Here is a 107,941-nt window from a genome sequence, read left to right on the forward strand (position 1 = left end):
TCAAACATGAAGTAAACGGCAATTTGATTTCCTTCAGCTATCATCGCTTGAATCGGCATTTTGAAGCCTGGAAACGCATCAAAGTTTTTCTTTTCTGATTCAACAAGACCTTCTACACCAGGAAACGGTGTATCCACTTGTGGGTAAAAAACAAAGTCTGGATGACAGAAATCATGTAGGGCCTCATAATTCTCTTGCTGAATAGCTTCATAAAAACGACGGACCAATTCTTTATTCGCTTCAACTGACATAATAACGGTTCCTCTCTCTATAAAATAAATTCTACAATTGCTGTGTATTTCTTTAATTAAAATGTGTAAGATTCACCATCGTCTGGTACTAACACATTAGACGTGATTCCTTTTTCATTAATAAAGCTCTTTAAGTCTTCTCTAGACAATGCCCAATGGTTTACAGCTTCCATGTGGACAGCAATAATTTTTGCATTAGGAGCAGCCGTATAAACTTCATAGACATCATCTTTCCCCATAATAAGAGAACCGCCTTCAAAGAATTGATTGTCTCCAGCATTTACCACAATGATTTCAGGTTTATTTGTATCAATCACTTCTTGGACAGCGTCGTACCATACTGTATCCCCAGCCACATACAATGTTTGCTCAGTTGGATGCTTGAAGACAATGCCGCATACTAGACCAGCCAGTTCTAGTATTTTGCCTCTTCCATGCTCGCCTTTTGTTTTAATTAATTGGATACCTTCAAAGACTGTATCCTCTTGTAAAACTTCCACATTTCGAAAGCCGTCATTTCGAATTTCTGTCGCATCTTCTTCGTTTTGGGCGAATATTTTGATCTCTTTTGGTAATGCTTCTTTAGCAGCATCATCCCAATGATCATAATGCAAATGAGTAACAATGACAGCGTCTATACTATTAATAATATTTTCAACCGATATTGGTAAGCTAACTAAAGGATTATTTTGATCTTGTCTTGGTGCATTTGGGAAAGGTGGGTAAGTACCTTTCTCAGCTAACATTGGATCTATTAAAAACTTTTTTCCTGCATATTCTACAACGATTGTTGCATTTCTAATTTGTGTAATTTTCATAATTACAACTCCTTTATTATTTTTGTTTAGTTGCTTACGTATATTCTATACATGCGCAATATGTATTTACATAGATAAAATCAAGTGTTTTTGTATTTAGACTTGAAGTTTGAAAAAGTAACATATTTTTGTGTTCATGATTATTAAATAAGGTAAACAACATTCTAATTGGAGAAAATGTAGAGATTCATTTAAAATAATGTGTGGAGAACAAATGTTAAATTATTCTTGTTTAAAGTAAAAGTGTTGGGCTATTTTCAAAAGTTTGTTATCAACACAGGTTTTAGTATTACCAAACTGCTTGAGAAGAGATACATTTACATAAACGTTTTTTACACTTCTTTGAAAGGATTTGATTTCATGCTGGATCAAACAGACATGCGAATATTAGAAGAGTTGTCCCAAAATAGTCGTATTACTATGAAAGAATTAGGAGAGAAAGTTCATTTGACAGGACAAGCAGCTGCATCTAGAGTTGCTAAATTAGAGGATAATGGAGTAATTGAAGGTTATAGCATTAAAGTAAATCAAGTTAAGTTAGGTTGCTTTATGTATGCTTTTATTAATATCTATATAAAAGATACACATCATCAGCCATATCTTTCTTTTATTAAAACACAAGAGAAACACATCATAAATAACTATAAAATTAGTGGGGATGGTTGTTATCTTCTTGAATGCAGATTTCCATCAAATGAATCATTAGATCAATTTTTGACGGATTTAAACAAGCATGCAAATTATAAATTATCTATTGTAATTAAGAAATGATGCGTCGCTAAAAATGAGCTATTTGCGAATAAAGACACTTAAACTACAGGTCTTTTCATTGAATAAGACTTATCGAAAGATCCCAGTTTCCGCAAAAATTTCATACTTATTTTAAAATATTAACTTCATTTTGATGAATCTCTATTCAAAATGGAGTATCTGTATTTACTGTTAAAAAAGGATTAAGGACAACTTTTTAATCAGTTTTATTACAAAACTCCATCTTCATCTCTTTAACAAAAACCAATATTTTTGTAACATTTCCTAACCCATTCATATTTCCTTATTTACAAGGATTTTTAAATTACAAAAGATAGTTACCAAAAGTATTACCAAATACCTTTTCAATAAATGAACCTTCAGTACAATGAGATTATATAATTGTACAGGAGGAAACAGATGATTATTGGTTAGGCACGTGTATCCACTTTTGTTTAAAATTTAGATCGTCAAATTCATTTTCTTACTGAATATGGATGCGAAAAAATCATTCAAGAAAAATTTACTGGAACAATTCGAGAAAGACAGGGCCTTGTAAATTTGTTTGATGTAATAAGAAAAGGAGATACTGTTGTAGTTGAAAGTATTTCACGTTTAGGGCGCAAAACATTAGATATCCTAAATATTATCCAATAGTTCAAAGAAATAGGAATTCAATTTGTATCATTGAAAGAGAATATGGATACAGGAACTCCTACAGGTAAGGCTATGTTGCAAATGATGTGTGTCATTGCAGAATTAGAAAGAAATTTGATTGCGGAACGGGTAAAAGAAGGTTTAGAAGCAAGTAAAAAACGCAGAAAAAGGTTAGGAAGATCCAAATTAGAAAAAGAAAAGCTCCCGATTGCTTTACGTATGCATGATAGTAAAGAATACTCTATTAAAGAAATTGTAGAAGGAACTGGTGTATCACAAGGTTCTCTTTATTGAGCCATCAATCAACGAAAACTTAAAGAAACACAGAAGTAAAAAAGCATACTTTTCTAATTCTTCGTAGTTTGCCGAGAATACCTTAACCAAAACCTCCATCACGGCTTTTTCTTCTCTTTTGAAGCTGCTACTTCAGCGTGATATTCCCGCATTAGTTTTTTCGTCTATTGGATTTCAAGTAATACTTTCAAGTTGAGTTAATAAAAATAAAATCGACCGATTTAACATTGTATTTCAAATTTTATTAGAAGGTAAAAGCTTATTATTACAGAATTGATAAGTGTAATGTTAAATTGATAAAACTACAATGATATGATTCTATTTCGTTATTATTAAAGCTTCATAACAGCAATGTACTAATAAGATTATATTAATGTTAACGTTAATATTAATGTTATGTAAAAAATAACGGAGGTGTCTAAATGGCTTTTAAATTAGCTTTTGTACAGAATAAAGGTGGCGTTTTAAAGTCTTCAATGACAGTAAACTTAGCTGGGCTTTATGCTAAAAAAGGTAAAAGGGTTTTGATTGTAGATGCAGATCAACAAGGTAACTCCCTCCTTTCATTCGGTAAAAATCCAGATAAGTACCGTATAACTTTACATGATGTTTTGGTACACTTCGCGCCAACTAGTGAAGCTATTGTAAACGTGTATAAAAACATTGACGTTCTTCCATCAAATGAAATGTTGAGTTTTTTAGATTTTGACATACTACCAAACTTAGATAAATACATAAATCCATTTTTACTTTTAAAGGTGGCCTTAATGTCTGTTGAAGATGAATACGATGTAATTTTATTCGATAGTCCTCCAAGTTCCGGTCTAATTCAAAGTAATGTAATTTGTTGTACAGACAAAATCATTATTCCATTCCAACCTGAACAATACAGTGCGCGTTCTTTGATTAAAATTATAGACGTGATTAATCAGTTTAAACAGAAACACAATCCAAATTTAAATATTACTGGAGTAGTTGCTACGCTTGTTCAAAAGAATACAAAGTTGCATAATGACGTAATTAAACAAGCTAAGGGTTTCTGTAAAAAAGAAGGTGTGTATTTCTTTAATGCTAATATTCCAAGAAGTATCTCATTCGCTAACTCAATCGCATATAACAAATTACCTCTTACATTAGCTAAAAAAGACACTGAATTCGTATTTTACTACAAGAACTTATTTAAGGAGTTGAGTGAACATGAGCAACCGCAATATAGCTGATTTATTTGGAGATAGTGCTTCAAGAACTGATAATGTTAACGAAACAGAAGTAAAACATAATGATAATAAGAACGAAACAAAACAAAAACATAATGTTAATGAAACATTAATGGAACAGAAACAAGATTATTATGAAACATTAACGGAACAGAAACAGGATTATAATGAAACAGAAACAAAACAAACTGTTAATGATGTTATAGAGAATGACGATGTACTAGGATTTCTGAACGTGAATAAGAAAAAGACTTTAGTCGGTTTTCATTTAGAAGATGACATAAACAAAGTAATTAAAAAAGTGTTAGGAAAGAATCCAGGCAAGGGTGCACAGTCAGAACTGGCAAATAGAATATTCCGAGATTTCTTTGAAAAAAGAGGTTTGTTATAAAGCTCTGTATTTACAGGGCTTTTTCTATGTAATTAAATAATTAACGTTATATTAATGTTAACAAAATGCTATCAAAACGATTTTATAACATTAATATAACGTTATAACAATTAATTCCTGCATTTGGACAAATAAAAAACCGCCCAATGATGTGGACTCAATTGTTATTCGTGTCTAACAATTGGGATGCACATCATAAAGAGACGGCTCTTGTTTTTATTTCATTACATAAATGCTTCGTCAGTTGCAACAGTTATCCAAACTTTGTAAATAGGTGAATCTTTTATAAATTCTTCTTTTGTATGAACTATAAATTCAGGAATTAATGCTAAGAAAAAGGTAAGAGCATACGCTATCTTATAATCAGGTGTTATATATCCATCAATAGTTCTTCCATATATTTCGCTTGCTAGAGAATCTGCCCATACTTCCGATTCTCTAAGTGTTTCAAAAACTATATCTTCAGTTTTCCATCTAATTAATTTACTTGACATCTGATGTATCTATAAGCTCCTTTCGTAGGGTCGGAGTTTTTAGTTATTAAACAATTAAAATTGACTATCTCATCTTTTTTTACTTCACTTCAATATGTATATCTATTTGCCAAAGAATAATTTTATCCTTCATTTTTAGATGTTTTTGCTCATCCTCTCGAAAAGGGGGGATAAGGAAAAAATAACCTTTTTTTCCATTTACAGTTATCGCATAAAATTGGTACGATTTATGTACTAAACTTAGGGGGGAAATATGAAAAAAATTATTGTAGTAGGATTATCATTGGCGTTTTTAGTTGCTTGTGGATCTACAGAAGAGAACAAGGGCGAAGTGAAAGGGCCTTCACAAGAAGAATTAAATGCTAAGTTAAAACAGGAAGCAGCAGAAGCTAGTTTTGCTGCTGCAAATGGTAATCAATATGAATTTGGTAAAAAGATTAAAGCCACAGGTAAAATTGCCTTTTTAATGAACAAAGAAAGAGAAGTTTTTCCTGTTTTAACATTAATAACAAGAGAATCTGATCATTATGGAATGTATACAGTGAAAGTAGCGCAATCTGGAACAAAAGTAACTGAAAATGAGATTACTTTAAAAAATGGAACAAAATTAACAAAAGGCACCATAGTTACAGTATATGGGGCTTATGATGGTAAAGACAAAACAGGATTTCCGCTTATATCTTCTACAGTAATTGAAGCTAGATAAAGCTAGTAACATTTGATGAATCTAAAGAAATAAAAAAAGCCGTCAAATGACGGCTCTTATTTTTATACCCTGGTCCGTTATCCTTCATCCATTTTTCAAATTAGGATAGCCCTGGCTCATATAATCCAACAGTAATAAAGTGAAATTTACCAGGATTTATAAATAAGGTTCAGTGAGAAGCTTATCCAACATGATCCAGTGCAGCTTCTTCAGATGATAATACTACCCCTCTTGTACCAAAAGGTACGCTTAAATCAGCTTTTTTACGTGTAATAAAAATAGATCCTTTTTTATTCTTTTTGCCATTCAGCATGTTGTCTTCAAATTTCTCTTGTTTTGTAATAGATACTAATACAGCTTTTGAGTTTTTAGATTTATATTTTCGTAGACCTTTATGTAATATCAATTCAATAGCTTTTTGTACTGTACTCAGGTTTGATCTCCTTTCTACTAGATTTAAAACAACAAAAAAAGGTGAGCAGTGATATAACTGCTCACCTAAATAAATAGACTTCCCGAATTGTATACAAAGGCAGAAAAATCCATACTTAAATATGCTTATAGATGCACTAAAATAAGGGCTTCTATCTTTACAAATCTACACTAATTAACTATGCTATTGAGATATTTCATATCTCAATAGCATAGTTAATTAGAACGGTTTGGGAAGTTTACTCACTGATTCAGCAGTGACGTAAATTGTATTCACCAAGTAGTAGAAATGTTTCCAGCAGATCTACTTCCCCTGTCTGGTTTGAGATTTTCCCAATCTCAAGTAGGCAGCCGTTCTTTTTTTGTTTGTAAATAAGGATCTGACTTGTAACATTTCACTCGATGAAAAAATGAAGATGCTATTTTATACTTTTATAATAATATAAAATCCTGTTTTTAAAGCAAAAAGAGTATATTTTTATAAGTTTATAAAAATTAATTCAGACTTTTGAAACCTTAATAAAGATTGATATAAAAGTATTTTAAGAATCCTAATCTCCAAGATTCGTATATTAATAGAAAAAGATTTGTTTTTTAAATGAAGTATACTTTATTAATGTTTGATTATGGTATAAAACCAAATTATAAATTTATACTTTTATAAATTTATAAAAGTATATTTTTTTAGGTTCTGGTGCAAAAACTTCAAGGTGGTTACAAGTAATCTCTAAATCTTGGACATACTGGATACTATTACTCTATAAAGGTGTGTGATCGGTATGGAAAGGAAAAATTGGTTCAAATGGAAGCACTACCAGCCTGATATTATCTTATTAACGGTAAGATGGTACCTACGGTACAACCTAAGTTTTCGTGATTTGGTGGAAATGATGGAGGAACGGGGTTTATCCATTTCTCATACAACGATTATGCGTTGGGTTCATCAGTATGGTCCTGAATTAGACAAACGGATCCGACGTTACCTCAAACAAACAAATGACTCTTGGAGAGTAGACGAAACATACATCAAAGTAAAAGGACAATGGATGTATTTATATCGTGCGGTAGATTCTAAAGGGAACACAATTGACTTCTATTTAAGTAAAGCTAGAAATCATAAGGCTGCAAAGCGCTTTTTCAAGAAAGCTTTGCTGTCTTTTCATGTTGCAAAGCCTCGTGTTATAACAGTCGACAAGAATCCAGCTTATCCTCTAGCAATTGAACAGTTGAAAAAAGAAAAAAGCATACCTAACGGTATGCGACTTAGACAACAAAAGTACTTGAATAACATAGTAGAACAAGATCATCGCTTTATAAAGAAACGAATCCGTTCTATGCTAGGTTTTAAATCTTTTGACACAGCTACATCCATTCTTTCTGGAGTAGAAGCTATGCATATGATTAAAAAAGAACAGATTGATTTACGGGACCCGTCTGTCCAAAATCAGAAAGAATTCATCCATCAATTGTTTGGACTTGTAGCATAAAATACAATTCTGTTAGGAATATATGCGTTTTACTGGTTTTCATTTTATCTTTGCACCAGAACCAGGATGCTTATTTTATTTCAATGCTTGCTCTTTTCTTTAAATCTTGGTGCATAAAAACATAACCTACTCATTTATTATTTCTGACCACTAAATTAGATGCGAAATGTATCAAGTACATTATCTTTTTCCTCTTTATTAATTCCAATGTATCTTAGGGTAATTTGTGGTGTACTATGATTCAATATATCTTGTAACATAGCAATATCTTTTGTTTGCTTGTAAAACCAATATCCAAATGTTTTACGCATAGTATGAGTACCTAAGGATTCTACACCGGCAAAATCTCCGGCCTTTTGTAACTGTCTATAGGCTTGAATTTTATTAATGGGTTTATCACCTTTTCGAGAAGGAAATAACCAGGGACTTTTTAGGCTTTCAGCGTATGGAAGTACTTCCTCAAAAATGGACGTAATATTTATGATACGCTCCTTTTTTGTCTTGCCTTCTTTTACTTTAAATTCTTTTCGTTTTTTTCGCTTCAGTTTTAAAACTTCAGTTGTTTCCATTTTAAGTAAATCACTTACACGTAACCCCGTATTAATACCAATTAGAAATAAAATGTAATCACGATCTGAACAATGTCGTTTAAGAGACCATTTCATGTCTTCAAGCTGTTCTTTGCTTCGAATTGGTTGTACATCGATTAAATGTTGCTTTTTCTCCATCTGTTTTTCAATCCCTTTGTTTTCAATGATTTGAATGTATACTTTTTTGTGTGTTTTTATGATATCAGTGAAATTAGATAAAAGTCAATCTTTAAGGGGGAATGAATGTAAACTTTTTGATATTAGTTTACATTCGTTTTTTTCATCATTTATCGTTTATTTTGTAATTATTTTCTCAATATAGATATATATGTTATTTATGGTTTTATATAGAATAATAACGAAAATATAATATTATAAAAATTAAGCTGTTGTCATTTGTTTTTCCTTACGCTAAAGATAAGATCATACTCTCCGATCTTATCTTTTCATTTGTAGTTTCGTATTACAAAAAGAGAATCCTTTTAATATTAAAAGGATTCCGCAACAGGAAAGAACAAGTATATAATAATAAAAAGAATTACCTATATTATAATTTAAAAATAAGACAAATATATTGATAAAATTCAGAATGCATTGAATATATATGTACCCTTATTTATAATTGATTATGAGTTGGAGTACTAATCTGTCATCTGTTCCTTTTTCTAAAGAAGATTGATTTCAATCTTCTTTTTTTTATTAGTTCCTCTTTCCTCGAAAAAAGGACAAGAATTACTTAAGAATTGTGGAAATAGCTTGCTTGTAGACTAGTTGTTGCTTACCATGAACTATCATAAGAACGGTGAATTTATCCATTGCAAGGATCTGCCCACGTATTGGAACGCCATTCATTAAAAATACAGTAACTTCCCCTTTTTTTTCTTTCAATTGTTCATACATATCTTCTTGTAAGTTATACATGAAATACTCCCCCTAATTGTATCTACTTTTCTTTTAATGCTTGCTGCATCTCTTTGTTGTCTATTTGTATTTCCCATTCTTCTTCTATTTTTCTAAACCATTTTCCTATTTTGCTTACATAGTATCTTTTTACTTCACTATACGGAATCCAAATTTCACGTTCTTGTATTTGATTCATCACTTCATGAAGAATCTCATCATGTTCATACTTTTTAGGTCTTCTATAATGCGTTTTTACAAATTGTGAATATTCTCTACGTAACCAAGTAGAAATATGTTGTCTTTGTCTTTGCTTGAGATGTGACCATTTTTTATTTGTTTGAAGGATTTTTCCATTTACTTTTATGTGGTTTTTCATCGACACTCATCCCCTTTTACCAGCAAAACGAATATATAACTATCGTATCACATTTTAATTGAAATACGGCTCTAGGTACATATTTCGCAAGAAATCTATCCAAAATAAAAATAATATCTCCATTTGGGTGTTTTCTTAATCCCCCGAAAAGGGGGATTAAGAAAACCTCATTGTACCCACTTTTTATAAGAGATAGCACCAGACATTTTACGAAATTCATACAATTAGATAACAATAAAACTTTAATTAGCCCTCCCAAATTGTGCTCTTAAAGACAGTTAATCTACCATCTAACATTATATTTGTATTCGTAATTAAATTGATAAATAAAATACAGAATATTCAAATTATTAAACTGTAAATATCTTGAAACAGCGGTTTTAAAGGTAATAATCGTTGGATTTCATTATTTTTCCGCTTTCTGAAGGGTATATATTTTTATAGCTTTATGTATTAAGATAGAGCTGCGCTAGAAAATACCGGTAAAAAAGCATAAATAAGGAAAAAAGGGATGGGATTAAAAATGAAGACTGTATTAAGAAATATTGTATCGATGGTTCTTGTACTCGCTTTGTTTACAACTTCTTTCGCTGGAATCTCCAAAGCTCAAGAGATTAATAGTGAAGAAGAAAAATTAGTACAAGAAGTGGTTCTGGTGCAAAGATAAAATGAAAACCAGTAAAACGCATATATTCCTAACAGAATTGTATTTTATGCTACAAGTCCAAACAATTGATGGATGAATTCTTTCTGATTTTGGACAGACGGGTCCCGTAAATCAATCTGTTCTTTTTTAATCATATGCATAGCTTCTACTCCAGAAAGAATGGATGTAGCTGTGTCAAAAGATTTAAAACCTAGCATAGAACGGATTCGTTTCTTTATAAAGCGATGATCTTGTTCTACTATGTTATTCAAGTACTTTTGTTGTCTAAGTCGCATACCGTTAGGTATGCTTTTTTCTTTTTTCAACTGTTCAATTGCTAGAGGATAAGCTGGATTCTTGTCGACTGTTATAACACGAGGCTTTGCAGCCTTATGATTTCTAGCTTTACTTAAATAGAAGTCAATTGTGTTCCCTTTAGAATCTACCGCACGATATAAATACATCCATTGTCCTTTTACTTTGATGTATGTTTCGTCTACTCTCCAAGAGTCATTTGTTTGTTTGAGGTAACGTCGGATCCGTTTGTCTAATTCAGGACCATACTGATGAACCCAACGCATAATCGTTGTATGAGAAATGGATAAACCCCGTTCCTCCATCATTTCCACCAAATCACGAAAACTTAGGTTGTACCGTAGGTACCATCTTACCGTTAATAAGATAATATCAGGCTGGTAGTGCTTCCATTTGAACCAATTTTTCCTTTCCATACCGATCACACACCTTTATAGAGTAATAGTATCCAGTATGTCCAAGATTTAGAGATTACTTGTAACCACCTTGAAGTTTTTGCACCAGAACCCCATTCTATATTTAAGAATGACGTTCGACAATAATCTCCAACAATCGGAAACTATGCTATAATGTCTTAGTAACCGGAAAAGTTAGGGTGCATGGTTGTCATTTCTCTTCTTTCCACTTGTAGTGGGGGAAGGGGGTGAATAAAGCCATGGAAACATTTCTCGAATTTCTTAAAGAAATTATTAAAGGCGTACTACGCGAAAGCGCGGCACACTTTTTTAAGAAGAAGTATTTAGAAAACGAGAAATCCACCCTTTCTTATCGCCGTCGCAAGCAAAAGAAAAAGGGTGGATCTCGTAAGACAAAACGTTAAACGATAACCATCACCCTAACGGCTATGGCTACGTAAAAAGATGAGCACATGTTAGCGCATGTTGCTCTCTTTTTTTATTGTATGATTTTATTGACTGGAGTATACCTTTGTTTGTACTTATATTATATCATGTGGAAAGTGTTTTGCAATCTATACAGATTCTATTCAAAAATATGATATCCACCGCTTTCATTTAATTAACAGGCGTATACTTATTTTGTAGATTATTTATGCTGTCTTCAGTATTCTTCCAACCTAACTCTTTTAACTTTAGGACAAGTGGATGCCATTTACTTAGTGTACAATACCACTCTTCACTTCCTTTAGGTCCGTTATAATGTGATTTAATAGAACTTGCTCCTTTAATTTGGTAAAAAAATTGAATAACTTCTTCTCTTTTTACATTTATAAAAACAAATGTATCACCATGTACATAGCTATTTTCCCACACTAAATTTAGTATTTTTGAATACCCTTCCGTTTCAAAAAAGTCTTTAAACCACTTACGCATTGACACGTAAGTTTTCATAACTTCTTTCGAAAACTTATTAGGATATAGATCATGTAACATCAAATACGGATTGTTACTCCAATACTCATAAACTGGCATACCTATTCTGTGTTTTTTCATCCATGTTATATCGTATACTCTTAATAACTGTTCATCTGTTAGTTTTTCTTTCTCCTCAATAGTCCATCGTAATGCCTCTAATCCTTTTTCTTTCGTCCAAAAGTTTTTTGAAACCTTCTGTAGTTCCCACTCTTTAAATCGATTTGGGTATAAATCGTTTAACATTTCATAAGAGTTGCTCCAATGTTTATTTAATGGGGTCACAAGTCTATGTCTCACCAGCCATTGATTACTATAGATTTGTAATAACTGTTCATCTGTTAATTTTTCTTTCTCTTCAATAGTCCATCGTAGTGCTTCTAATCCTTTTTCCTTGGTCCAAAAATTTCTAGGCACTACACTAAATTCCCACTCTTTAAAACGGCCTGGATATAATTCGTTTAACATCATATAAGGACTTAAATTCCAATATGTCATAAGAGGCGTAATTAGTCGCTGTTTTTTCACCCATGCTATATTGTAAACTTTTTTAAGTTGTTCATCTGTTAGTTTTTCTTTCTCTTCAATAGTCCATCGTAATACTTCTAGTGCTTTTTCTTTTGTCCAAAAATTTGAAGGAACATTTTTTAGTTCCCATTGCTTAAAACGGCTTGGATATAATTCATTTAACATTGCATAGGGACTACAGTTCCAATACTTACAGCAAGGTGTAAGTATTCTTTTTTCTTGCAGCCACTTATCACTATAAACTTTTAGCAATTGTTCACCTGTTAACTGTTCTTTCTCTTCAATAGTCCATCGTAACGCTTCTAGTGCTTTTTCTTTTGTCCAAAAGTTAGTTGGGGTATAATTTAACTCCCACTCTTTAAAGCGGTTTGGATATAGCTCATTTAACATTGCATATGGGCTACTATTGAAAAGCAAATAGCATGGTGAAGCTAATTTATGTTTCACTAGCCATTTTTGACTGTATACTTTACCTAACTGTTCATCTGTTAGCTTTTCTTTCTCTTCAATAGTCCATCGTAATGCCTCAATCGCCGTTTCTTTTGTCCAAAAGTTAGTTGGGGTATAACTTAACTCCCATTCTTTGAAGCGGTTTGGATACAAATCATTTAACATTGCATAAGGACTTCCATTATACACCAAACTGATCATGCCGTTTAATTTGTATTTTTTAATAACTTTTCCATTCCAACCTTTTTTTATCTCTTCTGTATCCCAATTCAAAATTACTTCAATTAAGTATTTTGTAACTCTTCTGGCCAAAAGCTTTTTATCGCCTTCACTCCAAACATAATAGGGAAAACTATCTCTTTTCCCATTTAACAACTCTTGGTAAACTTCTTCTATTGTTAATACACTATTTGAACTTCTATGACTAAATTCCACATCTTGAGGGATTATAGGACGGAGTTGCTGAATTCGCTTATACGCCTTTATTACTTCTTGTGTAAAACGATCTGGATATGCATCATGTAATAGATTGTATGGGTTATTACTCCAATACATTGCTAAAGGCGTAGTTAGTCCGTTTCTCTTAATCCATTCCATATTATATTCTTGTAGAAATTCTTCATTAGATACATTTCCTTTTTCCTGTAATATTTCTCTAATCACTTCCAAGGCAATCTCTTTTGTCCAATAATTATTAGAAACCTTTTTCAGTTCCCATTTTTTAAAATCTCCTGGATATAATTCATTCAGCATTGCGTAAATATTTCCATTCCAATGTTTATTAAATGGTGTTATTAACCGATGTATTTTAATCCACTCGGTATTGATAATTTGTATTAAATTTTCTTTAATTAACGCCTCTTTACTTTCAATATTCCACTTGATAACTTCTATTGATTTTTCCTTTGTCCAAAAATTTGAAGGAACATTCTCTAATTCCCATTCTTTAAAACGTCCTGGGTATAATTCATTTAGCATTGCATAGGGACTCCCATTCCAATACTTACTACAAGGGGTATTTATTTTATGTTCCTGTAACCATTTAGATCCATATACTCGTAACAACTGTTCATCTGTTAATTTTTCCTTTTCCTCAATAGTCCACTTTAAAGCCTCTAATCCTTTTTCTTTTGTCCAAAAATTAATAGGAGCCATTTTCATATCCCATTCTTTAAATACCCCTGGATATAGAGAATTGAGAAAAGCATAGGGACTTCCATTCCAGTATCTTTTCATTGGTGTATTTAATTTATGTCGATTTAACCATGGTTGACTGTATATACATAATAGCTGTTTATTGGTTAACTTTTCTTTTTCTTCGATTGTCCAACGTAAAGCCTCTAATCCTTTTTCCCTTGTCCAAAAATTACTTGGTGTAACTTTAAACATCCATTCTTTAAAACGATTCGGATACAAGGCGTTTAACATGCTATATGGACTATTTCTCCAATGAATTTGACAGGCTGGAGCCAAGTTATGTTGCTTCAGCCATTTGATATTATATACTTCAAACAACTGTTCATTTGTTAATTTTTCCTTTTCTTCAATAGTCCATCGTAATGCTTCCAAAGCATTTTCCCTTGTCCAAAATTTACTTGGAGTTTGTTTCATTTCCCATTCTCGGAACTTCCCTGGATATAAAGCATTCAGCATAATGTAGGGGCTATGATTAAAAAATTTAGCACATGGTGAAATTATTTTATGTTGAGTTAGCCATTTAGTCCCATACACTTGTAATAATTGTTCATCCGTTAACTTCTCTTTTATTTCAATAGTCCACTTTAAAGCTTCTAATCCTTTTTCTTTTGTCCAAAAATTAAGAGGAGCCATTTTAAATTCCCATTCTTTAAAACGACCTGGATATGCATCATTCAACATTGCATAGGGGCTTCCTCGATAAATCATACAAACAGCACCATTTAATTTGTATTTTTTAATTAGTTTTTTATTCCATCCTTCTTTTAACATATTGTCATCCCAATTAAGGACTATCTCTACTAAGTATTTTATTACTCTTTTAATTAAATTTCTGTCTATATCTTCACTCCATGTATATGATGGAAACTGTTTTCTTTTACCATCTAATAATTCTTGATAAATATCCTCAATTTTGATTGCACTCAAGAAAACACCCTCTTCTGAAAATTTATGATATTATATCTATTTTACATGAAAAAGGTCTTTTCGCTCAAAGTAACTTTATAAAGATACTTTGCGTAGGGATCTTCTCATGAAAAAAAAGACACCCCTTGAGTGCCTTCATCGTAGACCATTTTACTTTTAATAATTAAACTTTAAGCATTTTTTTCTATAGATTTTGATAGTGTGTACAATAAAATTCATTTAACTTTAATACAGTATATAGTACTTCTTCCGGATCATTTTTTTCGAGCATTTGTGTTATTGATAAATAATACAACCTAGTATTTAATTGTTTCAATTTCATAGTCATTCTTAAACCTTTCAGTTCATCTAACATTAAATGATATCTTTTAACATCGTCAGGATTACTAGGGGTGTGTTGTTTAATAATATGCTCACAATCTAGAATCAACTTTATAAATTCATAATCAGTTTCCATAATGTCCTCCTAGAAAGATTTCATTGTAGCCAATTGTTATTTACGTTATTAATCCAATATTGAATTGCTCCACCTTTTCTATATTCTTGCACTATATCTGTTCCATTAAGATATTGAGTTTGGGGAGCTGTTAATCCTTTAAGCATTCTAATACCCTTTGGCACTTGAATTTTATATACCGTACTAAGTGGATTTCCCCATGCTTCTAATACGGCTAATTCATTTCTGGTCTCTTCAATACTTCTCGCTTTATCTCCCCACCAATAACCAAGACCATACTTAGACTCTGGTTCTCCAGATTTACTTCTTCTATATAGTACAAGTGGCTGATTGGTCTCCACAATTTCTATTTTCAACTCTTTAAACGCTAAAACATCTGAATTCGTTCCTTTGAAATCAAAATTTGAAAAACCAAAATGGCGTATTATTTCTCTCTTTAATGTCGCACGTTCCATTATGCTTAGATTTAAACTATCTATTCTGTCTAAAGTTAGGTTAACCTCTTTAATTGACCAACTATTAAAATCAATATCCTTAATATAACTAATTTTTTCTTCTACATTAGCATTATCATTAAAAACATTAACAATTTGATCAATTTTTTTAAAATCCGTGTTACTTGTCTCCGCATGCATATTAGAAAAGGGGGACAATAATCCGAATAAAATTAAAAGTAGTGTAATAGACAAATATTTTTTCATATTATGTAATTGACTCCTAACAATACAATATTTTATATTTTAATATACAAAACAAACGGGCTGGATTTTAAGCTTAGCAGCTCATCAGCCCGTTTATAAAGCGTTCTTGCTTAGGTAGTTCACATTTAATTCTTCTTTAGTGATGATTAGGATTTACTAGTTTGACATATACTTAACTTTTTCAAAGAATTCTTTTAAACGTACAAACTCCTCTTTATCTCCACGTGTCGAAAAAACATCTTGATCTTCATGGGAAACGGAAATAGCTGGAATCGTTTTAAAAAGGGCAAAAGCTTGTTTTTTTTCTTTTATTTCATTAATTTTATGGAAAGGTATCTGTAATGAAATAGGTAGCTTGCCAAACACTTCACTATAAAATAACAATTGTCGTTCTGTATATGCTAATATCCCTTGCACAGGAGTAGAATTTCCATTTGGTACACCGACTAATCCAGATATACCATTTTGCATTTCATAATAGGTTGTAATCATACCTTGTACGCTCTCATTAGAAGTCATTTTTTCTTGAAACTCTTTCATTGCATGTTCTTTTAAACTCATATCAACATCTCCTTAAATTAAAATCTATTTTTGATTTTTTACTAGAAAAGAAATACTAAATAATAATAGAAAAGCTAACATTGCTAAAAAGGTATTGTTATAAATTTCAAAAAACAAAATCAATCGCTGAGCAGTCTTCATATAAATGACAAAAGGCACTCTTTGTTTGCGTCATTTGTATAATGTATTGATATAAAGATATTACTAAGCCTATTCCTGAAAAATACTTGATATACTCATTTGCATTAGAATGTCTTTTAATTAAAGATACAATACAAATTATAAATATAGGGTATAAGCATATCCTTTGATACCAACATAAACTACATGGAACTAAATTCATAATTTCACTTAAAAATAAACTACCTACTGTTCCAATGAACGATACCATTGTCACAAAGAACATATAGTTATTATAACGTATCAATTTCATAATTATCACCCATTTTCTCCATCTTCTAAATAGAATTACTTATCATTATGATCATTTAAAAATTGGTTTAATTTTTTTCTGTAATAATTTGATTGCTTAGACGAGCATCCTCTTTTCCATTTTTGTAGTGAATTAACATTGGAGTAGAATCGATATTGTGCTCAACAAAATAGTCTTTATGACTGTTCCTATTCTTAGACATTTCGATACTGTCTATTGTTATGTTTCTCTCTTTTATTACTTTATTCAAAGTTGGTTCTAACTCTTCGCATGCTGGACAACCAGTTCTATAAACATATAAGAAAAACGATTGATTACCATCTAATTTCTCCATATATTTTTCAAAACTCATATCTTTATATTCATGGTTATTATCAACTGATGAACTATACACATATACACCTATTCCAAAAGTCATTAAAATTACAATTAAAGATACAATGTATTTTTTCACAGATTTACACCTCTATTAAATTCAGATATTCTTTCTTTTGAAAAATCATATATTTGATCATAATAATCAAACAAGCAGGAATTATGATTAATAGAAATTACGATTATATCCATATTTTTTAGGTTCTTCATAATCTTTAATGCATTCTCTTCGTCTACGTTACTTAGCACTTCGTCCAAAATTAAAACATCTGGTTTTTGTAGAATAGCTCTAGCTAAAGAAAGCCTTTGGGATTGCCCTAAAGAGAAGTTAGACGAATCCTCCATTACTGGAAAATCGTAACCTTTATGTAGCCCATTAATAAAATCGTGAATACAAGCAGCTTTACATGCATTTACAATTTCATCATCACTAAATGCTTTCCCCAAGGTTAAATTTTCCCTTATCGTTCCAGGGATAAAAAAACGTTTATCATTTATATAGCAAACTTTTTCTCGAAGGGATTTTAAATTTATATCATTTATATCAATATCATTAACATAAATGGTGTTTTTAGATGTTTCTAGGAACCTAATTAAAAGCTTAGCTAACGTACTCTTTCCTGAACCACTTTTCCCTACAAAACTTACTATTTGATTTTCATTAATCTCAAATGAGAAATCTTTAAGTAATGGCTCTTCATTCTTATAATTAAAACTCAAATTATCTACTCTGATATTTTTTATTTTACCTTCTATGATTTGCCCATTATCATCGTCTTCTACAAGACTGGACTCTAAAATATCAAAGAATCTATCAGCAGCTATAATTGATTGTTGAATTTGAGGTTGAATACTGGCTATATGTTGTACAGATGTGAAGAAGAATGCTGACAATGATAAAAAAGTAATTAATGCTCCTGTTGTTAATTGTGAAGACATTACCTGTAACGCTCCAACCCATAATACAACCATTGGAAAAATGTACTGAATTATATTTTTTAAATACAGACTATTGTTATTTGTATTTTGAAGCTTTAATACCTTTTTAATATATTCATCGACTTTCGATACACTCATTGCACTGATACTCTTTTCTTTACTCAAAGCCTTTATATTTTCAATACCATTTAACATTTGAATAAAGAATGAATTGACATTGGCATGCCCTTCCATTGCTTTTCTATTTTTATTTGATAAGTTTTCAAAAAATAGATAGCAAATAATTGAATATAATAAAACTGGAATTAAAACTAATGCGAACATTTTTCCACTGACATAAAACATAAGATACCCGCTAATAAATATTAATAAGAAGTCGACTATTGTTGCTATTAGTGTTGTACTAAATGTTTGCGTAATAATTAAAGCATCATTAAACCTAGAAATAAATTCTCCTATTTCTTTATTTTTAATTTGATATACTGGGGTTTTTAATAAATGGTTGAAGTAACGTGTTGTTAACTTTGTTTCTAATTTAATCGACATCTTTATAATTAACCTATCCCTAAGATATTGAAAAGACGCTTGTAAGAACGCAAAGGAAATAAAAATTAAAGCAACAAAGTACAATGCATCCTTTAAATTCTGAGGAATAATCCCATCGAGTAAAATCCCTGTAAAGTAGGAAGTCGCCACGCCAAACACAGTTAATAATAATGACAATATAAATGTGAGAATTAAAAATCCTTTTTCAGTTTTTATGAAATTAAATAATTTACTTGGGTATGAATGTTGTTTTACTTTGTTACCCTGAGTTTCTTTTAATTTGTTTAGCTCGGGCTCGGGAAGTAATAAAACACCTGAAAATTTTTCACTAAATGTTGATAATGCTTCCTTTTTCACTTTTAAATCTAATGGATCACTTATAACTAGATTATTTTTACTTATTTTTGTATAACGACATAATGGTTTACATCTTCATTATTTAGTAAAGCAATACAAGGTAATTTTACGTTTTTAACACCGTTGCAATATCATTCTTAATTTTGTATACCTTACTTTTAAATCCATAATGAACAAAAGCCTTATAAATATCTAAAATAGAAGTACCGTTAAGGTTAGTGTTTAATTCGTATTTTAAGTCATTAAAATTATAAGATTGATTATAATGATGTAATACTGTAGCTACGCAAGCTACTCCACAATCATAGTCATTATGTTGCATCTTGTGTGAGAACTTACCCTTAAACATCTTTTTAATCCCTAGTCTATTTATTTGGATTTATCAATATCTGAGTGTTGTTTTAAAAGGCTTAATATAGATATTTCTTTTTATATGATTCTTAATTTCTTCAGTTTTAATATCGTTCACTAAATTTAAAATTTGTTGGTATTCTCCCAACATTAATTTTATTTGGATATGCAATGTCCTAATATGATCATGGATTCATTAATAAAACTGAAATAATTTTCCTCTATATATTTATTTTCATTTTGATCTAGAATGTTGTCTAAACCTTTCAATTTGCTTTGTAGGGTAGTAAACAAAATCACCGCATTATAATAGTCTATATCTGAACACTTATTTGTTTGTTCATTTAGCAAAGCAGTGTATCGTTTTAAGTTTATAAAATCTTGTGTTTCTAAAGAAATTCTACATAAGTATGAAAGTAAATTTGCAAAATATCTTTTATCCGTCCATGTCTTATATAACTCCATACCACGCAGTAAACTAGCTTTTATAATCTGTTTATCTTCATTTAGGATATACATAGCCCGTGCATAAAAATATTGCCATTTAGGATTTTTACTGTCTTCATCTATCATTTGTTTTACAAGTTTTAAATTTCTAATTGTTTTCTCAGTCATATTGTATTTTTCGGATCATAACCATCATGATAAACATGAATATTAGCCACTATATTTAGAGGATTTCTTTATTCTCATTTAAAGGTTCTTCATGAACTCTACCAAAGAAACTAATTTTATCCGATATTTTAAACATTTTACGATTATCCACTGAAAAGCTATTATCATGTTCAGTTATATAAGGGCTAACGACACCTTGAATCTTAAGATAGGATACAATTTGTGCAACTCTCTTTATACAATCATTTTCAGTATTTTCTATGTAATTGTCAGCATCGATAAAAATATCCAATCTGTTGTAGCATATTGAATAGCTTTATTTCTTTGTAAAGAAAAGTCATTTTCCCAGGGTTCTATATAGACTTTAGTATTGGGAAAATATTGATTTATTATATGTATTGTATTATCTCTAGATCCGCTATCTATAACCAAAAGCTCATCAAATTTCTTTCTAACGCTTTCCAAACACTTTTAATACGTTTCTCTTCATTAAAAGTTATGATTGCACAAGAAACTTTAGGTTGCTTAATATTGTTATATTCTGTGACCAATTGTTCAATAGTTTCTTGATCTACATTAATATCAAAATCATTATAATCATTACAAATCAAACTTAAGTCAGATAATAATTTAGATTCTTTGTAATATTTATCCAAAAATAAATGCAATTGATTGATATTCATTTAACCATTTCCTATCTGAATATTATTATAAAAGTAAAGAGATTTTGATGTGTTTTCATCAAAATCTCTCACATGCAATATTAGTAGCAGTATTTTTTATATTCTTTACACATTTCATATCCACCGCAGCCAAAACCGCCACCAGGAATGAAGTTTTCACAAGAAACTAACATCCAAGAACATTGTGCTACGCCTGTAGCTCCTTGACCTTCCATTTGTTGCATTTCTTCTACAGTTACTTCTTCCATAAGATCTAAGATTGCTTTTTCCATTTTAAATCTCTCCCTTTTCTAATTTAGATTTTTTTTTACAAATATTGATAACCGCTATAATTTGGATATATAATATACCAGAAACTTTTTAATAGCGTTTACATTTATAGAATAACTCTATAAAAAAGTTGAAACTAGCGTATTTTCCTTATATTTACTTTCGTAAATTACCTATTTTTTAAAAAAATATAAAAAATTTACAAGGTGAGTTTATGGAGAAAATAAAAATTGTCTTAATTGAATCCCATGAAATGTTTGCTACAGGGCTCAAGGAGTTATTATCGAAGGAAAAGATTTTTGATGTATCTATTTACAAAGAAAATTCAAAAGAATTGAATAACTTCATAAGGTTTTATAATCCGGATATAGTGCTTATGGAGGAAGAGTATGAATTTCATAACGGATTTACTTTTTTATCTTCAATAACAACAAGATTTCCCCACATTAAAGTAATTATGTTAGTGGAACAGCTTTTTAATGAGTCGTTGGAACTTGCATATGAATATGGTGCTTATGCATTGTTAGAAACAAAAAATAGTTATTCTTGTCTACTTAATTGCATTAAGCAAGTACAACTTGGCTATAAAATTTTTCCGCATTTAAAAAACTTTGATCGAGAAAAGTTATTAACTTCACAAGAAAAAAGCATTTTACAATTGATGTCTGAGGGTAAAACCAATAAAGATATTAGTAAAGATCTTTTAATTAGCTCTCGAACTGTAGAAAACCATGTATCATCTATATTAAGAAAACTTGATGTTCCTTGTAGAGTTGGGGCGGTAGTTGAAGGGATTAAAAGGGGATTAATATCTATTTAATACATGTTAGTATTACTTTATTGCTTATTTTGAGGTTGAAAAGTAATTTGTAATTATTGAAACTACATATAAAAACTTGTATTGTATGTTTACTTAATATTTCATCTAGTGAATTATTAAAGAGAACGATTTCATATTTATAACATTGTAAAAAGATAAATGTAACAAATTTGGTTTTATAAACACATCACAGATTCAAATAATAATTAAATGTGGTGTGTTTATAAATCGATAATATATTTTAATTCATTCAACATGATGTTATATGTTTTGTATGTTTATATAATAATTGTTTTATATGTTTTATATGTTTATATGTTTTAGGAAGCTGAAACCTGTTGATATATAAGGGATTATAGCACTTAAACATAACAAAAATGGTTTTAAAGATAACAAATTTGGTTTTATCTATAACAAAAATGGTTTTAAAGATAACAAATTTGGTTGTTTAAACATAACAAAAATGGTTTTAAAGATAACAAATTTGGTTTTATCTATAACAAAAATGGTTTTAAAGATAACAAATTTGGTTGCCGATATATAACGGCAACGGTTCTAAAGATAACAAAAATGGTTACTTAATTGTATGAAAAGAGAATTAAAGGTAACAAATTTGGTTATATGCTATATAGTTTTATAAAGATTAAGCTTCATTATCTAGGTACTTTACATAATTATCTTATGTAAAGTACCTAGATATCTTACAACAGGAAGTCTATTGTAAGTTTTGAAAAAATTAACTATAACAAAGTGAATTTGTTTGTTATAGTTAATTTAGCAGTAAAGGTAGGAAAGGAATGACGTATGTAGATATGTCTATAAATCAAGATTTACAAATTAGAGAGAATAATATTGTTTCCAAATCAAATACTTTGATTGAAGCTAATTCACGTTTGAATTTAGTTGAACAAAAGATGTTACTTTGTTTGGCAAGTAATATTGAACCCAATGATCGGGATTTTAAAACATACACATTCCCAATTAAACAATTTCATGATCTACTTGGTTTGAATGGATCTACTAAATATACAGAGTTAAGTAAGATTACAAAGGAACTATTATCAAAAGTAATTGAAATTCGAGCAGGAGAAGAATTAATACAAGTATCTTGGCTTTCTTCAGCCATTTACAATAGAAATAAAGGGACGATTGATATGCGTTTCGATCCTTTATTAAAGCCATTCTTATTAGAATTAAGTAGCAAGTTTACAAGTTATAGATTGGCTAATGTTGTTAAATTAAAAAGTACATATGCTATACGTATTTATGAACTACTTAAGCAATACGAAGATCTAAAAGAACGTACAATTAGTCTGGAAAATTTAAGGTATTACTTAGATGCAATGGATGTATACCCAAACTATGCAAATTTCAAACAACGTGTGTTGAAGCCATCTCAAAAAGAATTAAACCAAAAAACAGATATTTCTTTTGAGTTTGAGGAAATTAAATTAGGTAGGAAAGTACAAAAAATTAGGTTCATTATCCGTGCTCAGAAAAAGAAAGATTCTGATATAGTTCATTTCGAAAAGAAATTAGATAAATTTCAACAACCAAATACATTCGAACAAAAAATTAAAAGGTTCGAAGAACGCTGTAAGGAAAAAGTGTTTCCTAAGGTGTTTGAGAAATGGGCGGCGCATAAAGAAATTGTATTAGAGATAATTGAGGATATACGTTTTCGTTCAGATATTGATTCACCAATCGGTTATGTAGAATTTATTCTCAATTCTCGATTAAAAGAACTGTCCGATCAACAAATATCAAACGAAAGTATTCAAAATGAAGATGATTCCAATAATACTTTACTAGAAATTGATACTATTATAGATTCAGTTATTACTAAATATTCAACATCTACAGGGACTGTAGCTACATTCTTAGTTAAAGATACAACAATCGAAGAATTGGTGAAAGTAGTCACATTAGAAGAAGCAGAAGCTATTTGGAAAGAAAAAGAAACGTTTGTTATGGATAAAATTTATGAATTTATTAAAAGAAATAGAAGTAAGAAAAGATACTAGTGTGATATTAAAAAGTTCTTTCAGTTCGAAGGAACTTTTTAAATAAGGAAAATAGCTCATCAACAGTGAAAATTCAATTGGGTATTTTTCCGTAATCCTCATTCCTTTGATACTTTAATAACATAGAATATATTATAACAATAATTAACAGAATATTCTGTAATGTATTGGAAAATGCTCCTCAGCAATATGGACAATTGCATTATTTGGTATTATATATTATAAGAATATTCCCTTTATTTTACGGGATTATGGGATGATGGGGGAGAAATATATGAACGTTCATGTGAAAGGGAATGAACAATTGGTACAAACTTTAAATGAATGGTACTTCAAAATCAGAGCAAGAGATCTTGATGCGGCGATCAGTTTAAAAGATAAGATCGACTTAGTTATAAGTGAATTTAAAGAAGAGCAAATTTTGATGTTACATTACTAACTCATAGATTTTCGGCATAATTATTTACTTAACAATCTAGGGATTTCTACTGACAGTTTTGAAATTATTGATACATTTGATATACCACAAAATAATTATTTAACATATTATTATCATTTTTTAAAGCGATTTACTATAATGCAATCGGAAATTATCAATCTTCCCAAAAATTTTATGATAAAGCAGAATCATTGTTAAAATATATCAATAATGAATTAGAAGTTGCTGAATTTCATTATATGTTAGGATATAAATTTTATGAAACATACAAAGGTTTTTTAGCCTTACAAGAATTATCAAAAGCTAAAGGGATATTTTCTAAATATGCTGAATGTGAGAACAACCTTGCTTTTTGTAATAATCTATTGGGGTTAACTTATGCTGATTTGGATGAATTTGAACTTGCGAGTAAGTACTATACATTAGCATTAAATGCCTTCAAAAGCATTAAAGAAGAGACCTTCATCCTAATGGTAAAACAAAACATAGCCTTAATGTATGCTAAACAGGATCGCCCTGATTTAGCAATTCAGTTTCTTTCAGAAGTTAATAAAAAGATGTTAAACAACTATAAAGCTTTATTCGTTGAAGCAAGAGAATACGTTAAATTACTCGAAAAGGATGTAGCTTGTGAGCGTATTGAGCGAGGAATAAATATCTGTAAACATCTTGGTATCGAAGAGTATTTGCATCATTTTCGTATATTACAAGCTTTAAATAATAATGTAGTTGCGTCAGAATTAGAGGTTATTATCTTAGAAGGTATTGAATATTTTGAAAAACAAAAAATATCAGAGTATACTAAGGAATATCAAGAACAATTAGCGCATAAGTATTATGAGGAAAAGAACTACCTTAAATCGTGCGAATATTTCGAGTTGTCCAGGAAGACGAATAATATATTTAAAAAGGGTGATTTAAATGAAGAAATTACATTATAAATCTATTGGACTGTTAATAGCTATGACTTTAATATTTAGTGTACAAACTCCGGTAAGCAAAGTTACCCAAGACCTTATTGTTCAATATGCACATGGAAATGGAGGGGGATAAACCCCTCCATTTTAATTTATAAATAAAGTAGATATGAACAATAATTTAAACATCTTTATTAGCTCTATTCAAGGGCTTTCAAAATAAAGAAAGTTGCTCATCCTCAGATAGTACATTAATTGTTACCCTGTACTTATAATATTTACCCATTCTATGTTCTATTTCACTTTCTACTTGCTGTATAGCATCATTGGGTGTATTTGCAGTAACGTATACCAAGTCAGGCTCGTATACTTCTCCATTTGGGGATATAATTGTGAATTCTACTGGGTATTTTTCCACATCTCTCATTCCTTTTCATATTAATACTACAAAAAATATCCTAATACACATATGGCACATATAACACTACTTACTACAATAATAAAAGCCATTATCCTAAATAACAAATGTCCAAGGTAATAAAGGCCTAGACATATAAGAGTGATAATCAACAAGATTCCTATAATTTGCAAAACGACTGAATGAAACAAATACAATAAAATTAAGATAATTATCAAGAGCGAAAAGGATTTTGGAATCTTAGTTCGCTTTTTTTGGTGATTTCCTGGTGCTTCCATAAGCTCACCACTTTCAGTATATAGGTATGTTCTCATTAGAACCATAATTCGTATATAATATAAAAATGGAGTGCTTTCTTTAATAAGTAAGCACTCCCTCATATGATTATTCGTCTTGTTGTCTTTTTACTTATACTGATTTCACTCATTTAGTTATGTTCTTAGAAATCTATCTCTTCGCTATCTTCCTTAGAAATCCCACCAATAACTTCTTTAGCGTCAATAATTCTACCTTCTTGTAGTATTGGCTCTTCAGCTTTTATATTTTCCTGTTCTGTGGCTGAAACAAATCCATTATTCAATAGAAGATCCAATTTACTTTCAACTGTATCTAACAAGTTTAATCTTTGTTCTACATTATCTAATTTTTGTATTAATTGTTCATAACGTTTTTCATTTTGTACTAATTCAACAACAAAAGCTGTTAATTGCCTACTACTAGCTTTTTCATTAAGGATCTTATATACATCATCAGGCATATTATCAGCTTGTAATGCCATCTTTCTATTTTTAGCCATCATCAGCACGTCCCTTTATTCTAAGCTAACTGTCCCTTCATCTCATCAATTGCTTTTAATTCTAATGCAGCTAGGTTAATTGTACGTGATGTTGGAGCAAATACTTCTTTCTCGTTGCTTTGAATAATGTCGTTCAAGAAGAAGTGATTGTTTTTAGCAGCTGTTTCAGACATATGATCTAATAAAGCAAGACGGATATATGGTTCTAGAACTGGAGCTTCGCCTCCGATATAGATGAATTTCAATACTGTGTTTGTACTTGATGGAATGAATACATCCAACACTTTAGCAACTAAAATTGTTGCATATTCTTGTAGTGCACCTACAATTTCAGTAGTGAAATCATATTCTTCGCCAGTATTTTCATTCGAAAGCACATACTCCTGATTTTTATAATTATTAACAATAAATTTCTCTAACGTTCTTAGATCTTTAAAATATTGAATTAATTTTTCTTTTCTAAAACGCTCTAGGTATCCTAAGAACGGCTCAATATCAATCACTTGGAACGAATCTCTGTGTTTAGGTGTAGTAAGGCCCTTACCTAATTGTACGGCATCTGTCGATCCACCACCAATATCAGTTAAGACAACTTCATAATCATCAAATTTCTCAGATTCATAACGTTTTTCAATACTAATTACATTTGAATTTTTATCTTTTAAAACCATTTTATATTTTAATGAATGTCTAGCAACCTCTGATTCATTTCTACACTTTGCTGTATTAACCGTAATCGATAAATCTCTTTCCATTCCTGGTGTTAACACTTTAACTTTATGTTCACCAATAAATCTTTGTTCCATCTTTTTATGGGCAATGCTAAATTTCTCTTCACGCTTTAAAAGCCAAATTGGAAGCATCATATTCATGTTTTCAATTTCAACTTCATTATCGTCTTTATCAGCGTTAAGTGCATGATAATATGCAATTGCCCCTAAAAAGCTTATGTATGGGATAGGGCTATTAATTTTATCGTGCATTTTATTCACATGAGAGTTTGCTAATTGATTATCTTCAGCTAATTTCCCTACTAAATAATAAGATTCTTCACCCTCAATTTCAGTTGAGATAAGCAATCTATCTAACAAATCTTCTGGTCTAGAAATACGATCAACAAGTAAATCTTCAGCTTTTTTCTTTGAAATCTTAACTACATTAGTTGCAAGCTCAATATAATAACCATCAACCATAAAATTATTGAAACTATTTCCGAAATCCGCTACTTTTCTTCCGATTTTCATTTAAAATTCCTCCTCTATACTTTAAGTGCGACTTAAGTGGTTCTGGTGCAAAAACTTCAAGGTGGTTACAAGTAATCTCTAAATCTTGGACATACTGGATACTATTACTCTATAAAGGTGTGTGATCGGTATGGAAAGGAAAAATTGGTTCAAATGGAAGCACTACCAGCCTGATATTATCTTATTAACGGTAAGATGGTACCTACGGTACAACCTAAGTTTTCGTGATTTGGTGGAAATGATGGAGGAACGGGGTTTATCCATTTCTCATACAACGATTATGCGTTGGGTTCATCAGTATGGTCCTGAATTAGACAAACGGATCCGACGTTACCTCAAACAAACAAATGACTCTTGGAGAGTAGACGAAACATACATCAAAGTAAAAGGACAATGGATGTATTTATATCGTGCGGTAGATTCTAAAGGGAACACAATTGACTTCTATTTAAGTAAAGCTAGAAATCATAAGGCTGCAAAGCGCTTTTTCAAGAAAGCTTTGCTGTCTTTTCATGTTGCAAAGCCTCGTGTTATAACAGTCGACAAGAATCCAGCTTATCCTCTAGCAATTGAACAGTTGAAAAAAGAAAAAAGCATACCTAACGGTATGCGACTTAGACAACAAAAGTACTTGAATAACATAGTAGAACAAGATCATCGCTTTATAAAGAAACGAATCCGTTCTATGCTAGGTTTTAAATCTTTTGACACAGCTACATCCATTCTTTCTGGAGTAGAAGCTATGCATATGATTAAAAAAGAACAGATTGATTTACGGGACCCGTCTGTCCAAAATCAGAAAGAATTCATCCATCAATTGTTTGGACTTGTAGCATAAAATACAATTCTGTTAGGAATATATGCGTTTTACTGGTTTTCATTTTATTTTTGCACCAGAACCTTATGGAAAAAGGTATAGTGGGAGTTACACCACTTGGGAAAAATTTCATTGATTTATGCATTTAATAATCATGTCAATCTTTTTTACTAGAGGAAGATTGACATGATTCCCCCTCACCCCTTATCTTTCCTTAACAATAAACAAGACGCCACCAAGATTACGGTAGCGCCCACAATAATTGCTATAAACTTAATCAAACTTATTTATCCTCACATTATTTATTTCTTTGCTTCCATACCCCATTCTCTTTATAATAAGTATTCTTTCCATTCATGAAGTCAGCTGTATTACCTGGAATGCTAAATTTCTTATTCTTTTTCTTTTTCTTAGCCTTCTTCAGCCTCTTCTCTTCTTGAACAGCTTGTAAATCCGCCTTCCATTGTTTCAACAAATCCTTTTCACGTCGCATCGAATTTGTACCTCTTAAGATGAATATAATTATTAGATTCTTCCTATTTATATAATTTTTTAAAACAATTGTCCATTTCATTCATATTCTCACATATACCAATTTATATTTTCCCTTCTAAATAGACCAACAATATATTAAAATCCTCTATATACCCAAGGAGGTTTATCATGCTCGAATTTCATAAAAAACTACCCATCTTAGGATTCTTTTTGTTTTTATACGGTTTCATCATTATCATCGTTTTATTACTATTTCTTAACGTGTAGTAACAAAGCGTATAAATATATGTTTTATGTGTAATTTCTATATAACAAATAAAAAGCATCCGTTATGGATGCTTATTAACCAGTTTTTATTTTCAATACAACTATAAGTTCAGAGTCCCTTTTATTACTATCATTTCTTGTTTCGGAATACTCCAGATTAAAGGAGATTACCTCATAATTTTTCTTTCCAATTTTAACATTCTTTCAAAATTGCCATTAAACCTGGGATATCGTCGTTTTCCTCTTTATAAAACACACCATTTTGGTTTATACCTTTACATAATTTTCGTTATTGGAAGTTCGTTTTTCGCTTCACATCTTCCTATTTTTCAGTTGGTTCTCTTTGTTAATGAGTGGACGAATAAACCAGAAGAGAATGAGCATATAACCTATAATGACAAGTATAGACTAAGGTTCTCCTCTTTTGAGTTCATCTATCAAATGTTCTGCTTCATTCTTTCCTTCAGGTCGTCGTCCTATGCTATAAAGCAGAGAAACAAATGGAACAAGAAAAGTAGTAAAAACAACAGAAGCAGACAACCACTTCTCTTTTTTCTTAAATAAGCTGTACAGAGCTGTTACAAAAGCTAACAATAGAAAAATATAATAAATACTCCAAAACCCAGTAGGAAGTGATTCAAAAGCCATTTGGTTACACTCCTTTCTTATATAAGTATAATTTTACACAAAATGGGTAGTAAATGGAATATTTATCCTGAATGTATTGAAGGATAAATATGTATATTCTATACATGTGAAGTTAACATAACGTCTCATTATCGGTAACAAAAAAGCGTTAATTACAGATTAACGCTTGCTTTATTGAATATTTATTTCATTTATTAATTTTATTGATTTTCATTCGAATTTTCAGGTTAACATTCCTCTTCAGGCTTTATGTTTACCTGTTTCCACGCTTCATTTCCTACTTTGTGAAATTGGGCAATTTCTACGTCAGTCCCATTCGTTAATGTGAAAAAGATAAAACAATAATCTGCCCCATCATTGCCATGAAAGTAAATATTTTTCATATATCCATTTTTTATTGTTGGGTACATGTGCTGAATCATTTCACACCATTCTCCATATTTTATTTTTACTACAGCTTCCCCGTCATAGTTCCAACCATGATATGGTGCACATAGAAAATCTTCTTTAATCTTACCCAAATCTGAAATTCGATAACCATCCTTTTCGTGTTCAAGTTGGATAAATCCATACGAATAGCCAAAGTACTCAACCATCAAGTCTTTTGACAATTCAATTGTTTCAATTTCATAAAAAAATCTTATTCCCCGTTCTCCACCTGGGACTCGACATAGCTTTATTAAACTCGTATGTCCTATTCCTGCAAACGAATCTACATATTTTTCAAAGCTTAGTTTATTTTGATAAGATTTGGATAAAAAATTATAGGGAATTGGAAATGGAAGATCCCTCTGACCGATGGAACCGCAACTTCTCTCTCCTAGATTTACTGCCTCCCGTAAAATACTAAAATAGTTAATAAGGGTATCTTCAGGGGTTTTAATTAATTCTGCAGGCACCTGGATTTGGTTATAAGTTTTATCATAATAAGGTTTGAAGAATTCCCAAGATGCAAATCTTAAATTTAAAGCTGGCAAACATGATGGACGAAAAAATCTTTGATGATAAGAAGTTTTGTCCATTTGATTCCGAAATAACATATTCATCACCACACTTTTTTAGTTTATGATCGAAGGAAGGATACGTGAAAAACTTCATTTTTTCTCTTTTTCACATGAATACTCTATACAAATTTAGTTAACATAAAGCCAAATTATTGATAGCAAGGAAAAGGCAGATTCCTTGTGAGAGTAGAAATCCGCCTTTTCCTTTTTCTATGACTTTATTCATTTTTTTATACATTCCTATCCTGAAGTGGGTTTTAAGGTTCTCGTTTGTTACTGGATTAGCCGAAAAACTGTATAAAATCTTGCATGCTCTTAGCGTGGTTTTTTCCAAAATGCTGGTGGTACCCCATCCCCATCAAGCTAATATTTAGAAGCATCCCCAAAACGAAAATTCTATTCATTATTAACTACTGATAATGATGTCTTATATTAACTAATCCTGTATCGAGTATACATAATAATATGTACAGGTTTTTTAATACATTAAAGAGAAGTTATATAGTTAAGTATTCTTTATAGGGGGGATTCATAATTGACTAACATAATAACAAGTGATGGAACTACTTTACATATAACGAAAAGTGGACAAGGAATACCTTGTATCTTTCTACATGGCGGTCCTGGCTATTGGAGCTATTCTTTTGAAAAAGCAGCAGGACCGTCTTTAGAGAATTTCATGCAAATGTACTACTTAGATCAAAGAGGTTGTGGACGTTCTTCTTTATCTAAACAAGATTATTACTCACTAAATAGATTATTACAAGATCTTGAAGAAATAAGAAATGAATTCAGAATAAAAAAATGGCTTGTGATGGGACACTCTTTTGGTGGAATACTGGCTACAAATTATGCAAAACAGTACCCAAAATCAACATTAGGATTAATTTTGTTAAACCGTACATTAAACAAAAGAGAAACAAACATGCATTAAATGAACGTAGAGAAAAAGTGGCTCAACCAAGAAGGGATTACTGATAGTTATGAATCAATGGAACGATTTTATGAAGACTTTTTTGTCATATTATGTCGAATGAAAATAAAAAAAGAGAGCGTTTGCCCCCTTTCGATAAATTGGTCAAATTATGTAAAATTCTACCTCTTTATTTTGGAAATGATTTCTTTTATGATGAAATCAAATCACAATATGTCTTTATTGTTTTTCAACATTTCCACGTACAACGAAACCTGTTTGGCAAAACGTCCTTTCTGACGTCCATCAAGCTCTTCGTAGGCTTTCTTGACGTCGCTTTGTAGTAAAGCTAGTAATGCATCGTCTTGCTCGTTCTCGAAGTTAAGAAGTGTGTCTGTAGAAATACGGAAAATCGACGCTAAAGTTTTGATGCTCTCAACATCCGGCTGGTGTCGATCTGTTTCCCAATGCTTCATTTGTCCATGACTAAATCCATATTTTTCAGCAAAATCTTCTTGGATTAACCCTGTCTTTTTTCTAAAATATTTAATAGTTTGTCCTAATGTTCTCATAGTCCGAGTATAGTTATTCAGTCATCTACATACCATAAAAGTTAGATATACTAACTAAATAAGGAAAAAAGTTAGATATTTAATGGATTTTAAGTTCTTATAGTTCTAGTGTTCGTCAGGTGATAATATATGCATATGGATTATTTCTTTTTCAAACATTTGACTATTTTCCTTATCTCGAAGGAGATTAAGTTTAAAGGATTTGTAAGTCAACAATATTGTAGATGAAAAATAGTTATCTGATTAGAGAAGGAGAGAGTGGAAATGAGAAATACTCAACAAATGTTAGCAGTTACTGAGGTTGGAGAGAAGTGGATTAATGAAAAAGGATTAATTATAGAGCATAAAAGTGAAGGTATTAAGTGGGAGCTAACAGATTCCTTTGTAGAAATTGGAGTCGAGGTGTGGAATATGAGATGGTTAAAGTTTCCTAAAAATCCTGAAATTAATATTCCACAAGGAAAAGAAAAAAAGGAACAAATGTCACTTATGTTCACACCATCTCATAAGGAAAAAGCTCGTAGAATTGCAAAAAGCCATAACATAAGTGTTAGCGAATTATTTGCTTATTGGCTAGACCAACATTAAAATAAAAGGATTTTAATGGATGAACAAGTAAAGAAATTCAATGCTTTCGTAAAAGGGAAGCTTTATGAAAAGTGGGTGGTTTGTAATAAGTAGTATTCTATTAATTAATAAGCTTTCATACTTAGGAGAGTTGCTTCCTGGTTGGTGTCTAAATAAAAACGGCAACATAGCACTATGTCACTGTTTTTATTTAGTTTACAAATTTATAACTGAAAATAGATTCGTTTTCCTCCTTTCTTAATAAGTTTGACCAGCATAATGTATAAAGAGAAGGAAGTCCCTTCTTGTTTAGAATAAATTAACTACTCAAAGTAGATAAAATAATTGTTGCCTGCTGAAAACGTCAGTGGCTATTAAACTAACTGTCATATCTTCTAGGATATTTCGTATTGATTCCAGTGCTGCTTTAAACATAATTTGTGACATTATGTTTAAAGCAATTACACCATCATTTTTATTCTTCTTTTTAATAAGTTCGTTGATTTTTTGTTTACTAATTTTGGGGTTTTCATCAAGAATATTATCTTCTGTAGGTTGTTCTTTATTTTCTTGTAAATTTGTTAATGATTTTCAAACATGTAATAAGGCTTGTGCCGATAATTTAAAGATTTGTGCTACAACTTCCATTGCAATCTTTGTGTATCATCTATATTCACCATTTCCATACCAATTTCCTTATGAAATATTTAACATTTTATGACACATAACTGGAAAAGGTGGTACGATTTTGGGGTATTAGTAAATGGGCAAGCTACGGGATTACCATGGTAATCCCCAAAAACGTTGTTTTTGACTTGGTAGGAGATTCCTACGACCTTTACAAATATAAATAAGCGATTTTTTGCAAAATCACTTATTTATTTGTTGTCGCTTTGCTCGATTAATTTATAAAATTGGTGGTGAAATTATGGGGTTTATTCATAAAACATATTTGCAAATAACTTTAGATGAAAAAGATAAAGAAATGATAAAAAATAAAGCTGTAGAATTGGGATATAAATCAACTTCAGCTTTTGTTATTGATTCAACAAAAACACATTTTAAACTTAATGTTGATATGAAAGTTTATAGAGATTTAACTAAAGAAATAAACTATATTGGTAAGAATATAAACAGCTTAATTAGAAGGATCAATACAGACGGGATTTATACTGATAGCGATATTGATTTTCTTAAAGTTAATCAAAAAAATTATAAATTTAATCAATACCGAATATGACCGATTAATTGATTTAAAAACCAAGTTTAATAGCGATAGTTTGAGTAAAAACAAAAGAAAAATTAATACAATCGCTAACTGAAAATCAAATACAGATACCAAAAAATTAGTATTAGAAGAAGTATACGAAAAGATTAAAGAAGATTTTATTTATATCATAGAATATATAGAAAACTCGCCTGAACAAGATGAAGAAGTAACAGAATATGTTTGGCAATATTTATATGGAGATACGCTTTATAAGCTAGATAATAACCAATTAATTGAACTGGCTGATAGCATTTTTATTTTTGCACAGAAATTGAAATTTAAGTTATCGAAACTCGACAATGTTTTTGAAGATGATGATTGGTTTGAACTGAAAGATATATTAGATGAATATGAAATTTATTAAGTAGGGATTGATTACAATGTCTATCGCTACAATATAAAAAGTGGATTTGTTGCAAAGATTACATTTATTTGAAAGAGGTATATAGATTCCTAATGGAGTCTATTCCTATTCAGCCATTCTGAATAGTTGATGAATAAACTTCATTTCATTTTGGACAGACTTATCTGGTAAAATAAGTTGGCCTTTTTTAATGAGGTTCTGGTGCAAAGATAAAATGAAAACCAGTAAAACGCATATATTCCTAACAGAATTGTATTTTATGCTACAAGTCCAAACAATTGATGGATGAATTCTTTCTGATTTTGGACAGACGGGTCCCGTAAATCAATCTGTTCTTTTTTAATCATATGCATAGCTTCTACTCCAGAAAGAATGGATGTAGCTGTGTCAAAAGATTTAAAACCTAGCATAGAACGGATTCGTTTCTTTATAAAGCGATGCTCTTGTTCTACTATGTTATTCAAGTACTTTTGTTGTCTAAGTCGCATACCGTTAGGTATGCTTTTTTCTTTTTTCAACTGTTCAATTGCTAGAGGATAAGCTGGATTCTTGTCGACTGTTATAACACGAGGCTTTGCAACATGAAAAGACAGCAAAGCTTTCTTGAAAAAGCGCTTTGCAGCCTTATGATTTCTAGCTTTACTTAAATAGAAGTCAATTGTGTTCCCTTTAGAATCTACCGCACGATATAAATACATCCATTGTCCTTTTACTTTGATGTATGTTTCGTCTACTCTCCAAGAGTCATTTGTTTGTTTGAGGTAACGTCGGATCCGTTTGTCTAATTCAGGACCATACTGATGAACCCAACGCATAATCGTTGTATGAGAAATGGATAAACCCCGTTCCTCCATCATTTCCACCAAATCACGAAAACTTAGGTTGTACCGTAGGTACCATCTTACCGTTAATAAGATAATATCAGGCTGGTAGTGCTTCCATTTGAACCAATTTTTCCTTTCCATACCAATCACACACCTTTATAGAGTAATAGTATCCAGTATGTCCAAGATTTAGAGATTACTTGTAACCACCTTGAAGTTTTTGCACCAGAACCTTCTAAACCACTTATAGATAATTTCACATACCATAAGGAGAGTATAATGCTAACAAAGTTAAAACAATCCCCCAACAAACAATATAAGTAAAAGTATTCAAGCCATAACGCTATAGCTTGCTCCTCAGAGATTGTATCGTAGATATAATTATGTATCGGCACAGTGGACAATTAAAAATTAACCAGCTGACAATCCTTCGATTAAGCTGTATGAAGCCTTTTTCTCCGCCATAGCGCTATTGTTTTTCGCTTGTAATATAATGTTACCCATTTGGGGGAATAGCTCGTTTAAATAAATTAAGTAATTCTCTCTTTTTTGCCCAATTTCACGTAATGCAAACGCAATTAACATTCCAATAGTTGATAATCCCGTTTTTGCTGTTTTCCCTTTACCTTCAACCGTTTTATATATTTTATTACTCTTCTTCAAAACAGTATTTAATGTGCTTCGAGGAATATTAAGCGCTTCGCATAGCTCTGATTGTGTAAAGTATAACACAGGTTTATTCTTAGAATTCATTGATAAAAAGGCAATAATATCCGCTTCCCACTCATGCCAATGCGAGCGAACTCGATCTTCACGTTGTTTTTTATGTTTTCTCCAAAACGCAGCTGGTGATCTAAAAGAACTCACTTGTCCAGGTGTCGCATATGTTTGAAGTAGACGATCAATATAATCTTTATGTGCAGCCTGGTACTTTCCTGAATACGCAGACATTACAATTCCTCTGAATTCTGTATGATCTAGAGGGTGTTCCAGGTTACTATTAAATTGATCCATCATATCTAAAGTTTCTCTAATTGAAACTTCACTTTGAAAACAGGCTAAAGAAAGGGTGAAAATCGCATTATTTCGCCCTGCTTTTGTTTGTTGTGGCGCTATATTCGTGCAATTCATAACTTGCTTAAACCACGCTTCTTCTACCTGTTTCGGTTGCTATACAGGTTTGTTTTTAGAAAATGGAGTTTCAATTACATTATTTTCTTCTGGGCCTACGAAAAATTCTTTCCCCTTATTATCATCTTGACGTTTACTCCATTCCTGCAGCTCCTTGAAAGAATAAACATTTTCCTCAAAGAACATAATGATATTCTCTTCTGAAGGCATTCTGAAGAAGCCAAAGTGATTACATGTTAAATCCACTTGTGGTAGGCCTTCTGCAAACATCTCTCTTAAGTTTTGAGAGATTCTTTTTGCTGATTTAATTGCGATATAGTCCTTTTTATTTGTTACATACACAGCTTGATCTAGCACATAATATACTTGATATCCCTTTGTAGTTCGAAGAATCATTGTAGGTACACCAAAACCAGCGTTTAATGCAACATCGTTAATTGCTGTCATTGAGAATGACTTTGAATCGATATCGATGACGAAACAATTAATTTGTTGCAGGTTTTTTTCAGTGTGACCAACAATTGTACGAAGACCGTTTTCGCTATATGTACCAAAGTTGTATACGTTTGGTGTCCAGTGTGAAGCTTGTCCCACATGATCCAGTACAGCTTCTTCAGAAGTTAATACAACACCACGTGTCCCGAATTTCGCACTTAAATCTTCTTTTTTACGTGTAATGAAAATAGATCCTTTTTTATTTTTTTTACCGTTTAGAATCTTCTTTTCAAATTTCTCTTGAGCTGCAATAGAAATAAGCGCTGCCTGTGAATTTTGATGTTTATATTTACGAACACCATTATGAAGTATAAGATTAATAGCTTTCTGTACTGAATTCATGTTAAATTTCCTTTCTACTAGATTTAAAACAATAAAAAAAGGTGAGCAGTTATATCACTGCTCACCTAAATAAATAGACTTCCCGAATTGTATACAAAGGTAGAAAAATCCATAATTAAATACACTTATAGATGCACTTAAATAGGGGTTCTTATCTTTACAAATCTACACTAATTAACTATACTAATAGGAGATATTTCATATTAGTATAGTTAATTAGAACGGTTTGGGAAGTTTACTCACTGATACAGCAGTGACGTAAATGGAATACAAGATGTTTCCAGCAAATTGTATTCACCAAGAAGTAGAAATGTTTCCAGCAGATCTACTTCCTCTGTCTGGTTTGAGATCTTCCAAATCTCAAGTAGACAGCCGTTCTTTTTTTATTTGTTTTTTGTGTTTATGTGTCTTATATATATCCAACAAATTCTTCCGAATTTTTTATGTATATTATCAAACTAAATCGAATTGCGTTGAGAAAACTTGTTGTCTATAACGTTACAACAAGTTTTTTTGTTTGTAAATAACTATCTGACTCGTAACATTTCACTCTATTAAAAAACGAGAATGCTATTTTATACTTTTATAATTTTATAATAATATAAAAATCCTGTTATTAAAACAAAAGAGTTTATTATTTTATAAATTTATACTTTTATAATTTTATAAATATGTATTTGGACTTTAAAAACTTAATTAACCTTGATATAAAAGTATTTTAAGAATACTGGTTTCAAAACATCATATATTAATAGGAAAAACTTTAACTTTTTATAAAAGTATAAAGTTATACTTTTATACTTTACTATTGGGTGATTATGGTATAAAATAAGATTATAAATTTATAAAAATATAAAAAACTTTTTTTACGAGGTGACGGAAAATGTGCAAGGTTATCACAACAGGAAACTTTAAAGGTGGAGTCGGAAAAACTACTAACGCTGTAATGTTAGCTTATACATTTGCAAAACAAGGGAAAAAGACATTGTTAGTAGATTTAGATCCACAGGCAAATGCCACTGATCTACTATTCAATACGATGAAGAAAGTATATTCAATAGAACCTGAATTCAAAAAAACCTTAGCAATGGCTCTTATAGATGCTAATTTACAAAGCGCGTTAATTAACGTATTACCAAACTTAGATTTACTACCTTCATATGAAGACTTACAAACATATGAAAAGTTCCTCTTTAGGAATTTTGAAGATGACCATTCACAAGATACTTATTTTGCAAAACAATTGAGCACAATTAAACAAAATTACGATTATATTTTAATTGATGTTCCACCACAATTAAATAAATTCGCAGACAGTGCATTAGTTTCAAGTGATTATGTTATGGTTATATTACAAACACAGGAAAGATCTCTAAAAGGCGCTCAGAAATATATTGAACATGTTTTTTCACTAGCAGATGATTATAAATTACCATTAGAAATCATCGGAGCGTTACCTGTATTAATGCAAAACGGCAATGAAATTGATAAGGATATCCTCCAAGAAGCCGAAGAAATTTTTGGTAAACCAAATGTATTCAAAAATATCATTAAACAAATGGCTCGTTTAAAAAGGTTTGACAGAACAGGAATCACTTATAATATGAAAGATGTGCATGATAAAAACGTTCATAATGTATATCAAAATATTGCAAGCGAAGTTGAAAAAAGAATCGAAATTTTGGAAGGAATGAAATCAGTAAATGGATAACCACTTGGATATAGACAAAGCTCAACTTGGTATGAGAAGAAAGAAAACTGAAGGCTCGGTAACATTTACACCGGAAAGTCAAGAAAAGCAGGAACGTAGTTTTCCTGAAGATGATAAGCTCTTTGAAAAACCTAGGAGAAAACTTACTACAAAAGAGTTACCAAAATCATTCCGTGTTTCTTTAGAAACACATACAGCAATATCTACACTCGCTACAATTGAAGATATGAAAATTTATGAAGTAATTAACATGTTAATAGAAGAAAAAGTTGCTGCTTTACCTCTTCCAAAACAAAAATTAGTGAAAAATGCAGTTAAGCAAGTGCTTGAATTAAAGAAAAATCAAAGTTAGGTATAAAATATTATTTTATACCTTTCTAAATAACCTTATTTATAATTTTATAAAATTATAAATTCGCATATACGCTATACGTACACAGAAGGAATTATAAAACACCCTCTGAATATACTATTCAAGTTGCTCAATAATCATTATGTCCAAGCCATAATAAAACTATTCATCTATTGAAAGATAAAGTCAAAACATAAAATGTACCTATTTATAAATTTATAAAATTATAAATAAAGAGGAAGGAGCGATAACCATGCGAACCTTCGGTATTATAGGTTTAGTCGTCATAGCTTTAGTATTTTTGAATGTGATTTCTCTACATACAATTGGAATATTATCTCTCATACTCGGATTTATAATAGCAATCATGATTGGTGTTTACTTCTTATATTATATTGTTCTTAGCTTCCTGGCACTATTCACTACTATCGTTGGAATTATTATGGTTATTTGCTTTATTTCTTATACCTTTCTAATCTAATGCATCTAACCCTGGAGGATCTATATGAATCTTAATGAAGAATAAAAGACCATTCTTAGATTTGACACTCCCCCCCTAAAGGAGCAAGCTGATTAACGTCAGTGGGATTCTTACTACCAAAAGGCGAAGTCCATTTCTGGTATCGGATTGCGGTGTGCCATCACCACCCTCACGACAGACCGTATAGGTTCGTGAGCTACGGTACTATAACCATACCGTACAGATTTTTCGTGTTCATATGTTTTTGCGTCTTGCCCTTGACGACACATATCATTTTACCGATAGCGTGAATTCGGCTATCGAACTCCATATGATATCTTGTTTTCTAGGAACACATAGGCGTTTTAAAGACTTGTACTTGTCTATAGTTCAAGTATAACCAAAACACAACTGTTTTTCTATGAAACAGCGATACTCTCATCCTATGCCTAAAGGCGGACTAAAGTCCGGTATGGACTTTCCCATAAATCTGTAAAAAGTTACTTTCTTGAGCTTTTTCAGTTGGCGGAGGTGAGGAAATTGAGTTTATTCGTAACGGTCATACATATATGTACATCACCATACAAAGAGACACGTTATTATCGAATAGACGATTTATTGGATACCTATCAGTTTAAAGGCAGTAAGTGACTATATCCCATGACAATATAGCGCTATAGCTCATTAGAAAGGAGAAAACAAATGGCAATAACTAAGAGAAAACAAATTCTAGAAGCTACTATCAATGCCCAGGTATCACAAAATTATCAGGATTGCCAAGAGTGGATCAATGAGACTCTACGAATAATGGCTGAAGGTACAAAGTTAGAAAAAGATATAAATTGGGCATTAGAAGTATGCAATAACTATAGAAGCTTATCACCAACTCAAAATACATATATATAAGGAGAATCACAAAATGACTCACACATTAACAGTTATTTCTAACGAAGATGTTGAAATGTTAAAAACGTTATCTCATCCAGCTCGTGTTCAAATCATAACAATTCTTATGAAGCGCACTATATTAAACGTTTCAGGGTTTGTTAACATACTACAAATACCACAAGCTACAGTTTCACAGCATGTATCTAAAATGAAAGGAAAGATATTAGGATATGATAGAAGAGGTTTAGAGGTGTATTACTACATAAATAACCCCAAAGTTCCACAGATCATTGGAATTTTATCATCTACTGATAAGTAATTTTATTTTAAAAGGAGAATCATAGTATGAACATTGTGAAATAAAATCTAAAGCCAATTTCTTTCTTGGGTGTTTTTGCCCATCCCCCCGAAAAGGGGGAATAAGAGGTTCAATCGAGATACATGTAAATGGATCACAGGCTGGAATTAACTTGGATACATATACCTATCTCATCCAAAAACATTGTCATTTCAATGTTTACAATCATTTTCATCGTAAAAAAAGATACTGCAGTTCTCAAAATTGCAACTTTATACCCAGATTTTATTGTAAAATTAGTCCATAACATAATAAAAAGCCTTGCTATAAAACAAGACTTTCCTCAAAAAAGACAGCTATTTAGCTACCTTCATCACTTGTTAATTATTATGTTTTATTATCTTACAAACCATAATTTTTGTAGGTTTTTAAGTAAGTTATCATTTACGAATTGTTCCGCCACCTTGACACCTTTTATCGTTTCCACCCTCACAAAGTGCGCCTAAATAATAGTATCTGCTGGTTGGAGCAGTATAAAATCCAAAGTTTTCTCCAACTCTTCCCACTGCAAGCAATTCTTTTGAAACTCTTGTTCCGCCTTTATATACTGCAAAGCCAACTTGCATTATTCCAGGCGGGTTATTTTCCCAGTCATATTTGACAGTTTCCCCAGCGCTAAGGTAAAGCTGTGACGAAAAAGCAGCTATATTCTGTCCATAGGTCATTGATGCTTGTCGACAATCACTTGCACCATTACAATAATAAGCCGCTGATGCGGATTCAGAATTAAAACTAAAACTAAAAAACGTTACAACACTAACAAAAATTAGAAATATGTACCTTTTCATTAAACTCTCTCCCATCCCCCTAATTTTTTATATCTTATATTAAATTTCTGCAAAATAATCAAATGATATTCCTTTTTTTGGGAACTGGTAATTTTTAAAAATTTTCAGGCGAAAATACTAAAAAGGAGTGATTTTATAGTGAAGAAAATAATAATAATATTATTATTTATTGGGTTGATTTTTCCTGTAACTTATATTTATGGACAAGGAAATGGCTTTGAAGAAAAATACAGAGAAGCCGGTTATACCTCAATAAAAAACGCTAAAGGTACTTTTGAAAAACATAATAAGGGAAATACAAATATCCCTGAAAATTTACAGGATTATCTTTCGTTTAAATCTTCGCATTCTTTCGGTCAATACAATATTCAAAAATCTAAGGATTTAAGAATTGAGTATGTAAATAAAGAGTCTGGTGAGATTTTCCTTATTTTAGTTTATCCTAAAAAAAGTGAAATAGTTTTTTCAAAACCTGAAAAAACAGGGGAATTTAAAGATGGAAAGGGCCAATATAAATCCATAACAGAAAACAATTTTTCGATGTTTCAATTTCAATCAAATAAATTTTCTTATATTCTGTCATCAAATTCAAAAAGCATTAAAGAAGAAGATTTTATAAAGATTGCAAATCTAATAAGAAACTCATAAGGGAAATAAAGTACATACTATGACCCGTTTTTTTACGTATCTCGGCTGACCCCCTAATAAAAAAAGTACCCATTTTCAAGAACGGGTACTTTTTTGTAAGGTATATTCATATTCCTTAACTCGCCTATAAAATGTATTACTTTTCATTCCTACTTTTTTCATCGCTTCTACAGCTGTAATTTGGATAAGTTTCAATGTTATAATAAACATAATCTAAAATGTATATATTGTTATACTTTTAAATAAAAGGAGGCGCTTTTCAATGACAGAACAAACCCAACCCTTGGATCCAATTGCAATTCACTTAGGGCCCATGGCTGTACATTGGTATGGAGTTATTATTGGTATAGGAGCTATATTGGGGTTTATCTTAGCAACTCATGAAGGGAAAAAACGTGGGATTCCTTCAGATATATTTTACGACTTAATCTTTCTGGCTTTACCTATCTCAATTGTTTCAGCACGAATATATTATGTATTCTTTGAATGGAACTATTATAAAGAAAACCTAGGGGAAATTTTTGCAATTTGGCATGGCGGAATTGCAATTCATGGTGGTATTATTGGAGCTGTATTAACAACTATATGGTTTACAAAAAAACGAAATCTTTCTTTTTGGAAAATGGCGGATATTTTAGCTCCAAGTTTACTTTTAGGACAAGCAATTGGACGATGGGGAAACTTTATAAACCAAGAGGCCCACGGAGGGGGTATATCTAAAAGTTTTTTAGAATCTTTGCATTTACCAGAATTTATTATTAATCAGATGAATATAAATGGCACATATTATCATCCAACTTTTCTATACGAATCTATTTGGAATATTACAGGTGTAGCTCTATTGCTTTTATTAAGAAGAGCTAATTTAAAAAGAGGAGAAATCTTTCTAACTTATTTATTATGGTATTCCGTAGGAAGATTTTTTGTAGAAGGCTTACGTACAGATAGCCTCATGTTAACATCTCATATAAGGATAGCTCAGTTAATCTCAATTGGGTGTATCATTTGTAGCATGCTTATTGCGTGGTATAGACGTAAAAGAGGATACGCACACCTACACTATACCGCTGATTAATGGAGTGAAGCTTTGTAATGGGACAACAGAAAGCGAACTGCAAGCCTCTGTATTTTCTGCTTGCAGAAAACATTTGTATCAGAATCTATTTTAAAACATTACACTTAACTACAGTATAGAAATGATAAAACGAGCCGGATTTCTTCAAGTATAGAAAGTCCGGCTCGTTTTATTAATAGTTATTACTTTGTTATAGATATTGCTCTGCTACATGTCATAGTATCATATCTACCCATATTTTTACTGATGTTGAAACAATCAATATAGCTAATATCCATTGTAATACTTTTTGATTCATTTTTTTACCTACACCTGCTCCTATCGGTGAAGCAAGTAAACTTGCAATAGCAATAATTACAGCTGGTAGGACAACCACTTGTCCTGTAGAAACTTTTCCAATCGTAATACCTATAGAAGAAATGAAAGTAATTGCTAATGAAGTAGCAATTGTCATACGGGTAGGTAATTTAAGGATGACAAGCATAATTGGCACTAGAAGAAAGGCTCCTCCAGCTCCAACAATTCCTGAAGCACTACCAACAATAAATGCTAATGCACTAGCCATCCATTTATTATACGTAAGCGTTTCTACAGGCAGGTCATCACGGTTTTGTTTCGGTATAAACATCATAATGGCTGCAATTGTAGCTAAAATGGCATATAAAACATTTACTTGATTTTCATCTAATATTTTTGAACCTAGGCTCCCTACAAAACTTCCCATTAAAATACTTGTTCCCATATAGAGTACCAATGTGTTATTAGTATAACCACTTTTACGATATGCCCATACACCTGCAAAAGTTGCAAAAAGCACTTGAACTGCTGTAATGCCACTTACTTCATGTGCTGTATACCCTGTAAAACCGAATAACACTGGAATATACAGAACCATAGGATAGTTAATAATGGCACCTCCAATACCAACCATTCCTGAAATAAATGAACCAATAAAGCCAACAATGAAAAGCAATACGATGAAACTAAGGCTCATGTTCATTCTTCCCCCTTTGACAAGAAAGCATTCTATAATTGAATACCTTTTAGGCCTGTATGTGGATAACTTTATAAGTTTTCAAATACTAATACTCGTTAGGGTATCTAAATAAACAAATTAACATTTCCATCGGAAGCATCTGATAAATATGCTGCTACACCAGCAAATTCTACATCTGCCATGATTTCTTCTTCTTTTAATCCCAATAATTCAACAGTCATTTGACAAGCTACAAGTTTAACACCTTGTTCTTTCGCCATATCTATTAAATTTGGTAAGGGCATAGCGTTGTGTTTTTTTATCACGTGCTTAATCATTTGCGGACCCATACCTGCAAAATTCATTTTGGATAATCCCATCTTATCCGCACCTCGAGGCATCATTTTCCCAAACATTTTTTCTAAGAAAGTTTTTTTAGTTTGCACATGTTCACTTTTACGAAGTGCATTTAATCCCCAAAATGTATGAAAAATTGTTACTTCTTGATCATAGGCTGCTGCACCGTTTGCAATAATATAAGCTGCCATTGCTTTATCATAATCTCCGCTAAACAAAACGATTGTTGTTTTCTTCTTTTGTTCCATGTTGACTCCTCCTGTTTTACTCGTATAGGTAATTCATCATATGTACAAAATCCCTTCCTTTATGAAACGATTTTGTACATTGATTCTCTATTTTGGTATTTGAAAATTATTCTGTTTCACCTTTCCAAGCTAACATACCGCCATTCATATTTATCACTTGATAACCATAGCTCTCTAAAAATTGAACTGCGCGCGAGCTTCTGCCACCCGAACGACATACGATGATATATTCTTTATTTTTATCTAGCTCGTGCATACGATACTCTAATAATCCAAGTGGGATATGAAGTGATTTTGGAATTTTACCTTCTACCACTTCTTCTACTTCACGCACATCAATAATATTAACTTCTTCTTGATCCATCAATTTATTCTCTAACGCTTTCGCTGTAATTTCCTTCATTTTTGTATCCTCCTAGTTCCAGGTACTCATACCGCCTGAGACATTTATAATGTGTTTGAATCCTATTTTCTTTAAAAGTTTTGTTGCTTTTTTACTTCGCATACCACTCTGGCAAATTACGATTACTTCCTTTTCTTTATCTAAACTATTAGCTCTTTGTGGTAATTCATTCAATGGAATATTCCGAAACCCGTGAATATGGTTGCTTCGGAATTCTCCAGGTGTACGTACATCAATAAACAGGTTGTTTTTTTTCTTTAGCTCGGCTTTTAACTCTTTTGTACTTATATTTTTAACGCCTTTAACAGGTAAAAAGCGAGAAATCATAAACCAGCCGATAAGTACAATAAAAATAATATTTAATGCTACATTCGTACTCACACAACATGACCTCCAATACCTCATTGTTTATTTTTTAGACATGTACACTGTGGTAAGGTGTAACTTTTTATTTCAAAACCCTTCTCTCTTAAAAAACGAATACTTAAATTTCGATCTAATGTATTATTGACAATAAGATGAATCGGTTCTTTGGGAATTTCATGATAATATCTTGCTAAATATGCATATGGTATCTGAATAGAACCAGGAACACTGTCATAACTGCTGTCATTATAATTACGCGTGTCTAACATAACTCCATTATGGTGATTTAGATTACCAGGGTTTGAAATACATGGAATTCCGAAAATAGGGAAATAACGTCTGAAAAGTATACGGACAAAAACAATGGTTAATGTAATACCTGTATAAATCATGTATATCATTATCCCCCTACTGTTTCTTAACCTCTATTTTGGTTCTCACCTTACGAGAAGCAATTTACGGTTTTAATAATTAAAAAGAGCCTGTTCTAAGAAAATCTATTCATAGAGCAGGCTCTTTTCTCTTACGCTTTCTTAATCCAGAATTTTAACACACCATCTTCTTCAGTATGTTGTAATACCTCATGTCCTCCGGTTTGAGCCCATGCTGGAATATCCTTTATAGCCCCTTTATCCGTAGAATGAACCTCTAGAATCTCTCCTGATTGTAGATTATCCATTGCTTTCTTTGTTCTTACGATTGGCATTGGACATGCTAATCCTTTTGTGTCTAATACTTGTTTTGCATTCATGTTATATACCTCCGATAGTATTTTTATTTTCGTTTATTCATGAACTGCACAGCGATTTGGTCCGATTTCCATTTCACGTTGCTGTTCTTCATTTGGAGTGATTATCCCCATATTCATTTGACGAATGTCTTGATATGCATTCGGTTGGGGTGGTAAATTTTCCGTAACAATTTTGCGAAACTCTGCCTCGTCCCCAATATTTAATCCCGTATTTTGTGAGAATAAATCTTTTAATACTGCGCTAACAACACCGTTCTCATCCATTTCACTTACTTTAGAATAATGTGCTGGTAAAACAATTAAATCTTGAGATAGTTCTTTGTAACGTGAATATAGAGTGTTGCGTAAATCACTTACCCAGTCTTCTGCCTTACCTGCAAGGTCGGGGCGTCCAATAGAATCCACAAATAAAATATCTCCAGATAAAAGGTAAGAATCATCTACTATAAATGATGTACTTCCAATTGTATGTCCCGGTGAATAGATTGCTTGAATATCAATTTTACTTGTTCCAACGGTAATTACAGTTCCTTCTACAAGTGGTTCATAAGAAAATACAACTTCTTCAGCGTCTTTTGGTGGTAACCAATACGTACCATTTACTTTTTCAGCTAGCTTACGACCACCAGAAATATGATCGGCGTGTAAATGTGTATCTAGAACGTTTGTAATAACTACACCTTTTTCTTTTGCAAATTCTTCATATGCTTCGATTGTACGTACTGAATCAATGACCGCTGCCTCACCGTTAGAAATCACCATGTATGAAAGACATCCTTTTCCAACACGATTAAATTGATAAACACTTCCACCATCTTTTGAATTCCCCACTTTTAGGGGTTTTACATATTCACTCCAAGCTTTCATTCCACCAGCTAAATAATTGACATTCTTCAAACCTGCTTCTATAAGTTGTTCAGCTACAAATATGGAAGATCCTTCCTTAACACATACAACAAGAATATCTTTATCTTTTGGCAATTCATCTAAAATTCCCTCAACACCTTCTAGTAAATCAAAGTAAGGTTTATTGATAGATGTTACTTGCTTCCCTTCAATTTTCCAATCTACATAATCCGTTTCATTCCGAACATCTAAAATGAATAATTCTCCAAATAAAACTTTCTCAACTACATCTTTCGCTTGTAATCCAATAACATCCATTACCTTACCTCCTATGGTATATTTATGGTTAAAAATTTTAGAAACTTAATGTGATATTCGCATCTTTTGCGAACACTAAATAGGTGATAGCTCCGGCGACTTTAATACCTTTAACTAAGTCTTCTTTTTCCAAGTTCATTACATCCATTGTCATTTGACATGCAATCATATTTACACCTAATTCTTTAGCCATGTCTACAAGTTCAGGAATACTTGGGACATTGGATTTTTGAAAGCCCTCTGCACTCGCCTCTTTTCCTTCTGGCAGTACTAATTGTTGATTTGCTTCTTTATGAAGTAATTGTATTCCTTCAAAAGCAAAGAAAATTGATACTTCATAATTTGCTGCCGATGCTGAAATCGCTATATTTAATACTTTATAAGCGCTAAATAAATCTCCATTACTTGCAATAATCGCTAATTTTGTTATTGTATTTCCCCCTACTCTTGTTCTAAAGCACCTTGCCATTGTGACATACCAGGAACTACATTTTTTACATTCGAGAACCCTTGTTTTTCTAATAACTGACATGCCAAGTCACTACGACTCCCTGTACGACAGATTACATAAATAGGTTTATCCTTGTGTATCTGACGTGCTTTTCGTAAGTAATGTTTTCAGCACATCTCCCTCTATTTTAGTACCAAGATATTGATGCCCTACATTATTCGCCCAGCCTTTGATCCTTTATCTGTTGCTTCTACTTCAATTACTTGCTCTGGTTCTAATGTATGCATTATCTTCTTGGTACGAACAATGGGCATGATAAACCTTTACAGTCTAATACTGTATCAACCTTGATACTCATATTTACTTCCTCCTTAAATCTTTTATAGCTAATCCTTAGTGGTATTATTTTTCGTAGAAAACTAATTATACATATACCTGTAAGGGTATAATGTTATTGTTTTTAAAATCTGTCAACACATTCGTTCGACAGATTATCTACTTTTCACAAGTAGTTGCACAGCTTCTTTAATTAAATCTTCATTTGATCCATCACCTTTTTCAAACTGTTCACGTAGGCATTGTTCTAAGTTTGTTCCTACAATCAATCCAATTGTACGATCTATTGCCGAACGTGAGGCAGTCAATTGAGTAATTACATCTTTACAATCTTTCTCTTCTTCAATCATACGAAGAATACCACGAATTTGACCTTCAATTCGTTTTAAACGGCTTTTCATATCTTGCGTATATTCCAAGGTATTTCCCTCCTTATTACTTCTATAATTACTCTTATATCAAAATAAATGTACTATCCCATGAAATTTTAATATCTTTATTTGAATTTACACCTTCATTATATACCCCTAAGGGTATATTGTAAACCCCTTTATTTTTTTATATTTATTTCCTCCTAGATAATACATAGTTTTCGCTCTATCCAAGCTATTTTGTAATGAGAATGGATTTTTGATTATTAACCAACAGAAATTAAGCATTAGTGAATAATACGGTTTGGTAAAACCGTCGCATACAATTTAAATCCACCATCTACATTTTTTACTTTATAACCTTTTTCCATCAAAAGACGAGCTGCGACATATCCTCTCATCCCAAGCTTGCATGTAATATAAAGTTCTTTATCCTTCGGAATTTCATCTATTCTCTCACGTAATTCATCTAATGGAATATTAACAGCACCTTTTATGACACCTTGCTTTAATTCGTATGGTTCACGGACATCAATTAAATATCCACCTTTTTCCACGATATCATCAATCTCATGCCATTGTACTGTATCTACAAGTCCTTCAATTATATTCATTGCCGCATACCCTACCATGTTTACTGGATCTTTTGCAGAAGAATACGGCGGGGCATATGCTAACTCTAAATCAGGTAAATCCATTATTTTTAGTTTTGCTTTTATTGAAGTTGCAATGACATCAATACGCTTGTCTACTCCATCACGACCTATAACTTGAGCCCCATAAATCTCCCCGGTTTTCTTATTAAAAATAAGTTTTAATAAGATTGGATAGGCATTTGGATAATATCCCGCATGAGAATTTGTTTGTACATGGACTACCTCATAGGGTATATCCAAACGTTTTAATGCTTTTTCAGTTGCTCCTGTTGAAGCAACTGTTAATTCAAATACTTTTGCAATAGATGTTCCCAACGTTCCCTTATATACTGATTCAATGCTACCATGAATAATATCAGCTAACATACGTCCTTGACGATTTGCTGGCCACGCAAGTGGAATCATCGTTTCTGCTTCTGTGACAAAATCTTTCACTTCAATCGCATCGCCAATTGCATAGATGAATGGATCAGAAGTTTGTAGCTTTTCATTTACTTTAATCGTACCTCGAACTCCAAGTTCTAAACCAGCATCTTTTGCCAAACTACTTTCAGGCTGAACGCCAATAGAAAGGATAATCATATCTGTCTGAATTTCCGATCCGCTTTTCAAACGTATCACTGTTCCTTCTTCCTCGAATTCATCCACCCCATCTTCTAAAATAAGCTGCACTCCATGCTTTCTCATATGTTCATGCACATATGCCGCCATTTCATAATCAATTGGGGGCATCACTTGATTATTCATTTCAACAAGCGTAACCTCTATGCCACTTTCTCTCAGATTTTCGGCCATCTCAACGCCTATAAATCCTCCACCAATTACAGTCGCATGGCACGGCTTATTTTTATCGATATATCCTTTAATACGATCCGTATCAGGTACATTACGTAATGTAAACAATGCTTTTGATGTTTCAATACCAGGGATAGGTGGGGTAATTGGCTTAGAACCTGGTGAGAGAATCAGAATATCATAAGACTCTTCATACGTTTCATCTGTTATTACATTTTTAACAGTAATTATTTTTTCTTCTTTATCAATTTTCATAACTTCGCTTAAAATACGAATGTCTAAATTAAAGCGTTTTGACATTTTTTCTACTGTCTGCACTAACAACTTTTGTCGTTCTTGAATAACCCCACCAATATAGTATGGAAGTCCACAATTAGCAAACGAGATATACTCTCCACGTTCAAACATAATAATTTCACTATCTTCACTTAAACGACGGAGACGCGCCGCTACTGATGCTCCACCTGCCACTCCGCCAACTACAACAATTTTCTTACTCATTTTCTTTTCCTCCTCAAATTACTTAAATTTGATAAAATAGACATTTCATAAGCACAATCTTTTTCATATCCATATAAATATCATTCCATAATGTCGGCTATTCGAACAACCTCTACCCGTATGGGTATATAATATTCTAAAAAAATTGATCGTGCAACACATATTACTCGATGTTGAAATAAGTTCACAAAGTAGCAAACAAATCCGCAAAAATGCTCTACATATTGATAGTAAGAGAACAAACAGTTAAATTTGTTTAGGTTACAGTGAAAATAATCGTAGTTTTATTTTTCTTAGTTAAGATCATACACGTACTTCGGCTGAAACCCTACATCAGAAGAAGATCTCAAAGAAAGAATACAATTATCCTTAACGTAGGAAAATCGGATTTTATCTTCCATAAAATGTCTTATCATGGGTTTTATGTCATTTGGTTTGCGGGACCCCTATAAGAGGATCATTTATGTTTATCACTACTGTATGCTGGCTCATGACCATACATCCAATCTAAAATATAACTTTCTACTGTATTATGATTTTCCACAACCGCTTTATATATATCATTTTTGCCACCTATAATACCATTAAAGCTAGACCAATTAACCTCCTTAGCAAGAATTTCGCTCGCTCTTTTAACGCTTCCTCTTTCTTATCTCCTAAATATTGCAAAATCTTTTTTGTTCATCACCATAAAAACACCCCTATCTACTGGGAAAATTCATCTTCCTCCCTATTCCACTTATATCCCAATAGCTGTTTATAAGTGTTTAGTAAAAGTAGCATTAACTTTAATGCCAGATACATAGATTAAATACTTTTCAAAATCTATAAAGTGGATTGTAGAAAAGGATCATTTAAAAGGCAATCCTAATTCAAAATTACTAATGTTTGAATTGTTAACTTCCCCCTACTTTTTTGAGTCACCATTAGTATTATTACATCTCAGAAAAGAGAATGCGCTAACTGATCTACCTTATGCAATATGTAAAATATATTTTGGGTACATTATGTTTCAGTTTTATATTCCGATGTGTAAGAAAGATAAGAATAAGAAATTGATTTTCAGACCCTAATCATTGGAAGAAGTGAGATGACAAGTAATAGACTGAATCGCCTGGATCTATCCACCCTTGAATTAAAGAAAGATGAAAAAGAAATATTAGAAATGACATACGGAGAAAAGGCACCTGTATCTAAAGAACTATTAGAGGGATTGTAAGTTAGAAACTAAAAATAATGTTTTTTATTTTTTTGGAAATTACAATTTCAAAATGTAATAACATACTTCAAATATAATGTTGAATCAAATTTTCATTTTAAGTATGTTATTACATAATTATCTTAATCAATGGTCATAGTCGCATTTTATAAAAGTATAATTTTATAAAATTATACTTTTATAAAAAACGATTTAAATTCGACCCCAAAACTTCCACCAAGATTTCTTTTTTGCTGCCGCTATTTCTTCCTGGGCTGATACAATAGTACGTTTAGCATCTTGAATCTCTCTGACCATCTTCATAAGATTTTCATCTCTTAGTTCTAACCTTTTTTCTATCCTTTCTTCACGTTCCCTCCGATCTTTCATATCTTCCTTTATTAATTTATTCCTTTCTTTAATATCCTCTTCGATTAATCTATTCCTTTGATCTATACGATCACCTAGTCTCTTTTCCATTTCTAATAGATTTGCTTGCTGTACCTTATTAATTTCTTCTATCATAGCGCCATATTGTTGTTGGAATTGATATTGCATTTGATAAGGAACTAGATCTGTCTCCTGGGACTCCTCTTTCCTATTATCGATTCCAAACTGCTTTGCAATCATTTTCGCAGCCTTTTCTAAAGTCATACCATCTTGCTTACTCAACTCTACTAACTGTTCAATAAGTACAACATCAAACTCTGTATATTCCCTTCTCCCTCGACTATTCTTTCTAACATCATATCCTTCACGTTCAAGAACATCTGAATACTTTCTAAGTGTGCTACCACTTACTCCTAAACGACTATAGACCTCACTGCTGGTATATACTATCTCTGCTTCTGACATAGCGCTACGCCACCTCCTATTAGAGAATTTCAATACAGGAGGACGAAAACCTTTAAAAATCCATCGACGAAAATCGTACGGTCTTTGCAATGTTTTGTCAAAATCAAACTTATCCTTATAGCGCTATTGCTAAAAAAGAAACATCTAAATAAAGGGTCCTGAAGTCAAATTGTGGATATTATACGCTAAGACATTTTGGGAAGTAAAAGCCTTAATTTCCGTACGCGAACTAGGAAATCAGGGCTTTTTATCTTAAATATTGTTCCCCCTAGTAAAAAAATGAATACATATTAGGGGTATTTAGTTTGCATTAAATTTAATATATGCGATACTTAATTGATTAAAAATCTAAAAATAATGATTAACTAATCGTAAGAAATATCAAAGACTGTCTTTTTCTCATATCAATGAGATTTTCGTCCGTTGTGCTGTAGGAGGTTAAACAGACGAAGGAGAACCTTTGATAATTCTTGGGTGTTTTTGTGTAATGCTTGATGAAAAAGTAAGAAATAATCTTTAATTATGTCACTTTACCTATAAGTTGGCCACAGTTGGAAGCATAAGTTGACCGTGAGTTAATTATTAACCCATAAGCTTGCCATGTGTTTTATTAATGTAGCTTTGGAATAATGTTTGGTCAAATTGATACGAATAACCTTAATAAACGAGCAAGTGGAACTGGCGATTCCGTTAGTTAATAGGTCACTTTGCTCTCTTGATATGCTTTCTTTACCCGTTCAATTTGAGCGGGGTGCTCTTGTATATGTTGAAGATCTTTCAAATGAAAATAACCTAAATCTCGGATACATAAATTATTTATTGTTAAAGTTGTTCTTTGGCAGGTTTATCCAAATACATATAGAAAGTATGAAAAAATAAATTTTAATTTGACCAAAGGAGATGAAGAGATTGTTTAAAAAAATCGGTATAGGAGTATTTTCTACAGCAATTGTATTAAGTGCCAGTATGGGTTTTTCAGGTATTGTATCAGCAGATAGTCCATCTGCAAATGAACAAGTTAAGAATGGAGATTTTGAGGATGGGCTAAATAACTGGATTTTATCTAATCCTAATTCTTCTACCGAGAATATTGGCACTTCTGAACCAGGCAATCATTATCTCAAATTAATACATGCAGACACAGCCTATCAGCTTGTTACTGTAAAGCCGAATACAGAATATACATTAACATTTGATATAGCGGGAAGTATAGTTTCTCCATCAGAAGTAACAGTAGGTAATCTGAATGCCAATCAAGAAATCGTTCCATTAACAAAGAAGCAGTATACAGGATTTAAGCCCGAACATCATGAGATGAAGTTTAAAACAGGGGAAGATGTGTCAAACTTTGCTGTCAAACTTGCTTCTACAGCAAATGGGAGGGCTAAATTTGATAATGTACAATTAAAGGAAAAGGAGAAATCTTATATTTTAAATATTGATTTTGACCGCAATTCAAATTTTGAGATTTTTAAACCACATGGCGATGTAAATTACAATATTGAAGAGCATGTAGGAATAAATAATTCTAAAGGACTTCATTTAAGTGGATCAGGCGGTATGTTGATAGGGCTCGTAACTTTGAAGCCTAATACTACATACATAATGTCTGCATCTGGAAAAATAATGACTCCTGGTAAAATAGTATACGTGGGGGTAGCAATTAATGGAATGAACACAGCTTATATGCAATTTACTTCCTCACAGTATGAACAAAAATCGATTGAATTTACTACTCCAAATAATAATTATCGAGCTAACGTCTTCTTAGATCCTGATTCAATGAAAAGCTTTGATGCCTATTTTGATGATATCGTACTAGTTGAAAAGTAGCCATAATAAAAAATATATTTCTATCATTGACACATGAAAACAATTCTAAAAATGAGCCGCCATATGTCTATCAACTTGGGACTTTGAAATGTATCCACAACGAAGTTTGTTCTTTCTACATTTATTTATGGGAATTCAGCTCGTTTTTTCATTTTGAGGAACAATGAATTTCTTAAATTGATGGCAATGTGATGCTATCCCTAAAAGTCGCGACTTTATTTAAAGGCGACATTAAAAATATTCTTCAAATCCTGGAAGCATAAGTTGGCCGTAAACTAAAAGAAGCATAAGTTGACCAAAACGGCCATCTTATGCTTCTTGTTACAAATCATGTACATCGCTTTATATTCACTTAGCTCTTTCTGTTTCTTACGTAACAGAAGTTCCCTCATTTTAAACATAGTAGAAGAACATAATAGAATACTAATGAGTTGACCATAAAGATGACATTCTAACCGCTCTTGTTTAATAGATTTACAACGATGAATTTGAAACCAAGATTTCCATACTTTAAATAACAGCACAATATAAATACATCCACTGTCTCTTTACCTATATATATGTCTCATCCACTCGCCATGAATCATTCGTTTTTTGAGATGATGCCGGATTCTTTTATCAAATTCTACTCCATATTGATGGACCCAACGCATAACCGTGGTATGGGACAAGAATAATCCTCGTTCCTCCATCATTTCTACTAAATCTCGAAAACTTAGATTGTACCGCAGGTACCAACGGAATATAAATAAAATCATATCTGGTTGATAATGCTTCCACTTGAATACATTTTCCTTTTCCATACCAAACACACGTCTTTTTTAAAGTTGGATTATCAGTATGTCCAAGATTTGAAGATTCATTGTACAAGTTTTAGAGGTTTTCACAAGAACGCATATTCGTTGTTGAAGTTATTAATAATAAAATGTATTATAGAAAAGCGCAATTTATAATTTAAGTAAGAGGGACTATACATTCGGAATAAATAAAAATTATGAAATAACATTATTATATGGAAATGGAGGGGAAATAATAGAAACAGTACATATTAAATGTTATGGATTGTATAGTTTAAATGACTTTTACAGTAGAAAAGAGTCTTAATTGTTAATAAGCTTTCCACAGGAAATCTACTGTGGACATAAATGGACCCACATTTGAATAGAATCGAAGGTTTATTAAGTACAGAAACTTGTCAATCTTTAATTTATTAAACTACTTTTGAATAGCATATGTAAGATACTTAAAAAAGTACAAATTTTATTATTTTTATATGGAATTCTGTATGGAAGGTATAATTCATTTCTCTTATTTAATAAAAATATTAAGATTCATAAGAACGATACATAAAGATTAGAGAAGAAAATAAACACGGAGGTTTGAAAAAATGGGACAAGGAAGCAGGTTTCAAGAAAAACAACAAAATCGTCGTAAAAAGGGGATATTTAATATCGCATTTAGTGTGGTATTAGTGACAGTTGGTATAGTGACATATCAGTCGGTTTTCACTTCTGATACATCAAAGAAAACAATTGCTCAAGAAAAGAAAACAACAAAGATAGAAGAAAAGAAGAACGAAGATAAAGAAGCGGCAAAGATAGAAGAAAAGAAGAACGAAGATAAAGAAGTGGCAAAGATAGAAGAAAAGAAGAACGAAGATAAAGAAGCGGCAAAGATAGAAGAAAAGAAGAACGAAGATAAAGAAGTGGCAAAGATAGAAGAAAAGAAGAACGAAGATAAAGAAGTGGCACAGTTAGAAGAGAAACAAAAAGCAGAAGAATCTGTAAAAACGAACAGAAATGAAAAGGGTTCTCAAACTAATCCTTCTTGGAAGCCAATTGGTACAGAGCAAGGAGCAAAACCTGCAATGAAATTTCAAGAAGGAACAGTAGATTGGAATGAGATGAAAAAAGCAATTTCTTATGCTGTTGATGTTCCCGAGAGCCAATTGATTTTTGATTTTATTGGGAATAACGGTAATAATAAAGCCTACGGTAATGTAAGAGATAAGCAAAGTAATAAAAAATATAAGGTTGATATTGATTGGGTAGAGAATCAGGGTTGGAAACCAGTATCTGCTCAAGTGGTAAAATAATTAAGAGAAATGTAAATGTTCCCCTCTCTCGTTGTGAGGGACTAAACTATTATTATCCACCTGGTTCTATATGATGTATGAAGTAATTATGTATTTAAAAGTTTACTTTTGATATCAGGGCCCATGCCCATCAACCTAAGGTCTTAAGGTATCCCCTAAACGAAATCTTTACTTTTCTACGTTTATTATAAGCGCTGATGACCGTAAAGAGAAAACAAGGGTTTCAAAAAGCAGTTCAAAAGTTTGCTCCATCACGCAACGTTACGTACTACGACATTTTAGAGAATAATCGTCCGATTCTTATTTTTTGTGCAACAGATAATATCGCAATTGGAGCAATTAAGGTGATTTATGAAAGAAATTTTGCTGTACCGGCAAATATTTCAGTTACTGGATTTGGGGCATATCATATTTCTGAAATGATCCACCCTAGCTTAACAACTGTTTCATTTAATCATCATTACGCTGGAACGATAGCTGCCACATCTACTACAAAATTAGTTAAAAATAAGGAAGCATCCAAAATATTAAATTCAAAATATGTATTAAGAATTCAAGGAAGTATTGACAAAGTTTAAAAGCAGTTTATGTTTTTTAGAACCGGTTCCACTTTTAGGAGGAAGTTAAGGCAGTTTTTTTGTATATAAAATAACTGTCTTCTATTTTAAACATTTACAGAACCGGTTCTGTAAAATTGATAGGAGATTTTAAATGGATATGAAAGCTGTTACGAAAAGTGTATTACAGTATATTGGTGGAAAAGAAAATATTGGATGTTTTTGCCCCCGTAAAAAGGGGGAATAAGGAAAAAGTAAACTCTATTCTTTTTCAAGTAAATCTTCTCGTGCTAACCTGGTTAGAATATCAACTTCATTGATGTTCTTAATGATTGCTTCCACATTTACTACAGTTGGGGAGTTACTAAATTCATACCGACAATAAAAATTGATATGTTGCCATGAAACCGGTGAAATGTATTTTAGTATGTTCATCTATTAAGTTACATGGCAGAGGATAAAAGAAAACGAATACGTGAACGTCAAAAAAAAAGGAATTACAATTTCTCTTTAAAAAAAGATCAAACTTGGTCGTAATACTTTAGATCAATTGCTCTATCGATAAACCCACCTCCATTATATGGAGTGTTTTTATAAGTGATTTTCTTCTATATATGCAGGAAAGGCAGAGGAAACACCACATATTATTGATGAACTATTTTATCTAGCTCCTTCAACAATAATTAAGAAAATGGTTCTGAAATATTATAGCAAGGTTCTACAAGCTTCCCTATGGATACGTTTTATATTTGAAGAAGCTTGTCTAGGAAATATAATCCTTAAATCCTTGTAACTTACAGTGATAAATAGAGATCTTATTCATTTTAATTATATAAAAAATACATAATTAAAAGCAGTAATACTGAATCCAGATAAGGGTTCTTCTAATCAATGATAATTCAATTAAAATTCACCCTCCGTTATCAAATTCCCTGCGTCGTTATCTTTCGTTAATCGTTGTTTCAAATAATTTTCTTTCGTAGTTCGATCATTCTTATGACCTATTGCAGCTGCTATAATATGAGGCGCTAGTCCCTTGTAATCGTACAAGTATTGTACATAAAAATGTCTAAAAAAGTGGGGAGTAATTCTTATATTCTTCGTAAAGGATAGCTGTGTATCTTTTATAATTTTAGAAATATATTGTGATAAATAGTTCTCTCTATAAGCATTATGATTCTTAGTTTGAAATATAGTCCCGCCATTTTTATCCCTGATGTCTACAGGTAACCTTCTCCGGATTCGAAATGCAACAATACGATTAAAAATTTCTTTATTAATAGAAACAATGCGTTCATTATCTCCCTTTGTATCAACTGTTAAATAATAACGTCCACGTATAGCGTCATACTCAAGATCTTCCCACTTTGCATGCGCAACTTCCGCAACACGTAACCCTGTAGTAGCTAGGACCGATAATAAAGCGTAATTAATTTCATTATCCTTATAGTAATGAAGCAATTGCTTCACTTCCTCATATGATAACTCGCGTTTTGGCTTATGCTGCTTATTAACGGTCGTACTTAGAATTTCCACATGAAGAGGTTCCTGGATATATTGAATTTCATATAACCATTTCAAAAAAGAACGAATCACACCAAGTTTCCTACTAATCGTAGATGTTTTGTATTTTTCTTTTGATTGATAGGAGATTGCCTCCTGGGATACCCATTTTTGATAGTTTCGAATATGTCGCTTTCTTAAGTTCCTCCAAACTTGGTCAACTACGTAATCTTTAACATCTTGTTGCAGAAATTCTGTACTTTGTTTAATAAAGAAATAAAACTGGCTTAAATCACGTGCATATAAAGTCCTAGATTCATCTTTAATACGTTTTTCTTGGTCAAAATGAGTTTGTCGATTCAAATAGTAGTACAATATCTCTTCATCAGAAAATCCTTCGTATGTATAAGTATCTTCTCTTTCGTTATTTTCCTTTTTAAATTCAGCTTCATCTATATATTTACGATTCCATACTGCAATTATGTTTGCAAAAGTTTGTTTTTGTTTCTCTATATTTTCTAAAGAAGTTTCATTATGAATTCCTTTAATTCAAATTTCATTATCCTTTAACTCCTTATTAATTACTTTTATATCTATTATTATAACTGAAGTACAGGCGAATTTTTTGCATTGATAAATTAAATTTTATAAAAATGAAAAGGGATAGAAACTATAGAAAAGGGCTCATTTTCTATAGTTATTTTATTATTTCTTTTATAAATGATCTGTTATTATATTTAATGAAATATAAATGATAATTTAATTAGCTAATATAAATTGATTTTATTTATTCCTATAAAAAATCAACGTTTCGTATGATATAATAAATTACAGTTGTAAGTTTCCTTAAATTGAAATCAAAATAAATAAATGAAATAATATAATGAAAATGAAATAAAAGAGGAGAAATAATATGAGTGAGAACCAACTAGTCAATATGAATACAATAGAAGTGAAGGAGTATTTAGGAGTAAGTAATTTCGTAATAAACAATTTAATGAAGCAGGGACAATTAGTTCCAATTAATAAAGATACATGGCGATTAGATGGAAGTTTCCTGTTCAAAAGAGAAGATGTCGAAGTAATTAAGAAAGATAGAGAAACAGAAGGTCTTACTCTATACCAAGCTAGTAAAAAATATGATGTAAGTACATATCAATTAGAAAAATGGTTGACAGATGGAGAGCTAACTGCTACTGTACAGGAGCATCGTAACCGAGAGACTAAATTCATTAAAGAAGAAGAGTTACGTCAACTTATACATCGATTTGATCAAGCAAATACACTGTATACTTACTCACAAAAGTATAATACAGTCCTATTCCAACGGTATTTTCAAGGGAATACAATAGCTAGAGTTATTTCTATTCCGAAACGTGGCGATATTATATTGATTAATGAATTTGGAAGTGAATTTACTCTAAAAGAAGCAAAAAAATTAGGATATATACCAGCATACGAATTACCCGATAAACCGCGTAGTCATCATCAGAGATTTGTTAAATTTCGCATACCAAAATCTGATCAATTACGTAGTAGTTCTTTTCAACATATTGACTTAATACTGGAGTATGTATCTCCAAGGAATTTAAAAGTTTCAGAAGAAGAAGGGTTTTGGTATTTTGATATTCGTCAATCGCTAATCGAATTACCTATGGGAATACAATTGGAATGGATTGAAAGTTTAACACCCTATTTAATAGAAGGAAAATTAGTAAAACGTGTAAATAATAGTGTGTATTTAGATAGTAGCAGCATAACAAAACCAGTAACGATGTCTAGTAAAGAATATCAAACAATTAATAAAATAGTTGAAGAAACAAATAGTACGATTGAAGAATTTATTGCATCTGCAATTCGTGAAAAATTAATAGCTATCTAGTATTAAGCAACTAAGTTGAAAATTAGAAAATAAGTTTGCATTTTTCAAAGGGACATCCTTGTATGGAAAATGGATTAAAGATGATGAATAGAAAATTGTTTTTACTGAAGAAAAAGTATATAGGATTTAGCCCGTGAAGAGGAATAGATAAAGGATAATGTAATGTAGACCATCTTGATGAACTATCCAATCTAGTAAAAAGCGAATATAGTACATGAGAATTTGAAGGGGAGGATAATGATTCTATTACGAAGTTTCTTAATAAATAAAAAATTATGATAATTATAATTGAGGTTTATCCAATTCTAAGTAGTTTCTGTAATTAATTGTATGTTGAAAAAAGCAGTTTGATTGCAAACTGCTTTTTTTATAGCATGAATCGTTTCGAGTCCTTTCAAGGTGCGCAACATAGTGAAGACTTTGGAATCCTGTAGAGTTAGCAAAACGGCGTTTTATATATCTTGTTTAAATTGCTTTCCCTTAAAATTCAGCTTAGTTTTAAAAACTTTGCAACAAAATCCTATTTCTTGTCTAGTAATATGCTAGATACGCCTTTGTCTCAAAAAACTGCGAACTTAACTCTACAGTAAGATGAATTTTCTATTTATTTCTATCATAACGGATATAACTTGGATCATAGTATAACCACTGTTTATCCCCAAGTTGCAACCAGCCACCTTGCTCTTTTAATACTTTATGCTTTTCATTTCCCCGCAATTTACGAACCACTTTATACTGTGTTCCAGGTCCTTCTCGTAAATTAACCCCAATTCCGTTTATTGTCACAGTCCCGATTTCCTCGTTATTTCTCTTTTCTGTAACATGCAACATTCGATTAATAAAAGCTGCTGACTCGCCGCGACTCGCCGTACTTTTTGGTACAAACCGATTATGCTCGTTTCCTTTTACAATTCCTAATCCATATACGCGTTGCAATGCTTGTTTATCGTATGCTTGATTCTGATCGGAAAATGGAACTTTCAATAACTTTCCAATAACCCCCTTATACTGTAATGCTCGATCAATTATCATCACAGCTTCGTCTCGTTTAATCATATCGTTTGGAGCGAATATATTATTTCCACGCCCCTTAATAATTCCGGCACTCGCTGCACGTTTAATCCCATCTATTAAAGATGGATGTACTTCGTTTAAATCTTTAAAGGAGGATGTTCCTGTTGGTAGCTTTAATGCTCGAGAGATTAATGTCGCAAACTCTCCTCGCGTTACAAGACGATTTGGCCAGTATAACCCTTTGCCATCTCCAATCATTATACCTTTAGCCGCTAATTCACGAATATCTTGCTCATACCAACCACCTGTAATATCGTCTTTATTTTTTCCGTTATAGTAATAATCTTTTGTTCCCCGTAAAAAGTCGTTCCACGAACCACGTTGAATAATGTTTCTTGGGCAGTTTTTCCCACTCCAATGCTGATGTTTTTTCACATTATCTAAGGATATATTCAATTCCTTCATTAAATGTGCTGCCAATTTCCGAGCATTGTCTACAGCTTTTTCATAGTTTCCATCTTGATTCACTGCAATTTCAATCGCAATAGATTGCCTATTACCTGTACCGTTTGTTCCATCACCTGCATGCCATCCATTTTCATTCAGAGGTAGATGCTGATAAATTTCTTTATCGTCTACTGTAAAATGCCAAGATGCCCCACGATTTGTAGCTCCTATTGCCTGATTATATAAGTATTTTGCGTGATTTTTGGCACCTGCACCCATACTCGTATTATCAGTCTCGTGAATGGTAATATACTTTGGCTTCATCCAGTAACCAGGGCGAATATTCGGATTTCCTTTCGGAACAATCCATTCTATCAACGGAACATCCTGAATCATGCCTTTCCTCAATGCAGAAAAAATAATAGGGGAATCTTGTCCAATTTCAGATCCTCTTGGTTCTTCAACAGCTGCCCCTTCGTTGTCACCCCGACCGTCCTCATTTTTCATATGTTCTTCAATGCTCTTCAAAGCTTGTTCATCTATTGACTGTACCTCTATTTGTTTCTTTTGTTGAAGTTCCTCCGCAAAAGAAGACGTTGGAACTGCAAATACTGGTAATGCAAGTGACATAGCTAAAACGTTATAGAATGATTTTTTCATAGTGTAGGCTTAACACGTATAATATAAAATTATTTTGTGCTAAATTCCCTCCCTTTCAAGTAAGATAAAATTCTGTTTCTTCAAAAATGATAATTAGGTGCAAAAATAATTTGCTAAAACCATAGAGTAGCAATATTCTATTAACCTCGAAATTAACCAGCTAACTTAAATAACTTATAAATGGTTTCACCCTCATTTCGGGCATGGTTCCCCTTTTTTTCTGCCCTCACTAGTTGCTAAAGTATAGCTACTATACTGATGATAATTCCATACAAGTGTACAACGATAGGTCCCAAGTGAAATGCAAGTGGATCTTAAGATTGGATTTGTTATGTCATTAAGAAAATATCTCCCTATTTATTTAAAAGGTATAAAAATATATACAATGTAGGTACAACAATTAAAAGATGCTAGTTGCGATTGTATCTTTTTTGAAATAGTAGAATCTTAAATTAATAACAAGTATTTGTACTCTAAATTTCAAAAAATCACCGTTTGGTTACCATTTCCTTTTCCATATCAAGAAAATATGCGGTCACCGTTAATTTCAGATGATTGTTCTATCCAGGCTGATTATAATTTATTAATCTGTGTATATGCACTCCAAGATAAGCTATTTCCTCATTTGGAATAATTTCCCCATCAAATTGTTCTATATATTCCTTAACTTTAAAGGCTCCAGACATGGCTTGAGGATACAAGATGGCCAATTGCTCAAATAATACATCACCTTTATCATCTAACATTGTATTAGTATAGAAACGTTCTACAAAATATTTAACATGGGTAACAAATCTAGTATAATGAATATTTTCATCATCCATTTCGATTTTGCAAGTGTATCGAACCAAGTTGACAATGCTTCCAATCATTTTGGCATACCTCATACCATCTTTAGACTCTTTCTGTTCCCCTTGAGCATTAATCAAATGGAATGCGATATTTGCTGCTTCTTCAATAGGTAAATTAATATGGAATTTTTCATTCATCAACTTAAGAGCGAACACTCCAATTTTAAATTCTTCAGTATAATAATTTTTAATTTCCCAATATACTCGATTGGTGATATTAATATTTTTCTTATATCTTGCAACAGCAAAACTCAAATGATCCATTAACGTAAAATAGATCCCCCTATTAAGCGTAGTGTTAAGTTTATCTTCAGCATAATTTACAATTTGCTGAGTCAGTTCTATAAATACAGGAGAAATAGCATCCAATAAACCCAAAAACTCTTTTACTTGGGTACTTTCAATTGGTATAAACATTTGATGAGTTTGCTGCCCCTCAATAATATTACCGGCTTTTTGCCCATATCCTATTCCTTTTCCCAAAAGAATAAATTCTTTTTTTTGGTCATCTTCTGCTAATACCACACTAGTATTTAAAACTTTTTTAATTTTTATCATTGTAATCACCTCTACACTAGAAAACTGGATTATCAATTCAACCCTTTGTTAGTGCTGTTACTTTTTTGTTGTATCGAAAAATTTTTTCTTCTCCACTGAGATTTATAAAATGGTTCTGGTTCAAAATAAAAGAGAATAAAGCACATATATTCCTTAAGGAATCATATCTTATGTTGTAGGTCCAAATAATTAATGAAAGAAATCCAGTAATCACAACCATTAGAAAAGGTGTAATTAATAAATCTAAAGAATTTGGTACATGTTTTCGTAACTGTTTATCTATAACACTCATGACGTATACGGATAATAAAACAGGAAAAAAGTCCTTCGCTAACTAATCATATCAATATTCATACAAAGAAAATGTATGAATGCCGACTTCGCATCTACAAGTGTCCAAAGATTTATTACAAGATGCTTTAAAAACCCATCAATTAAAGCTTCTAAGAAAATGTTATTGGTAAACTTTTTCAAAGCACTAATCCCAGGTAAGATTGGTAATATAATGAAAGTTGCGCTTGAAAATATATCAAATAATTGAATAAGGGCATGGTTATCAGGCACAATTTTAAACGTTTTTAACATTCCAAGGAAATCCATTAATAAACCGCTCACAACAATTATCGGAATGATGGGTACAAAATATTGGGCAATATTTTTGCTAATCGAGCAATTAAATTTAAGGTTTCTTTTACTACTTCTGTATGTGTCTGTGAATCAAATTGTGATGCATCGATAAAATTTGCAAATGATTCATATACTTTGTTTTCCATTTCTGTTTGTACTAATTTTGAATTATTTTTTAAAACAAGCCGAAGACGTATTGCACAATGAGTTGTGCCTATAATATGCTCATTTCTACCAATATATTGTAATACACTATTAGCAACTGCCTTCACATTTATCTAAAATCCCCCTAACTAATTTACGGAACCGGTTCTATAAAGGATTTTAAAACTGTTTCAAACTTTGTCAATACTTTCTTGAATTTTAATATATATCTTAACTCTATCATTTTGGATCCTTCATTAAATTACCATTATATTTTCATCCGGAACAGATACAAATTACAACGCAACTGTCAGCAGAGAATTGGTCCTTAATGTTTTTTGTATAAAAGTAGAGGATTTCCCCCATCTATTTGAATGTTTTTATCAAATAGATATCTCTCGAACAAAACAGTACAGAGAAATAAGTCTAGCTCTTAAAACTGTTATTTACGCACATGGCGGAATAGTAATTGTAAAGATTAACCTTGGAGAAGGAATTATATTTTTTGTTTATTTCTCGTTAACATAAGGTATTGCTATTCCCTTTTAAAGTTATAAGAAAAGAAGTGAACCATGACTCTTTTCTTATACTTGAAGGTGTTGTATAACTAAAATAAATATGCGATGTATAAATCAGAAAAGATATCACTTTATATCTGCATTTATTTATTTTACTAAGGTTTTTTCCAATTCATTTATTAAATACTTCAGGCCTTCTGGACTTAAAGTGATTTTACCATTTGCAAGAGAAATATTTTCATTAGATACTTTTCCAGTTACTAAACAAGCACCATTCATTTCATATTTTTTTAAAATGATTTCTTCATCTTCTACATAAATCTCTAATTGGGTGGCTTCTTCCATTGCTAGTGTGCGTCTTAATTCTATTGGTATAACTATACGTCCTAATTTATTTATATGCCGTATTAATCCTACTGATTTCATGCAACTTCTCCTTTATATAATCTATACCTTTATATTTTATACCCTATGCCATTTTTCTTTGTACTACCGCATTGACTGCAGTATGAGTAACAACTCTTCCTCACTGATGCCGTTCTCTATGCTCAGAGAATACGAAAATTCTTGTGAATTCCATATCGCTAGTTCATATTTTCCTTTATTACCTTTAATAGTCACTTTTTCATTTTTAAATTGAACTGTTTTCGTGTCACTGTATTGTTGATGGTTAACACTTATATCATTAATACCGGGTGCCATTCTAAACAGCAGGTTATTGTTAACACCACTATAATAAATCTCTGCCATCTCCCCATCTACAGATGAGTAGTTTGTTTTCTCCACTTCAAAAGGGATTTCCGTAATTTCCCTTACTTTAAACCCTACAGCATCTATCAGCTCCTGAAGCGATGCAAACTCGATTTTAATCGGCAATGCTTGCTCAGGGCCAGGGTTAGCAATCGGGTTATTTGGCTGAACGGGGTCACTTTGATTAAAATAATGAGAATTCATGAGGACACCCGTTAGTAATACCAGGAAACAAGCGGCCGCATAAGTCATCTTCCTGTGCGGTTTAAACAACATCGAGAAGCGATGTTCCTTTTTTGTCAAGTCCGTGCTGCGAATGTTTTGCATAATCCGCCCTTGCATAGCAGGAGTTACTTTTACTCTACTCATAATGTCGTTATATTTATTCCGCAAAATCATACTCCTCCTTCAAAATAATTTTGAGCTTTTCTCTAGCTCTGTGTAAAAGAGAGCGGACCGTTGTTTCTTTTTTTGTTAATATACTCGCAATCTGTGCAGTCGAATAATCTTCGTGGTAGAAAAGATGCAATACTTCGCTATAGATGATCGGCAGGTTTTTTACTGCTTCCCATACAAACTGTAAATCCTGTTCATCCACAGAAACCAGCCCCTCGTCAAGTTCAGTGGTGTCACGCCTCTTTTTATATTTGATTTTGTTTTTGCTGATGTTAATCGCGACTCGTAGTAACCAAGCTTTTTCATGTGTAGCATTTTCGATAGTAGGTGCAGATCTTATATACTGTATTAATGTATCCTGTAGAACATCTTCAGCATCAGCGAGACTATGCAGGTACGAATATGCCAAACGCAAGATAGAATTTCCATATTCCTCTAATATACCTTCTGCTTTACGATTGATTATCTCTCTTTGCTCAGCTGAATCGCAAACAACAGTATTACTATATTTGGACTCCAACTTTGAAGCCATTTTCCAAGATTGTGTCAGTATTCTGTACAAATATAAGATGTATCGCATAAGGCAATGCATTTGATTATAGTCTCTTCGTTCAATAGTATCCAATTTTGACCTCCTAATCCCTCCTCTTTACCCATCTATGATAAAACAAAACCACCCCTAATCATGTAAGTGCAGGGACGATACACCATAGAATTTTTGAAGAGTCAAAAGATATATTACTTAACTTTTACAGTATAGGTTAATGATTGTGTAGGCTTCTGCCCTTTTTCTAATCTATGGGAGTAATCAAATTTCAACGTGTACGTACCAGCTTTGGTTGCTTTAAAAGTCCACGTTTTTTTAGTAGGCTCACCTACAGCATCACTTTCCTTTGGATCTTTTATATTTTCTGTAACGAGTTGAATCCTATCAGTATTTGTTGTGTAGCTCCATGAGTACCCTGTCGACAAATTTTCCCCTAGCGTAATATCAAACGTTTTACCTACCGTAACTTCCAATTCTTTCATATGATCATCCTTCTGTGTAGGCTTGTTTGAATGAATTTCTTTACTGCTGTCCGCTGGTTTTACAGAAGAGGCATCACTAGCAGATGTACTTCCCATTAAGCTAACACCGACCACTAAACAACCAGCCAGACATCCGGCTATAATCATAGGTTTTTTAATTTTCATTGTAAGTTCCTCCAGAAATTTTTTTATTAAAAAGGCACAAAAAGAAAATATTAATTTATATAACTGAACTGTGAATATTTTCAACAATGTTTCGTTGCGTTCTTCCTGTTTTGTGTCTTTCTGCAATATATACAAATGACAAAGCGAAATTGTTGCAGTGCTCAGAAAAATTAATTCTACTAATGATTTTTCTCTATACATCCACTAAGATATGGATGGGAGTTCACGAACTATAAAAAGGAGGCCAACCTGAGTTCTTTCAGAAATGCTGCTCTTCAATTGCTGTTTGTGTTACCTTTGATTTATTCCTTAAAATAAGCCGAAGACGCGTTGCAAAATGATTTGAGCTTATAACATTCTCTTTTCCGTCAACAATATACTGTAATGTCCTATTCACAATCCTTTTCACATTCATATAAAATCTCCTCACCTAATTTAGGGAACCGGTTCTACAAAGAATTATAATACATTCTTAAATTTTAATACATATCTTAATTTTACCATTTCGAATTCTTTCTTAAATTCCTGTTAGGTTTTGTTTCAAATTTATTCTAACAGAGTGAGGAAAATCTTAAATAGGAAATTTTAAAGAGATATTATTTTGGTAGCCGTTGGCTCTTAATATGCGCTGGGTTCATGAATATGACCACTTAATTTATCGAATTTGGAGAGAAAAAATGAAAGCGTACAAGTTTCTTGGAAATTGGATGAAACCTATATAAAAATCAAAGGAGAATGGCGTTACCTGTATCGTACAGTTGATAAAGTGGATATTCAATTTTGTAATAAATTAGATTATCAGGCTGCATATATCCTTATGGCGGTCACTATATCATTCTAGGTAAATTGTGCGTTAAGAATTACAAAACCTTATCATTACAATATTTTTTTAAGATAAATGGGTTTAACCACATTGCTATCTAGCTAACAAAATAAAATACCCCCTAAAATGAAAAAATACGCTATTCTTTCTATAGAATCATAGGAAAGGATGGCTTTTTTGTATGTCTATTTCTGTCTCTGATGAATTACAACTATTTGCTCAAGAGATTCAAAGTTTTTTATCTCCAAATTCCCTACGGGATCTTGCTAGAGATGTTGGTTTTGTTCAGTGAACTAGTAAGTACCAAGCAAAAGATTTAGTCGCTTTATGTGTATGGATAAGCCAAAATGTTGCTACTACTTCTTTAACTCAGCTATCTAGCTGTTTAGAATCATCAACGATTTAATAAAGCGGCCGTCCAATTTTTACAACATATATTAGCTGAACTACCAAATCAAAAGTTGACCTCATCTATACCGATTTCTTCTCCATATACTTCTGTTTTCAAGCGTATTCTTATTTTAGATGCAACTGCATTTCAACTCCCAGATCCCTTTTCATCCGTTTATCCAGGTGCAGGAGGATGCAGCCATACAGCGGTGGTGAAAATTCAGCTTGAATATGATCTATTAAGTGGACAATTCCTACATATTCATACCGATCCAGGTAAACAACATGATCGAACCTACGGTTCTCTGTCTGTTCCAACTGTGACAGCCAATGATTTATGTATTCGAGATGTAGGGTATTTTCATTTGAGAGATCTTCAACATATACAAGATAAAAAGGCTTACTATATCTCTCGTATCAAGTCGAATACACGTATTTATCAAAAAAATCCCAATCCTGATTATTTTCAAGGTGGAAGAATCAAGAAAGGTACAGAGTATATATAGATAGATATGGAGGTTTTAATGAACTCTCTTCAGCTAGGACAAACATGTGAAATACCCGACGCTTATGTAGGAATGACTGATAAAGTCCCAACTCGTGTGATTGTTCATCGAATAACAAAAGAACAACAAGAAAAGCGATTACAAGATCAAACTATAAGAGAAAAAAAGAAAAGAATGAAGTATTCTCCTCGTAGTAAACGACTCAGTAGTATCAATGTATATATGACAAACACTCCTACAGATGTTGTCCCGATGGGACAAGTACATGATTGGTATTCTTTACGTTGGCAAATCGAAATTTTATTTAAAACATGGAAATCATTCTTTCACATTCATCATTGTAAAAAGATAAAACGAGAACGATTGGAATACCATTTGTATGGGCAACTGATTGCCATTCTACTCTGTTCTTCTATTATGTTTCAAATGCGGAAGTTACTTCTCATGAAAAAGAAACAAGAGCTGAGTGAATATAAAGCCATATATATGATTAAAGACTATTTTTTTCTTCTGTTTCGAGCAATACAAAGAGACACCCAAGGATTATCAAAGATTCTTCTTCGTGTGTTTAACCTCCTACAGCGAAACGGACGAAAATCTCATCGATACAAGAAGAAAACAGTCTTTGATATATTAGGTGTCGTTTACAATTGTACCATGCCGGACAATCAAGCAGCTTAATAAAAAAGTGTAACCCGTTAGGGTTTATTTGATATGCAAAATTTCCAATGATCTATACTTGTTTTTAGAAAAAGAAAGAAATTTCTTCTGAAACTGATTTTTCCTAACCTGAGCTTGATAGCGATGTGGTAATACCCCTATCAATTCTTGTTTACATATACGAACGTTTTTATGCTATTTGTTTATTCGATTAATTTTTATTGAACTAAGTTCGATTGGGATATAAATCTTATTTTTAAGTACTACATTTCCCATTGAATCACATAAAGTTTCAATTAGTAATACGAATAAATTATTATTTGAATGTAATTCATAGTGTGAAGAAGGAAGAACTGATTCTGTAAATTTTATTTCGATTGTTGATGAATGTATTAGAGTATAAATCTCTTCTTCAAGAATTTTTAGTATGCTCTGCTGATCGTTGAGATTCATTTGATATTGGGAAGCTGTCTCACTTGGGAACATTGTAAAAGCATGTGCCACTATTTTATTTTTACACTTATACCACCTATTAAACCTAATCATCACTGCTGAATCGCGATTAAAAATCTTTTTAATGTAATCATAATCGTCTGAAAAACTAACTTCAAAATAAGCAGCTATATCATCAATCGTTTCTGTACAACATTGAAAAACAGTATTATCTATTTTTTCTAAACCAACACTTCTTACATTTACATTTTGTTTTATAAAGTTCCCTTGTCCATGAATTGTTTCAATATAACCGTCCTCTTTTAATAAACCCAATGCTTGTCTTAGGGTCATTCTACTAACATTCATCATTTTAGAAAGTTCTGGTTCTGAAGGTAGCTTACTTCCAATCGGATAGACTCCCTCATTAATTAGTTTAAATAATTTTTCAAAAACCTCTACGTATAGAGGTGATTTTTTTTTATTTTCGGCAGACATAAACAACACTCCTTACAAATATTATATCGAGTTATAAATTATTCGCAATCTTGTCTATTAAGTAGCAATGTAAAGCACGACCATAATTCTTTTAAATCAAGCACTTAAAATTTTTAAGGTGAAGAACATTCTGGAATTTTAAGGTTGTTATTGATTTATTTAATATGTTGAAATATAATTTAGTTGAAATAAATTAGACAACTAATTATACAACTAGATTTTATGATATTAATCAAACGTCTTGAAAAAGGAGGTAATAAGAAATCAGGAAAAACCAGTTTTTTTCTAATTGTGAAAACGAATACATTTAAAAAAGAAATGAATTGTACAGATTACTTGATATGTGAAACGAGTAAGAATATTAGTTGAATTATAGTTTTTGATAGTTAAGTAGATTAAAAACTATAGAAATGGAGAGATTATAATATGACAACAGCACACAATACCGCGAAATCTGGAGAAATTGCAAAAACAGTTTTAATGCCAGGAGATCCACTACGTGCGAAATATATTGCGGAAACATATCTAGAAAATCCAGTGCAGTTTAATACTGTTCGTAATATGTTTGGATTTACAGGACGTTATAAAGGAAAACAAATATCTGTAATGGGATCAGGTATGGGAATGGGAAGTATAGGAATCTATTCGTACGAGTTATATAAATTTTATGATGTAGAAAATATTATCCGTGTTGGTAGCTCAGGAGCCTATACAGACCAACTGAACATACATGATATTGTGCTTGTTGATAGTGCATGGAGTCAATCAACATTTGCAAAAACTCAAGCAGGCATAGAAGGTGATATTCAGTATCCTAGTGAGTTATTAACTAACACAATTGAAGTTACTGCAAAGCATATAAATACTCCTATTGTTAGAGGAAGAACACATTCGAGTGATGTATTTTATTATGAAAGTAATGTTCCAAATTATGTTGATTTTTATAATAATCACAAGTGTATTTGTACAGAAATGGAAAGTTATGCATTATTCCATAATGCGAAAATATTAGGAAAACAAGCAGCTTGTTTGCTTACTATTTCAGATTCTTTAGTAACCCATGAGGAAATTAGTCCTGAAGCAAGACAAACTTCGTTCGATAAAATGATGAAAATTGCATTAGAGGCTTGTTTGTAAAGTGTAGAAATATGAAATGTCAATAGATACAAAATCATGTAGTGGCACTTCTATTTTCGAGAACAATAGCTTTTTTGAGTACCACTACATGCTCATCAAGTTAATATATTGTAGTATCCCCAAGATAAAAAAATATCTCGTCACAGTTGTCTATGAGAATTCAGTTCATTTTTTCATTTTTTTGAATTACGCTATATGATTGTGCAAGATAGAAAAGTTGTATACGACTTCTAAGATATCAAAGACTGTTTTCTTCTCATACCTATGGGATTTTCGTCCGTTTTTCTGCAAAAGAGTGAACAAGCGAAACAATATACTTGTTAATTCTTTGGTGTCTTTTTGTAAAGAGTGATAAATAAGTGGAAAATAATCTTTTATGATATAAGTCGCTTTATATTCGCTTAATTCTCGTTTCTTCTTGATGAGTTTTTCTCTAACAAACTAGAATTATAATTAGGTGCTAGTACGATATTCGTATAGGTTCCTGTACCCGAAAGGTACTTGTATCTATGTTTTAAACCGGCTGGAATAAAAACGGATGCAGGGCTCTCAATGATTTGCAATTCTCCTTCAATTTCCACTTCACATATGAGACCTGTACCATCTATTCTATTCCCCCAGAAAATAAAGGCACTATCACAATGATGTGCGTGAATATCTACATGTCCTTCTAAGTTCTCATCCATCTGTGCATCGTAAAAAACACGCTGTATCACATAAAATGATGCTCGTTCATCAGTTCTATAATCCATCTGTACCCAACGTTCTCCTGGACCATCTCGATGATATAAAAGCTCAGATGCTCCCTTTACAAATGGTTTACTAACTCGCAAAGACTTTGAAAGCCTAGCCCCTTTTCTCTCTATGCGTTTTTGTTGTATGTTCCTTACTCTTCCTATCATTTCTGGCTGAATACCCTCGTATGCTGAGTAATTCTGCTGAACAGCTTTCATATGATAGGGTGCGGTATGTGTAAATATGTTTTTTCCAATAATCGGTCTCCAATGATCCACTTTACAACCAGTAGCTAATTGAAGTGATTGAGTTAATTCAGGAATCATCTGTATTTTAAAGTACGGAAGATTACGCTTTTGAGATAATACAACGGATAAGTTTAGCAGGTCAACAATCCCGGCACGTTCACCTATTCCGCACAATGTGGTATCAATGACAGATGCCCCTGAATCGATTGCAGCAAGAGCATTTGCCATGGCTAATCCTAAATCATTATGAAGATGAACTTCAATCTCACAAGGGAATATCTCAACAGATTTCTTCACGATTGTCGCACACTGACCTGGCTCCCAAATTCCTACAGTGTCTGCTAAACTGATTCGATCTGCTCCAGCTATTTGTGCAATCTGTCCAATGTAGGCGATATCTTCCCATTCCGTTCGTGAAGCATCTTCAATAGTAAAACGGATTTTCATTCCTAAGGATTTTGCTTCTTCAATAGCATGTTTCACCTGATTAATAACATAATCTTTTGATCGATTGGTATACTTTGTTTGTAAAGAAATAGAATTAATAGACGCCCAGATTCCTATCCAATCGGCACCAGCACGATAAGCCGCATGAACTTCTTCTTTTTTCGCCCGAGCATGCATAAGTATTTCGGCGTGCTTTGCAGATGCTGCAACTTCTCGGCAAATCTCTTCTTCTTCTTCAGAGATGCCAGGGTGTCCAACTTCAATAAGCCTTACTCCAAAATCCTCTAACATGTAAAGTAATGTAATTTTGTCTTCCTTGGAGAAACGAATACCACATTGTTGTTCTCCTTCACGCAAGGTAGCATCTAATATTGTTAAACCCTTTTTCATTCCTGTTTTCCTTCTTTCGCTTCTATAAAGTTTAATGTTTGTTCGAATAGGGTATTACGATTCTTTTCATAAACAGCCCAGTGTGTTGCATCAGGGATTACTACTTCCTTTTTTTGCTTTGTACTTGTTAATTTTGACATCATATTTCGGTCTGCAAATATGTCATCTTCCCCGTAAATGACAAGTAATGGAGTGGTAATCTTAGATACATCATATAGGGGCTGATTTTTCCAAATATAAAATAAATCTTCAAGTGGACCAACTGGTCGACGAATCGTTTGATTATTTTTCTTACTCATAGGATCAGAATCAATAAAAACTTGTTTTACAGCATCCATTGCTTCGTTTGTAACAATTTTTTTATTTCCCATCATCATATACCAATGATGCATTCCTTTATCAAAGTCCACCATTTGATAAGCCGGTGCTTCAGGATTAAACTGATTAGGTTGTAGTGGGTTTTCGAAAGGCTGTGTCATCATAGGAAGTGTGAACCCGTGCATATACCCATATAAAATAAGTTTATTAATATCTTGAGGATGGGATATTGCATAATTTCCAGCCACAACACCTCCATATGACCATCCAACAATATGAATTTTTTTTACGTTTCTCTTCTTTTTAATCCAATTTACAATTGTTTCTAGATCCTTAGTTGCATCATTCAAATGAATAACCGGACGGTTATGGGCAGGAGGATCTGACATTTCTTTAGGGCGAGAAGAACGGCCAAACCCTCTGAAATCCATAGCCCAAGTATCATACCCTTTTCTGGCATACTCATCCATCCATGAAAATTTTGGTACATCAAATGCTTGAGCTGTAGGTACACTAAATGGTTCTAAAAATAAGATAATTTCATCAGATGTATACTGTTTTTTATTATTTAAGTTTTTATGAAGTAAAAATAAATTTTCTTCTCCTTGCTGAATTTCTATTTCTTGTTTTACCACTTTAGAAGTTTGATCATTTTGAGAAGTTTCTTTGATATTAGAACAACTAGACATAAGTATTATCAAAAAAATCCCTACTAAACTAATATGTGTCCATTTTATCTTCATTTAGAATATTCCTTTCATTTCATAGAAATGATAGCTATGATTCCAGCCGCAATAATTAATCCGGCTGGTAACCCTTTTGTAAATAATACGGCAATAAGGGTACCTATTAAGACACCTAACAATATCGTAGGATTCATAGGTAGAACTCCTACACCTTTTCCTCCTATGTATGACACAGTAAAACCTGCTAGAATGGATCCTAATCCGATAGGAGAGGTAATTAATTTCATTACGTTTTCACTTGTAATCTTTCCAGATGTAATTGGGAGTAAAAGGAATAACATCAGAAAGAAAATACCAATTGGAAAAGAATATTGTTGAATAAGATGTAATAAAGTTTTTTGTCCAACAGCAAGTAAAACTCCTAATAAACAAGCCGCACCAGCTAGCGCATAATCCTTAACAAGTAGAGCAAGTGTAACAATAATCCCCAGTAACAAAAAAGGAAGCATATTCTCTTACCTCATCTATAATGTTGCATAATCCCAACTATCATTTTCAGGTACAGACACATGTACCATATTTTGATTTGCAAGGTTAATTTGTATTAAATTTGGACTTATTACAGGTTTTAAGTCTTCTCGATTTATTATAAATTTAAATGCTTCAAAGCTTGCTAGAATGCCTACGATATTCGCAACGGGAGACAGTACAGCCCATGGACGATCTTCTTGTACATAATTATTTGCCCATTTCTCATCCGCACCATGCTTGACGGAATGAAGAGCACGTCCATCTTTTAATTTATGAATTTTTTTTTGCATTTCTGGTGTTAGCTCTTTTTGATAAGACGGGTATCCTAACGCGATTTCATAAGGCGTAGAGTCAGGAGTTAAAGACATGACGCCACCTCTAAAGGGAGGTGTAACTGCAATCCAAATAGAAGGAATCCCTAATTTTTGAGCTGTACGATGGATAATTACTCTCGCTACTAAATTATCAGTTGCATCTATAATGACATCTGTATTCGTTAGAAGTCTTAATGCATTGTCCTCGGTAACAAATTCTTTCGTTATTTCTATTTGTAATAATGGATTAATGTCTTGCAAAATTTCTAAAGCGACCTCTGCCTTTCGCTGTCCTAATTTACTGATGGAACTTAGCATTTGTCGATTGATATTACTTGCTTCAAATACATCTTGATCAATAACATGTAAAGAACCCACACCCATTCGCGCCAATTGGATAAGTGTAATTCCTCCTACGCCCCCTGCTCCAACTACAGTAACTCGAGAATTTTTTAATTTCTCCTGCTCCTCTACAGAGATAACACCAATATTTCGCGTAAAACTTTCTTCATATATATTCTGCATATCATTATTTTTTGTTAACAAATTGTATCCCTCCTTACAGTGTTTTATAATCCCATCCACCTTTTGGGGCTTCTTTTACTTGAACCGGGATATGACTATCTAAATCCATTACAATGCCTTTAGGCGCTCTAGCTAGAGGTTCACGACCAGTTAAAACTTGTATTGCTTCATGAAAACTAAATAGTGACAATAGATGAGCACGCATCGGCGTGATAATCCAGCCTACTTTTCCATCACAAAAATCTTGCGCCCACTCTTTTGGTGCGCCTTTCTCCACAGAATACCAAGCTCGACTTTTCTTTATATCAGCAATCTGTTGTCTTAATTCTTGATTTGTTAATTTGCATCCGACACTTGAGATGTTTAATGCTTCTTCATAAGGAATTCCGGTTGGAAAAAATGTAGAAACAAATCCTCGTGTTGGGGGGCTACCTGACATCCCCACACTTGGTATGCCTAATTCTCTAGCTGTTCTATGTATAATAACTCTTGAAGGCATATCATCTACGGCTTCTACTACAATATCATGCCCTTTTATAAGCTTGATTACATTATCTTCATCTACTCTTGTTTGTATAAAATTTGTTGATATATGGGGATGTATATCTTTTACAACCTGTTCTGCAACTTTTGCTTTTGGTTCACCTATCACACTAGAAAGCGCTAACATTTGTCGGTTAATATTAGAAACTTCAAATTCATCGGGATCAACTCCGGTAATATGCCCTATTCCCATTCGCGAAAACAGAATTGCTTCATATCCACCTACTCCCCCAAGTCCAAAAATAATGACCTTCTTATTTCGAAGACATTCTTGTTCCTGTTCAGAATACACACCAATATTCTTCTTAACCATTTCCCAATAATATGAATCCATATCCATTTTGAAGTCTCCTTTATATGTAGTAACCATTTCAAAAAATAATTCCTGTATATAAAAATAGTCTAGAAGTATGTCGTATTTGTGTGCTATTTGTAAAAAAATTAAAAAACTTTCAATTCTTATTTTTAATAAATTAATATATTTCAATTTATTAAAAAACTAAATACATATAGCAATTTTTTTATTTAACGGAAGATGTCTTCCGTTAACTTATTAAACTTATTATTTTAGGGATCACCATACATGCCCACATTTTAACGAAAATATACGCTAAGCAAATTTCGACACAAAAAGAGCCGATTTGTCTACTCTAAGAAATCCTCCTTTATTGAGATAAACATAGATAAATAAGCCTGATTTCTCAATTTATAAAATGAGAAATCAGGCTTATTTTATTTCGTAGAAGTAACAATTTACTTCTTCTTCACCTTTTCACTTTGGCTTTACCATGTAATCAATTAGCGTTTTTTACCAATCAATACATGCAAATCAACGGTAGCTTCTAAAGAATTTCTTTCTAAAAGTAGTTTTATCTTGTCTTCTGTCGTTGACCATGTTAAAGGAGTCATTTTAGCCAACAGCTGAATAGCCGAATTGTTAAGGTACTGGGTATAGTATAATCTGGAACTATTAACAATCTCAAAATTTTCATTAAATATTTTTAACGTTTCTACGTTAGAATATACCTGTTTCTCCGGCTCATCAAATAAAATTTCTCTCAATTCTTTTAGATAATCACTTTGAGGAATGATTTTAACTACCAAGCCATCGGATTTCAATAATCTATTGAATTCAGCATAGTTTGATGGTGATAAGATGTTGAGTATCACATCAAATTGCCCATCATAAAATGGTGGATTTGCAAGATCCCCAACAGCCCAAATCGTATCAGAATAATTTTTGGCAGCCACAAATATACCTTCTTTTGAAATATCAATGCCTACGTTATTTACAACTTTATTATAATTAAAACGCAACATATCACTAATGTTAGATAAATGCGACCCTTCTCCACATCCTAAGTCAATAATAGATAAGGAATCTTTTTTTATAGGACAAATGTATTTATTTTCTTTGCAATCGTATGACTTAATGGCTCAAAAAAGCATTCATGTGTAATCAATTTTCTTCTTGCTTCAAAGAGTTCTTTGCTATATTTATTCTTTACAGAATGCGTAATCAAATTTATATAACCTTGTTTGGTAAAATCAAATGTATGTCCATTTAAGCAAATTAAGCTTGTAGACTCAAAAATCTTCATAGAAGAAGCACAAACTGGACATTTAAATATTGATTCAAAATTACTAACATATTGTACACTACTCATTCTTTTATTCATTTTCGACAAAAAGCCACCTCATTCATTTGTTATAAGATATAAATGAAAAGGCATAAATTGTATAATCATGTGATTATGGCTCCTTTGTATATAATAGATAACACTCTAGAAATACGGTAACATAAAATAAACTAGATTGTACACATCCTAAATTTGAATGAAGTACAAATTTGATAAAAGCATTCTATCAAGTGAATAGTTACAAGTATTTTAAGTACACAGATCATTCTATGTACTTTTTATTTTGGAGAAATTTAAAATGAACTATTTGACTCATTATAACTAATACATACGAGCTTATTTATGTTATAAAGCTCGTATCGGTTAAGAATCGATACGGTAATTTCAGGAGGTATCGATTACAATGGAAAAACAAAATTGAAAAAAAACATTTTTCACATTATATATAGGACAGTTCTTTTCAGTATTGAGTAGTGCTGCTGTTCAATTCAGTATTATTTGGTGGTTAACAGATACGACTGGTTCACCACTTATTTTAGCTTTAGCAGGAGTAGCTGTTTTTTTACCACAAGCATTGATTGGTCCATTTGCTGGAATTGCAGTGGATCGTTACTCACGTAAAGTAATTATGATTTTGGCAGATTCGACTGTTGCATTAGCTAGTTTAGTCTTATTTATCTTGATGTATGTTGGTGAACCTAGCATTCCATTGGTAATAAGCGTATTAATTGTTCGATCACTTGCTAGTACATTATGCCATCTATGCAAGCTACTGTTCTCTTACTTGCACCAAAAGAACATCTTACGCAAGTAGCTGGATGGGGACAAATGGTTAGTTCGGTATCTAATATTGCAGGCCCAGCAATAGGGATGTCACTTTTAGCAGTATCATCTTTCGAATGGGTATTATTATTGGATGTAATAGGCGCTTTGATTGCTTGTAGCATTTTATTATGTATTCGAATTCCTAACGCCCCAAAAGCAGAGCAACAAATATCTAAAGGTGTTATTGGTGAGATGAAAGAAGGCTATAACGCCATTGTCAAACGCCCCCTTTTACTGAAGTTAGCTATTTCAACAACGATTGTAGGTCTTTTATTTTTATCGGTGGGAACATACTTCCCCTTAATGGTACGCAATCATTTTGAAAAAAGATGTAGTGGGAGCAGGACTTGTCGAGGTTATATTTGCGATTGGATTAATCGCAGGTAGTTCGTTATTAGGAATACTAGGAGATCGTTTCAATAAGATAAAAACCATTATTATAGGTATGTTTATCATGGGATTATCATTAGGTTTCTCTGGTTTACTTTCACCATCAATGTTCTGTTTATTTGTAGTAATGAGTTTTTCAATTGGTTTATCGGCACCATTTTATGCTTATATTCAGTCCGAGATTGCCCCCCCATATACTAGGAAGAGTGTTCAGTTTCTTATCAAGCCTAGCCTTACTTACAACACTAATTGGTTTAGGTATAGCAGGGATATTTACTGAGCTCACAAGTGTAGCTACATTAATTACGCTAACAGGTATCTTGATTACAATAGTAGGTTCTGTAACCGTAAAATTCAAATAAAAGAAAAATTCAACTTTCGAATACAAAGAGCCGCCCATAATCCCTTAATTTTAGATTATGGGCTCTTTTATTATACCCATTTAGGAGTTAGCTGAGATGGCACCAACAAATTGTATTTCCCCTATGTTTCTCCAATTAGGATATTTTACTTTCATTAATCTCAAAAACCTCCGTTTTTGAGATTTTTTTATGTATCCTATTTGAGAATTGTGACTTTAAGAGATAAATTGCACACTTTTTAAGCGCTAAATTGCATTCAAAATGGAAGTTAAGTAACAATAAAGTCCTTCAAAAACGCCAATCATATTATTCCATTAAAGGGCCATTTTGTGGAATAACACTTAATAAGAAAATTAGATATTTCTGTTAAATCATATAGAGAAGATTGTGAAGAAACGTACTTAAGCTAACTGGCAGGTTAGTGAAAGAAGAATAGGGTGATACGACAGGGATACAAACTAGAACGGTATACAATATAAATGTTGGATGAAAGCTTAGGAATTAAAAAAAGACCCTTAGCGGGTCTCTGGAATGGTATTACATTTTTTTTATTGATTAAGCATTAAGCTGACGAAGAATGTCATTCACATCAACATATGATCTCTTCTCAATGATCTTGCCGTCTACAATTCGCAACAGCATCATAAGAGAAAATCTAACTGTTTTTCTCTTTGCCGGGACACCAAAGAATGGAATGCTTGTATGGGTGCCTTCAAATATAAAATAAGCGGCTACTTGATTCCCTTCAGCTATCATCGCTTGAATTGGCATTTTGAAGCCTGGAAAAGCATCAAAGTTTGCTTATTCAATCGCTTCATAAAAACGACGAACCAATTCTTTATTAGCCTCCACCGACACGGTTATCTCCCCTTTGATTTAAAATTTGCTACATGGTTTGTCCCTTTTTATCTAAAATGTGTAAGATTCACCGTCATCTGGTACTAACACATTAGACGTGATTCCTTTTTCATTAATAAAGCTCTTTAAGTCTTCTCTAGACAATGCCCAATGGTTTACAGCTTCCATGTGGACAGCAATAATTTTTGCATTAGGAGCAGCCGTATAAACTTCATAGACATCATCTTTCCCCATAATAAGAGAACCGCCTTCAAAGAATTGATTGTCTCCAGCATTTACCACAATGATTTCTGGTTTATTTGTATCGATTACTTCTTGAACAGCTTCATACCACACCGTATCTCCAGCAACATACAATGTTTTCTCTGTTGAATGTTTGAAGACAATGCCGCATACTAGACCAGCCAGTTCTAGTATTTTGCCTCTTCCATGCTCGCCTTTTGTTTTAATTAATTGGATACCTTCAAAGACTGTATCCTCTTGTAAAACTTCCACATTTCGAAAGCCGTCATTTCGAATTTCTGTCGCATCTTCTTCGTTTTGGGCGAATATTTTGATCTCTTTTGGTAATGCTTCTTTAGCAGCATCATCCCAATGATCATAATGCAGATGAGTAACGATGACTGCATCAATATTTTGAATAATATTGTCAATGGATGTTGGTAAGCTTACCAAAGGATTTTTTTGGTCTTGTCTTGGTGCATTTGGGAATGGTGGATAAGTCCCTTTTCCCGCTAACATTGGGTCGATTAAGAACTTCTTCCCTGCATATTCTACGACGATTGTCGCATTACGAATTTGATGTATATTCATATTTATTAGCTCCTTTTTTAAAATTTTCCTTTGAACAATTTATATTATATACTAAAGAAATTAAAGGATACATGGATTGAATAAAGTGTTTAGGACGTTTTACTTTATTAATGAAAGGAGTTAAATAAATGTTAGATAATACGGATATGCATATCTTAGATGAACTATCTAGGAACAATCGGATTACAATGAAATAATTGGGTGAGAAAGTCCATTTGACTGGACCAGCTACAACAGTTAGAGTGGCAAAATTAGAGGATAGTGGAATTATTGAGGGTTATACAATTAAAGTTAACCAAGTCAAGTTGGGGTTTAATATACATGCTTTTATTACTATCATTACACAAAGCACTAACCATCAGCCATACTTGTCGTTCATAAAACACAAAAGAAATACCTATTAAATAACTATAAAATCAGTTGAGATGGTTGTTATCTCCTCGAATGTAAATTTCCATCCAATGAACTAATGAATCAATTTTTGGAAGGATTAAACAAGCATGCAAACTATAAATTATCGATTGTTATTAATAAATAGCCATAAGTAATAATGAGATATTTGTGAATAAATACACTTAAACTAACAGGTGCTTTTCTTCAATAACGCTCTTCAACAATCGGGCCATTAAATTGAATAAAAATTTCAAATACAAATTGGATATTTATTGTTATATTAGTATAGATTCGTTTTTCTCACCTTAAAAAGAAAGGATATAACAAATGAATGATTCTTTAGGGAATTCAAAAATCAACACAAGTACACCTTCTCAATTAAGACGATTATGGATGGCAATAGTGTTAGGAACATTAGTAGCTTTAGGTCCATTATCTATTGACATGTATTTACCAGCACTCCCTGATATAGCTAAAGAGATTCATACCACTCCGTCTCTTGTACAACTTAGTTTAACCTTTTTCTTACTTGGTCTATCTCTTGGGCAGTTACTTGCAGGACCACTTAGTGATGTATATGGACGTCGTAAACCTCTTCTCATAGGATTAATGATTTTTTTTGTTGTATCTCTTTTGTGTACTTTTAGCCAAACAATATGGGGATTCATTATTTTAAGGTTAATTCAGGGAATGGCCGGGTCCGCAGGCATGGCCATTTCTCGTGCCATTGTTCGAGATCTTTATTCAGGTTCAGAGTTGACAAAATTTTTCTCCCTACTAGCTTTGGTTAGTGGTGTGTCTCCAATTCTTGGGCCCATAGTAGGTGCTCAGATATTACGTATTTCCCCTTGGCAAGGTGTGTTTATGTTATTGAGTTTAATAGGTTTAATTATGTTTCTTATTATACTTTTTTATTTGCCCGAGACGCTGCCAATTGACTCAAGGTCGTTAGGAGGCATTAAGAATACACTAACTACATTTCAAAAACTTGTATTTGATCGAAGCTTCATAGGATATGCTTTGCCTCAGGGTTTAGTGTTTGCTGCCATGTTTGCTTATATTTCTGGTTCCCCTTTCGTTCTGCAAAACATTTATGGTGCCTCTCCACAGATGTTCAGCCTGATATTTGCCATCAACGGTATTGGAATTATCATTTTCAGTCAAATCACAGGCAGATTAGCTGGTCGGGTCAGTGAGAGAAAACTTTTTGTTGTTGGCTTAGGCATCTCTTTCATCGGAGCAATTACTTTGTTAATCATGTTGCTTCTCAATACAGGCCTGTACGCTATTTTGCCTCCATTGTTCTTTGTTGTATCGAGTGCTGGGATGGTAAGTACTACAGGATTGTCACTAGCTATGCAAAATCAAGGCAAGTCAGCAGGAAGTGCATCTGCATTACTTGGGGTATTATCGTTAGTCTTTGGGGGAAGTGTTGCTCCTCTCGTTGGTTTAGGAAGTAACACAGCAATAACTATGGGAATTGTAATAGCCATTGTAAGTGTTGGATCTATCCTAGCTTATGTTTTTCTGGTAGCCCGAAGACCATACAAATCCAATAGAAATTCAATATCTATGTAGTGTTGTGGCGTGATCGCTTCGATGTTTAGTCAAGACCTTTGGGAAGTTAACGGGGGGTTCAATATAGAGACCCTGATTATGAAGGTAGCACAAATGACGTTTCATTAAGACAGGCAAAACAAAATTTTATAAAATTGTGATGAAGGAAGTATTAAGTTTGTTAAAAACTAAATAAAGAAGACGTCTAAGACCCAAACTGGAAACTATTAAGAGTATATTGTTACTGAACAATCGGGCGCTTTTCATGAGTAACTAAAGCCTAATTTCTCACTTACAACAACGAGAAATTAGGTTTTTTATATTTGAATTTCCTTAATGTTGTAAGTCCGTACATTCCTGACGCTACTCCAGTTTAATAACCCGCAGATTTCTATTCTGCAAGTTCCTTTTTTATCCTATATACAGTTGATTGAGTAATGGCATTTTTTTCTGCGATTTGCTTAATTGGAGTTCCAGATTTCAACATTCTTACTACTTCTTGATAGACTAATCGCTTTTGTGGATTCTTTGCATTAGCCGAATAAAGTAACGGACGGCGTTTACTTTCTGTCCGTTCCATTTCTGCAATCATTTCCAAAATCTGAACAATCAGATCCTTCATAAATCGGTCCAACAATGGATTTCTAGTAGCTTCAGCTAAGATAGGCATACTCGTCATGATCAAACCTGCATTTTTATTTTTTAAAGTAGTAACTGTTTCAATAATCTCATTCCTTTATCATTAAAAGCAATATGGTTTTTGTGAGGTGCCCATTTAGATGAATATCCATCATAATAAATCCTCTTCTTTTCACCAGTATCAATATTATAGACCCATACCTCCGAATGCGTTTCTCCCTGTTTGAATTCAGAAGGTGCCTCTATTTGATAGACCAGCCATTTCCCATCCTTCGACCACTTAGGTTTAGCAATAACTTTACCTGTATTCGTAATTTGTCTTTTTTTCATTATTTATAAGGACCCATAGGTTTCCATCTCTAATGAATCCTGCTTTAACACCTTTTTCTCCAATTGCTAATGTGGTAAATGGAAATAGCATTGATAATGTAATTGTTAATAAAAAAAATCCTTCGCACCTTGATACACTCCTCATAAACGCTGTTCTTCTTTCTAGTTTCTTTCTAGTATCTTTCTATGTTGTCTTTATGTATTTAAAATGATGGCTTTAAAAGCGAATAGGATAGCTACTTTCTTTACTAAAAGAGAAGTGTTAGTAGTATAAAGCCCCTTAAAGAAACAAACATTAATAACGGTAAGCTATTCCAGCTGTGTATTCAAAAACAATAAACGAAAGCAATACGCACCTGTTTGAAACAATGAAATACGCACTTATAAAAAGTCAAAGTCATCCTCTATTCTTTAGTAGGTTAACTTTGAAGCATAAAATATTGATATTTTAAAAAAAGACCGATTTACATTTACGACAACCTTAATGGCTGATATGTTGAAAACGATTAGAATCACTCTTTTTTTATGCAAATGTGAAAAAAGAGGAATATAGGCTTAACTTCGAAAAGAAAGGAGATTTGAAATTCAAAGATGAAAAAAATTATAATATTTTTCGCTATTTTTATTTTAAGTATTCAACCTTTTTCATTTATTTCAGCAGAATCAAATGAAAAATTGAAAGCAGCATTTGTTAAAAATAATGATTTGTGGGTTAAAATTGAGGACAAAGAAATGAGAATTACCCAAGGAGAATATGTAAGATTTCCGAAATGGTCTTTTGACGGTAACTGGATCGCATACATAAGGGGGGGCAAAGAGGATGAATTTCCAATATATAAGGGAGATTTTTGGCTTTATAATGTGAAACTAAATCAGCACGTTAAAGTTTTATCAAATGTAGAAAGGAATTTTCAATGGGCACCAAATAAGAATGTTCTTGCCTTTCAATCAGATAACGTATTAAAAACGATTAATGTTAGATCATTAAATCCACACCATAATATTACATCTGGAATTAAAAACTTTTCATGGTTACCAGATGGAAGTGGTTTTTTAACCTCGTCTAAAACAAGCGAAAGTATTCATTCAGATATTTTGTTATCTAAAATAACATTTAAAAAAGGTGAAAATATTAACCGGGTTGATGTTCGTCCTCTTTATAAAATTTCTGTTAGCAAGAATTTTACCAAAAATGATTACCCTTTTGTTTCAACTAGTCAATTTAAATGGTCAAAAGATCAGAAATGGATTGCTTTTCAGTTGATACCAACTGCATCTTTATCTTCTGATAGCAATACTTTAGCTGTTCTTTCGAATGATGGTCATAGTTTTTATAAAATTGATGAGATGTTAAACTACGAAGAATGGTTTCAGTGGGCACCAAGTAATAATTTCTTAGGTTATATTCAGGGATTTAATCGTGAGGCTATAAAAAATAAGGAATTAAAAGTTACAGAAATAGATAAAAATATTTATTCTCAATACACACCTAAAGGATATGTTAATCGAGACTTGACATGGGAAACTGATAATTCACTCTTTGTCTCACGTTCCATAGAGAGTAAATGGGTTGATGTTAAGCAAAGACCAATGCCTTCTTTATATAAGATAGATATTCAAACAAAGACTTCAAAGGAAATAACTTCACCTTCATCAAGCGAAGGTGATTTTCGACCACAATATATAATTAATGAGAATAAATTAATCTGGATAAGAACTAATAGAGAAAAAGCAAATGTTTGGATTGCCGATTCAAATGGTTTAAACCAGAAAATCTGGATTGAAAACATTAATCCTGGAACTTGGTATTATGAACATTGGGATTGGGATGAGGTTTTTAGTTTATATCAACCGTAATTCATTCCAAAATACCAGTTAACAGGAGATTCTTGTCTATTCAAGAAAAGGGCACGATTATTGAATAGAATGACTAACGACTTGGAATCGTTAGTCATTTTTAAATCATTCTTTAAATAAATGTCTATAATGAAAGAACACACTTAAATTCTGACTTTTTTATAAACAGGTATTGATAACCAGCTGTATCTCTGTGTAATGCTCTTCGATAACTAAATCGGATTCATAGTGTAATAATCCATCGATAACATACACGGTATCCCTAGCATTTGTGTTAATCACTTTTGTATAAAAAGAAGAAAATTGATCACTTACGAACCGATAAATGGTTCCTCCTTTTCCATACTGATCACACACCTTTTATATAGTAGTACTATCAGTATTTCCAAGTTTGATAGACCATTTTCATATACTTCAAAGTTTTTGCACCAGAACCAAAACGCCATCCTTTCTTATGATCTTACAGAAAGAATAGCGTTTTTTTTTCATTTTAGGGGGTATTTTATTTTCTTAGCTTGATAGCGATGGGGTGTAACCCCTGTTAAGAAATTTTGCAATAAAATCAATGAACTCCTTCTGATTGTGGACAGACTAATTTAGTAAATCAATCTGTCCCTTTATCACAGGTGTATTAACATTTTTCAACAGTTTATAGTATCTCTTATCCAGGTTAGGATTCAAATAGTAAGAAAGTAAGATACATGAAAAGCAAAAAAGATAGAAATAAGAATAAAATTGAAACAAATACTATAGAATGGTTAGATGGATTAAATATTCTATCCTGGATTTCCTTTCTTTTCCTTGTATATTGAATTGTAGACAAAAAACCAGTAATAATACCAATAATACAAGAAAAGATTCCTATAAATATTGCCAAAGTATTAATAGTAGAATTAGAGCTGATTTTAATTGTAAAATGTAAAGAAGTCGTTAAAAAACCAACACCAGTAATAGATATAGTAGTCCGAATCCATGCCAAATAAGTTCTTTCATTTGCTAAATGCTGCTGTGCATATTGTACACTATCTTGTGGTTGTTCTTTACTCTCCTTTGCAACTTCCATAAATAGTTAAATCCCCTTTGCATCATGCGTCATAAAAATTCTAATCCATTCGAATATATTTAATAAATGTACTTATTCATAAAGACTAACGTAGCTACATAGATATATATTTTCAAAATTCATTAATCACTTCAGCGTTAAACTTAGAAGAATTAAAAACAATTAATGCACCTAAAAACATAGACTTTATCATTACGTTTCCCTATTATTTTTGATTCATTAGTTAAATATTTCGAATATACTTAGCAACTACTCAATCGAGCGAGGTAATTCCCTTATTACAAAGCTGATTTTATGATTTCAATACATTGTTCAATTTCGAATGCAGAACTGTTCAAACATAAATCATATTCCTTCATATTTCCCCATTCACTGTCTGAAAATATATTATGATAAAACCCTCTCTGATTATCCTGAATGAAGATATGTTTAAGCGCATCTTTTTCCAAAATCCCACCAAGATTCACAGTACGCTCTATTTTAGCCTTCGTATCTGGGGTGTAAATAAAGACATGCAAAAAATCAACCTTGCCTCGTAGTATTTGATCGGCACAACCTTCCATTAAGATGCACGGCCCTTCCTCAATTGTCTTTAAAATGACAGAAGACATTGCTTGATAAATTCTCATCGGCGCATAGACGTTTGCATCTAAGGTACTTCCATCCATTTGTGTAAAGTCGTCAAATATAAAGCTTAACAACTTTTCATCATAGTTTCTTAGCACATTCTCATCAATTCTCAATTCATTTGCTACCTTGGTTAATATAGCATCCTCATTATAAAATTTCATACCTAATTCTTCTGCAACATATTGTCCTATTATCCTTGCTCCACTGCCATATTCACTACTAATTACTATATTCTTTCTAGTCATATACATCATCCCTTATTAAAATTACCATTTATTCATTTAGATAATATAGGTAATACCTATAACTTTTCACCATTGGACTCAATAACCTTTTTATACCAATAGAAGGAATCTTTTCTTATACGTTTAAATGTACCATTGCCATGATCATTGACATCAACATAAATAAACCCATATCTTTTTTTCATTTCACCAGTACTGGCTGAAATTAAATCGATTGGTCCCCACATTGTGTAACCCATGACAGGAACACCATCAATCTCAATTGCTTTTTTCATTTCTATAAGATGATCTCTTAAATAATTAATACGATATAAATCATGGATTCTACCATCTTTTTCAACTTCATCAACTGCTCCTAGACCGTTTTCTACAATCATTAGAGGTATTTGATAACGGTCATATAAAAGGTTTAATGAATAACGAAGACCCTTTGAATCAATCGGCCATCCCCAATCACTCGTTGGAAGATAAGGATTTTTATATCCTGTTTTGACACCATTCAGCCCTTTAAAATCTAAATTTGTTTTCTTGCCAACCACATGAGTTAAATAGTAACTATATGATAAAAAATCAACTTTTCCATTCATTAATTCTTCTAAATCACCGTATTGGATGGGTAAAACAATACCTTTCCGTTTAAACTCTTTTAATTTATATGATGGATAAGAGCCGCGGCATTGTACATCACAATAAAATAGCATTTTCTGCATAAAATCAACTGTTGCCTGCATATCTTCTGGGTCACAGCTATTCGGATAAGCAATGTGTCCAGCATACATCATTCCGACTTTATTATTAGGATCAATTGCATGAGCCATTTGCACAGCTTTAGCGCTAGCTAAAAATTGATGATAGGCAGCGGTCATTGTTGTCTGCTCATCATTGGAATTAATACCACCAGCCATCCAAGGCTTTGTTGACATGACATTAATTTCATTAAAGGTAAGCCAATATTTCACTTTTCCTTTGTATCGATTAAAAATTGTCTTACAATAGTGCAAATAAAAATCAATAACTTTACGATTTTCCCATGAGCCATATCGTAATAATCCAAGCGGTGTCTCAAAATGAGATATGGTTACTAGAGGTTCGATACCATATTGATTGCAAGTGTCAAATACTTCATCATAGTGCTTTAATCCATCTTCATTGGGCTCTTCTTCATCTCCATTTGGAAATATCCTTGACCAAGAAATTGACAAACGATAGCATTTAAAACCCATTTCGGCAAATAATGCTATATCTTCCCTAAAGCGATGGTAATGATCAACAGCATTATGGCTAGGATAATATTTCCCTTCAACTACACTATCTGTAATTTCCCTAGAAACACCATGCTCCCCTGCTGTCATCACATCTGCAGTACTTAATCCTTTCCCATCACTTAAATATGCTCCTTCACATTGATTGGCAGCAGTTGCGCCACCCCATAAAAAATCCTTTGGAAATCCTTTATCCATATCTATTCTCCTCCGATTTAATTTCTTATCGCAGTTACGAACATTAAATCATTATTATTATCAGGCTTTAAATCAACGATCTTTACGGAGTACTTGTCTTTATTAGTAACTACTAAAATTGTGGCTGGATCATACCCTTCTTCAACAATCTTTTGAAGATCAAACTTTACTAGTAAATCTCCAGCCTTTACTTCGTCCCCCTCTTTCACTTGAGATTCGAAATATTTTCCACCTAATTGGACTGTATCAATACCAATATGGAATAATAATTCAGCTCCATTGGCAGTTTCCATTCCTAACGCATGATTTGTATTAAAAACCATCTTAATTTTCCCATCCACTGGTGCATATAGTTTTCCTTCTGAAGGAATTACAGCAATTCCTTCACCCATGACTTTGCTTGAAAAAACCTCGTCATTGACATCATTAAGAGCAATAACTTCTCCCTTAACTGGTTGCTTGATACTAACTACATCCCCAATATTCTCACGGCTATTAACGGGTGTAACGTCTTTTTCATTTTTTGAATTTGCTGATTTTCCTGCTTTTTCTTTATCATCTCTCCATGAAATGAATGTTATTAAAAAGGATGTTATAAAAGAAATAGCTACTCCTACAAGGGCAAAAATGAAATTTTTACTGTTTATTGGATCGATAAACATTGAGATACTTGCAATACTAGGACTTACAAGTATAGATCCAGATACACTTAAGAGACCAACACTTATCCCTCCTATTAAAGATGAGATTACAACACTGGTAAGTACACGCTTATTCTGTAATGTGATACCATAAAGAGCGGGTTCTGAGATGCCAAATAATGATGAAATGCCAGAAGAGACCGCTATAGATTTAAGCTCTATATTCTTTGTACGTGCAGCTACTGCAAAACATGCAGCACTTTCAGACATATTGTGCGCTAATAATGCCGGTAAAAGCAGGAGTTCTTTTCCAGTTGCAGCAATTGAAGATATTGCATATGGTGCTAAAGATTTATGCATACCAGTGGCAATCATAAATGGAAGAATAGCTGCAAGAATACCTACTGCAAGCCATCCAACTGTATTGAATAAAAATAAGATAGCAGCTGTTAATAATTTCCCTGCTTCAAATCCTATCGGTCCTAAAACTAATAATGTCATCGGAACCGTTAATAGTAGTGACATCATTGGTATAAAAAAAACTCGAATAGGTTTTGGTGAAATCTTGGTGAAAAACTTTTCCATATATGCATAGAATATTATCCCTAGTATTGATGGGAATACTTGTGATGCATAATTAACATTTGTTATGGGAAGAGAAAAAAGATTTGCTCCCTTATCCAAAAGCTTTATAATATCTGGAAATAAGAGTATACTCATTGCTGCTGCTGCAACTAAGTGATTAACTTTCAATTTTGTTGCTGTGGTAATAGCAACTAATATTGGTAAAAAGTAAAATACTGCTCCACTAATGCTAGTTAGAATAAGAAATGTCTGTCCATTTTTATCTACCAGATTAAGAACTGATAATAGTAATAATATTGACTTTAGAATTCCAGCACCCGCCATTGCTGGAATTAAAGGTTGAAATACACTAACCAAAAAATCTAAAAATACTGCTCCCATTTTTTTCTTATCTATTGACTCGTTATTATTATTTTGATTGCCTGGATTCCCTATTTTGAGTAATTCATCATAAACTTCGATAACATTATTTCCTATAATCACTTGAAATTGGGCTGCCACAACTACATCTAAAACCCCTTGAATAGATTTAAGCGCTTTCAAATTTGCTTTACTTTCGTCTGCAAGTGTAAAGCGTAACCTTGTTGCACAATGTCCTAAGTGAACTACGTTTTTCTCTCCGCCAACATGTTGTAGAATGTCGGTTGCAACTTTTTTGTAATCCATTTTATTAAATCCCCCTTTATTATTTTTTAATATGCTTATATTTTGGCCAAAACAATAAGCTAACAAAAAAAAGACAGGACCCAAAAACAATATAATACCGTCTAGATATAATATCGTCTTTATGGATCCTGCCTGCATTACCAGTAACATGTCCGGTTTTTATTTTGTTGTTAACATTTTATTGTAATTAAACATAAAATGCAAGAGGTAATAAATTCCTTTTTGAATGATCCGCCACTTAGCTCTGCTGAAAGGTTGAGATTTCTACGAATGATAGGTTATCCACCAGTTATTTTAGTAGGCTCTATTCATAGTTCCTACCATGAAATAAGTGTATTTGTGAATAAATACACTTAAACTATAGAGGGAAACAGTTTAAGTGCATGTTAAATTACTCAATTGGTGTTTTTTTAATAAGCTGATGGGGCAAGTTGGTGTAAAATAGGTACTATCATTATTTTAGAAACAACAGCATGTAGAGATATAGGATTATTGCAAAAGTAATTATTATCCCCTTCTACTTCATATTTAAATGCAATAGTTTTTGTATAAGACAGAGTATGTCGCAGATATGGAACTTTATTTTTGCGACACACTCCTAAAAAGTAAAAATTTAATCTTACTTATCCATACCACTTGCTTGAGTTGCATTAAATGTCCAGTTCAAGTTCAATGTGTCTCCTTGAAATACGTTTTGGTTCTCTCCGTTGTCAACGAAGGTGAACTTCACGGAAAAAGTATCATCCTTACCAGGAGCAAGCCCCTTTTCTTCCCAATGTACAATACCCTTTTTTACAAGGTCAGGAAGACTACCGTCAGCAGTCACTTTTTTCAATTCAGACAGTGTAGTAGACCATACAGGCGTAGTATTTTTGTCCAAGTTCCATAGGAAATCTACGCGGATATGATCACCAAAATCAGCAGTTCCATTGTCCCCCTTTGCATCTGTTACTGTGTAATTAGTAAGAAGGTGAACTTCTTTAATGTTCAAGGTTCCTTTATTGATCAAGTGGAACTTCCGCTCCATTCCATCTCCAGGCTTGATTTTATCAACATTAATAACAACTTGTGGATCAACACTCAAATCCAAAGTACCAGCCGCAAACGTATTATTTGATACTTCTCTATCGCTAAAGTAAGCAAATGTTCCGCCTCCAATTAAAGATAAACCAAGAATTGCAGACCCAACACCCAAACCAATCTTTGTTTTAATTCCCATTTTATTAATCCTCCTAATAATGTTTTAAATATTATCGATACATTAAATTCGCATTTGTTTCTAAACTAATATAGTATGAAAAAGATACCCAATCCCCTCACATATTTAAGCTACTGATTTATCGATAAAAGCAATATAATCGATGAATCTAAACTTAGCGGTATACAATTCAAACCGTAAAGGAAGTCGACGTATGTTTATTGAGTTAATATTTCAAAATGCTCCCTAAAAAGAAAATTATATGACTTTTACATTGATCAAACCCAATATCTTCGTTTTGAAAGCAATTAATTCTTTTACCTTGGTAGCGTGATGTGACGATGCTTTTAAATCATCAAAGATTCAAAAAACGGTAACGTCATTTCGATCGGCACCGTTTTTTAAAATCATCTTATTACAAATGAACCTAATCCAGCATATTACGTTTATATATATTACTTCATTCCCACCTCTTGAAGAATGTCATTTAATGATTTTCCATTTTGTTTCTCTTCTGGTTTTGGAGCCTTGTCCAACATCCATGGGTTTTGCATTAAATAGTTATTCACTACATATTGCATATCCTTTTCATCTACTGTACCGTCATAATTAATGTCCGCTTCGCGTTTGTTTGTTTTCCAAGCAGCTTGAATGGCAAGCGCATCCTTCACATCGATAACATTATCTTTGTTCACATCTCCTGCAGGTGCCTGATTATAATACAGTGCCTTCGAGTACGGTTTCACTTCACCATTTTCTTTCACCCCGACTGTAAAAGGTTTCTTGACAGTGAAATGCCCAGGCATATCTACCTCTAATGTAAATGGTTTATCCGTTACTGGTAGAGTAGTAGATGTGAAATGCCAAGGGTTTCCATTATCACTAGTACTACCTAGTGTGTTTTGATATTCTTTTCCTGTTTCATCGGTCACTTTGGCTTTTGCACCTGCTTTTACATATTCTAATGGTAACGGTATCTCTGAAACAGGCTCCATAAATGCTTCTGCACTGATCCATGATTTCATGAAGGAGTATGTTCGTTCAATCTGGTAAGGAAGACTAATACCGAATGTGGATTTTGCTGTACCATCCGTATTTGTATACGATACATTGAAATTTGCTAAATCTAAAATTGTAACACGGGAAGTCTCTTTTGCTTTGTATGTGATATCTACCATTGGAACCTTTCCAGATACTCCTGTTTGTGCTGCATCACCAGTTAATGTTGCAGTGATGTCCCGTTTTATCATTGTTTCGCCTTCTAAATCTGTATTCACCGTCTTAATATCTACTTTACCTTCCAATGTCGCATGCGGTTTAACACTTACTAGATCCACACTCGATGAATTTGAATCTATAAATGAATAAACTGCTTGCTTCATGTTTGTCATATTGTTCATGGAAAGGGTAAAAGTTACTGTTTCACCAGCTTTTACAATCTGTTTATCAGCAATAGCTGTCCCATACGGTGTGCCTTGTTTTACATAGTATAAAGGTTTATAACTGGAATAGTTCTGTACTGTCGCCTTGTTTTCTGCATAAAAATCAACTTTGAATGGTTGTACATTTGGATTCATCGGGATTTTTGTGGAAAAATTGCCATTAGCATCTACAGGAACCGAAAATTCTTCTGGTTCTCCATTACTTTTCGGCACCGTATATTTAACTTTATTATCTGCTTGGGAAGCATCTATACCGCCAGACTTCATCTCTTCCACACCTGGATCATGCACAGAACCTGTTATCGATACAGATTGTTGATCTGGACTATATTCATATACACCAGATTTCACGCTGAGATTGAGTGTCGGTTGTGTAGCGCTATAATAAACCGGGGCATCTGCACTAAACGTTTTTCCCTTATCATTTTTCCCTATCATCCTGATTTTGTACAATCCTGGTTCGGCTTGTACCTTATCATATGAGATCGGATGATCTGGATTTCCTGTTAATGGATAATAATCCCCCTCGTTCATTGCCCCCCTTAAAATATAATCAACATTTGCATCCGCCCCCAGACCGTCCAATGTACCAAGAAATCCTATTTCTTTTTTCGTTTTCGGATCTATAAGGAATAGATCCATCGTACGCATATGGGATTTTAGTTTAAAGTTAAGACCCACTGACCATCTGATTCCGGGATGGCCTGAATCAACCGCGGTCGTAAAGGCTGGTGGATCTACTGCGATATGATCGATTCCCTCTTCCACTGTATGAATAGCAAATGGAATTTGATAGATTTCTTCTGGATTATCTTTGTTTGTATACGTAATATACCCTTCATATGTTCCTAATGCTGCTTCTTTGGGAACGCCAATTAAAACATTTGTATTCTGCTTTGAGTTTGCTTTTACCTTGATTGTCTTATCGGTTAGGATTTGAACACCATTTGCTGCCGCATCCTTTGAACCTCTTCGGTCAGTCTGGAACTGTACCTTCACATCGAACGTTTTTGCTTGTTTACTATTATTAGAGATAACTACAGCACGCTTATCCTGCACATTTTTTCCATTTGTTGCAAATGTACCAAAGCTGAGTGCGCCGGTATATTCTTCAATCGTTTTACTTTCTTTGCTATCCGAAGTATTAGAGCTACCTGTATTTCTAGCAATTTCCCCCACTGTTTCTGTTTTATCTTTTATTTGAATTTGTGTTTGCGCGTGAGCTGCTTCGTATGGATCGACACGTCCTGCTCCCACCTCAAATACGCTATAATCCCCATTTAATGGATCTGCTGTGTTCATGAGGTTTGCCTTAATATCAGCAGGTTTCATGTTTGGATGGGCTTGCTTCAAAAGTGCAGCCACTCCGGAAACATTTGGCGTTGCCATAGAAGTTCCTGATAACCGTTCGTAGGCATATTGATAATTTCCAATTTGGTCTCGGCCATTCATATAGGACGGTACCGTAGAAAAGACAGAGACCCCTGGCGCTGTTACTTCCGGTTTAATATCATATAGTATACGAGACGGGCCACGAGAACTGAACTCAGCCAACTTATCTCCTTCGATTACTATTTTGCTCATATCATCAAAGGAGAATGTTGTATTTCCAGAATCTAATTTTTGCTTAATTGTAGTTCCTTGTTCATTGCTTAAAGAAAACGTCGGAATATAATTTAAATTTTCCCCTAAATATATATCTTGCAAAGGCGGATTTGTATTATATAAAAGAACCGCTTTTGCTCCATTTTGTTTTGCAACCGCTATGTTATTTTGCACGCTATCGTTTCCACGAGCCACAAGGACCAGTTTTCCTTTTACATCTTTATCTTTATAAGAGGACGCGTCGCCTTGCCCCACATCCACGATTGGCAGGTTTTTTCCTTTAAACTCTTCCAATTTATCGCTGTATCCCCTGGCCATTAGTCTCAAATCAGTTGATATATCTGTATCCGCATGCAATGTTCCTTTATATGTGGGAACCTCGACTGATGTGTCACTTGCTCCGACAGTAATTGCTAATGGAGATGCGCCTGGAGAACCGAGCGTATACATTTGGCCACCCGCGTTTCCTGCGGCTACAATCGCTGTAACTCCTGCAATCGTCGCGTTATTAACAGCGATGCTTACAGGATATAAAGGATTATTATAATCCACGCCAAGAGACATACTGATGATGTCCATACCGTCTGATACTGCTTTATCAACCCCAGCTAAAATAGATGATGTTGAACCTGCTCCGTATGGACCTAGTACACGATACGCATAGAGGTCGGCATCTGGCGCTACCCCTTTTACCGCGTAGTCTGTGCTATTTTTTCCTTGACCGGCAATAATTCCAGCTACATGTGTTCCGTGCATAGTATAATATTTAGATCCATCTATCAAATCTTCTGGTTTCCCAGATTTTTGCCAATCATCGTATGTTGCTTCCATAGGATCCTCATCATTATCAACAAAATCGTAACCGCCTTTATAGGCGTCTTTTAAATCTGGGTGATTGTAGTCAATTCCTGTATCGAGAAAACCAATCTTCACACCTTTTCCGGTAAGGCCCTCTTGATGGAGCTTTTCAATACCAGGAAACGTTACCATTTTATGTGTTTCCGCTTGTTGCTTCACATCTTGTTCTTTAACAGGCGGTTCAACATGTACTTCCATATCACTCCAGACATTCTTTACAGCCTTAGAGTTAAGTAATGTTTTTACTTTGTTAGCAGGGAGTTTCATGGCAACACCGTTAAACGCTTGCTTGTACGTTTGCTTAATCGTGTAAGGTTCTTTCTTTTCTTTCAATTCATCTTTGAATATTGTTTTTAAATCATTTTGAAACATTTCATGTGCATCATCTACTTTTTGTTTTGCTTCAGTCTCAGTAAGAGGTTTTCCTACGATTTTGGCCTCTATCATCGCTGTATGCTGTGGCTTGTCCTTAAATTCAACAATTACAGAAACGGAATCTTCACTTTTTAAGTCTACTTTAGGAGATAATTGAAGCCCTCCTTGATCACTCGTTTTCAATTCGTGAATTGCTTTGCGCTGTTCTGGAGTCAATTTTGATAATATTTGTTCGACTCCTGTTGATGATGTTGCACTAGCAGTTGTGATGTTGTTAATGTTTGGCAAGTTGCCAAGCAGGACTGCAGTGCTAAGTGCAAAAATTGCAGTATTTTTTACAAATTTCTTCTTCATCTCGTTCTCTCCTTTTTAATAAATTGTTTATAAGATTCATTTTATATAAAATTGATATAATTTTAATATTTGCAAAATTGCATCAATTTTATATAAAGTGAGAAGAACAATAAATGTGATATTTTAAGAGGAAGCAATCTTAACCAAATATTATTTAGGTAGCCATTGGCTGCTACTATTCCTTTTAAGCTATCTTGGTGTCTTGGTAATATTGAATGAACTTAGTATTGCAACTCATCCAACAACTATTAGGCGATGAATTCACCCATGTGAACCTCGATTAGAAGGGAACGTACAACATCATAACTCGTGGAAAGTCGATGAAACCAGTATGGAAGTAAAAGGGCGATGGATATATTTATACCGTGCAGTTGATTCAGTGAGGAATATATTTGATTTTATCTAAGCAGATCAAGAGATGAACAAGTAGCCAAGTGATTTTTCATATATTTTTAAACCTTGCATGATTACAGTGGATAAAAAACTGCCCATCCTGTAGCAATGGCAACTTGTTTTAAACGACAAGTCTTTCCAAAATCAGAAAAAGAAAACAAATAAATGCGAATTATGTACATAAGAATTTATCCTTAATGTACATAATTCGCAGTATCATTTCCTTAAACAATGATAGATTAATGTTCAATAAAAGTTTCCCGTACTTAATAGGTGGGTATATTTCTCTTTATGTTGAGAAGTCGCATAGAATCTATATTTCCAAAAAGCTGACAAACATTTTTTGAATTTTTCTATATTTCCTATTCTAGTTGACAGATCCGCAACTTCCAATAACTCATTTATGCCACTTTCAAATTGATTACTTTCACATTGAAACAAAGCGTATGAATAGCGATAATTTAAATACATTTTTTCTTTTAACCACGGTTCCTTACTTACAGCCATATCTTCAATTACATATTTGAATCTTTCTATCAATTTTTTGGCATCCTTTAATCGATCTAAATGAACGTAGGCCTCCAATATTCTTGGTAAGCCAACATATATATCATCCCTATTTTCCAGCCAGGATAAATATTCATCTGCATATTCAAATTCCCCAAAATCCAACAGGGCAACATAGCGATTCCCAACAGCTGCATCTGCAAAAAAATCGTTTACTTGTGCGTATTGATTATTTATATCCAATACTTCTTTGAGGGAAGCTCCCAATCTCTTCAGTGCCAAACTCTTATACATAATAGCTTGTCCATAATACTCTTTATCAGTTGCCAATGGTTCTAATATTTCTGCGTAATGTAGCACTTGCCCCCATTCTTCACGCCGATAGAAATCTGCCATAATCCAAAAATATGCTTCTTGTATATTTTTACTCGGCATGTATACCAAATACTCTAACAAGTGAGATAGTGCATGTTGTCCTTTTTCAGTCATTCTTAGGATAAGAAACCTTTTGAAATAGCTTATTGCCAATTTTTCTGAAAATCGATCCAACTCATTCCCAATAATCACCTCATATAAAGGGAGTGCCTGCTCCACTTTTCCTTCAAGAAAAAGGGTTTCTGCTGTGTAAAAAATGTACAATAAATTTTTCTTTCTAAATGTTTTTGATTTTTCTTCCAACATTAAATCTATTAAGCTATTTACATGCGTCTCATAATCAGCGGCTGCACACTTATGCAAGAATTGCATACTTCTCCGTTTATCTATGTGTTTTCCCTCATTTAAACATTCTTCTACATAATATGAATAAAAAGTACTTTCAGATAATCCAAAAGCAGTTGTAATAGCGTTTAGATTGTGTAGAGATAGACATTGCTTATGATTAAGAATACGGCTAATCTCACTAATATGAATACCTGATTTCTTAGAAAGTTGGGTTTTATTCCATTCTCTCTTTTTCATATATCTTTGAATTTCTTGAAATAGAGCAGAATTCATTATAGGCCCCCCATTAGTCGAGATTCATGTACTGTTTGTAAATAGGAAAAAGTTAGGCCCATTTCAACATAAATTGCATGGAATTTCTCTTATTAGTTATTTATATAAGGATAGTTTTATAGATATATAGAACATCAGAAAAGACAGGATATTACGTTTATATAATATCCTGTCTTTTTCAATCATTCATTAACTAGATTTTCACAATTATACTTAGTAATACACCTTGTTTCGAAACTTAACCTACGGAATCAAAGCCAAATCCTTCGTTAAAGGCTATTAATTGAGAAAAATCGGTATTCTTTTGGAAAAGTAATCACTTCATACAAGTACATCTATTGCCCTGTCATTTTGATATAAGGTTCATTATCTCACTAAGAATTAGTGGTTTCTTCAAATAGAGAGATAATTCTCATTACTTTATCATTTCTAAAAATTACGAATTATAGGGTGATATTATGCTTAAATCTAAAAACAACTTACAAAAACCTTAAAATTTACGCACTATAATCTCTAGTTTTAACGAGGTAATGTGTTTAAATGCTCAGGATAATTAGTAATAGGCATACTTCCTTTTAAACCTGCATTTGGTCCAATTATAAATACATGATTAGATACAATACCTGCATTGAAATATGCATCAATATCAGTTGTTGCGTTTCCATATGCATAATCTAGTTGTACTCCTTTGGAAGTCATATATTGAAGGTATTGACTTTTATATGTCGCTACCTTTTTACCTAGCAAAATACCTGCACCGGAATACGTATGAAGATTCCCTCTCGGAAACCCATTTTTCTGTAGCCATTTCTGTGTCTGTTCTGTGAGCCAATATGGTCTAGCTGTAGTGTATTGTATTTCATACCCTTTGTTAGCGTAGTACCTTACAACATCATTAGCTCCTGTATACATTTTAGGGTTATACGTTCCATTCCATAATTCATCTAAATAACCGTGTACACCTTCCCAATCATTGATTGTTAGTGTACCATCAATATCAAATACTACAGATTTTATAGTATTATCTGAAATTCGTAGATACATATTTGCTTCTGTACCATCGCCTTCTACATATAGTTTAATAAGATGTAATCCCGGCCTTAATTTATTTTCTTCAGGTATAATATAATGAATCCGCCCATCACTATCTGTTTTAGCTCGTCCTAATGGTTCCCATGTAGAGTTGGAATTGGATAAATCCCATGTATATATTGACACCCACTCTCCTTCTAAGTCTTTTCGGAAATCACCATATTGGAATTTCCCATCTATATATTGGGCATCATTCATACTTAAAATTAAGTCATAACCATTATGATGAGGAGTATGTTTACTAAGTACAGTTCGATTATACAAATTTTCAAATCCTGTTTTAGGGGGTGCAATAAACTGTTCATGCTTAAAATCAAAATTCTCTGCTGTAGAAGCATTTGCTGATGTGTAAATCGGGATTGTTACAGTTAAAATTAAACAAGTCATGGCCATTACAAAAAGTTTTTGAAATTGTTTTCGCATAATATCTTGTCTCCTTGTATTCTTATTTGTTATTTGAATTAATTGGAATTTTAATATTTATAAGGATTTTTCCGCACATTTTAACACAAATATATACACAGTCATAAAAAACTTTGATTTTACTATTCTATAGCTACCCCAGATAGCTTATCTGCGTAATCTTTAATATCTTGCCAGCTATCTTTAGCTGTCTTCAAATCTTCTTTAATAAAAGTCAATTCCTCAGGACTGATGTTTTTGACATTTTGTAATACATTATTATACTTAGCTCCAATTGTATGCCACTCATTAGACATATTTTGAAGAGAATTAATAGCTACATCAATTGTTTCCATCATATTCACTGTTTTATTTTTTACATCGGTCAAATTAATTATCTCTGCCTGTGCCCCAGAAATTCTCATCTTTAATTCTTTTATATTTCTCTCTGCTTTTTTAATATTTTTTTTGGCAACAATAATCATTGGCCCACCAGCTAAGCAAGTAATTACACCTGCGCAAAGCACTGCACCAGCAATCACCACATCTTTATTTTTTTTAATTGAAGCATTATAAGTATTCATTTGCTGCTGTAGAAGAGGAATTTCGGCATCCGTACTTGCTAAAATTGCTGTTAATTGATTGGAATCATCTTTAAAACTTTTTGTATCTGTTGCCATACTATTTCGAAAAGCCTTTAAGGTTTCTAATAGCTTGTCTGCTTCACTCTTATTACTCAAAATACTACTGTATAATTTTTCTAAGTCAGATTTCATTTTTTCTTTGTCTTTTTGGTCAACAGCCGCTATTAAACTACTATAATAAGACTGAAATGTCTCATTAAATTCCACTATATTTTGATCCGTTTTCAAAATTTGAGGTTTCATTTCATTTAGCCAAAAAGATGCATTTACTTTTGCATCTTTTTGATGCTTAATCATACTTTCTTGTAAATTACTGTTAATTGAACTGATTTTACTCAAATCTGCTTCTTGTTGATTCAGAATTGTTTTCGCATACGAATCCAGTACCAATACATTAGTTGTTTTTTTTTCCATTACGCCCTTAAATCCGGCAGGGCCTAAGGAATTACTCTTATTACTTTTTTGTACTGATGAATGTATTTTACTTTGTTGTTCTGCATAAAGATGTAGTGGTACGATATTATTTGCCACAATTCCAACTATCATCATTGACAACATGATTTTCTTATTAAACCACTTATTCATATCTTCACCTGCTTTTGTAAAAACTTAAATTATATAAGCTGTAATTTGTTATGCAATCAATTCTTCATATCCCTCTATTAATAAGACACTAGGATTAAGAATCTCCTGCCCCAAATTGAACAGGAGACATACATCACTTAATCCACGCATTTGGAATACTCATCCAATATATTCACATAATATTATTTTTTGTCTACTATTTTAATATCCTCAGCATAAATCTTATCAGCATAATCTTTGATATTTTTCCAGCTATCTCTTGCAACACCTAGATCTTCTTTGATGAAAGCAAGATCGTTAGGGCTAATAGACGCAATATTCTGAAGTAAAGAGTTGTATTTTGATCCCATCGTAAACCATTGGTTTGAAATATTTTGTAATGCAGTAATGGCTATATCGATGGTATTCGTTAAATATTCAGTTTGAGTTTTAACACTTGTTACTCCTGCTATCTGTATTTGTGCTTGCGAAATTTGCCCTCTAATATTTTTGATCGATGCTTGTGCATTATCAAGCTCTTTCTTTGCAGCAATAATAGCAGCTCCTCCTGCTCCTATTGTTGCTGTACCACCTGCAATTAACCCAATTGCTATTGGAACTCCTAAACCAGTAACGATTACAATCGTACCACCTATAATCGCAATTGGGCCTAAAGCTGTTGCAACTGATGATCCAATGATAAGTTTGTTATATTTACCAATCGCCTGATTTAACGTCGCAATTTGTTTTTCCATTAATGGGATTCCGGCATTTTGACTTGCTAAAATAGAGGTTAATTGATTTGCATCACCTTTAAAGTTTTGCGTATCAGCTGTCATTTTATCTCGGAATTTTTTTAGATCTTCCACTAAATTATCTACTTTTTGTTTGTTTTCTGTAATACTAGAAGATAATCTTGTAAGTCCTTTTGTTAGTGTTGATTTGTCTTTATTATCCACAGCTTTTACTAACGTATCATAATAGTTTTGGAATTTCGTATTATAATTAATAATATTTTGATTCGTAGAAATTAATGCCGGTTTAATTTTATCCAACCACTGATTTGCATTTCCTCTAGCAACATCTTGATGATGAACAATTTTTGTTTTCAAAGGTGCATCAACTGTAGTTATACCATCAAAATTAACATTAGCTTGTTTAATAATCGTTAACGCATACAGGTCCATTACTAGAGCATTTGATCCTGTTTTTTGCATTGCCTCTCTTAAACCCTCTGGACCTAATGAATACTGAGAATTTTTGTCAGATGTATCAGATACACTAGCATGAACCGGAATAGGTTTGGTTGTACTTTCCGCTGCATATGTATGCGCAGGCAGGATATTACCCGCTGCAACTACTGACATGATTGCTGATAGGGCCATTACTTTAAAAGGTTTTTTTGTCATTTTTCTTCTCCCCCTATACCATTTACTATTGTGATGTATTGTCTACAAAAAATTAATGCACCACTACATTTGTCACGTAATCTTCAGCTTGCTTCGTTTGTTTAGCCATCTCATCATTTATTCTTTTAAGCTGGCTGAGTTCTTTTTGAAGTTCACTACTATCAATTGAACGACCTGTTTTAAGATTTTCTTTCATTTGAAGCATAGTTTTATCCACTGACTTCCAATCATTTACCAAATAATCTAAAGTTGAAATTTGTTTATTGATTAGCTCCGTAAAACTTTTTACCTGATCTTCAATAAATGTAATTTCAGTTACTTGAATTTCAGATTGTGATAACTTTTGAATAAGTGGTAATAATTCTTTTTGCTTCTGCTGAATTCTATTAACAGATTCTCTTGTTTGACTATCCGTAGAAAACATAAATTCCTTGCTAAGAGACCCAATTGATATAAAATCTATTATTTTTGTCTGAGCTGCTTGATTCGTAATTGTAAAAATTTGTTTCCAAAGATTAATTGAGCCTTTAATAATTTCATTTGGTCGATTTAAAATCTTTGTAAGTTCTGCTTGAATCTCTTCTTGAATTCTTTTAATATCTGCTCTTATTTGCAAAACATCTCCATTTGAGCCCGCCAATGATTGAATCGTTGTTTTAGCCTTTTGAGATAGATTTGCATTATCTTTATCCAATGAGTCTTTAAAACGTTTTAGCTCAAGTAAATCTTGTTCCAATTTATCTTGAAGTGTATCTGCTTGACCATAAAGTTTGTCGAAAGCACTGATAAAATCTAATTTTGCTTGTTTCTCTTCACTCACTTTTCCGGATAAATCATATAATTTACTATAATAGCTATTAAATTTGTTACTATATCTCATCATTTCTTGATTTAAATCAATTAACTTCGGATTATACTCATCTACCCATTCATGGACATTCAACCTTGCAATTTTTTGATCATTCACAAAACTACTTGCTTTAATATCTGTTTGTTGTAAAATAACTAATCCATACGCTTGTATTAATGGTGACTGCGATCCTAGCAATCTAATCGAATTTGATAATGTATTTCTAGCTGTAATATTTTGATTATTTGTTTGTACAATTTTTGATTGATTACTTTCTGCAAAAGCACTTATAGGTGCAAGACAAATTGTAGATGCTGCTGTAACCAATACGCCTTTGATTAGAGCTTTTTTCACGATAATGCCTCCAATTCATTAAATAATTTTGTCATAATAAATTAGATTATAAGATTGATAGTATTAGTTCCAGAGGCCTGTTTCTAAAATAACAATAAAGAGGAATGATCCTGAAAATGCGTATTTACAACGTTAAAATATTTGAGATAAGATATATAAAAATCACAGAGCCTTTATTATTAAACTTTCATTTTTACTAAGAATGTGGATAATATTTCTTGTATTTAGCGTTGTAAAATTGCATTATCCTGGCACTCCCCATAAAGACATCTTTAATTTTTCTGAAAATCACATAATCTAACTCAAATTAGGTATTTTTGTTACTAATTCAAGAGCCTGTTCGTCTATAAACTTAATAAAAATATCCTTAATTTTTACCAGAAACGTATAACTTATTTTTTGAAAATCAAATTAGATGTTTTGTAGTACTAATTCAAGAGCCTGTTTGTCTACAAACTTAATAGAAATATCCTTAATTTTTACCAGAAACGTATAACTTGTTTTTGAAAATCACATACTTCAAATCAAATTAGGTGTTTTTAATTCGGGTACATATTGCTTAATACTGCATTATGTGAAAACAATTGTAAAAGTTATACTAAATAAATATTTTATAAGAATAATTTCTGTATTCCTCCCATCCAATTTTCTTAAAGTATTGATTTTTATACCATCTACAATCCTCCTAACTTTTTGTGGAACCGGTTCCGTTGATAGATGAAATAGAAGACAGGTATTCTATTTACAAAAAGGAATCCTGTCTTAATTTCCATCCAAAATTGGAAACGATTATATAAAGAATTATAAAACGCTTTTAAACTTTGTCAATACTCTCTCGAATTCTTAATACATATTTTGAATTCAATATTTTTGGTACTTCCTTATTTTCAACTAATTTTGTAATAGATGTGGCAGCTATCGTTCCAGCGTAATGATAATCAAATGAAACAGTTGTTAATCCTGGATAAATCATATCCGAAATATCATATCCTCCGATGCCAGAAACGGAAATATCTGCTGGTACAGAAAGGCGTCTTTCGTGAATCATCTTAATCGCTCCAATTGCGATATTATCTGTTGCACAAAAAATAAGAGTCGGAAGACTATTCTCCAAAATGTATGCTACTTGTTCCATTGCATCTTTCGCTTCATCAGTTGTTTCATAATACGTAACGCTGCATGATGGAGCAAAAGTATCAACCGCCTTTTGAAATCCTTGTTTTCTCTTTATCCCAATAGCCACATCTTTTTCCGTTACTCCTACATAAGCAATATGACGATGCCCTTGTGATAAAATGTATGTTCCTAATTCAAATGCTGCCTCAAAATCATTGTGAATCAAACAATAGTGCCCTTCATATTGTTGTCCGACAAATAGAACAGGAATTTGTAATGTACGAAAAATAGTATGATGTTGCTCTGTTAATTTTTTCGTTAATACAATAATTCCAGCTACTTTTTGTTTCACAAAGTTTTCTATTGCTTCTACCTCTACTTCTTGGCTTTGATTTGCGTTTGCAACAAGCATTTGATAACCGTGTTCACGAAGTGAATTGTCAATTCCAATAAGCGTTTTTGTCGTAGAAAAAGAATCAAAACGAGGAACGATAACTCCAATTAAATTTGTTGTTTTTGCTTTTAAACTGCGCGCAAATGTATTAGGAGAAAAATTTGTTTCTTTAATAATTACTTCTATTTTTTTTTTTGTTTTCTCACTGACATATCCACCATTCAAGTAACGCGAAACGGTACTTTTTGCGACGCCTGCTAATTTAGCAATATCTGATATATTTTTCACCATCTTTTTCTCCTTATTAAATAAATAAATGAAAACATCTTTTATTTGTTACAATTAAATTTATATTTCAAATAATCTTAAAATATTGTGAAATTATTTCTATAAACACTTCTCCCTACTGGAAATCTTAAAAAGGATTGTACCTATTTTCTAGATATTGCACTTACATGTAGCACTGTTTATTTCAGGTTGTATAGACGATCCTTTCTAAAAATGGTACTCATATGAAACGTGTATTTTAGCTTGTGAACATACATAATACTAATTTGCTGAACGTAAAACCATGTAGAATAGATTTACTGGAAGTAGAATTTTTCATCATTTTCAATGTTTTCACTTGTAAATTTCCAATTGATTTATCTGCGTTGTTATTCATGTTACTATCTTCTTTCTAGCGAATAGAGCACATATGATTTATGTCTATTGCATTCCTAAATATCTTTAGATTCAAATACCCATGAAACTCAAGCTAATATTCCATTAAAAATATCTTAGGTTGGGCTTTATCGATATTTACTCACATAGAAGTATCAACACCGTTTTTACATAACTCTTTTTCTAGAAAATCTCCAACATTGCCATTTAATTTTGTATTGATGCCATAGCATTTGCTGGAGCCCCGCCAGATTTCTTTTCAAAATGTATACCACTACTTAATGATATATTATCACAACAAATGGAAAATATTAATAATTCACCGAGGCAAAATGCTTGCTTCATTACATCTTATTCAATAAAAAGACCTGTAGTTTAAGTTTCATTATTCACAAAT

Annotated in this window: 106 protein-coding genes and 18 pseudogenes (1 of these 124 running past the window's edge); 39 read left to right on the forward strand and 85 right to left on the reverse strand. The window is 32.4% G+C overall.

Annotated features, from left to right (window positions below):
- Nucleotides 1–251, reverse strand: the 5' portion of a protein-coding gene (locus tag IQ781_RS27545) for an ester cyclase (protein WP_242808430.1). Its footprint begins 172 nt before the window's first position; only the first 251 of its 423 coding nucleotides appear in the window; it begins with the start codon at nt 249–251; its stop codon lies off the left edge, out of view.
- Nucleotides 252–307: 56 nt separating this feature from the next.
- Nucleotides 308–1,069 carry an MBL fold metallo-hydrolase gene (locus IQ781_RS27550; protein ID WP_242808431.1) on the reverse strand — a complete coding sequence of 254 codons (762 nt, stop codon included), beginning with the start codon at nt 1,067–1,069 and terminating at the stop codon, nt 308–310.
- Nucleotides 1,070–1,429: 360 nt separating this feature from the next.
- On the opposite strand from IQ781_RS27550, the gene IQ781_RS27555 reads away from it, so the two are divergent.
- The 4 genes and pseudogenes from IQ781_RS27555 (at nt 1,430) to IQ781_RS27575 (ending at nt 4,378) form a co-directional block, all read left to right on the forward strand.
- Complete coding sequence (locus IQ781_RS27555; RefSeq protein WP_242808432.1) at nt 1,430–1,840, forward strand: Lrp/AsnC family transcriptional regulator; 411 nt, start codon at nt 1,430–1,432, stop codon at nt 1,838–1,840.
- Between the two features lie 453 nt (nt 1,841–2,293).
- Nucleotides 2,294–2,770 (forward strand): annotated as a pseudogene (locus IQ781_RS27560) (recombinase family protein).
- 422 nt (nt 2,771–3,192) lie between these two features.
- On the forward strand, nt 3,193–3,990 hold the full coding sequence (locus tag IQ781_RS27570; RefSeq protein WP_242808434.1) for a ParA family protein: 798 nt from the start codon (nt 3,193–3,195) through the stop codon (nt 3,988–3,990).
- Entirely contained in the window at nt 3,968–4,378 is a 411-nt protein-coding gene (locus IQ781_RS27575) for a hypothetical protein (protein ID WP_242808435.1), read from the forward strand. Before IQ781_RS27570 ends, IQ781_RS27575 begins: the two co-directional genes overlap by 23 nt.
- 224 nt (nt 4,379–4,602) lie before the next feature.
- On the opposite strand, the gene IQ781_RS27580 is transcribed toward IQ781_RS27575, so the two are convergent.
- Nucleotides 4,603–4,857, reverse strand: coding sequence for a hypothetical protein (locus tag IQ781_RS27580; protein WP_242808460.1), 255 nt, complete (start codon nt 4,855–4,857; stop codon nt 4,603–4,605).
- Between the two features lie 268 nt (nt 4,858–5,125).
- Here IQ781_RS27580 and IQ781_RS27585 point away from each other — a divergent pair, with 268 nt between their 5' ends.
- Nucleotides 5,126–5,578 carry a hypothetical protein gene (locus IQ781_RS27585; RefSeq protein WP_242808437.1) on the forward strand — a complete coding sequence of 151 codons (453 nt, stop codon included), beginning with the start codon at nt 5,126–5,128 and terminating at the stop codon, nt 5,576–5,578.
- Nucleotides 5,579–5,762: 184 nt separating this feature from the next.
- Here the strand turns inward: IQ781_RS27585 and IQ781_RS27590 are convergent.
- Nucleotides 5,763–6,011 (reverse strand): annotated as a pseudogene (locus IQ781_RS27590) (replication initiation protein RepS); the annotation flags it as partial.
- Nucleotides 6,012–6,789: 778 nt separating this feature from the next.
- On the opposite strand from IQ781_RS27590, the gene IQ781_RS27595 reads away from it, so the two are divergent.
- Nucleotides 6,790–7,497, forward strand: a complete 708-nt coding sequence (locus tag IQ781_RS27595) for an IS6 family transposase (protein WP_242808324.1) — start codon at nt 6,790–6,792, stop codon at nt 7,495–7,497.
- 155 nt (nt 7,498–7,652) lie between these two features.
- Here the strand turns inward: IQ781_RS27595 and IQ781_RS27600 are convergent, their stop codons facing one another.
- The 3 genes from IQ781_RS27600 to IQ781_RS27610 all read right to left on the reverse strand — a co-directional run bounded on the left by IQ781_RS27600 (nt 7,653) and on the right by IQ781_RS27610 (nt 9,366).
- Nucleotides 7,653–8,225, reverse strand: coding sequence for a tyrosine-type recombinase/integrase (locus IQ781_RS27600; RefSeq protein WP_242808439.1), 573 nt, complete (start codon nt 8,223–8,225; stop codon nt 7,653–7,655).
- Nucleotides 8,226–8,819: 594 nt separating this feature from the next.
- Nucleotides 8,820–9,008 carry an RNA chaperone Hfq gene (hfq, locus tag IQ781_RS27605; protein WP_161114107.1) on the reverse strand — a complete coding sequence of 63 codons (189 nt, stop codon included), beginning with the start codon at nt 9,006–9,008 and terminating at the stop codon, nt 8,820–8,822.
- Nucleotides 9,009–9,030: 22 nt separating this feature from the next.
- Entirely contained in the window at nt 9,031–9,366 is a 336-nt protein-coding gene (locus IQ781_RS27610; protein WP_242808440.1) for a transposase, read from the reverse strand.
- Between the two features lie 523 nt (nt 9,367–9,889).
- On the opposite strand from IQ781_RS27610, the gene IQ781_RS27615 reads away from it, so the two are divergent.
- Nucleotides 9,890–10,033: a hypothetical protein gene (locus tag IQ781_RS27615; protein ID WP_242808442.1), complete on the forward strand. Its 144-nt coding sequence runs from the start codon at nt 9,890–9,892 to the stop codon at nt 10,031–10,033.
- 44 nt (nt 10,034–10,077) lie between these two features.
- Here IQ781_RS27615 and IQ781_RS27620 read toward each other — a convergent pair whose 3' ends face one another.
- Nucleotides 10,078–10,743: an IS6 family transposase gene (locus IQ781_RS27620; RefSeq protein WP_242808443.1), complete on the reverse strand. Its 666-nt coding sequence runs from the start codon at nt 10,741–10,743 to the stop codon at nt 10,078–10,080.
- A 239-nt stretch (nt 10,744–10,982) separates the two neighbouring features.
- Here IQ781_RS27620 and IQ781_RS27625 point away from each other — a divergent pair, with 239 nt between their 5' ends.
- Nucleotides 10,983–11,147, forward strand: coding sequence for a hypothetical protein (locus IQ781_RS27625; protein WP_170953412.1), 165 nt, complete (start codon nt 10,983–10,985; stop codon nt 11,145–11,147).
- Between the two features lie 193 nt (nt 11,148–11,340).
- Here the strand turns inward: IQ781_RS27625 and IQ781_RS27630 are convergent, their stop codons facing one another.
- The 12 genes from IQ781_RS27630 to IQ781_RS27675 all read right to left on the reverse strand — a co-directional run bounded on the left by IQ781_RS27630 (nt 11,341) and on the right by IQ781_RS27675 (nt 21,089).
- Nucleotides 11,341–14,799, reverse strand: coding sequence for a DUF4046 domain-containing protein (locus IQ781_RS27630; protein ID WP_242808444.1), 3,459 nt, complete (start codon nt 14,797–14,799; stop codon nt 11,341–11,343).
- 184 nt (nt 14,800–14,983) lie between these two features.
- The gene (locus IQ781_RS27635; protein WP_090978875.1) at nt 14,984–15,256 is read right to left on the reverse strand and encodes a hypothetical protein; all 273 of its coding nucleotides are present in this window, start codon (nt 15,254–15,256) and stop codon (nt 14,984–14,986) included.
- A gap of 20 nt (nt 15,257–15,276) precedes the next feature.
- Complete coding sequence (locus tag IQ781_RS27640; protein WP_242808445.1) at nt 15,277–15,957, reverse strand: autotransporter; 681 nt, start codon at nt 15,955–15,957, stop codon at nt 15,277–15,279.
- 156 nt (nt 15,958–16,113) lie between these two features.
- Nucleotides 16,114–16,518 carry a GRAM domain-containing protein gene (locus tag IQ781_RS27645; RefSeq protein WP_090978882.1) on the reverse strand — a complete coding sequence of 135 codons (405 nt, stop codon included), beginning with the start codon at nt 16,516–16,518 and terminating at the stop codon, nt 16,114–16,116.
- Between the two features lie 106 nt (nt 16,519–16,624).
- Nucleotides 16,625–16,951 (reverse strand): disulfide bond formation protein B, encoded by a 327-nt coding sequence (locus IQ781_RS28530; RefSeq protein WP_481748674.1) that lies wholly within the window; start codon nt 16,949–16,951, stop codon nt 16,625–16,627.
- Between the two features lie 67 nt (nt 16,952–17,018).
- Nucleotides 17,019–17,405: a thioredoxin family protein gene (locus tag IQ781_RS27650; protein WP_242808446.1), complete on the reverse strand. Its 387-nt coding sequence runs from the start codon at nt 17,403–17,405 to the stop codon at nt 17,019–17,021.
- The gene (locus IQ781_RS27655; RefSeq protein WP_242808447.1) at nt 17,402–19,168 is read right to left on the reverse strand and encodes a peptidase domain-containing ABC transporter; all 1,767 of its coding nucleotides are present in this window, start codon (nt 19,166–19,168) and stop codon (nt 17,402–17,404) included. Before IQ781_RS27655 ends, IQ781_RS27650 begins: the two co-directional genes overlap by 4 nt.
- Before the next feature lie 106 nt (nt 19,169–19,274).
- A complete protein-coding gene (locus IQ781_RS28535; RefSeq protein ID WP_481748675.1) occupies nt 19,275–19,517 on the reverse strand; it encodes a cysteine peptidase family C39 domain-containing protein in 243 nt (80 codons plus the stop codon).
- Nucleotides 19,518–19,675: 158 nt separating this feature from the next.
- Nucleotides 19,676–20,134 (reverse strand): hypothetical protein, encoded by a 459-nt coding sequence (locus IQ781_RS27665; protein ID WP_242808448.1) that lies wholly within the window; start codon nt 20,132–20,134, stop codon nt 19,676–19,678.
- Between the two features lie 258 nt (nt 20,135–20,392).
- Nucleotides 20,393–20,599 carry a glycosyltransferase gene (locus IQ781_RS28540; protein ID WP_481748676.1) on the reverse strand — a complete coding sequence of 69 codons (207 nt, stop codon included), beginning with the start codon at nt 20,597–20,599 and terminating at the stop codon, nt 20,393–20,395.
- Nucleotides 20,557–20,817, reverse strand: a complete 261-nt coding sequence (locus IQ781_RS27670; RefSeq protein ID WP_242808450.1) for a hypothetical protein — start codon at nt 20,815–20,817, stop codon at nt 20,557–20,559. The genes IQ781_RS28540 and IQ781_RS27670 overlap by 43 nt, the downstream gene beginning before the upstream one ends.
- 80 nt (nt 20,818–20,897) lie before the next feature.
- The gene (locus IQ781_RS27675) at nt 20,898–21,089 is read right to left on the reverse strand and encodes a sublancin family glycopeptide (RefSeq protein WP_090978896.1); all 192 of its coding nucleotides are present in this window, start codon (nt 21,087–21,089) and stop codon (nt 20,898–20,900) included.
- A 212-nt stretch (nt 21,090–21,301) separates the two neighbouring features.
- Here IQ781_RS27675 and IQ781_RS27680 point away from each other — a divergent pair, with 212 nt between their 5' ends.
- The 4 genes from IQ781_RS27680 (at nt 21,302) to IQ781_RS27695 (ending at nt 25,311) form a co-directional block, all read left to right on the forward strand.
- The gene (locus tag IQ781_RS27680; RefSeq protein WP_242808452.1) at nt 21,302–21,907 is read left to right on the forward strand and encodes a response regulator transcription factor; all 606 of its coding nucleotides are present in this window, start codon (nt 21,302–21,304) and stop codon (nt 21,905–21,907) included.
- 797 nt (nt 21,908–22,704) lie between these two features.
- Entirely contained in the window at nt 22,705–23,931 is a 1,227-nt protein-coding gene (locus IQ781_RS27685; RefSeq protein ID WP_090979017.1) for a replication initiation protein, read from the forward strand.
- Between the two features lie 274 nt (nt 23,932–24,205).
- Nucleotides 24,206–24,370 carry a response regulator aspartate phosphatase gene (locus tag IQ781_RS27690; RefSeq protein ID WP_242808453.1) on the forward strand — a complete coding sequence of 55 codons (165 nt, stop codon included), beginning with the start codon at nt 24,206–24,208 and terminating at the stop codon, nt 24,368–24,370.
- A gap of 191 nt (nt 24,371–24,561) precedes the next feature.
- Nucleotides 24,562–25,311, forward strand: coding sequence for a hypothetical protein (locus IQ781_RS27695; RefSeq protein ID WP_242808454.1), 750 nt, complete (start codon nt 24,562–24,564; stop codon nt 25,309–25,311).
- Between the two features lie 190 nt (nt 25,312–25,501).
- Here the strand turns inward: IQ781_RS27695 and IQ781_RS27700 are convergent, their stop codons facing one another.
- The 3 genes from IQ781_RS27700 to IQ781_RS27710 all read right to left on the reverse strand — a co-directional run bounded on the left by IQ781_RS27700 (nt 25,502) and on the right by IQ781_RS27710 (nt 27,745).
- Nucleotides 25,502–25,714: a hypothetical protein gene (locus IQ781_RS27700; RefSeq protein ID WP_242808323.1), complete on the reverse strand. Its 213-nt coding sequence runs from the start codon at nt 25,712–25,714 to the stop codon at nt 25,502–25,504.
- A gap of 430 nt (nt 25,715–26,144) precedes the next feature.
- Entirely contained in the window at nt 26,145–26,501 is a 357-nt protein-coding gene (locus IQ781_RS27705; protein WP_090979042.1) for a hypothetical protein, read from the reverse strand.
- A gap of 20 nt (nt 26,502–26,521) precedes the next feature.
- Complete coding sequence (locus IQ781_RS27710; protein WP_090979025.1) at nt 26,522–27,745, reverse strand: ParM/StbA family protein; 1,224 nt, start codon at nt 27,743–27,745, stop codon at nt 26,522–26,524.
- Nucleotides 27,746–27,875: 130 nt separating this feature from the next.
- Between IQ781_RS27710 and IQ781_RS27715 the strand changes: the two genes are divergently transcribed.
- Complete coding sequence (locus tag IQ781_RS27715; RefSeq protein ID WP_242808324.1) at nt 27,876–28,583, forward strand: IS6 family transposase; 708 nt, start codon at nt 27,876–27,878, stop codon at nt 28,581–28,583.
- 277 nt (nt 28,584–28,860) lie between these two features.
- On the opposite strand, the gene IQ781_RS27720 is transcribed toward IQ781_RS27715, so the two are convergent.
- The 3 genes from IQ781_RS27720 to IQ781_RS27730 form a co-directional block, all read right to left on the reverse strand.
- Nucleotides 28,861–29,055 (reverse strand): hypothetical protein, encoded by a 195-nt coding sequence (locus tag IQ781_RS27720; RefSeq protein ID WP_242808325.1) that lies wholly within the window; start codon nt 29,053–29,055, stop codon nt 28,861–28,863.
- 677 nt (nt 29,056–29,732) lie between these two features.
- Nucleotides 29,733–29,972 (reverse strand): hypothetical protein, encoded by a 240-nt coding sequence (locus IQ781_RS27725; protein WP_242808326.1) that lies wholly within the window; start codon nt 29,970–29,972, stop codon nt 29,733–29,735.
- A 227-nt stretch (nt 29,973–30,199) separates the two neighbouring features.
- Complete coding sequence (locus IQ781_RS27730) at nt 30,200–31,012, reverse strand: hypothetical protein (RefSeq protein WP_242808327.1); 813 nt, start codon at nt 31,010–31,012, stop codon at nt 30,200–30,202.
- 499 nt (nt 31,013–31,511) lie between these two features.
- Here IQ781_RS27730 and IQ781_RS27735 point away from each other — a divergent pair, with 499 nt between their 5' ends.
- Nucleotides 31,512–31,910, forward strand: coding sequence for an alpha/beta fold hydrolase (locus IQ781_RS27735; protein ID WP_242808328.1), 399 nt, complete (start codon nt 31,512–31,514; stop codon nt 31,908–31,910).
- Between the two features lie 206 nt (nt 31,911–32,116).
- Here IQ781_RS27735 and IQ781_RS27740 read toward each other — a convergent pair whose 3' ends face one another.
- Complete coding sequence (locus IQ781_RS27740) at nt 32,117–32,461, reverse strand: helix-turn-helix domain-containing protein (RefSeq protein WP_242808329.1); 345 nt, start codon at nt 32,459–32,461, stop codon at nt 32,117–32,119.
- A gap of 264 nt (nt 32,462–32,725) precedes the next feature.
- Here IQ781_RS27740 and IQ781_RS27745 point away from each other — a divergent pair, with 264 nt between their 5' ends.
- Nucleotides 32,726–33,049, forward strand: a complete 324-nt coding sequence (locus tag IQ781_RS27745) for a hypothetical protein (protein WP_242808330.1) — start codon at nt 32,726–32,728, stop codon at nt 33,047–33,049.
- A gap of 907 nt (nt 33,050–33,956) precedes the next feature.
- A pseudogene (locus IQ781_RS27750) lies at nt 33,957–34,662 on the forward strand (hypothetical protein).
- A gap of 257 nt (nt 34,663–34,919) precedes the next feature.
- On the opposite strand, the gene IQ781_RS27755 reads toward IQ781_RS27750, so the two are convergent.
- Together IQ781_RS27755 and repS are read right to left on the reverse strand one after the other, a co-directional pair.
- Nucleotides 34,920–35,627 (reverse strand): IS6 family transposase, encoded by a 708-nt coding sequence (locus tag IQ781_RS27755; RefSeq protein WP_242808331.1) that lies wholly within the window; start codon nt 35,625–35,627, stop codon nt 34,920–34,922.
- A gap of 270 nt (nt 35,628–35,897) precedes the next feature.
- Nucleotides 35,898–37,454: pseudogene (repS, locus tag IQ781_RS27760) on the reverse strand (replication initiation protein RepS).
- A gap of 883 nt (nt 37,455–38,337) precedes the next feature.
- On the opposite strand from repS, the gene IQ781_RS27765 reads away from it, so the two are divergent.
- From IQ781_RS27765 to IQ781_RS27785, 5 genes are all read left to right on the forward strand, one after another.
- Nucleotides 38,338–39,165 (forward strand): ParA family protein, encoded by an 828-nt coding sequence (locus IQ781_RS27765; RefSeq protein ID WP_242808332.1) that lies wholly within the window; start codon nt 38,338–38,340, stop codon nt 39,163–39,165.
- Nucleotides 39,158–39,517, forward strand: coding sequence for a hypothetical protein (locus IQ781_RS27770; protein WP_242808333.1), 360 nt, complete (start codon nt 39,158–39,160; stop codon nt 39,515–39,517). Before IQ781_RS27765 ends, IQ781_RS27770 begins: the two co-directional genes overlap by 8 nt.
- Before the next feature lie 253 nt (nt 39,518–39,770).
- Complete coding sequence (locus IQ781_RS27775; RefSeq protein ID WP_242808334.1) at nt 39,771–39,998, forward strand: hypothetical protein; 228 nt, start codon at nt 39,771–39,773, stop codon at nt 39,996–39,998.
- Between the two features lie 681 nt (nt 39,999–40,679).
- The gene (locus tag IQ781_RS27780; RefSeq protein WP_242808335.1) at nt 40,680–40,883 is read left to right on the forward strand and encodes a hypothetical protein; all 204 of its coding nucleotides are present in this window, start codon (nt 40,680–40,682) and stop codon (nt 40,881–40,883) included.
- Between the two features lie 13 nt (nt 40,884–40,896).
- The gene (locus IQ781_RS27785) at nt 40,897–41,184 is read left to right on the forward strand and encodes an ArsR/SmtB family transcription factor (protein ID WP_242808336.1); all 288 of its coding nucleotides are present in this window, start codon (nt 40,897–40,899) and stop codon (nt 41,182–41,184) included.
- Nucleotides 41,185–41,603: 419 nt separating this feature from the next.
- On the opposite strand, the gene IQ781_RS27790 is transcribed toward IQ781_RS27785, so the two are convergent.
- A complete protein-coding gene (locus IQ781_RS27790; RefSeq protein WP_242808337.1) occupies nt 41,604–42,011 on the reverse strand; it encodes a hypothetical protein in 408 nt (135 codons plus the stop codon).
- Between the two features lie 138 nt (nt 42,012–42,149).
- On the opposite strand from IQ781_RS27790, the gene IQ781_RS27795 reads away from it, so the two are divergent.
- The gene (locus tag IQ781_RS27795; RefSeq protein ID WP_242808338.1) at nt 42,150–42,659 is read left to right on the forward strand and encodes a hypothetical protein; all 510 of its coding nucleotides are present in this window, start codon (nt 42,150–42,152) and stop codon (nt 42,657–42,659) included.
- A gap of 75 nt (nt 42,660–42,734) precedes the next feature.
- Here the strand turns inward: IQ781_RS27795 and IQ781_RS28360 are convergent.
- Nucleotides 42,735–42,842, reverse strand: a pseudogene (locus IQ781_RS28360) (DNA recombinase); the annotation flags it as partial.
- A 79-nt stretch (nt 42,843–42,921) separates the two neighbouring features.
- Between IQ781_RS28360 and lgt the strand changes: the two are divergent.
- Nucleotides 42,922–43,734: a prolipoprotein diacylglyceryl transferase gene (gene lgt, locus IQ781_RS27800; protein ID WP_242808339.1), complete on the forward strand. Its 813-nt coding sequence runs from the start codon at nt 42,922–42,924 to the stop codon at nt 43,732–43,734.
- Nucleotides 43,735–43,948: 214 nt separating this feature from the next.
- Here lgt and IQ781_RS27805 read toward each other — a convergent pair whose 3' ends face one another.
- The 12 genes and pseudogenes from IQ781_RS27805 to cdr all read right to left on the reverse strand — a co-directional run bounded on the left by IQ781_RS27805 (nt 43,949) and on the right by cdr (nt 51,109).
- Nucleotides 43,949–44,728, reverse strand: a complete 780-nt coding sequence (locus tag IQ781_RS27805; RefSeq protein WP_242808340.1) for a sulfite exporter TauE/SafE family protein — start codon at nt 44,726–44,728, stop codon at nt 43,949–43,951.
- A gap of 107 nt (nt 44,729–44,835) precedes the next feature.
- Nucleotides 44,836–45,315, reverse strand: coding sequence for a DsrE/DsrF/DrsH-like family protein (locus IQ781_RS27810; protein WP_242808341.1), 480 nt, complete (start codon nt 45,313–45,315; stop codon nt 44,836–44,838).
- Between the two features lie 106 nt (nt 45,316–45,421).
- On the reverse strand, nt 45,422–45,718 hold the full coding sequence (locus tag IQ781_RS27815) for a rhodanese-like domain-containing protein (RefSeq protein ID WP_242808342.1): 297 nt from the start codon (nt 45,716–45,718) through the stop codon (nt 45,422–45,424).
- Between the two features lie 12 nt (nt 45,719–45,730).
- Nucleotides 45,731–46,045 carry a rhodanese-like domain-containing protein gene (locus tag IQ781_RS27820; protein ID WP_242808462.1) on the reverse strand — a complete coding sequence of 105 codons (315 nt, stop codon included), beginning with the start codon at nt 46,043–46,045 and terminating at the stop codon, nt 45,731–45,733.
- Between the two features lie 74 nt (nt 46,046–46,119).
- Nucleotides 46,120–46,476, reverse strand: coding sequence for a rhodanese-like domain-containing protein (locus IQ781_RS27825; RefSeq protein ID WP_242808343.1), 357 nt, complete (start codon nt 46,474–46,476; stop codon nt 46,120–46,122).
- Nucleotides 46,477–46,607: 131 nt separating this feature from the next.
- On the reverse strand, nt 46,608–46,835 hold the full coding sequence (locus IQ781_RS27830) for a sulfurtransferase TusA family protein (RefSeq protein WP_242808344.1): 228 nt from the start codon (nt 46,833–46,835) through the stop codon (nt 46,608–46,610).
- A gap of 33 nt (nt 46,836–46,868) precedes the next feature.
- On the reverse strand, nt 46,869–47,999 hold the full coding sequence (locus IQ781_RS27835) for an MBL fold metallo-hydrolase (protein WP_242808345.1): 1,131 nt from the start codon (nt 47,997–47,999) through the stop codon (nt 46,869–46,871).
- Between the two features lie 37 nt (nt 48,000–48,036).
- The gene (locus IQ781_RS27840) at nt 48,037–48,468 is read right to left on the reverse strand and encodes a DsrE/DsrF/DrsH-like family protein (protein ID WP_242808346.1); all 432 of its coding nucleotides are present in this window, start codon (nt 48,466–48,468) and stop codon (nt 48,037–48,039) included.
- Nucleotides 48,441–48,581: pseudogene (locus IQ781_RS28545) on the reverse strand (rhodanese-like domain-containing protein); the annotation flags it as partial. The gene IQ781_RS27840 and the pseudogene IQ781_RS28545, both read right to left, overlap by 28 nt.
- Before the next feature lie 21 nt (nt 48,582–48,602).
- Nucleotides 48,603–48,808: pseudogene (locus IQ781_RS28550) on the reverse strand (sulfurtransferase TusA family protein); the annotation flags it as partial.
- A 133-nt stretch (nt 48,809–48,941) separates the two neighbouring features.
- Entirely contained in the window at nt 48,942–49,205 is a 264-nt protein-coding gene (locus tag IQ781_RS27850; protein ID WP_242808347.1) for a metal-sensitive transcriptional regulator, read from the reverse strand.
- Between the two features lie 239 nt (nt 49,206–49,444).
- Nucleotides 49,445–51,109 carry a CoA-disulfide reductase gene (cdr, locus tag IQ781_RS27855; protein WP_242808348.1) on the reverse strand — a complete coding sequence of 555 codons (1,665 nt, stop codon included), beginning with the start codon at nt 51,107–51,109 and terminating at the stop codon, nt 49,445–49,447.
- A gap of 1,090 nt (nt 51,110–52,199) precedes the next feature.
- On the opposite strand from cdr, the gene IQ781_RS28220 reads away from it, so the two are divergent.
- Nucleotides 52,200–52,328: a hypothetical protein gene (locus tag IQ781_RS28220; protein WP_282093702.1), complete on the forward strand. Its 129-nt coding sequence runs from the start codon at nt 52,200–52,202 to the stop codon at nt 52,326–52,328.
- A 192-nt stretch (nt 52,329–52,520) separates the two neighbouring features.
- Here IQ781_RS28220 and IQ781_RS27860 read toward each other — a convergent pair whose 3' ends face one another.
- Entirely contained in the window at nt 52,521–53,162 is a 642-nt protein-coding gene (locus IQ781_RS27860) for a DUF3967 domain-containing protein (protein ID WP_242808349.1), read from the reverse strand.
- Nucleotides 53,163–54,071: 909 nt separating this feature from the next.
- On the opposite strand from IQ781_RS27860, the gene IQ781_RS27865 reads away from it, so the two are divergent.
- Nucleotides 54,072–54,995, forward strand: a complete 924-nt coding sequence (locus IQ781_RS27865) for a choline-binding protein A (protein WP_242808350.1) — start codon at nt 54,072–54,074, stop codon at nt 54,993–54,995.
- A gap of 326 nt (nt 54,996–55,321) precedes the next feature.
- Here IQ781_RS27865 and IQ781_RS27870 read toward each other — a convergent pair.
- Both IQ781_RS27870 and IQ781_RS27875 read right to left on the reverse strand, forming a co-directional pair.
- Nucleotides 55,322–55,522: pseudogene (locus IQ781_RS27870) on the reverse strand (IS4 family transposase); the annotation flags it as partial.
- A 28-nt stretch (nt 55,523–55,550) separates the two neighbouring features.
- Nucleotides 55,551–55,798 (reverse strand): annotated as a pseudogene (locus IQ781_RS27875) (IS6 family transposase); the annotation flags it as partial.
- A gap of 584 nt (nt 55,799–56,382) precedes the next feature.
- Between IQ781_RS27875 and IQ781_RS27880 the strand changes: the two are divergent.
- Together IQ781_RS27880 and IQ781_RS27885 are read left to right on the forward strand one after the other, a co-directional pair.
- On the forward strand, nt 56,383–57,090 hold the full coding sequence (locus IQ781_RS27880) for a YrrS family protein (RefSeq protein ID WP_242808351.1): 708 nt from the start codon (nt 56,383–56,385) through the stop codon (nt 57,088–57,090).
- A gap of 197 nt (nt 57,091–57,287) precedes the next feature.
- The gene (locus IQ781_RS27885; RefSeq protein ID WP_242808352.1) at nt 57,288–57,668 is read left to right on the forward strand and encodes a substrate-binding domain-containing protein; all 381 of its coding nucleotides are present in this window, start codon (nt 57,288–57,290) and stop codon (nt 57,666–57,668) included.
- Nucleotides 57,669–58,550: 882 nt separating this feature from the next.
- On the opposite strand, the gene IQ781_RS27890 is transcribed toward IQ781_RS27885, so the two are convergent.
- The gene (locus IQ781_RS27890; protein ID WP_242808463.1) at nt 58,551–59,699 is read right to left on the reverse strand and encodes a tyrosine-type recombinase/integrase; all 1,149 of its coding nucleotides are present in this window, start codon (nt 59,697–59,699) and stop codon (nt 58,551–58,553) included.
- 364 nt (nt 59,700–60,063) lie between these two features.
- Here IQ781_RS27890 and IQ781_RS27895 point away from each other — a divergent pair, with 364 nt between their 5' ends.
- On the forward strand, nt 60,064–61,032 hold the full coding sequence (locus tag IQ781_RS27895; protein WP_242808353.1) for a DNA-binding protein: 969 nt from the start codon (nt 60,064–60,066) through the stop codon (nt 61,030–61,032).
- A 362-nt stretch (nt 61,033–61,394) separates the two neighbouring features.
- Here IQ781_RS27895 and IQ781_RS28555 read toward each other — a convergent pair.
- From IQ781_RS28555 to IQ781_RS27940, 11 genes and pseudogenes are all read right to left on the reverse strand, one after another.
- Nucleotides 61,395–61,494, reverse strand: a pseudogene (locus IQ781_RS28555) (IS6 family transposase); the annotation flags it as partial.
- A gap of 138 nt (nt 61,495–61,632) precedes the next feature.
- Nucleotides 61,633–63,153, reverse strand: a complete 1,521-nt coding sequence (locus IQ781_RS27900) for an S-layer homology domain-containing protein (RefSeq protein WP_242808354.1) — start codon at nt 63,151–63,153, stop codon at nt 61,633–61,635.
- A 560-nt stretch (nt 63,154–63,713) separates the two neighbouring features.
- Nucleotides 63,714–64,562, reverse strand: coding sequence for a PRD domain-containing protein (locus IQ781_RS27905; protein ID WP_242808355.1), 849 nt, complete (start codon nt 64,560–64,562; stop codon nt 63,714–63,716).
- A gap of 37 nt (nt 64,563–64,599) precedes the next feature.
- Complete coding sequence (locus IQ781_RS28365) at nt 64,600–64,854, reverse strand: hypothetical protein (protein WP_348773936.1); 255 nt, start codon at nt 64,852–64,854, stop codon at nt 64,600–64,602.
- 38 nt (nt 64,855–64,892) lie between these two features.
- Nucleotides 64,893–65,147, reverse strand: a complete 255-nt coding sequence (locus IQ781_RS27910; RefSeq protein WP_242808356.1) for a hypothetical protein — start codon at nt 65,145–65,147, stop codon at nt 64,893–64,895.
- A 35-nt stretch (nt 65,148–65,182) separates the two neighbouring features.
- Nucleotides 65,183–65,461: a PTS transporter subunit EIIB gene (locus IQ781_RS27915; RefSeq protein WP_242808357.1), complete on the reverse strand. Its 279-nt coding sequence runs from the start codon at nt 65,459–65,461 to the stop codon at nt 65,183–65,185.
- A 537-nt stretch (nt 65,462–65,998) separates the two neighbouring features.
- The gene (locus tag IQ781_RS27920; protein ID WP_242808358.1) at nt 65,999–66,277 is read right to left on the reverse strand and encodes an AbrB/MazE/SpoVT family DNA-binding domain-containing protein; all 279 of its coding nucleotides are present in this window, start codon (nt 66,275–66,277) and stop codon (nt 65,999–66,001) included.
- Nucleotides 66,278–66,340: 63 nt separating this feature from the next.
- Nucleotides 66,341–66,994: a DUF4367 domain-containing protein gene (locus IQ781_RS27925; RefSeq protein ID WP_242808359.1), complete on the reverse strand. Its 654-nt coding sequence runs from the start codon at nt 66,992–66,994 to the stop codon at nt 66,341–66,343.
- Nucleotides 66,984–67,622, reverse strand: a complete 639-nt coding sequence (locus tag IQ781_RS27930; protein ID WP_242808360.1) for an RNA polymerase sigma factor — start codon at nt 67,620–67,622, stop codon at nt 66,984–66,986. The genes IQ781_RS27925 and IQ781_RS27930 overlap by 11 nt, the downstream gene beginning before the upstream one ends.
- Nucleotides 67,623–67,735: 113 nt before the next feature.
- On the reverse strand, nt 67,736–68,191 hold the full coding sequence (locus IQ781_RS27935) for a protease inhibitor I42 family protein (protein ID WP_242808361.1): 456 nt from the start codon (nt 68,189–68,191) through the stop codon (nt 67,736–67,738).
- 259 nt (nt 68,192–68,450) lie between these two features.
- Nucleotides 68,451–68,606 carry a PTS sugar transporter subunit IIB gene (locus IQ781_RS27940; RefSeq protein ID WP_242808362.1) on the reverse strand — a complete coding sequence of 52 codons (156 nt, stop codon included), beginning with the start codon at nt 68,604–68,606 and terminating at the stop codon, nt 68,451–68,453.
- 208 nt (nt 68,607–68,814) lie between these two features.
- Here IQ781_RS27940 and IQ781_RS27945 point away from each other — a divergent pair.
- Both IQ781_RS27945 and IQ781_RS27950 read left to right on the forward strand, forming a co-directional pair.
- Nucleotides 68,815–69,011 (forward strand): annotated as a pseudogene (locus IQ781_RS27945) (DDE-type integrase/transposase/recombinase); the annotation flags it as partial.
- 184 nt (nt 69,012–69,195) lie between these two features.
- A pseudogene (locus IQ781_RS27950) lies at nt 69,196–70,591 on the forward strand (IS4 family transposase).
- 174 nt (nt 70,592–70,765) lie between these two features.
- On the opposite strand, the gene IQ781_RS27955 reads toward IQ781_RS27950, so the two are convergent.
- Nucleotides 70,766–71,500: a GntR family transcriptional regulator gene (locus IQ781_RS27955; protein WP_242808363.1), complete on the reverse strand. Its 735-nt coding sequence runs from the start codon at nt 71,498–71,500 to the stop codon at nt 70,766–70,768.
- A gap of 426 nt (nt 71,501–71,926) precedes the next feature.
- On the opposite strand from IQ781_RS27955, the gene deoD reads away from it, so the two are divergent.
- Nucleotides 71,927–72,637, forward strand: a complete 711-nt coding sequence (deoD, locus tag IQ781_RS27960; protein WP_242808364.1) for a purine-nucleoside phosphorylase — start codon at nt 71,927–71,929, stop codon at nt 72,635–72,637.
- 186 nt (nt 72,638–72,823) lie between these two features.
- Here deoD and IQ781_RS27965 read toward each other — a convergent pair.
- The 8 genes and pseudogenes from IQ781_RS27965 to IQ781_RS28000 all read right to left on the reverse strand — a co-directional run.
- Nucleotides 72,824–73,063: pseudogene (locus IQ781_RS27965) on the reverse strand (IS4 family transposase); the annotation flags it as partial.
- Nucleotides 73,039–74,457, reverse strand: coding sequence for a homocitrate synthase/isopropylmalate synthase family protein (locus IQ781_RS27970; protein WP_242808365.1), 1,419 nt, complete (start codon nt 74,455–74,457; stop codon nt 73,039–73,041). The gene IQ781_RS27970 and the pseudogene IQ781_RS27965, both read right to left, overlap by 25 nt.
- Nucleotides 74,454–75,518 carry an alpha/beta hydrolase gene (locus IQ781_RS27975; protein ID WP_242808366.1) on the reverse strand — a complete coding sequence of 355 codons (1,065 nt, stop codon included), beginning with the start codon at nt 75,516–75,518 and terminating at the stop codon, nt 74,454–74,456. Before IQ781_RS27975 ends, IQ781_RS27970 begins: the two co-directional genes overlap by 4 nt.
- Before the next feature lie 14 nt (nt 75,519–75,532).
- Complete coding sequence (locus IQ781_RS27980) at nt 75,533–75,970, reverse strand: DUF441 family protein (protein ID WP_242808367.1); 438 nt, start codon at nt 75,968–75,970, stop codon at nt 75,533–75,535.
- A 15-nt stretch (nt 75,971–75,985) separates the two neighbouring features.
- The gene (locus IQ781_RS27985) at nt 75,986–76,852 is read right to left on the reverse strand and encodes a HesA/MoeB/ThiF family protein (protein WP_242808368.1); all 867 of its coding nucleotides are present in this window, start codon (nt 76,850–76,852) and stop codon (nt 75,986–75,988) included.
- A 13-nt stretch (nt 76,853–76,865) separates the two neighbouring features.
- On the reverse strand, nt 76,866–77,714 hold the full coding sequence (locus tag IQ781_RS27990; protein ID WP_242808369.1) for a HesA/MoeB/ThiF family protein: 849 nt from the start codon (nt 77,712–77,714) through the stop codon (nt 76,866–76,868).
- A 458-nt stretch (nt 77,715–78,172) separates the two neighbouring features.
- The gene (locus IQ781_RS27995; protein ID WP_348773938.1) at nt 78,173–78,808 is read right to left on the reverse strand and encodes a methyltransferase domain-containing protein; all 636 of its coding nucleotides are present in this window, start codon (nt 78,806–78,808) and stop codon (nt 78,173–78,175) included.
- Nucleotides 78,763–79,053, reverse strand: coding sequence for a putative RNA methyltransferase (locus tag IQ781_RS28000; RefSeq protein ID WP_242808370.1), 291 nt, complete (start codon nt 79,051–79,053; stop codon nt 78,763–78,765). Before IQ781_RS28000 ends, IQ781_RS27995 begins: the two co-directional genes overlap by 46 nt.
- 427 nt (nt 79,054–79,480) lie before the next feature.
- Between IQ781_RS28000 and IQ781_RS28225 the strand changes: the two genes are divergently transcribed.
- From IQ781_RS28225 to IQ781_RS28235, 3 genes are read left to right on the forward strand one after another with little or no spacing between them, the layout of a single operon-like run.
- Nucleotides 79,481–79,828, forward strand: a complete 348-nt coding sequence (locus IQ781_RS28225; protein WP_282093703.1) for an MFS transporter — start codon at nt 79,481–79,483, stop codon at nt 79,826–79,828.
- Complete coding sequence (locus tag IQ781_RS28230; RefSeq protein WP_282093704.1) at nt 79,768–80,226, forward strand: MFS transporter; 459 nt, start codon at nt 79,768–79,770, stop codon at nt 80,224–80,226. Before IQ781_RS28225 ends, IQ781_RS28230 begins: the two co-directional genes overlap by 61 nt.
- Nucleotides 80,174–80,509 (forward strand): MFS transporter, encoded by a 336-nt coding sequence (locus tag IQ781_RS28235; RefSeq protein WP_282093707.1) that lies wholly within the window; start codon nt 80,174–80,176, stop codon nt 80,507–80,509. Before IQ781_RS28230 ends, IQ781_RS28235 begins: the two co-directional genes overlap by 53 nt.
- 637 nt (nt 80,510–81,146) lie before the next feature.
- Here IQ781_RS28235 and IQ781_RS28010 read toward each other — a convergent pair.
- Together IQ781_RS28010 and IQ781_RS28015 are read right to left on the reverse strand one after the other, a co-directional pair.
- A pseudogene (locus tag IQ781_RS28010) lies at nt 81,147–81,377 on the reverse strand (ester cyclase); the annotation flags it as partial.
- 123 nt (nt 81,378–81,500) lie between these two features.
- Nucleotides 81,501–82,262: an MBL fold metallo-hydrolase gene (locus tag IQ781_RS28015; RefSeq protein ID WP_242808371.1), complete on the reverse strand. Its 762-nt coding sequence runs from the start codon at nt 82,260–82,262 to the stop codon at nt 81,501–81,503.
- Nucleotides 82,263–82,390: 128 nt separating this feature from the next.
- Here IQ781_RS28015 and IQ781_RS28020 point away from each other — a divergent pair.
- The 3 genes and pseudogenes from IQ781_RS28020 to IQ781_RS28560 all read left to right on the forward strand — a co-directional run.
- Nucleotides 82,391–82,800: pseudogene (locus IQ781_RS28020) on the forward strand (Lrp/AsnC family transcriptional regulator).
- A gap of 182 nt (nt 82,801–82,982) precedes the next feature.
- Entirely contained in the window at nt 82,983–84,233 is a 1,251-nt protein-coding gene (locus IQ781_RS28025; RefSeq protein ID WP_242808372.1) for a multidrug effflux MFS transporter, read from the forward strand.
- A 65-nt stretch (nt 84,234–84,298) separates the two neighbouring features.
- A pseudogene (locus IQ781_RS28560) lies at nt 84,299–84,373 on the forward strand (CPCC family cysteine-rich protein); the annotation flags it as partial.
- A 230-nt stretch (nt 84,374–84,603) separates the two neighbouring features.
- On the opposite strand, the pseudogene IQ781_RS28030 reads toward IQ781_RS28560, so the two are convergent.
- Nucleotides 84,604–84,945, reverse strand: a pseudogene (locus IQ781_RS28030) (helix-turn-helix domain-containing protein); the annotation flags it as partial.
- Nucleotides 84,915–85,181 (reverse strand): TolB family protein, encoded by a 267-nt coding sequence (locus IQ781_RS28035; RefSeq protein ID WP_242808373.1) that lies wholly within the window; start codon nt 85,179–85,181, stop codon nt 84,915–84,917. The gene IQ781_RS28035 and the pseudogene IQ781_RS28030, both read right to left, overlap by 31 nt.
- Nucleotides 85,182–85,772: 591 nt before the next feature.
- Between IQ781_RS28035 and IQ781_RS28040 the strand changes: the two genes are divergently transcribed.
- Nucleotides 85,773–87,038 (forward strand): translocation protein TolB, encoded by a 1,266-nt coding sequence (locus IQ781_RS28040; protein ID WP_242808374.1) that lies wholly within the window; start codon nt 85,773–85,775, stop codon nt 87,036–87,038.
- Nucleotides 87,039–87,213: 175 nt separating this feature from the next.
- Here IQ781_RS28040 and IQ781_RS28045 read toward each other — a convergent pair.
- The 7 genes and pseudogenes from IQ781_RS28045 to IQ781_RS28240 all read right to left on the reverse strand — a co-directional run.
- Nucleotides 87,214–87,380, reverse strand: a pseudogene (locus IQ781_RS28045) (Tn3 family transposase); the annotation flags it as partial.
- 328 nt (nt 87,381–87,708) lie between these two features.
- A complete protein-coding gene (locus IQ781_RS28050) occupies nt 87,709–88,101 on the reverse strand; it encodes a YidH family protein (protein ID WP_242808375.1) in 393 nt (130 codons plus the stop codon).
- 278 nt (nt 88,102–88,379) lie between these two features.
- Nucleotides 88,380–88,976 carry a cytidylate kinase-like family protein gene (locus IQ781_RS28055; RefSeq protein WP_242808376.1) on the reverse strand — a complete coding sequence of 199 codons (597 nt, stop codon included), beginning with the start codon at nt 88,974–88,976 and terminating at the stop codon, nt 88,380–88,382.
- A 56-nt stretch (nt 88,977–89,032) separates the two neighbouring features.
- Nucleotides 89,033–90,436: a glycoside hydrolase family 1 protein gene (locus IQ781_RS28060; protein ID WP_242808377.1), complete on the reverse strand. Its 1,404-nt coding sequence runs from the start codon at nt 90,434–90,436 to the stop codon at nt 89,033–89,035.
- Nucleotides 90,437–90,453: 17 nt separating this feature from the next.
- The gene (locus IQ781_RS28065; protein ID WP_242808378.1) at nt 90,454–92,328 is read right to left on the reverse strand and encodes a beta-glucoside-specific PTS transporter subunit IIABC; all 1,875 of its coding nucleotides are present in this window, start codon (nt 92,326–92,328) and stop codon (nt 90,454–90,456) included.
- 619 nt (nt 92,329–92,947) lie between these two features.
- Entirely contained in the window at nt 92,948–93,547 is a 600-nt protein-coding gene (locus tag IQ781_RS28070) for a TasA family protein (protein WP_242808379.1), read from the reverse strand.
- A gap of 434 nt (nt 93,548–93,981) precedes the next feature.
- A complete protein-coding gene (locus IQ781_RS28240; RefSeq protein ID WP_282093705.1) occupies nt 93,982–98,160 on the reverse strand; it encodes a S8 family serine peptidase in 4,179 nt (1,392 codons plus the stop codon).
- A gap of 259 nt (nt 98,161–98,419) precedes the next feature.
- Between IQ781_RS28240 and IQ781_RS28565 the strand changes: the two genes are divergently transcribed.
- Nucleotides 98,420–98,566 carry a DDE-type integrase/transposase/recombinase gene (locus IQ781_RS28565; RefSeq protein WP_481748677.1) on the forward strand — a complete coding sequence of 49 codons (147 nt, stop codon included), beginning with the start codon at nt 98,420–98,422 and terminating at the stop codon, nt 98,564–98,566.
- A 233-nt stretch (nt 98,567–98,799) separates the two neighbouring features.
- On the opposite strand, the gene IQ781_RS28090 is transcribed toward IQ781_RS28565, so the two are convergent.
- From IQ781_RS28090 to IQ781_RS28120, 7 genes are all read right to left on the reverse strand, one after another.
- Entirely contained in the window at nt 98,800–100,056 is a 1,257-nt protein-coding gene (locus IQ781_RS28090; RefSeq protein ID WP_242808380.1) for a helix-turn-helix domain-containing protein, read from the reverse strand.
- 519 nt (nt 100,057–100,575) lie between these two features.
- Complete coding sequence (locus IQ781_RS28095) at nt 100,576–101,571, reverse strand: LNS2 domain-containing protein (protein ID WP_242808381.1); 996 nt, start codon at nt 101,569–101,571, stop codon at nt 100,576–100,578.
- Nucleotides 101,572–101,693: 122 nt separating this feature from the next.
- Nucleotides 101,694–102,779 carry a non-hemolytic enterotoxin subunit C gene (gene nheC / locus IQ781_RS28100; protein WP_242808382.1) on the reverse strand — a complete coding sequence of 362 codons (1,086 nt, stop codon included), beginning with the start codon at nt 102,777–102,779 and terminating at the stop codon, nt 101,694–101,696.
- A gap of 182 nt (nt 102,780–102,961) precedes the next feature.
- Nucleotides 102,962–104,167: a non-hemolytic enterotoxin subunit B gene (gene nheB, locus IQ781_RS28105; RefSeq protein WP_242808383.1), complete on the reverse strand. Its 1,206-nt coding sequence runs from the start codon at nt 104,165–104,167 to the stop codon at nt 102,962–102,964.
- 52 nt (nt 104,168–104,219) lie between these two features.
- Nucleotides 104,220–105,371, reverse strand: coding sequence for a non-hemolytic enterotoxin subunit A (gene nheA, locus IQ781_RS28110; RefSeq protein WP_242808384.1), 1,152 nt, complete (start codon nt 105,369–105,371; stop codon nt 104,220–104,222).
- Nucleotides 105,372–106,185: 814 nt separating this feature from the next.
- Nucleotides 106,186–107,172 carry a LacI family DNA-binding transcriptional regulator gene (locus tag IQ781_RS28115; RefSeq protein WP_242808385.1) on the reverse strand — a complete coding sequence of 329 codons (987 nt, stop codon included), beginning with the start codon at nt 107,170–107,172 and terminating at the stop codon, nt 106,186–106,188.
- 235 nt (nt 107,173–107,407) lie between these two features.
- The gene (locus IQ781_RS28120) at nt 107,408–107,545 is read right to left on the reverse strand and encodes a hypothetical protein (protein ID WP_242808386.1); all 138 of its coding nucleotides are present in this window, start codon (nt 107,543–107,545) and stop codon (nt 107,408–107,410) included.
- Between the last annotated feature and the right edge of the window lie 396 nt (nt 107,546–107,941).

The organism is Bacillus sp. N447-1 (assembly GCF_022701035.1).
GTDB classification, from domain to species: domain Bacteria; phylum Bacillota; class Bacilli; order Bacillales; family Bacillaceae_G; genus Bacillus_A; species Bacillus_A cereus.

Coding starts and splice junctions, on each gene's coding strand:
- IQ781_RS27550 (WP_242808431.1), bottom strand. CDS start 1,069: ATGAAAATTACACAAATTAGAAATGCAACAATCGTTGTAGAATATGCA.
- IQ781_RS27555 (WP_242808432.1), top strand. CDS start 1,430: ATGCTGGATCAAACAGACATGCGAATATTAGAAGAGTTGTCCCAAAAT.
- IQ781_RS27570 (WP_242808434.1), top strand. CDS start 3,193: ATGGCTTTTAAATTAGCTTTTGTACAGAATAAAGGTGGCGTTTTAAAG.
- IQ781_RS27575 (WP_242808435.1), top strand. CDS start 3,968: ATGAGCAACCGCAATATAGCTGATTTATTTGGAGATAGTGCTTCAAGA.
- IQ781_RS27585 (WP_242808437.1), top strand. CDS start 5,126: ATGAAAAAAATTATTGTAGTAGGATTATCATTGGCGTTTTTAGTTGCT.
- IQ781_RS27595 (WP_242808324.1), top strand. CDS start 6,790: ATGGAAAGGAAAAATTGGTTCAAATGGAAGCACTACCAGCCTGATATT.
- IQ781_RS27600 (WP_242808439.1), bottom strand. CDS start 8,225: ATGGAGAAAAAGCAACATTTAATCGATGTACAACCAATTCGAAGCAAA.
- hfq (WP_161114107.1), bottom strand. CDS start 9,008: ATGTATAACTTACAAGAAGATATGTATGAACAATTGAAAGAAAAAAAA.
- IQ781_RS27610 (WP_242808440.1), bottom strand. CDS start 9,366: ATGAAAAACCACATAAAAGTAAATGGAAAAATCCTTCAAACAAATAAA.
- IQ781_RS27615 (WP_242808442.1), top strand. CDS start 9,890: ATGAAGACTGTATTAAGAAATATTGTATCGATGGTTCTTGTACTCGCT.
- IQ781_RS27620 (WP_242808443.1), bottom strand. CDS start 10,743: ATGGAAAGGAAAAATTGGTTCAAATGGAAGCACTACCAGCCTGATATT.
- IQ781_RS27625 (WP_170953412.1), top strand. CDS start 10,983: ATGGAAACATTTCTCGAATTTCTTAAAGAAATTATTAAAGGCGTACTA.
- IQ781_RS27635 (WP_090978875.1), bottom strand. CDS start 15,256: ATGGAAACTGATTATGAATTTATAAAGTTGATTCTAGATTGTGAGCAT.
- IQ781_RS27640 (WP_242808445.1), bottom strand. CDS start 15,957: ATGAAAAAATATTTGTCTATTACACTACTTTTAATTTTATTCGGATTA.
- IQ781_RS27645 (WP_090978882.1), bottom strand. CDS start 16,518: ATGAGTTTAAAAGAACATGCAATGAAAGAGTTTCAAGAAAAAATGACT.
- IQ781_RS28530 (WP_481748674.1), bottom strand. CDS start 16,951: ATGAAATTGATACGTTATAATAACTATATGTTCTTTGTGACAATGGTA.
- IQ781_RS28535 (WP_481748675.1), bottom strand. CDS start 19,517: ATGTTTAAGGGTAAGTTCTCACACAAGATGCAACATAATGACTATGAT.
- IQ781_RS27665 (WP_242808448.1), bottom strand. CDS start 20,134: ATGACTGAGAAAACAATTAGAAATTTAAAACTTGTAAAACAAATGATA.
- IQ781_RS27670 (WP_242808450.1), bottom strand. CDS start 20,817: ATGAATATCAATCAATTGCATTTATTTTTGGATAAATATTACAAAGAA.
- IQ781_RS27675 (WP_090978896.1), bottom strand. CDS start 21,089: ATGGAAAAAGCAATCTTAGATCTTATGGAAGAAGTAACTGTAGAAGAA.
- IQ781_RS27680 (WP_242808452.1), top strand. CDS start 21,302: ATGGAGAAAATAAAAATTGTCTTAATTGAATCCCATGAAATGTTTGCT.
- IQ781_RS27685 (WP_090979017.1), top strand. CDS start 22,705: ATGACGTATGTAGATATGTCTATAAATCAAGATTTACAAATTAGAGAG.
- IQ781_RS27690 (WP_242808453.1), top strand. CDS start 24,206: ATGAACGTTCATGTGAAAGGGAATGAACAATTGGTACAAACTTTAAAT.
- IQ781_RS27700 (WP_242808323.1), bottom strand. CDS start 25,714: ATGAGAGATGTGGAAAAATACCCAGTAGAATTCACAATTATATCCCCA.
- IQ781_RS27705 (WP_090979042.1), bottom strand. CDS start 26,501: ATGGCTAAAAATAGAAAGATGGCATTACAAGCTGATAATATGCCTGAT.
- IQ781_RS27710 (WP_090979025.1), bottom strand. CDS start 27,745: ATGAAAATCGGAAGAAAAGTAGCGGATTTCGGAAATAGTTTCAATAAT.
- IQ781_RS27715 (WP_242808324.1), top strand. CDS start 27,876: ATGGAAAGGAAAAATTGGTTCAAATGGAAGCACTACCAGCCTGATATT.
- IQ781_RS27720 (WP_242808325.1), bottom strand. CDS start 29,055: ATGCGACGTGAAAAGGATTTGTTGAAACAATGGAAGGCGGATTTACAA.
- IQ781_RS27725 (WP_242808326.1), bottom strand. CDS start 29,972: ATGGCTTTTGAATCACTTCCTACTGGGTTTTGGAGTATTTATTATATT.
- IQ781_RS27730 (WP_242808327.1), bottom strand. CDS start 31,012: ATGTTATTTCGGAATCAAATGGACAAAACTTCTTATCATCAAAGATTT.
- IQ781_RS27740 (WP_242808329.1), bottom strand. CDS start 32,461: ATGAGAACATTAGGACAAACTATTAAATATTTTAGAAAAAAGACAGGG.
- IQ781_RS27745 (WP_242808330.1), top strand. CDS start 32,726: ATGAGAAATACTCAACAAATGTTAGCAGTTACTGAGGTTGGAGAGAAG.
- IQ781_RS27755 (WP_242808331.1), bottom strand. CDS start 35,627: ATGGAAAGGAAAAATTGGTTCAAATGGAAGCACTACCAGCCTGATATT.
- IQ781_RS27765 (WP_242808332.1), top strand. CDS start 38,338: ATGTGCAAGGTTATCACAACAGGAAACTTTAAAGGTGGAGTCGGAAAA.
- IQ781_RS27770 (WP_242808333.1), top strand. CDS start 39,158: ATGGATAACCACTTGGATATAGACAAAGCTCAACTTGGTATGAGAAGA.
- IQ781_RS27775 (WP_242808334.1), top strand. CDS start 39,771: ATGCGAACCTTCGGTATTATAGGTTTAGTCGTCATAGCTTTAGTATTT.
- IQ781_RS27780 (WP_242808335.1), top strand. CDS start 40,680: ATGGCAATAACTAAGAGAAAACAAATTCTAGAAGCTACTATCAATGCC.
- IQ781_RS27785 (WP_242808336.1), top strand. CDS start 40,897: ATGACTCACACATTAACAGTTATTTCTAACGAAGATGTTGAAATGTTA.
- IQ781_RS27790 (WP_242808337.1), bottom strand. CDS start 42,011: ATGAAAAGGTACATATTTCTAATTTTTGTTAGTGTTGTAACGTTTTTT.
- lgt (WP_242808339.1), top strand. CDS start 42,922: ATGACAGAACAAACCCAACCCTTGGATCCAATTGCAATTCACTTAGGG.
- IQ781_RS27805 (WP_242808340.1), bottom strand. CDS start 44,728: ATGAGCCTTAGTTTCATCGTATTGCTTTTCATTGTTGGCTTTATTGGT.
- IQ781_RS27810 (WP_242808341.1), bottom strand. CDS start 45,315: ATGGAACAAAAGAAGAAAACAACAATCGTTTTGTTTAGCGGAGATTAT.
- IQ781_RS27815 (WP_242808342.1), bottom strand. CDS start 45,718: ATGAAGGAAATTACAGCGAAAGCGTTAGAGAATAAATTGATGGATCAA.
- IQ781_RS27820 (WP_242808462.1), bottom strand. CDS start 46,045: ATGATTTCTCGCTTTTTACCTGTTAAAGGCGTTAAAAATATAAGTACA.
- IQ781_RS27825 (WP_242808343.1), bottom strand. CDS start 46,476: ATGATTTATACAGGTATTACATTAACCATTGTTTTTGTCCGTATACTT.
- IQ781_RS27830 (WP_242808344.1), bottom strand. CDS start 46,835: ATGAATGCAAAACAAGTATTAGACACAAAAGGATTAGCATGTCCAATG.
- IQ781_RS27835 (WP_242808345.1), bottom strand. CDS start 47,999: ATGGATGTTATTGGATTACAAGCGAAAGATGTAGTTGAGAAAGTTTTA.
- IQ781_RS27840 (WP_242808346.1), bottom strand. CDS start 48,468: ATGGCAAGGTGCTTTAGAACAAGAGTAGGGGGAAATACAATAACAAAA.
- cdr (WP_242808348.1), bottom strand. CDS start 51,109: ATGAGTAAGAAAATTGTTGTAGTTGGCGGAGTGGCAGGTGGAGCATCA.
- IQ781_RS28220 (WP_282093702.1), top strand. CDS start 52,200: ATGACAAGTAATAGACTGAATCGCCTGGATCTATCCACCCTTGAATTA.
- IQ781_RS27860 (WP_242808349.1), bottom strand. CDS start 53,162: ATGTCAGAAGCAGAGATAGTATATACCAGCAGTGAGGTCTATAGTCGT.
- IQ781_RS27880 (WP_242808351.1), top strand. CDS start 56,383: ATGGGACAAGGAAGCAGGTTTCAAGAAAAACAACAAAATCGTCGTAAA.
- IQ781_RS27885 (WP_242808352.1), top strand. CDS start 57,288: ATGACCGTAAAGAGAAAACAAGGGTTTCAAAAAGCAGTTCAAAAGTTT.
- IQ781_RS27895 (WP_242808353.1), top strand. CDS start 60,064: ATGAGTGAGAACCAACTAGTCAATATGAATACAATAGAAGTGAAGGAG.
- IQ781_RS27900 (WP_242808354.1), bottom strand. CDS start 63,153: ATGAAAAAATCATTCTATAACGTTTTAGCTATGTCACTTGCATTACCA.
- IQ781_RS27905 (WP_242808355.1), bottom strand. CDS start 64,562: ATGATAAAAATTAAAAAAGTTTTAAATACTAGTGTGGTATTAGCAGAA.
- IQ781_RS28365 (WP_348773936.1), bottom strand. CDS start 64,854: ATGAGTGTTATAGATAAACAGTTACGAAAACATGTACCAAATTCTTTA.
- IQ781_RS27910 (WP_242808356.1), bottom strand. CDS start 65,147: ATGTTAAAAACGTTTAAAATTGTGCCTGATAACCATGCCCTTATTCAA.
- IQ781_RS27920 (WP_242808358.1), bottom strand. CDS start 66,277: ATGAAATCAGTAGGATTAATACGGCATATAAATAAATTAGGACGTATA.
- IQ781_RS27935 (WP_242808361.1), bottom strand. CDS start 68,191: ATGAAAATTAAAAAACCTATGATTATAGCCGGATGTCTGGCTGGTTGT.
- IQ781_RS27940 (WP_242808362.1), bottom strand. CDS start 68,606: ATGAATGTGAAAAGGATTGTGAATAGGACATTACAGTATATTGTTGAC.
- IQ781_RS27955 (WP_242808363.1), bottom strand. CDS start 71,500: ATGTCTGCCGAAAATAAAAAAAAATCACCTCTATACGTAGAGGTTTTT.
- deoD (WP_242808364.1), top strand. CDS start 71,927: ATGACAACAGCACACAATACCGCGAAATCTGGAGAAATTGCAAAAACA.
- IQ781_RS27970 (WP_242808365.1), bottom strand. CDS start 74,457: ATGAAAAAGGGTTTAACAATATTAGATGCTACCTTGCGTGAAGGAGAA.
- IQ781_RS27975 (WP_242808366.1), bottom strand. CDS start 75,518: ATGAAGATAAAATGGACACATATTAGTTTAGTAGGGATTTTTTTGATA.
- IQ781_RS27980 (WP_242808367.1), bottom strand. CDS start 75,970: ATGCTTCCTTTTTTGTTACTGGGGATTATTGTTACACTTGCTCTACTT.
- IQ781_RS27990 (WP_242808369.1), bottom strand. CDS start 77,714: ATGGATATGGATTCATATTATTGGGAAATGGTTAAGAAGAATATTGGT.
- IQ781_RS28000 (WP_242808370.1), bottom strand. CDS start 79,053: ATGAATAAAAGAATGAGTAGTGTACAATATGTTAGTAATTTTGAATCA.
- IQ781_RS28230 (WP_282093704.1), top strand. CDS start 79,768: ATGCCATCTATGCAAGCTACTGTTCTCTTACTTGCACCAAAAGAACAT.
- IQ781_RS28015 (WP_242808371.1), bottom strand. CDS start 82,262: ATGAATATACATCAAATTCGTAATGCGACAATCGTCGTAGAATATGCA.
- IQ781_RS28025 (WP_242808372.1), top strand. CDS start 82,983: ATGAATGATTCTTTAGGGAATTCAAAAATCAACACAAGTACACCTTCT.
- IQ781_RS28035 (WP_242808373.1), bottom strand. CDS start 85,181: ATGAAAAAAAGACAAATTACGAATACAGGTAAAGTTATTGCTAAACCT.
- IQ781_RS28040 (WP_242808374.1), top strand. CDS start 85,773: ATGAAAAAAATTATAATATTTTTCGCTATTTTTATTTTAAGTATTCAA.
- IQ781_RS28050 (WP_242808375.1), bottom strand. CDS start 88,101: ATGGAAGTTGCAAAGGAGAGTAAAGAACAACCACAAGATAGTGTACAA.
- IQ781_RS28055 (WP_242808376.1), bottom strand. CDS start 88,976: ATGACTAGAAAGAATATAGTAATTAGTAGTGAATATGGCAGTGGAGCA.
- IQ781_RS28060 (WP_242808377.1), bottom strand. CDS start 90,436: ATGGATAAAGGATTTCCAAAGGATTTTTTATGGGGTGGCGCAACTGCT.
- IQ781_RS28065 (WP_242808378.1), bottom strand. CDS start 92,328: ATGGATTACAAAAAAGTTGCAACCGACATTCTACAACATGTTGGCGGA.
- IQ781_RS28070 (WP_242808379.1), bottom strand. CDS start 93,547: ATGGGAATTAAAACAAAGATTGGTTTGGGTGTTGGGTCTGCAATTCTT.
- IQ781_RS28240 (WP_282093705.1), bottom strand. CDS start 98,160: ATGAAGAAGAAATTTGTAAAAAATACTGCAATTTTTGCACTTAGCACT.
- IQ781_RS28090 (WP_242808380.1), bottom strand. CDS start 100,056: ATGAATTCTGCTCTATTTCAAGAAATTCAAAGATATATGAAAAAGAGA.
- IQ781_RS28095 (WP_242808381.1), bottom strand. CDS start 101,571: ATGCGAAAACAATTTCAAAAACTTTTTGTAATGGCCATGACTTGTTTA.
- nheC (WP_242808382.1), bottom strand. CDS start 102,779: ATGAATAAGTGGTTTAATAAGAAAATCATGTTGTCAATGATGATAGTT.
- nheB (WP_242808383.1), bottom strand. CDS start 104,167: ATGACAAAAAAACCTTTTAAAGTAATGGCCCTATCAGCAATCATGTCA.
- IQ781_RS28115 (WP_242808385.1), bottom strand. CDS start 107,172: ATGGTGAAAAATATATCAGATATTGCTAAATTAGCAGGCGTCGCAAAA.
- IQ781_RS28120 (WP_242808386.1), bottom strand. CDS start 107,545: ATGAATAACAACGCAGATAAATCAATTGGAAATTTACAAGTGAAAACA.